We start from the raw sequence: 115,343 nt of genomic DNA, 5'->3' as shown, positions 1-115,343 counted from the left end.
TTTGTAGAGGTTGCAGAAAAAATGCAAAAGCCATTAATTTTAGCCTTTGCACAAGCGCATATCGAAGAATGTCCTCTTGAAGAGGCAGCGTTAATTGCAACATATTTAGCCAAAAAAGCAAGTGTTCCAGTAGCACTTCATTTGGATCATGGACAAGATGAGGAAATCATCAAGCAAGCAATCGAGCTTGGGTTCACTTCTGTGATGATAGATGCTTCGCAGGATGAGATTGAAACAAATATTCGTCGTTCAAAAGCAGTTGCGGAATATGCTCATGAAAGAGGCGTTGTGGTAGAGGCTGAGATTGGACACGTGGGAACGGGAAATAGTTATGAATTTAAGGAAACCACGGACACCATTTATACCGAAGTGGAAGAAGCAGCACGTTTTGCGAAAGAAACCGGCGTCGATTCATTGGCAGTTTCGATAGGTACGGCTCATGGGCAATACAAAGGAACACCGAAAATCAGCTTTGAGCGGTTGGAAGAAATTAAAAATGAAGTTTCAATTCCATTAGTGTTGCATGGGGGCTCATCATCTGGTGATGAAAATCTACACAAATGTGCTGTTTCAGGGATCAATAAAATTAATATCTTTACTGATTTTATCACAGCAGCAATGGATGTAATTAACGAAGAAAAACCTGAGGATTATTTTACACTTAAACGATTAGCGAACCAAGCGATTGCGGATACGTTATCGCATTATTACGAAGTATTTGCAACAAAATAGAGGAGGGTTCTCATGAGAACAGTAAGAAAACCATTTTTTGTGGTTAATCCTAAATCTTATTTGTATGGTGAACAGGCATTAGAACTAGCAAAAATAGCGGATCAATTAGCTGCTGCATACGACATTGATATCATTTTTACTTGTCAACATGTTGATGTTCGGCTAATTAAGGAAGAGACAACGCAGTTGATTGTGAGTGTTCAACATATCGATGGGATAGTCCCTGGTAGAGGGATGGGACACGTTTTACCCGAAGGCGTTGCAGCGGCTGGAGCAGAAGCGACCTTCCTTAATCATGCAGAACGTCCTTTATCGATTAGTGAGCTGTGTGATGCCGTCAAGCGAGTAAAGGAACTTGGTCTATTGACTATTGTCTGTGCGAATTCCTTAGAAGAGGCGAAGCTCGTAGCTTCCTTGAAACCTGATGTGATGGTTTGTGAGCCTACGGAATTAATAGGTACAGGTCAAGCAAGTGACGTTTCTTATATGATTCAAACCAATGAAGCTGTACGTAAGATGGATCCTGAAATTTTTGTTCTGCAGGCAGCAGGGATTTCAACGGTAGCAGATGTTCGCAAAGCACTTGATTCGGGGGCTGATGCAACGGGTGGAACCAGCGGGATTGTTTGTGCCAAAGATCCTGTGGACACATTGAAAGCGATGATTGAAGAAGTAAGTAAATGGAAAAAGGAGCAATCGACAAAATGATAACTTATACTGAGCAACTTGTTTTGACTTCAAATGGACAGCGAGTGACGTATCATAATATTACCGAACAAGTAAAAGAAATTGTGGCAAAAAGTGGGATAAAAAATGGCATTTGTCTTGTTCAGTCGCCACATACTACTTGTTCAGTTATTTTTGAGGAATTCATGCACGATTTGGATTTTAATGGGGATGAATTTTTGCAGGTTGATTTAAATCGGATTCTTGATCGGATCATTCCTCGAGAATTAACGGAAAATACCGATTATCGTTATCCTGGTCCGAAGCATCTTGATTTCTTGCTGTCCTTAGATGATCCAGACTATGCTGGTGATGCTGGAACGATTTTAAATGGAGATGCACATATCCGAGCATCATTCTTCGGAGCAAGTGAAAATTTCATTGTCAAAGAGGAAACATTAATGACAGGAGCTGTCGGCTCGATTTATTTCATTGATTTTGATCAAAACCGTGTTAGAAATCGAAAATGCCATATTTTAGTAATGGGTGAATAGAAAAGTAATAAGAAACAAACATTTGGGAAACTAATTGAATGATCACACCTATAAAAATTAATACGAAAGATAATAGTTAGTTCATTCCGTTTTTTTGGTTAAACTACTAAAATTCATCATAGAGAATACTATAGGGAAACAAAAACTAATTAGTTTAGAAAAAGTATAGACAGTTATCTGATCGGTAAATAAGATCATTGGGAAGACCTTGCTTAAGGCGTTCTTCTCAGTGATCTTAATTTATTGTTATTTAAATCCATCCTTGTTTTATTGCAAAATTTATCGCTTCAATTCGTGAACGTGATGCTGTTTTGCTTAGAATAGCAGAGATGTAATTACGTACAGTTCCCTCACTCAAAAATAGAGTTTGGGCAATTTGTTGGGTGCTGATGCCGGTTTTTAACAACGTTAAAATTTCAAGCTCTCTTGGGGTTAAAGGGTTTTTTTGAGTAATGAATGATTGAATAACCAATTCAGGTGAAAAAATCGTATCACCCGCCATGATTGAACGGACCGAACGAATAAGTTCTTCACTGGGACTATCTTTTAGCATATAACCGTTGACATTGTTCTGTAAAGCTTGCTGAAAATAGTGTTCTTGCGCAAAGGTAGTCAGAACCATAATTTTCACATCCTGTTTTAATAAACGAAGCTGCTTAGCAATTTCCAAGCCAGTCAACTTAGGCATTTCAATGTCTAATAAAACGATATTTGGTTTCAATTTGATGATGTCAGATAATGCCGTATCACCATCTGTTGCAGAACCAATAACTTCAAAATCTGTTTCAAGATTCAAAATCATCGTTAATGCAGTGTTCAATAATTGTTGATCCTCTGCCAAATACAATTTAATCATGCTCATTCTCCTTAGGCAACGAAATGACAATCTTTACTCCTTGTGTTCCAGTGATCGTCAACTGTCCTTTTTCAGTTTGAATCCGTTCTTTCATTCCGCTGATTCCATAGCCAGTTGATTTCAGTTGAGTGAATCCTTTTCCATCATCTTGAATGGTAATCAGATAGGTATCTATATTCTCGGTAAAATCAATCATCGCAATACTAGCTTTGCTGTGACGAATCATATTTGTGATGGCTTCTTTAATAACTGCGGATACTGTATGTTGAATGTTCGTCGGCCATTTTTCGGCTAGTTCCTCTCCTACAGAATGAAGCTGAATATTAGTAAGAACTAAATTTTTTTCTTCTTCTAGCATCGTTTGGGCAATTGTTCGCTCTTGTAAATTTGAAACGATCCCACGAACTAATGATAAGTTTTTTCGGGAAGTCTCAGCAATATCATGTAATTCATTGGTTGCTTGGCGTGAATCAATTGCTATTAATTTCTCCGCTAATTCAGCCTTTAATGAAATGATGGAAAACGCTTGGCCTAAATGATCATGGAGATCACGAGCAATACGATCTCGTTCATTTTGGCGCACAACTGCTTCTAAACGTTTATTTTGTTGGTTGAGGCGATAGATCCGCCGATAAGATTCCCCTACCGACTTAGCTGCTAGTGGTGTAATAATAGCAGCTATGATAGTGATACCTACATTAATGTAACTGGATGAATGAGTGAAATGAGTGGTCCACAACATAGCGCCAAGACTAATCATGACGCTTACATAATAACCAGTCAAATAATGATAGAATAAACGTTTGGTTACTGGCAGGGAGCCAATCTCCCAGGCAACGAAAATAAAGAGATATCCATTTTTTTGAAAGATACCAAATAAGCAGGCAATCAATAATTGAAGGAAAACGTCCCATGTTAAAAATTTATGAACTTCATAGCCATCTCGGTAAGCTTTTAAAAAAATAACTAAAAGTAATATAAATAACCAGTCAAACCAAGAAGTAAGGGGGAACAATGAATAGATCGTCGGTATTAAAAATACTAACCAGAAATAAGGTGCAATGCCGAATCGTTTTGGGAAAAATATGTGCTTTTCGAAAAAACTCATATGGTAGAAACCTCACTTTTACTTTGAAAAAAGACGACTACTTTGAACAGTACGAATAAAATGATCGTCCAAACTAAGAGTACCCCAAAACTAACAAAATTAAAACGTTGATAATTGATAAATCTTCTTAAAATTACAGCTGTTTGATAAGTTGGTAGCCAGTGTCCAACCTTTTGTACCCATGGGGGCATTATGCTAAGTGGCCACCATAGTCCGCTTAAAATTGCCATGGGAAAAACGATGAGATTACTAAGCAAATTTACTACGTTATCTGAACCTAATAGAGAGATGATCATTCCAATCAATATAAGTGGGAATGATAACAATGGAACGAGGAATAAAAGACCTATTAAATGAAACCAATTAATTGTTAGCTGATTTACTAAAATTCCAGTCATTATTAGTGCCAAAACCGAAAGTATATTTAACGATAGAAAGACGATTAACATCGATAGATAATATTGTGATTTTGAACCTGGACGTAGTGCTACAAATAAATCGAACTTTCTAGTATGATCTTCTAACAGAGTATGTGCGACTGTCATAACAGAACTAATCAATGAGCTATACACAATCATACTAATCATATAAGCGATATTCCATTTTTTCGAAGCTGCTGGTTGTGTTATTACCTGAGTAAATATAAGGTAAAAGCCTGTTGGCATGGCGATACTGAATAAGAGGAAGCGCAAGTTACGGAATACGATGCGTTTATAGTTGATTTGAACTTGAAACAAGAATTTTTTCATTTACCGCTACCTCCAATTACTTTTTGAAATAAAGAAGCCAAAGAATTTTGCTGAATGGCTAATTCGTCTAATTGATTAAGATAAGGAATTAAAGCTTCCATCACTACGTTTGGCTCATCAGTTATTAATTGAATATGCTGATTAGTTTTGGAACATTCTTTAACAGCTGAAATGGATGTGAATGTTTCTTTTGGTAATGGAGTGGTAAATTGGATGGTTATATGACCACTTTTTTTCCGCAATGATTTCAAGGTACCATCGTATACTAACCTAGTATCTTTTAAAATAAGGATTCGATCTGCAATCTGATCCAGTTCCTCCAGATAATGGTTAGTGATAAAAAAAGTCTTTCCATTTTGCTTCAAGCGGTCAATACTTTCCCAGAATGATTGTCGACTATTACTATCCATTCCAGCAGTCGGCTCATCTAAAAAAATTAGTTGAGGGTTTCCTGCCATAGTTGTTGCAAAAGTCAACCGACGTTTTTGTCCGCCAGACAATTGATCTAAGTAACACTTCTCTTTTTCTTTTAAGTTGGCTAAGCGAATCAAGGCTTCATAAGATAATGGGTTGTGATAGTAACTACGAGCAAGATTTAAACATTCTTTGACGGTGACTCGTTCGAGTGACAAGTTTTGTTGCAACATTACACCGACTTTATCACGGACTTTCCTGATATCTTGGGTTCCCATCACATAAGTAGTTCCTGAATTTGGTTGAATCAATTGGTTAAGTAGATTGATCAGAGTGGATTTTCCTGCACCATTTTCTCCTAATAGTGCGACAGTCTCTCCGGGTGCAATCTGAAATGAGATATTATCTAAAACGGTTGTCCGGTTATACACCTTCGATAAGTTTTGTACATCGATTATTGGATTCATATTCTTTCCTCCTGCTGATGTTATCTTAGCTATTTTTTGAGTTGTAAAACAGTCATGGATGTCATCAGTTGGACATGACAATTGTCATGTCTAAAGAACACAGAAATGTAGACTGCTGACTGAATAGTCAAAAAGTTGTTATTATTAATTAAAGAAGTGGAGAAAAGCTAAACTACCTTGTTGATTGTTCATTATGGAAACTCTTTTCACTTATATCTACTATTAAATTTCGCTAATTTTGATGTGGGGGAGGACTTTTGTTACTTGGCAACCAACTGATTTTTTTTGGAAGTTTGTGATTCATGGGGCACGTAAATTACTTTTATCAGACGTTCTACGGTATAATAAATGACGAACATGTTTCATTCATTTTCCTCTTACAACCAATTGAAAGCGTTTGTATTTTTGATTCAAGAAAGATACTTAGATGCTTGGAGTATACTTTCGTTGATATCATTGATTGGAAAACGATACCTGATGCGCTTGTCACTAAAGTTTTTCCTGACAAGTGTGCATTTGGTGGTGTTCTAACTTCGTTTACTAAAGCAATTGAAATAAATTTGAGATGAAAAAGGAGCGGATAGGATGGCTTTTCCAGAGAATTTTTTATGGGGCGGTGCATTAGCAGCCCATCAATTTGAAGGTGGTGTAATTGGAACGTCAAAAGGGCTTTCGGTGGCTGACGTGATGACAGCTGGCTCACATGGTGTACCTCGAGTGATCACGGATGGAGTTGTGGAAGGTAATTATTATCCCAATCATGTAGGGATTGATTTTTATCATCGCTATAAAGAAGATATTGCACTGTTTGCTGATCTTGGGTTCAAATGTTTTCGTACATCGATTGCTTGGTCACGTATTTTTCCAAATGGAGATGAGCTGGAACCTAATGAAGAAGGTCTTCAATTTTATGACGATGTCTTTGACGAGCTGTTGAAATATGGGATTGAACCGGTTATTACATTGTCCCATTTTGAAATGCCCTATCATATTGCCAAAGAATATGGTGGATTTATGAATCGTCAAACGATCGATTTCTTTCTTAAGTTTGCAGAAGTGGTATTTAAGCGCTATCAAAATAAGGTGAAATACTGGATGACATTCAACGAGATCAACAACCAAATGAACTATTCAAATGATATTTTTGGTTGGACCAACTCAGGGGTTCATTTTGGCGATTATGAAAATCCAGAAGAAGCGATGTACATTTGTGGCCATCATACGTTAGTTGCTTCTGCTAAGGCGGTTAAACTAGGAAAATCAATTAATCCAGATTTTGAGATTGGGAATATGATTGCGATGGTGCCTATTTATCCATTTTCTTCTCGACCAGCGGATCAAATCTTAGCGCAACAGATGATGCATGATCGTTGGTTTTTCTGTGATGTACAAGTTCGTGGACACTATCCAAATTATGCCCTTAAAATGTTTGAGCGTAAAGGGTACCAGATCGATATAACAGAAGCAGATCGACAAGCACTCGCTGAAGGTACAGTGGATTATATCGGTTTTTCATACTACATGAGTAATACGGTCGATTCGCAAGTCCATCAAGATGTTTCAACGAATGTTAGTGGTGGAAGTACGTACTCCGTAACGAATCCATTTATTAAGGAATCTGACTGGGGGTGGGCGATCGATCCAGAAGGTCTTCGTTATTCATTGAATGCTTTTTATGAGCGTTATGAACTCCCATTATTTATTGTTGAAAATGGGTTTGGTGCCATTGATGTTCTGGAGGCGGATCACACGATTCATGATCCTTACCGTATCGAATATTTACGTAGTCATATCCAAGAGATGGAAAAGGCGATCAATGAAGATGGTGTCGTGCTTTTGGGTTACACGCCGTGGGGTTGTATTGATTGCGTGTCATTTACAACAGGGGAGATGAAAAAGCGTTACGGTTTTATCTATGTTGATCGGAACAATGATGGTTCTGGTACGCTAGAAAGGTATAAAAAAGACTCCTATGATTGGTATAAGCGGGTAACAACCTCTAATGGAACAGAGCTTTAGACGAGCAAACATGTAAATAGACCACAAAAAATCAGCTGGTTGTTTTCAAATCAGCTGATTTACTATTTATTGTATTAAATTGAAAGAGAGTAAAAAGTTTATGCAAGTTGACCAACCTTATTTATAGAACCGTTTTTATTTTTTCCCATAAGTGATCCAGATCCATTGTTCCGTACTCTGCTTTAGAAATAGCTATCACTGGTATCTGAGGGAATTTCTTTTCAATTTCTTCTTTGGCATAGGCAAACGTTGGGGTTAGTAAAATAATATCTGCTTCCGAGGCGTGTTCGTCTATCTGACTTGCTTCATATATTTTAAGAGCCCAAGATTGATTTTTTTCTCTTAAAAACTTCGCTAATTTCATTTCTAAGAACTGGGTTTGCAAACTACCATTGGTAGAAATAAAATTAAAAGACAGATCAAAAATGACAATAGTTTTCATTTTTTGTTCCGCATGTTTTTGAGGATTGTTCATCGAAGTAGTAGCCATTTGTTTTCTTCCTTTCGTTTTACCTATTCGTTATCTCTAGTATACGACAATTATTTTGTAAGCGCTATTTTAAGTTGGTGGAAATAAGTGTGCTTTTTCTTTTAATTTCATTTCATATAGCTACATAGTGAATAAATTGAATAAATATAAATAAACAGCTATTTTATGTTGAACTTTCATTATTCAGCTCATAAAAGGGGTCAAACAATGCTATACTTTATCCAATGGAAAACAGAATAGGAGAAAAATGTATGGATCAAAAAACATTTATTGTGCTATTGATTTGTGGCGTGATCGTTTTGCTCATTGCTCTAGATTTCAATGCGCGTCGAAAATTAAAAGAAAGTGTCCATCAGAAGTGGGGAAGAGTGCCTTATCAACCTCGATTTGATAAAGAAAAAAGTTTAAAGGAAGCGTGGCTCACAGAAAAAGAATTTCGTTCATGGTCAAGTGAAGTGGATGACTTGACGTGGTACGATTTGGATATGTTTGAAGTTTTTGAAGGCATCAACCTGACATACTCTAGTATTGGTTCGGAAGCTTTATATCAACGGCTGAGGAGCTTTAACTTTGGGGAAGATCAACGATTAGAAAAGTTAATTGCTTTTTACCAAGAAAACCCTCAAACAAGAGAAAAAATCCAATATCAATTTGCACGACTAGGGAAAAAAGATGGTAATTTTACGAAGCAATATTTAGCGGATGGCCAAAGTAAACAGATCGGACATGTCGGCTTTTATACTTTTTTAGGTCTCTTACCGATCATTGGTTTAATTTTATTATTATTTGGACAAGTCCTAGGTATCTATCTAGCGATTGGTAGTTTGATTTTTAACACACTTTATTATCAAGTCAAGAAACAGACATTAGAAACTGAGATTAATAGTATGGGTTACCTAGTCTCAACGATCTCAACAGCGAATCAAGTAGCAAAGATTGCTACACCGGTTCAAGATGAATTACGGCAAAATGTTAAACCGTTAAAAGATATTCCTAAATTTGGTTTTTCTTTTCGAGTTAAGAGTGGGTCGGAAGCAGAAATTTTATTTGATTATGTCAATATGATGTTCATGTTGCCGTTTATTTCTTATCACTTTGTTATTAGTAGGTTAGAGAAAAAAACGAAAGAAGCAATGAAGGTTTGGGAATTATTGGGAGAAATGGAAGTAGCGGCTGCGGTTCTCAACTATCGTACTTACATGCCCATTACCTGTCAGCCAGAATTTACGGACAATGGCGTAGAGGCAGAAGATCTCTATCATCCTCTCTTGAAGGAAGCGGTAGTGAACCCAGTAGATTGGCACCAGAACATTTTAGTGACGGGCTCGAATGCTTCAGGTAAATCTACTTATGTGAAAAGTATTGCGATCAATTGTATCTTAGCACAGACGATCCAAACAGCCCTCGCAGAAAAGTTTACCTTGCAGCACGGTCACGTACTGACTTCTATGGCGATCGAAGATGACTTGTTTGCAGGAGATAGTTATTTTGTTTCAGAAATCAAATCGATTAAACGTCTACTAGATCAAGTGGAAAAAGGGGAAAGATGTTATTGTTTTGTGGATGAGATTTTAAAGGGAACCAATACGATCGAACGGATTGCTTCTTCTGCAGCAGTAGTAAGATGGTTGGCAGATTATCCTTCACTAGCTTTTGTGGCGACTCACGATATTGAATTGACTGAGATATTGAAAAATGAATGTGAGAATGTCCATTTTGAGGAACAGGTCACTGCAGAAAAAGGAATCAGTTTTGATTTTAAATTAAAGCAAGGTCCAGCAAAAACCAGAAATGCGATTGCATTATTGAAAGTCTTAAATTATCCGGAAAAACTAGTTGCGGATGCAAAAGAAGCAGCAACATTTTTTGATCAACATCGAAAATGGGAGGTAGTTGAATAATATAAATCTATTTTGGTTATCTTTATAAGTTCCGAAAGAAAAGACACTTTTTCCTAGTTAAAAGGTGTCTTTTTTGATATTTATTTAATAACTAAAAAACTTTAATTTTATTAGTAAATATATCTGTTTTTTGGTCAATAAATTATGTATATAATTAAGCTGATTTATTCAGAAGGAGAGGAAGAAATGAGTGAGGTAATTGGGAAAATTTTTGTGACAAAGGACTATGCAAAGTTCAAAAAATTGAAAGGAAATCGTCAAATAAAGAAAAATCAAAACTTAGAAGAATCGATAAAAAACAGTGGTATCATGATACCAATAGAAGTAAACGAACATTTTGAAATTTTAGATGGACAAAATCGTTTTGAATTAGCAAAAAAATGGAATCAATTGATTCCTTATCGGATACTGGATGGTTCTGGAATCCAAGAAGTGATTGAACTTAATTCAACTACTAAATCTTGGACATTAATAGATTATATCAATAAATATTGTTTGGACGGCAAGGAAGATTATCTTTTACTGAAAGAACTAAAAAACAAATACATAAAAATACCTATCTCATCTTTAGCTTCGGCGGGTGAAGGATATTTAAACCTTAATCAACATGTAACAAATAGCATCAGAGAAGGAAATTTTTCCTTTTATAATTATGATATTTTTTGTACATTTCTCGAACAGTATTCGCTCTTTCTAACGGAAACAGGAATTAAAAGTGGGCAATATACATTGTTTGCTTTCTTTAACTTATATACCACAAAGGGGTTTGACCTTGAACGTTTAATTACGGGAGTCGCCAACGAAGTAGAGTCTGTTAATGATAATAATAATCTTTATGTAATCATGGAAATATTCCTCAAAGCTTATGAGTATAGTCGTCTAAAGGATAAAAAATCAGCTATTACCTACGAAATTAATGATAAGGAACAACCGGACATATTAACCACTAGAAATACAACATTATGGAATGGAAAAAGGTGAAGTAATGGATGAAGTAATGGATGCCGTGTATGGAGAAATTTATTCTACAAAGGATTATAGCCAATTCAAACTTATTCGTGGTAACAGAAAAATTTCAACAAATTTGAAATTAGAAAAATTAATTCAGAAAAGTGGTGTTTTAAGGCCTATAGTAGTAAATAAAGAGATGGAGATTTTAGATGGACAGCATCGTTACGCCATAGCAAAAAAGTACAAGCTAGAGTTGCCGTATTATATCAGTCCTTCTAAAAGTGTAGAAGATATCATTATTTTAAATACTTCATCAAAACGTTGGCAAGCAGAAGATTATATTCAAAAATATAAAGAAGATGGACTGAGAGATTATATTTTATTAGATAGAATACTTACAGAGTATATTAAAATCCCACTAACGGATATTTGTTATTGTGCGCAAGGATACTTCAAGAAAAAAGGAAAGCTAATGGAAAAAGTAAAAGATGGACAATTTAAATTCATTGATAGCGATGGTTTTATAGAATGTTTAATAGATTTTCAAAAGTTTATATATGTAACAGGAATACATCCTATCAAAGGAGTATTTTCAGCTTTTTTTGGATTATATATCGTTGAAAAATTTAATTTAGAACATTTTATTAGCAAAGTTAATTCACAAGACTTAAAAACAAAAATAGTTGGTATTAACAATGAGAAACTACTGTTAAAGAGGTTTGTAAAAGACGCTTATAATTTTAATGTAAAGAAGACATCTGACAAATATATAAATTTTAAATTTAACAATGATAATGAAAAGAGTATTTATATTTTAGAAAAATTAAAAAAACATCTAATCCATCCTAAGTTTAACGATCGAATTTATTAAGAAAAAAATGTAAAAAGCTATCTCTAGTTAATAGAAGGTGGCTTTTTATGTTTCGTAGAAAAATGAGTAATTTAAATGTGAGGATACATTTATTTCTTTTAAAACATTTTTTATTATCCAAGTGTTGTATCCATGTTACAATAGAGAATCAGATGGAAAAAAGGAGATCGTTAAAAAAATGACACAGGCTCTTGAAATAAAGAATTTAAAAAAAGTATACGCAACGGGAGTTGAAGCGTTGCGAGGGATTGATTTAACGGTGGAAGAGGGCGATTTTTATGCCTTGCTTGGTCCTAATGGTGCGGGGAAATCTACGACAATTGGGATCATCACTTCACTCGTGAATAAAACTTCTGGTGAAGTAAAAGTGTTTGGTTATGACTTGGATACTGATTTGGTTCGTGCCAAACAACAAATCGGATTAGTACCGCAAGAATTCAATTTTAATCCTTTTGAAACAGTTCAACAGATCGTAGTGAATCAAGCAGGATATTATGGTGTTTCACGACAAGAAGCAATCAAACGTAGTGAAAAATACCTTAAGCAATCCAATCTATGGGAAAAAAGAAATGTTCGTGCACGCATGCTTTCTGGTGGGATGAAACGGCGACTGATGATTGCTAGAGCATTGATGCATGAACCGAAACTATTGATTTTAGATGAACCTACTGCAGGTGTAGATATTGAACTAAGACGTGAAATGTGGGAGTTCTTGCGAGAATTAAATGAACAAGGTACCACGATTATTCTAACGACTCATTATTTGGAAGAAGCCGAAATGTTGTGTCGGAATATCGGGATTATCCAATCAGGTGAATTGATTGAAAATACAAGTATGAAATCATTACTTTCTAAATTACAATTTGAAACGTTTATTTTTGACTTAGCACCGTATGAACAAGCGCCAGTTCTACAAGGGTACACTAGTACGTTTGAAGATGAGCGGACCCTTGCTATTGAAGTAGAACGGGATCAAGGGGTCAACGGAATCTTTGATCAATTAAGTGAACAAGGGATAAAAGTGCTTTCGATGAGAAATAAATCGAATCGCTTAGAAGAATTATTCTTGAAAATCACGGAAGAAAATGGTCATGTGGAGGAAAAAAATGTTTAGTCTTTATTTTACAGCTTTAAAAAGTTTAGCCATCAAGGAAACCAATCGCTACTTGCGGATTTGGGTCCAAACACTGGTACCACCAGTGATTACCACTTCACTTTATTTTGTGATCTTTGGGAAAATGATTGGCGGACGTATTGGTGATATGGGTGGATTTTCCTACATGGAATTTATTGTTCCAGGGTTGATCATGATGTCCGTTATTACTAGTTCTTATTCCAATGTTTCGTCCTCATTTTTTTCTCAAAAATTCCAGAAAAATATTGAAGAAATTTTAGTTGCGCCCGTTCCCACACATGTGATTATTTGGGGATTTGTGATTGGTGGACTGGGACGTAGTATCTTGGTCGGGGCGTTGGTAACGATGATTTCGCTATTCTTCGTTCCGCTAAATGTCTTCTCTTGGGGCATCGTGATTGTTACTTTGCTGATGACATCGATTTTATTTTCACTAGCGGGTTTGATCAATGGGATTTTCGCACAGTCGTATGATGATGTGTCGATCGTGCCGACCTTTGTCCTTCAGCCATTGACATACCTCGGTGGTGTCTTTTATTCGATCTCTATGTTGCCACCAATCTGGCAGGCAATTTCTAAAGTTAATCCGATCGTTTACATGATTTCAGGATTTCGTTATGGGTTCCTTGGAACGACAGATGTACCCATCATGGTTTCGATCACGATTCTTGTGTTATTTAGTTTAGTGCTTTATTCACTATGCTGGTATTTAATCAATAAAGGTAGAGGGTTAAGAAGCTAGAGTTTGTGGAATGATCAAAAAAACTTATTCGGTTTTCTACAGAAACGGATTGATTTGATCAAATTTTTGGTAATAGACAAGAAATAGTTGAGTCTAGGATAGATGCTTATCCTAGACTTTTTTTGTTCGATTAAAGGACTTCCTCATACAAATTTAGACGATCTCTACTTAAACTAGCTAAATATAATGTGTTAAAATGATAACTAAACTTTAGTTTTTAGTGTTTTATCTAGTATAGAAAAATAAAAAGGGGATATGGAATGACAATTGAATTTCGAGAAACGACGTTAACTGATGTGCCAGCCGTCATGAAAATCATTAATGAAGCAAAACGGTTATTAGCTTCCGCTGATAGTCCGCAATGGCAAAATGGCTATCCAAATGAAGAAACGATCAGGCAAGATATCGAAAAAACATGGTCTTATGTTTTGGTAGTCGATGGAATCATTGCTGGAACATTAGCCTTACAAAAAACACCTGATAAAAATTATCAAGAAATCTTTGAAGGAAGTTGGGAAAAAGCTGATGCGCCCTATACAACAATCCATCGCATTGCACTAGCTGATGCATTTCGCGGACAAAAGCTGGCTTACCGACTCGTTGAGTATGCAGAAGCAGAAACAAAGGCCTTAGGAATGGCACAAGTAAGAGTTGATACGCACAAAAAGAATACTAGTATGCAACGTATCATGGCTCATTGTGGGTTTGAGTTACGTGGTATCGTCTATGTCGACGATGAGATAGACAATGAACGATTGGCGTATCAAAAATTGCTTTAGTAAAGGAAGCAGTGGTTTTGCTTCTTTTGTTGATTCCTAGTATAATGACTCTGTTTTTTAGAATAGTGAACGAAGAGTATTACATGGCGAAACTACAATGAAATGGAGAGTTATCAGTGAAAGAAAATTTTTGGGCAGAATTACCGAAGCCCTTTTTTATATTAGCACCAATGGAAGATGTCACAGATGTGGTGTTTCGACATGTTGTGCAGGCGGCAGGAGCGCCCGATGTGTTTTTTACAGAATTTACAAATTCCGATAGTTTCTGCCATCCTGATGGTAAAGAAAGTGTCAGAGGTCGCTTGACATTTACCGAAGATGAACAGCCGATGGTTGCTCATATCTGGGGGGATAAACCAGAATTTTTTAGACAAATGAGTATCGAACTAGCAGAAATGGGTTTTAAAGGGATCGATTTGAATATGGGATGTCCGGTTCCTAACGTTGCTGAACGTGGGAAAGGGAGTGGCTTGATTCTTCGTCCGGAAGTTGCAGCGGAACTGATCGAAGCAGCGAAAGCAGGAGGATTACCTGTAAGCGTCAAGACAAGAATCGGCTATACAGAACAAGAAGAGTTGGAAGGTTGGTTGAGTCATTTATTGAAACAAGATATCGCCAATCTTTCTGTTCATTTACGTACGAGAAAAGAAATGAGTAAAGTAGATGCTCATTGGGAGTTGATCCCTCAAATCGTAGCATTAAGAGATCAACTTGCGCCACAAACGTTGCTTACGATCAATGGCGACATTCCTGATCGGCAAACGGGCTTGGAATTAGTTGAAAAATATGGTGTAGACGGGATTATGATCGGTCGGGGGATCTTTAAAAATCCTTTTGCTTTTGAAAAAGAACCAAGGGAACATTCAGCAACTGAATTGATTGATCTTTTACGTCTGCAATTAGATCTCCAAGACCAATATGCCAAAGAAATCCCCCGTTCAATGACTGGGCTACATCGTTTCTTTAAAATCTATGTCAAAGGATTTCCGGGTGCAAGTGACTTACGTGTTCAATTAATGAATACTAAATCGACCGACGAAGTCAGAGCGCTTTTAAATGCTTTTTCTAATCAAGAGTAACCGATGAAAATTTCAAGAATACTGTATTCTGTTTGTATTTTTGAATCTTATAAAAGAAATCAGAGGTAGATAAAACGCCGAATGATCCGAATGAATTTTCGTGATCATTGGGCTTTTTTTTGTAAAAGTAGTTATTTAATGAGAAATTTGAATGGCAAATGAGACAAAACTTGTCACAGTCTCTTCTAGTATCTCTAAAAACGGATAAACGGTGTTCAAAGAGCTGACCTTCGGCGATAAGTCAAAAAATCTCAAAACATGGGAAGCTGTTTCGAGATTTCCATCCTTAATGCTCCTGCGATTACTCGTCGCAGTTTTTACTTGGTGAGCGCTCAGGTCAAAACACTCTTTTCACGACCTCTTGTTCACGGTGAGAAAAAAGTAGCATCTTCGGAAAATTTGCTGAAATTTACCAAAAATTTGAGAAGCACCAAGTAGGTAACAATCAACATCAAAAACTAGTTTTTGTGTTTCTTGTCAATTTTCGGAAATTCCTTCTTATTTCTTGATGCTAAACACTTTTGTCTCAACCTCTTTGAGCATATTAGTTTATCACTTGATAAATTTTGCGTTATCATTAAATTTATCAAGTGATAAAAAAGGTAAGTAGGTGATCCCATGAAAAAAATTATTGTCATTGGGGCGGGAGTAGCTGGATTAAGTGCCGCAGTTCGGTTGCAAAAGCTAGGATATGAAGTCACACTGTACGAAAAAGATCGTCAAGTTGGCGGGAAAATGAATCAAATCAAAACGGCAGGATTTACCTTTGATTTAGGACCAACGATTGTGATGATGCCAGAAATTTATCGGGAAGTATTTGAATTTTGTGGGAAAGACCCCGATGACTACATTCCAATGAAAAAAGTTGATCCAATGTTAAAACTGTATTTCAACAAAGAGGAACCAATCGAGTTTTCCAATGATTTAATTGAATTGACAAAGACGTTGGAAAACATTTCGCCAGAAGATACACAAGGTTATTTCTCATTTTTAGCAGATATCTATCAGCGATATACGATTGCAAAAGAAGCCTTTATCACGAAATCATTTCGTGGTTTTTGGGATTTTTATAATCCTAAATCATTATGGGCAGGGATCCGCTTGCGGACATTCAGCGATGCGTATACGTCTATTTCTAAATTTGTGAAGGATGACCGTTTGCGTAAATCATTGGCTTTTCAAACACTTTATATTGGGGTATCGCCTTATCAAGGACCCTCTTTATATACGATTATTCCAATGATTGAATTATTTTATGGTGTTTATTTTATTGAAGGTGGAATGTATACGTTAGCGACTTCATTGGCTCGATTGTTTGAAGAATTAGGTGGAAAGATCGTTTACGAAACATCAGTAGATGAAATCCTAATTGACAATAAGATTGCTAAAGGGATCCGAATCGGGAAAGAACAAGTGATGGCTGATGCTATTGTATGTGGCGCTGATTTTCCTTATGCGATGAAGGAATTAATTCCTGATGAAAGAAAACGGGGAAAGTATACAAATAAAAAAATCGCTAAATTTGAATATTCATGTTCTTGTTTTTTGATGTATCTTGGCTTAGACAAGAAATACCCAGAGGAACACTTGCATAGTATTTATTTTGCAGAAGACTTTAAACAAAATGTTGATGATCTATTTGAACGAGGAAAGTTACCAGATGATCCATCTTTTTATTTGTACCGACCGTCATTGATGGATGATTCGCTTGCACCTGAGGGTCAGGAAGGCTTATATGTCTTAGTACCAGTGCCAGAATTGTCAAAATATGAGAAGTGGACGGAACAAACGATGCAAGCCTATCGCCAAAAAATCATCCGATTGCTCAAAGAAAAGACGATTTTTAAGGATATCGATGAGCATATCGTATCCGAAACATTGATCACGCCCAAAGATTTTTCTGAACGTTTCAATGCTTATAATGGAGCGACTTTTGGCTTAAAACCGACACTGAAACAAAGTAATTATTACCGCCCGCATAACAAATTTTCTGCAGCAGAAAATTTATATTTTTGTGGGAGTAGTACCCATCCTGGCGCAGGGGTACCCATTGTTATGCAAAGCGCAAAATTAGCGGTAGAGGAGCTGTTGAGAGATGATAACCATTAACAATGATCCTTTTCAAGAATACCAAAAAGATTTTGCCTATTGTGAATCAATCATCAAGAAAAATTCAAAATCGTTTTACCTGGCTTTCTCACAGTTGCCTAAACGAAAAGCTCAAAGTGTCTATGCCGTGTATGCGTTTTGCCGACGTGCAGATGATTTGATTGATCGGGACAACAATCAAGCGGGATTGAGACAGTTAGAACGGCAATTGCTAGATTTTAATGAGGGAAAGGTTCCCAACGATCCAGTCTGGCGTGCGCTATCAGTGGTCTTTGACAATTTTCCCATGGTAACCGCTCCTTTTTTTGATATGCTGACTGGTCAACGAAAAGATGCTGATTTTAAGCAACCAGAAACAAGAAAAGATCTTGAAGAATATTGTTATTACGTTGCAGGTAGTGTAGGTTTGATGTTGCTTCCGCTTTTAACTGAGCGCCCAGCTGACATCGTTGTACCAGCTAAAAAATTAGGAGAAGCGATGCAGTTAACGAATATTTTACGAGATGTTGGAGAAGATTATCAAATGGGGCGAATCTACCTGACAAAAGAAGACATGACTAGATTTGGGGTGGCAACTACCATGTTAAAAGAAAAGCAAGCCCAAACACAATTAGTCGCTTTATGGGAATCACTGGCTCAGCAGGCTGAAAACTTATATGAAGAATCATTTGAAATGTTTCCTCTTATTACAGAAGATTGTCGTCAAGCACTTGCCAGTGCTGCGTTTATTTATCGTGAGCAATTAAATATCGTGAGAAAACAGCATTATTCTTTATTTGATAATAAGAATAAAGTTAGTCATTATCGAAAAGTACAGCTTTTAAAAGAGGTCAAAAGTTATCTCAAAAGCTATTGAACCGTCTGATTATTAAAGAACCGAATATAAATTCAATATTGTTGTTTTCAAACGATCATTAGTTGAAAAAATTGAAAGCAATGAGCCCGAGACCAAAAAGGTTGTCGGGCTTTTTATCACTGTTTTGTTACATAGGTCTTTCTATGCGAGAAAAATTTTCAGATAAAAATAAAGATTTAGCGGAATATTTTAGAACTTGTCGTATATTATTCATGACCAAGGTAATAGTTTTACCAACTAAATGCTAGGAGGATGGAAGAATGGGACCAATTGCAGTTACGCCTGATCAATTAAAATCACAAGCGAAGATCTATCAGCAATCAGCGCTCCAAATACAAGAGGCTATCCGAAAAGTAAATACGATGAACCAGCAAATTGCACATAATTGGAAAGGACAAGCTTTTCAAGCATATCTTGATCAGTATCACCAGTTAGAAGGTAGCGTTAAACAAATGACACAATTATTTGAAAGTATTTATGAGCAACTCAACAACTATGCGAATACCGTCTCAGAACGGGATCGTCAAGATGCTCGGAATTTTGGGTTGCTATAGCGTTTATCAGTAAAAACCAATCTTCGTTTGACTTGTACTCATTAAAGCAGCAAATGTCAGTTGTTTTTTAGCTATTTTCATTTGGTTTTTGTTTTGATTCCTTGACTTTGAATGTAAAAAATAAGCCATACATGAAAAAAGGGGTAACTCAATGAAACAGGGAATAGTCATTGATATTTGTTTACAAATCGAACAGCAAACGATCGACTTGCAAATACCTAGGGAAATAACCATTAGGCGCTTAAAGGAATTATTTGTGAACGCACTTCAGGTTTCTTCGATCGTGCTACCGGCTGCGTTCGATTTAGAAGTGACAAATAAATCAATACGATTGAATGAAGAATTTCTTTTATCAGATTATCCAATTAGTCATGGTGACCAACTGTTAATCAAGCCACGTATCCTTAATGGTGGTGACAACAAGTAATTGAAGAGCGAAAAGGATGTATTTAAAAAAGAAGGTATTAAAATAACCGATGAACAAGTGGAAATTCAGCTACAAGCGAATCAATATGCGCTGGATCAGATCGAACAATATACATTTTTTTTAAAACCTAAAAGAAATTTACTGGCAGGTGACGTTAGCCATTTATCTACAGAAAAATTAATCATTCAATACAAAAAAACAAATCAAATGAAGTGTTTCTCACAGGTTTTGATTAAATTAGATTTTTACCAACGATTATTGCTTGCCCAAAAAGTCAATCAATTGTGTGATTTTATGAATGGACCGATCCAACCATTGTTTCATCCCGATAATTTGTTTCTGTTTGGAGAAGAGATTTTTCTTGCACATCGAGGGTTTATGCAAGTTATCGCTCCATATACGGTCACTGAAAATGATTTTCTGAAGCAATATCGGGCACTGGTGTTGGCTATCTTATATCCTAATTTGAGTTATGAGAGTTTAAATGGAGGAAGTGAAGGATTAACAGATGACTTGTCGAAATTGCTCCATGGAGCAAAAAATGTAACAGAAATCAATCAGATTATTAGCGACCAAATCGAAACACAAAAGGAGATTCGAACGACAGAATTACGTGTGGTCAGTAGGAAAAATTACTTTATTTTTAAATGGGGTAGCCTTTTATTCAGCTTGTCAACCATCCTTTTTGCTTTATTAACAGGAAATTATGCGTTTTATCAATTACCACAAATAGAACGGAGCGTGGATGCACAAGCAAAATATATAGCCAAGGATTATGCAGGTGTTTTAACGGCTTTAGCAGATGTATCCCCCAGTTTGTTTTCTCAAAGTATCAAATATATAGTGGCTGTTAGTGTCATTCAATTAGATCATTTAACTTCATTAGAAAAAACAGCTATTTTAAATCAATTATCTCAAGAGTCAAGTGAGAATCGTTTGCTTTATTGGATTTACATTGACAGAAATAATCTCCAACAGGCATTGGATATCGCTCAAAACATTGGAGATGAGCAGTATCTTTTGCATGTCTATACTAAGTTATATCTGACAGTAAAAATGAACGATCAAATGAGTGGTGAAAAAAAGCAAAAATTACTAAAAAACTATCAAGAAAAAATTAGTCAATATAGCAAAAAGCCAGGAGAGAATAAATCTGAAAATCCCACAAAATAAGACACTATGTACCGAGAATCAGATGAATATCAGTCTTTCCATCCTTTTTGATCTCTTTTATTTTGGGGAGATGTTTATTCATGAAGTATTTACTCAAAATGATAAAGAGCTGGTGATCGCCGGCAAAAAAATTTGTTATATCAAACAGCATATAAATTTTTCAGACTCTTCGATCAAAGATGATCCGAGGTTTCTGATATTAAAGCATGAAACATTGCAGAGAAAGTGGATCGATCCACCGAAGCAATTGATTGATATTTCATGTGCAACAACCTCTGCCTTGATGATTGAATCAGATGCAATGATTGCGATAGATTATCAGGATAATAACTATCAATTGAGTATATATCCTAGTAAAGCACCCGTTTATTATAACCAGCTACTTGTAACAAAAGGTGTATTTACTTTCCAAGTAGGTGATCAGATCGTAGTGGATCAGTGGATTATCGAAAGGCGGGAAAAGCAGTGGCAGATCATCGGTTTAGGTCAAGCGATCCAATTAAATCCATGGGTACTTTCTGAAGTCCCTTATATACCTGAATATCCTAAGCACTTCCCCTTTTTTAGAAGAAGCCCTAGAATCTATCTGGAAGAGCCAAAAGTACAAGTGGAGGTTCGATTACCGAGACACGAAGCAGCTCAGGAGAAACAATCCTTTTTTAAATTGGTTCTCCCCTCTTTAGGCATATTTATCTTAAGCGGAATGTTTCTGTTTTTTAGCAATCGAAACCTTCTTCTGATACTAGGTATGTATGGACTTAATTTATTGACGTCCAGTATCTCTACTATCAATTATTTATTAAATAAAAAGAAAATAAAACGAAAAAAAAGTGAACAAAAAATAACTATCCAACAATATAGAATCAAAAAAGCTTTTGAATTAAACAGGTTACAGCAAAGACAAAAAGAAGTTTTACAGTACATGTATCCTTCTAATAATCAATTAGCACGAATGACAAAGGAATGTCATCCAAGAATCTATGAACGTCGACCAAAGGATAAAGATTTTTTAACCGTTCGCTTAGGAATAGGCGAACGTCCATCCAGTTTTAAAATTGTTAGTTCTCATTTGGATGAGGATCAATGGAACGATGAAGTTCTATCCGATTTTATTCGTCCTTATCAGAAATTAAAGAACGCACCTATTGCGATTTCGTTTGCAACTCAGTCAGTGGGGCTTGTCGGTCCATCGAATGTTTTGCAGGAAGCTCTTCAATCTTTACTATTTCAAATTTCTGTCTTGCACTCTTACCAAGAGGTTGAGTTTATCACTCTTCTTCAAGAAAAAGAATATGAAAAAACATGGAAAAATTGGCGTTGGTTACCACATCATACGTTGCGATCCTTTCCACTTAAACAAAGAGGGCTCCTATTCAATTTAAAAAATCGAGAGTTGGTTTTGAGTGCATTTTATAAGATCCTTTCTAAAAGGAAGCAAAAACTACAACATGCTGATTATCAGAAGATAGCTTTTAAACCAACTTATGTTTTTTCAATTATCACAGAAGAAGGCTTGTGGGAGCATGAAATCAGTGAGTTTTTAACGGAAGAATTAAATCGGTATGGTGTCGTAGTTATTTGGGCGAAGGAATCTATCGATCAGTTGCCTGAAACTGTAACGACGTTAATAGCGTATCAAAGTCAAGATATTGCTATGTTGATCAATCATAAAGAACAACACATTAATCAACCATTTACACCTAATCGTTTACCAACCAGTTATCCACTTGAACAAGCAATTTTTCGTTTAGCTAACTTATTTCATGAAGAAATTGAAAATCAAAATCTGCCAGAAAAAATCAATTTATTAGAGCAATATCAAGTTCAGACTGTTGAGGAGTTAATGATTTCTAAGCGCTGGTTGAACGCAGAGCCAAGTAAGACATTGCGTTCATTGATCGGCTGGCAGAGAAAAAATCAGGGGATCTACTGGGATCTCCATGAACAGGCACATGGACCTCATGCTTTAATTGGTGGCACGACTGGTTCAGGGAAGTCAGAATTTCTGATTACTTATTTAGTGGGATTAGCCATCAATTTTTCTCCTGAAGATGTAGGGATTCTAGTGATTGATTGGAAAGGTGGTGGCCTCGCACAAACAGTAAGTAAGTTGCCACATTTTATGGGTGCGATCACTAATTTAGACCGAGTTGGTACGTCCCGTGCATTGATCAGTATCAAAGCGGAGCTGGAAAAGCGACAAAGGTTACTTGCGACCTATGAAGTAAACAACATCAATGAGTATATGCAGTTATACAAACAACGAAAACAAAGGAACGTTTCTGCGTACCCTGATCAGCCGCTGCCTCATCTTTTTCTAGTATCCGATGAGTTTGCCGAATTAAAAGTCAATGTGCCAGAATTTTTGGAGGAGCTGACTTCAGTAGCGCGGATTGGTCGTTCACTTGGCGTCCATTTAATTTTAGCTACCCAAAAACCAGCCGGAGTAGTCAACGACCAAATCGAGGCGAATAGTAAAAGTAAAGTGGCATTGAAAATGGCAAGTGTTCAAGACTCAAAGGAACTTTTACAAACAACAGATGCAGCTTATGTGTCAAGACCAGGGAGGGGTTATCTTAAGGTAGGAGAAAATGACGTCTATGAATTGTTCCAAAGTGGTTATACAAAAGCACCCTACGCACCAAACCAATCTCTTGAAGATGAACGGATCGTTGTTGTGAATGAATTTGGTCAAAAGGAAGTCCTCTTTGCTCCTACAGAAAAAGATCCGAGGAAAGAAGCGAGCAGTATAGTTACGCAATATGAGGCAGTCAGAAGGTTGATTGTACAAACATTTCAACAATCAACATTCAGCCAACCATCACAACCTTGGTTACCAGAATTACCAACATGGTTAGTAATGCCTGTCTTTAAAGGAAATGAACGGAATACATTAAAGGTTCCCATAGGCTTGTTAGATGTACCTCATGAGCAAAAGCAAAATCATTATTACTATGATTGCGAGAAAAGTAGTCATACCGTTGTATTCGCTAGTTCTGGATATGGAAAATCTACGTTATTACAAACAATTGTTTTAAGTCTTGCAAGACAAAATACTCCAAATCAAGTATGGTTTCATCTAGTTGATTTTGGTACTAATGGCCTTTTACCGTTGAAGAAGTTGCCACATGTCGTTGACATCGTCACTTTAGAAGAAGAAGAAAAAAGACAAAAAATGTTTGTGAGAATCAATCGATCATTGGCGGAGAGAAAACAACTGTTTAAAGAAAAGGGTGCCACAAATCTCTACCAATACCAAGAAAAAACGAGCATCCAATTACCGATCATTTTTATTATATTAGATAGCTACGAGAGTTTGGGGATAGAGGATAAACGAAAAGATTCTATCGATGAAACAATCGTGCATTTACTAAGAGATGGTGCAAGTTTAGGGATTTATCTTATTCTATCTGCAAATCGTGTCGGGAGTATTCGCCTAAATATGATGAGTCAATTTGCAACAAAGCTGTTTATGTATTTACATGATGAAAGTGAAATCAAACAAGTGCTGGGAAGAGAAGCGATTGTTGCGTTGCCTATTAAAGGAAGAGGGCAAGTGATGCTTGACCGACCGACGATATTACAATTTTATTTACCCACTAATGGTCAAAATGAATCAGAAATATTCGAAAAAATGGCAGAAGAAATAACAAATATAGATCAAGACTGGGTAGGAAAACGTCCTGAAAAAATCCTGATGGTGCCCGAACGGTTAACGACAAAAATTTTCAGTCAGTTTGTGCGCAATAAAGAAAAAGACTTGGTGTATCTAGGTTTGAATAAGCAAACAGTTGAGGTGGAATCATTTGCATTTTTTCTTGGAAAGCAGCTAGGTTTATTTTTTACTTCCAATGTACAATTGCAGAGGATGTTTTCATGGTGGCTGTCACAAATGATGGATGTGGAAGAAAATGTTATTTTAATCGATGTTTCTGGAACATTGGAGCAAATAAAAAACGAAGTGACTTCGTATTTTAGCTTGCATGATGTCGCAAAACGAAGTGAGAAATTTACTCATTTCTGGGATGAACTGTGGTTCACGCCAAAAACGAGAAAAATCGTGGTTCTTAATGGACTGGCTGATTTCGTGGAAGAAATGGGGTTACTCTCGGGAGAAGTGGGCAAGTTATTAAATAGAGGAAATTCGTGTTTTCAATTCATTTTTATTGATCTGTTAGCGAAAACTGGCAACTTTTATGGTGGAATGACTCAAATAGTAAAAGAAAATGTTTCTCAGATCTTTTTTGATGGGAGTCTCCAAACTCAAGGATTTGTTGATGATTTTACATTTACAAGAGAAAATAACCCAAATAATAAAAATAGTTTTTACAGTTTAAAGGATGGAAAGTTGGAAATCATAGTAGTTCCTGTCGAAGAAGAGTGAGGGTAAAAATGATACCGCACTAAAAATAATGTATCCGAACAAGAGGGCACGGGTGCAAGGGTTAGCTTCAACAACAGAAGGAAGAATTTTTTGTAATAGCTTCTCAAGTGTTCGAAAATTCATGCGATTTCGAGGAATTAATTCTGGAATGTCTATTTGGTAAGAAGGTATGCTCACCATTTATTCATTTTTACACCTAAAAGAGTCTGGGAAGTCCTTTTTTGTCCCAGACTCTTAACGGTAATTTTTTTGAAAACTTCTTCTTATTATTGAAGTTTAAAGCATTTTTTTCTGTCTTTGGCAAAAAACTCAGGATCACTCGTAAATAACGTTGGCATAATAAATAGTTACATTTTTTTTTCGAGTAATTTTAATTCTTGGATCATTGCTTTTTTTCGCGGGTATTTTTCTTTTAATTCTTTGATCAACAATTGAACCGAGATCATGCTGTTTGGTAAAGTAGCCATTTCTTCAATATATCTCACCAGTTTATGATAATGATTCCGAGTAGTCATAGTGTGGGCTATTTTCCGCAATTCATATTCATATTTCTGTAATAGTGCTTCGGGAGTCTGTTTTTTTAAAATATTGAAATAACGATTAGCTTCTTTGATTCCAGAGGTCTCTAACACACGATTCAATAATAGATCATAGCATTTTTCCTGTGAATAAAGTAAGCCAATGTCTTGATGATTATGTAATTCTTGGAACAAACGGTTTCGCAACGATATCCATTCGTCTTTTGAACAAGTTTTTTTCAATTGGTGAACTAGATTCATATCTAATGCATCATTCTCAATCAATAACTTAAAAACTTGATTTATGTATGCTTCTTTTTTTCCTAATTTATAATAGAGTTTTTTTAGAGAATAACGATGAAGTTGAACGAGATCAGGAGATTGACGATCCAAAAGCAGACTCTCCTGTAATACTTTTTCTGCTTCTTTGTATATTCTGTTTTTAAGTAAGTAATTAACATATTGTGTCCTGATAGTAGGGGAGTGCCAGTTTTCTTGGATAGTATGTTGAATTTTTTGCTTGGAATAGTTTAAGTACTCCATTTGTTTAACAGATAAAATTTGTTTCTTTTTTTTCAATCCTCTTTTTTTGTCTGCGGGTTCTTTCTTCAACGAGGAAGCAGATTGTTTCTCATAGTATGCTTGATATTTATTGATATCAAAAGAATCATCTGAATAAATATATTGTTGAAAACGTTTTGCTAAGTGGTCATTTTCCTTTAAAATCATCTTTAAAAAAGGACGGATTTGTGAATCTTCCGCGTAGGAAACCAAATATGCGCTGTTATTTGCATCTTTCTTTTGTAAGTATTTATTGTATTCGAATAAAACGGCTACTAAATGGGGACAATGATCATTCGATAAGCAGGGGCAGCTACAAACCATTTTTTCTAAATAAAAGTGGTCAACGAGGTCAATGATTGCATGATAGTTTTCATTACTAGTAATGTTGGCAGTAATCTGTTTTTGCTTAACCTTAAAGTTTTTTACCTGTTCCCCAATAAAATAGGAGTATCCTAAATCTATTGTAGTTTCTAAAAAATATTCTTTCCAGTTGTTCACCTAATCTCCTCCTTTATATTAATTCTTACTTAATAAGTTTAACGGATAAATGAATGAAAAACAGTATTTTTTTGTTGATACGTAAGTTATTTAATTTTAATATAAATGGCTATTTTTAGGTATATTTTTTATAGTAAAATAATTACCAATTGTTGTTTAAAGAAATTTTTTTATTCTTTCGTGATTGTGAGGGCGTTTTTCAATTTCTAATACAGCAATTTTGTGTAGCAAAGAGTCTAACGTGATATGTGACATTTCTTCCTCTACTTTTGCTTGGAGTTGGGTATAGCTTGCCGTCAATGTTTCTTGAATATTCGCACCAACGATACAATTTGGGTTTGTTTTCGGATCCACTTGAATGAGATTAGTATTTCCTTCAATACTTTTATAAATATCTAAAAGTGAAATTTTTTCAGGAGAACGAGCTAAAGAAGGTGCAGCTTTTCCGACTTGCGTAATAATCAAATTCGCTTTTTTTAGTCGGCTCATGATTTTACGGACATTAGCTGCACTGGTTTCAATACTTTTCGCAATCATCTCACTAGATAACATATCGCTATCTTGAAAAATTGCTATGTAGGCTAAGATGTGGATCGCATCGCTCAATTGTAAAGAATATTTCATACTATCCCATTCCTTTCGACGTTTATTCTTGACTTATTTTAACATACTCTTTAAGATAATGGTGTAACTTAAAAATGTACAGGTTTTATTTAAAAAATTTATCAATGTGAAAAAAGGAGTGGTTAGAATGAATTATCTCATTACTGGAGCAACTGGTGGTTTTGGTAACTATGCTATGGAGTACTTAAAACAGCTCGTTCCTCAGGAAAATATCTATGTGTTGGCGCGGAATGAAGAAAAGGGGAAAACACTTGAAGAAAAGGGTTGGAATGTCCGTTTCGGAGATTATGCTGATTATTCTTCTATGAAAAATGCCTTACAGGGAATTGATCGCTTGTTGTTTGTGTCTGGTGCACCTGGTAATCGGCAAGCTGAGCATGAAAATGTTGTGAAGGCCGCAAAAGCAACTGGTGTTTCTTACATTGCTTATACTAGTTTTGCTGATGCCGATCACTCGACCAGTATTCTAGCGCCAGATCATCAGTTTACAGAGAAAGTAATTGCTGATTCTGGAATCGCACATACTTTTTTACGTAATAATTGGTACTTAGAAAATGAATGGCCACTCATTGAACTTGCCTTAAAGAATGGGCGCTTTATTTATTCAGCAGGTGAAGGTAAAACTGGCTGGGCATTAAAACGAGAATATGCCGAAGTTGCAGCAAAAGCACTAGCGAACTTGAACTTTCCAGAAGTTCTTGAATTATCGGGTAAACCGATTACGTATGAAGAACTAGCTAAAGAATTAAAAAAAGTGACAGGCAAACCTATTGATATTGTAGCTACCAATGACCATGAGTTCATCAAAAATTTAGAGGAGGCTGGTTATCCTGAATCTGCTGCACAAATGTTTGCAGCTATTCAAAAAGATATCAAGAATAATCAACTCGATGTTTCCTCAAAAGATTTTGAACAAGCTTTGGGACATCCACTTGTCTCTTTAAAAGATGGACTAGAAGAATTGTTGAATCAATAGTTGTAAAAAGCGGTTGAGACAACGTTATTAATTTTATGAAACAAGGGTAAATTCTCGCAAGTGACAAGAAGTATAAAAATAAGGTTTTTACGGTTGACACTTACCTGCTTACTGTTTCTTATTGAGTTTATTGCTGAAAGTTTAGTCAGTGAAAACCGTGAACAAAAGGTCGTGAAGTATCGTTTAGCTCTGATAACCTTAAGAAAGATTTTTTGGAACCAGTTTTTTGGTTTTGAAAAATTCGGACTTATTTCAAAGAGTAGCTGGTTGAACACTGTTTATTCGTTTTCACACCTATTTAAAGAGTCTGGGATCAGGCTCTTTTTTTTGCATTTAAGTGATAAGTAGAAGATTGACTTTTTTGAATGTAATAAAAAAAACACTTACGAGAAAATGAGAAATATGCTACGATACTTTTCGTGACAAATTTAAAGGAGTGGTATAGTTGCCTACAAACAAAAAAGAAGGAATTATTTTTACATCACTAATGTGTTTTCTCATGGTCTTAGGAATGAGTGTGTATAATCTCTGGCTTCATGGGGATTTATATTTTTCAAATCTATTGATTGGTTTAGTTCCAGGATTCATCGTGGCGTTTATTCTAGATGTCTTTATTGTTGGTGTGATTGCGAAAAAAATAGCTTTCAAGTTGCCAGTAAATTCAGAAAGTAAATTTCAAATGATCGTAACGATTTCTTGTCTGATGGTCCTAGGAATGGTTACCTGTATGTCGTTGTTTGGTGTTGTGATTGAGCAGGGAATACCTGACCAATTATTTTCAGCGTACCTTACCGCATGGAAAATGAATGTGATTGTTGCATTGCCTTTGCAATTACTAATCGTAGGTCCTATCTCTCGATTGGTATTAAGCACGATCCAAAACTAAAAAGATCTTTTAGATTATAAAAAAAGAGGATGCGACTTGTATAGCATCAAGAGATAAAAGAACTTGCCTAAAATTGCGTATACGCTTATTAGGAAGTTTCGTTTATTTTTTGAATGAGCTACTTCAGTCACATGCTCTTTTTTTTAAGAACGATTAATCAAAAAATGTTTGCATCATTTCACGAACCTGTGTACACCATTGTAGTTCTTGCTGGCAAAGTAAAATTCTTCGTTGAATAACGACATAACGTCCAAATTCCTCTTTTTTATTTACTGAAAGATCTGCTAGTTTTGCTTGGTTTTTTTGCATGATTTTGTTTAATTGTTGTTCTCTTGTAAATAAAAGACCCGTCGCTGTTGTTTTATCTAAGGTAGAAAAAGCGTACAGTTTGGCTAAAAATTCATCTTTTTGAGTAGGAGCAGGGGTCTCTTCTTTGATCCATTCTTCTACGATCGCTTTTCCTTCATTGGTAAGGGTATAAATTTTTTTCTGCGAATGTTCTTCGATTTCCATGACAGAAATATAACCTTTCTGGTCTAATTTAGCCAGTGTCGTGTAAATCTGACTGTGGTGAGCTTCCCAGAAAATGGTGATTAATTGTTTTAGTTCATAACCGGAACGAGGTTTAGACAAAAGAACGCATAATAAGATATAGGCTAAAGTATTCATACGATACCTCCTGACTGATTTTCTCTTATTATAGCATATTTTTTATTTTTGTTTTTACATGTGCATATTGACATGTAAAATAAATCATGTATGATGCTAGATAGAGAAAGGAATGGGGAAATTGGAGAATCAAATAGAAATCAAAGAAGAACTAACAGAGAAAGGACAGGAACAAAGTAAAGGAAAGAATTCAGCGTTAGTAGTCGCTGCGACTTGTATGTTTGCATTTATGGGAGTCGGCTTAGTAGATCCCATTTTAAAAACGATTGCTGCTCAATTAGATGCAACACCTGCCCAAACGACATTATTATTTACGAGCTACATGTTGGTAACGGGAGTAGTGATGTTGTTTACAGGTTTTTTATCGAGTCGAATTGGTTTGAAAAAAACATTGATGGCAGGTTTGGTCATTATTGTTGTATTTGCTGGCTTAGGTGGATTATCCAATGATATTGGTACATTGATCGGATTGCGTGCTGGTTGGGGTGTAGGGAATGCTTTATTTGTTTCAACAGCACTTGCGACTATTGTAAGTATTTTAGTGGGGAACACTGAAAAAGCTATTATGATGTATGAAGCAGCACTAGGCTGTGGGATGGCTGTTGGACCATTAGTTGGCGGCATACTAGGGAGTGGCTCGTGGCGTTATCCTTTTTATGGGGTAGCTACGTTGATGTTTATTGGCTTTTTAGCATTGGCGATTCTTCTTCCAGAGGCAGGAAAACCACAAAGGAAGGTTGGTTTTTGGGAAGGGGTCAAGGCGTTAAGTAATCACAAATTGCGTTCCGTTGGTCTGATTGCCTTATTATATAATTTTGGTTTCTTTACGTTACTTGCCTATGCACCATTCTTATTAGTGGGGTATAGTGAGTTAGAGGTCGGTTTTGTTTTCTTTGGTTGGGGCGTTTTATTAGCAATTGCTTCGATTTTTGTCGCACCAGTACTAGAACAAAAATTCACTACTTACCGAACGATTTTAGCAGCGTTTGTTTTCTTTATTATTTGTTTGGCGTTACTAGGTGCCGGTTCAACTATCCAAATTTTAGTGCCAATCAGCATTGTACTTTCAGGTTTTTTCCAAGGGATCATCAATACATTATTGACAACGATTGCTATGGAGATACCAGGTTTACCAAGAAATGTGGCTTCTTCAAGTTATAGCTTTGTTCGTTTCTTTGGTGGGGCATTAGCGCCATTTATTGCAGGGATCATTGGCGAAAAACTAGGTGAAAGTTATGCTTTTTATTTTGCTGCGATCATTGTCGTAATTAGTGTCTTTTGTATTATTCATCATCAAAATTATTTTGTAACAGATGAAGATCAATAAAAATGAGGTTTTGAAAGAAAGAATAAAAACCGAAAAAATAGTTAATGATGAATCAATAAAACCTTGAATTTCACATACTGTGTTTCAAGGTTTTTTTCTGTTATTTGTGACGCTTGATCTACAGTTCTGGTAACTAGTATCGTGAGAGGGTTTATTTTTAACATGTGTTTCAACGAAAAAGGTCAATGAATACACTGTTTTTGTCATAAATCATGTTATGATGAGAATAAGACACAGCCAGTAAAAAGTGAGGAAAAGCGATGATTGAAGAATATTTCAAAGAAGTAGGTATCACGTTGGTTGAACTTCCCATCGAGTTGGTGGATGATCGACCCGTTTATGGTGGTTATCTAAAAGAGCTGCCTGTAATCAATGCGACAGGAGAATCTCGAAAAATCATGCACCAGAAACTAGCGAGTATGTATCAAGCCTATCGTGAACAACTACTTACAGATATGGAAATAGAAAAAGAAAAAACAATGAATCTGTCGACAGAAGAATTGTTAAGATATTATGATGGTGAGACATTCGATGGGTTTGCTATTTTTTCTAACGATAATGAAGATCATCTTGGCTAAAATAAGCTATTATCGACTTAAAGTTACGCTAAATGCGTTTCTTTTAGTCGATAATAGCTTATTTCAATCATTGTAGTTATGAGGCATTCTAGTTAAAGCGCTTGGGTAAGTTATTTTTGTTTAATTGATATTTGAAAGACAAATGGAAAATCCCGGCAATCAATAAAGTGATCGTATAAGCAATCGAATGGTGGAACGCTAGATTGTAATTGATCACAGCTAAAATGCCTAAAGCGAGCATATAACTAACATGTAGCCTTTGAACAATGCCTTTAGGACCAATTTTTTGAAGATAAACTTGCCATTTTTCCTGAGTGGGATTAAAATTTCTTTTTTTTATTTGGAAAAAAGTGGCTAAAATCATCACTCCTATAAAGGCAGCGATGTTTAAAGAAATCAAGTATACTAAAAATATCGTGAAAATTTCGAACATAAAAGTAACCTTTCTAACTAAAAAACTTTTCAAGAATCAAAAAATAAAGAAAAATTTTGTCATATTTTTATTGTGAAGACTAAAATGTTTCGTGTGAAACATTTTAGCGGATTTGACCTTCGCCGTAAATGATATATTTCGTAGAGGTCAGTTCATTCAATCCCATCGGACCTCGAGCATGTAATTTCTGAGTAGAAATACCGATTTCAGCACCAAAACCAAAAACAGCTCCGTCAGTAAAACGAGTTGAGGCATTCACATAAACCGCAGCGGCGTCCACTTCGTTCAAGAAACGTTGGCTTGCTTGGTAACTATCCGTAACGATGGCTTCAGAATGTTTTGTATTATGGCGATTGATATGGTCGATCGCTTCATCTAAAGAATCAACGACTTTCACAGCCAGAATATAGTCTAGATATTCCGTATCCCAATCAGCTTTTTCTGCAAGGGTTGCAGTTTCTAAATATTCCATGGCACGCGTATCTGCACGTAGAGAAACCCCATGTTCTACTAATACTTTTTCAATAACAGGTAAAAAGAAAGGGGCGATCTCTGAATGGATCAACAATGTTTCTGCAGCATTACAAACAGATGGACGAGAAGCTTTTGCATTGACGATGATATTCGTTGCCATGGTCAACTGAGCATCTTTATCGATATAAATATGATTGTTACCAGTGCCAGTCTCAATGATTGGGACTGTGGCTTGTTCCTTCACTCTTCTGATCAAATTTGCGCCGCCTCGAGGAATCAACACATCTAAGTACTCTGTTAATTTCATTAATTCAGCAGCCGTTTCATGAGATGTATCGTCCACAAATTGAACAGCGTAAGGAGACAAGCCAGCATCAGTTAACGTTTGTTGCAGAAGCTTCACTAATAATTGATTGGAAAAGAAAGCTTCCTTTCCGCCTCGAAGAATAACAGCATTCCCTGATTTAAAAGCCAAGCTAGCTGCATCAGTCGTCACATTCGGTCTAGATTCATAAATGATTCCGATGACACCAAGTGGGACACGTTTTTTTCCAATCAGTAACCCATCAGCATTCTTCCACATTTGTTCTACTTTTCCAATTGGATCCTCTAATGAAGCGATTTTACTGATTTCTTCAGCCATATCATGGATACGCTCAGGCGTTAAGCGTAAGCGGTCAAGCATCGTTTCGCTCATCTGATTTTCGGTTGCTTGCTCTAAATCTTTCTGATTGGCTTCAAGTATCGCTCCTTGATTTTTTTTGAGCATCAATGCCATCTGTTTGAGAAGGTCATTTTTCTGTTCTGTGCTCATCAAGGCAAGAGTTTGGGCGCTTTGTTTTGCATTTTTTCCAAGTTGATTTAAATCAGTCATACGTGTTCCTCCTTAAATAAGGTTCCAAGTTCTTTACCGGCTAAAAGATCGAAGATAATGGTAGGATTTTTTCCGTTTGCCAGGATCATTGTACTGTTGGCTTCAAAAATACGTAATGCTGCTTGTAACTTACTAGACATTCCTCCTGTTCCAAAGGTGCTGCCAGCACCACCCGCTTGTGCCATTAAACACTCGTCAATGACCGAAACGGTTTGATACATCTTTGCATCTGGATTTTTTGAAGGATCGGCGGAATAAAATCCGTCAATATCAGATAAAACAATTAATAAATCTGCTGTGATCAATTTTGTAACGATCGCAGATAGTTGATCATTATCACCAAATTTCGTTGTATGTTCAAGTTCATCGACTGCTACAGTATCATTTTCATTAACGATCGGGATGGTTCCCATTGCTAATAACTGTTCAAGTGTGTTGATCACATTGACTCGACTTTGAGGAAAATCGATCACATCCCGAGTAACGAGGATTTGAGCTGTTTGCTGATTGTAAACACTGAAACGTTGATTATAAATGTTCATCAATTCTGCCTGTCCGATCGCAGCGATTGCTTGTTGTTCCGGGATCGTTGTGGGGCGTGTAGCTTGATTCATTTTGTGCATCCCGACACCAACAGCGCCGGATGAAACTAATACGACTTCTTTCCCTTGATTCCGAAGATCAGACAAGACAAAGGCAAGCTGATCAATCGCAGCGAGGTTGATGTTTCCATTGGGATAGATTAAAGTACTCGTTCCCACTTTAATAACAATTCGTTTGGCTTTTGTAACTTCTTTTCGCATGTGACACCTCTAACTAAATACACGTTTTGATTTCGTTCTATTCTACTTGTTTTACACCATAAAGTCATGTATAAAATTTATTTTTTTATGACAGCAGTATTTTATTCATCTTAACATAAATTAATGAAGAATTTTTTAAGTCGTCCTTTTGGTATCATGAATATGGTAAAATAAATATAGTCTATTTTGGGAGGAAATTCGGTGAGAAAAAGAGGATTTGAAGTTATTTCAACATATGCACAACAAAAGATACAATTACCTCAACGAGCAACTCATCATGCTGCTGGATATGATTTTGAAGCGGCAGAAGATATTGTTATTCCAAGTATTTGGAAAGCTGGATTAAAACAAGGGATAACAGCTCTTTCAGAGGTATTGAAAAATGAAGAAACAACAGTCGACGAGAAAAAATTAAAACCAGTTCTTGTTCCTACTGGGATCAAAGCCTATATGGGAGAAGATGAATTTTTACAGTTAGCCAATCGTTCAAGTAATCCGTTGAAGCGTTTTTTAGTTTTAAGTAACGGAGTAGGTGTCATTGATAGTGATTACTATAATAATGATGCAAATGAAGGGCATATCATGTTCCAATTTACTAATTTTGGTTTGAAGGATGTTGTCATCAAAAAAGGTGAGCGAATTGGACAAGGAATTTTCTTGCCATTCTTAAAAGCAGATCAAGACCAAACAGAACAGGCCCGTAAAGGTGGCTTTGGTTCATCAGATGTATAACCATTCAAGGTTTATTTAATTCAAAAATAATTATTTAAAGGAGGCGGGACAATGGCAAAAAAAGCGAAAGTCCAGTTTGTTTGCCAAAATTGTGGTTATGTTTCGCCTAAATTCTTAGGGCGTTGCCCAAATTGCGGGAAATGGAACACGATGGTCGAGGAAATCGAGCAAGATACGACTGACCGTAGAACACGAACAAGTTTGACTGGAGAAAAAGCCAAACCAACGAAAATTGCAGAAGTGATTCCTAAAAAGGAACCACGAGTCAAAACAAAATTAGATGAATTGAATCGAGTTTTGGGCGGGGGCGTAGTTCCGGGGTCAATGATTTTGATTGGTGGCGATCCAGGCATCGGTAAATCCACATTACTTTTACAAGTATCCCAACAATTAGCTGATATCGGCGGGAAAGTATTATATGTTTCTGGAGAAGAAAGTGCAGAACAAATTAAATTACGTGCCGAGCGTTTGGGCTCAATCAATACAGAATTTTACTTATATGCTGAAACTGATATGAATGAAATTAGCCGTGCCATCGAACAGATTTCACCAGATTATGTGATCATTGATTCGATTCAAACGATGACACAACCTGATATTACGAGTGTAGCAGGGAGTGTCAGTCAAGTGAGAGAAACGACTGCTGAGTTGTTGAAAATAGCGAAAACAAATGGGATTGCGATTTTTATCGTAGGACATGTAACGAAAGAAGGATCGATTGCGGGTCCACGTATGCTTGAACATATGGTTGATACTGTTTTGTATTTTGAAGGAGAACAGCATCATAGTTTTCGTATTTTGAGAGCAGTAAAGAATCGATTTGGTTCAACAAATGAAATTGGTATATTTGAAATGCATGAACATGGATTAGAAGAAGTTGCGAATCCTTCCCAAATCTTTTTGGAAGAACGATTAGAAGGAGCAACAGGCTCAGCGATTGTTGTGGCGATGGAAGGTACCCGCCCAATTTTAGTGGAAATCCAAGCACTGGTAACACCAACAATGTATGGAAATGCTAAACGAACCACTACTGGCTTAGATTTTAACCGAGTATCATTGATCATGGCAGTTCTCGAAAAACGAGCAGGCTTACTGTTGCAGAATCAAGATGCTTACTTAAAAGCAGCAGGTGGGGTAAAATTAAATGAACCAGCCATTGATTTAGCGATTGCTGTGAGTATTGCTTCCAGTTACAAAGAAAAAGGGACACAACCGACAGAATGTTTTATTGGCGAAATTGGGTTGACGGGCGAAATTCGCCGTGTCAGTCATATTGAACAGCGTGTCAAAGAAGTACAAAAGCTGGGTTTCACAAAAGTTTATTTGCCAAAGAACAATCTAGGAGGGTGGAATCCTCCGACTGGCATTGAAGTCGTAGGTGTCGCTACCTTGGCGGAAACGTTAAAACGTGTCTTTCGTTAAAAATAGTAAAATTAAAGAAATGGAGGAAAGAGTATGCAAAAACGTGTCATCACCTTGCTGATGATTATTGTCGGTGCCAGCTTAGGTATTTCTTTTTTACCAATGGCTTGGCAGACAATTGGTCAGCAAACAAATGGATGGCTGAATAATACATTTACCAATAGCCTGTTAGGTGCACTTATTTTCTTTTTATTGTCTTTGCTATTGGCAAAACATATCTCAGCTGTTATCAAGCAAATTGAGGAAAAATTAAGTGAGGTTAGTTTAACTTACCTATTGTTTGGTGCAATTGGTGGGATTATCGGGCTAACTTTAGGTGTAATTATTTCAACGCCACTATATAATTTGAAAATTCCGTTTGTAAATAGTGTTCTTCCCATCTTATTAATGGTTATTTTAGGCTATTTAGGATTCAGGATGGGAACCACTCGAATCGATGAATGGAAAAAAATCTTTGGTTCAAGAAACAAGAAAGTGGAACAAGAAACACCTAGTCAAGTGGAGAGCCAAATACTGGAACGGAAATTAGGCGAGAACTTTCATAAATACAAGATCTTAGATACTAGCGTGATCATTGATGGACGAATCTATGACATCACCAAAACTGGTTTTTTAGAAGGCACACTGATGATTCCGAATTTTGTGCTTTATGAATTACAGTATATTGCTGATTCTGGCGATAGCCTAAAACGTGTTCGCGGACGCCGCGGGCTGGATATCCTCAATGCTTTGCAAAAAGAAGAAGGAATCTCTGTTGAAATGTATGATGGTGATTTTGAAGATATCACTGAAGTGGACAGCAAATTGATCAAATTAGCGAAACTTTTAGATGGTGTCATCGTGACAAATGATTATAACTTAAATAAAGTCTCAGAGTTTCAAAATGTACCAGTGTTGAATATCAATGCTTTAGCGAATGCAGTAAAACCGGTAGTTATTCCAGGTGAAAACATGAATGTTTTAGTCGTAAAAGCAGGAACAGAACGTCAACAAGGGGTTGCTTATCTCGATGATGGCACCATGGTGGTCGTGGAAGATGGACAGCATTATATGAACGAACATATCGAAGTGGTTGTTACAAGTGCCTTACAAACAGCTGCCGGGCGGATGATTTTTGCAAAACCAGCCCATGCAGGTCGTGGGATCGATAATAAAGACAATAAAAAAGAAACTGAAAAAAGTAAACATGCTTAACGAAAGAAAAATCGGAATATGAGTATAAAAAGTAGCCAACTGGTAAGGAAATTCAACCAGTTGGCTTTACTATTTCCCATATTAAAGGTAAAATTTGTGCTGAGTGGCTTTCATTTTAATGAAAAAGCCTTTAAGAAATATGAAGATGTAAAACAGAACATGTTTTTCGTGTTTTGTCTCATATTTTAAAGTCTAGTTTGAAAGAAGAGGAAGAAAATGACGAAAGTACGCGTACGCTATGCACCAAGTCCAACTGGGCACTTACATATTGGGAATGCTCGAACAGCATTGTTCAATTATCTATTTGCTCGCCACAATGATGGAGACTTTATTATTCGTATTGAGGACACAGACCAAAAACGAAACATTGAAGATGGTGAAAAGAGCCAATTGGAAAATTTGGCTTGGTTAGGTATCGATTGGGATGAATCTCCTGAAAATCCTGGAGAATATGGTCCTTATCGTCAATCTGAAAGAAAAGAAATTTATCAGCCTTTGATTGATCAACTTCTTGCAAGTAATCGGGCATACAAATGTTACTGTACAGAAGAAGAGTTAGAAGCAACTCGTGAAGAACAACGTGCACGTGGAGAAATGCCTCATTATGCGGGTACTTGTGCAAATCTAACACCAGAAGAACAAGCAGAAAAAGAAGCGCAAGGGATTGAACCAGTGATCCGATTCCGTGTACCACGTAATACGGAATATGCGTTCAAAGATATGGTCAAAGGGGATATCACCTTTGAATCAGATAATATCGGTGGCGACTATGTCATTCAAAAACGTGATGGTATGCCAACATATAACTTTGCTGTAGCTGTAGATGATCATATGATGAAGATTACTCATGTCTTACGTGGGGATGACCATATTGCAAATACACCTAAACAATTGATGATCTATGAAGCTTTTGGTTGGACACCACCAACATTCGGTCACATGACATTGATCATCAATACAGAAACTGGGAAAAAACTAAGTAAACGTGATGAATCGATTTTACAATTTATCGAACAGTATCGTGAATTAGGTTACTTACCAGAAGCAATGTTCAACTTTATTGCATTATTAGGTTGGTCACCAGTAGGCGAAGACGAAATTTTCAACCAAGAAGAATTGATCAACATGTTTGATCCAAATCGTTTGAGTAAATCACCTGCAGCCTTCGATGCGAAGAAATTACAATGGGTGAATAACCATTACATGAAAGAAATGGATTTAGATAAGTTAACAGACATGTGCTTGCCTTACTTGATCGCTGACGGTCGAGTACAAGAAAATCCTGATGAAAAAACGATCGAATGGGTCAAAAGAATCGTTAGTCTGTATCAACCACAAATGAGTTACGCAGCTGAAATCGTAGAAGCTTCTTCCTTATTCTTCAATGAACATCCTGTATTGAACGATGCGGCTAAAGAAGTATTAGCAGGCGAAACTGTCCCACTTGTTCTTAATGCGTTTAAAGCACAACTAGAACAAATGGAAGTCGTGGATGCCCCAACCGTAAAAGCAGCAATCAAAGCTGTCCAAAAAGAAACTGGCGTTAAAGGTAAAAATCTTTTCATGCCGATCCGAGTAGCTGTTTCAGGACAAATGCATGGACCAGAATTACCAGATACGATCGAATTGCTTGGTCGTGAAAAATCATTAGCACATTTAAATCAAGTCATCAACTAAACACGATGAACAGAAAGAAGTAAGTAATCATTGATCTCAAGAGAGGTGACGGGCGGTGGAAGTCACTGATCGATGTTTACTGAAATGCCTCTGGGAGTGGTTTCGGCGAGTGAAATAGACACATCTCTTTGTGACGAATTTCAGGTAGTCGAGAACGTATAAGCTTACGTTAACAGCTAGAGGTAATCATATCTGATTATAAATAAAAGTGGAACCACGCCAATTAGCGTCTTTTAATAAGGAAACTTGTTAAAGGCGCTTCTTTATTTGTCAGAGAACTACATAAATTATTGAGAGGAAGGAGCGATGACGATGGGGTGGTTTGCCCGAGCGGTAGAGGCAGCTAAAAAAAATGACCCGGCTGCTCGTTCAACATTAGAAATCGTTTTGACATATCCAGGGTTTCATGCCTTATTTTGGCATCGGGTGTCACATTACTTATATCAGCATAAACTTTACTTGCTGGCAAAAATCAATGCACAGTTTTGGCGATTTATAACAGGAATCGAGATACATCCTGGAGCCCAGATCGGACAAGGTGTTTTTATCGATCATGGGATGGGGATCGTGATTGGAGAAACCGCAGAGGTCGCTGATGATGTAGTTCTTTTTCATGGAGTTACGTTAGGTGGTACAGGTAAAGAAACGGGCAAAAGGCATCCCACAGTGAAACAAGGGGCAATGCTTTCTGCCAATGCTCAAATATTAGGACCGGTCACGATTGGGAAACATACGAAGATTGGTGCCGGTGCAGTCGTTTTAAAAGACATTCCAGATTATGCTACAGCCGTGGGGGTTCCTGCAAAAGTAGTACGGATTAATGGAGAAAAAGTGAGGAGATCAGAATGATAAAAATTTACAATACATTGACTAGACAAAAAGAGGAATTTGTACCGATTCAAGCAGGAAAAGTCGGTATGTACGTGTGTGGTCCGACTGTTTATAACTATATTCATATTGGAAATGCCCGCAGCACGATTGCTTTTGACACGATTCGACGCTACTTTGAATATCGGGGATATCAAGTCGATTATGTTTCCAATTTCACTGATGTAGATGATAAAATCATTCGTGCTGCTAATGAATTAGGAATCACGGCGCCAGAAGTAGCCAACCGTTTTATCCAAGCATTTGAAGAAGATACCAAGGCGTTGAATGTGGAGCCAGCTACTGCGCATCCTCGTGTGATGGAACATATGTCAGATATTATTTCTTTCATCCAAGTATTGATCGAAAAAGGTTATGGATATGAATCAAATGGCGATGTCTACTACCGTACAAGAAAATTTCCAACCTATGGACAACTTAGTGATCAATCGATTGATGAGTTAGAAGTGGGCGCGAGTCAACGGACGGGAGCAGAACAAAGTCAGAAAGAAGATCCGCTTGATTTTGCACTATGGAAAAAAGCAAAACCTAATGAGATCTCTTGGGATTCTCCATGGGGACCCGGACGTCCAGGATGGCACATCGAATGTTCCGTTATGGCAACGAAACATTTAGGGGAAACAATTGATATCCATGGTGGTGGGCAAGATTTAGAGTTTCCACATCATGAAAATGAGATTGCCCAAAGCGAAGCAAAAACGGGAAAGAAATTTGCCAATTATTGGATGCACAATGGTTACGTCACGATTGGCGATGATGATCAGAAAATGAGTAAATCATTAGGTAACTTTATTACTGTCCATGAAATGATCCAAACAGTAGATCCACAAGTGTTACGCTTCTTCATGGCAACAACTCAATATCGCCGACCGATTCGTTATAGTGAGGCAACGATGAAGGAAGCAGCGACAAACTTGCAACGCTTAAGAAATACATTTGATAATCTTAAATTCCGCCTAGCAACAGCAGAAAAATCTCTGGCGGATGACACAAAGTATTTAGCTGAGCTTGAACAAATCGAACAACGCTTTATTGAAGAAATGGACGACGATTTTAATGCTGCGAATGGAATTACCGTCGTTTATGAATTGGCAAAATGGTTAAACACGTATTTGGAGAAAACAACTGTTTCAGCGGATGTTCTAGCAAAAGGGGAAGCATTATTTACCCAATGGTTGGCTATTTTTGGTATTTTATTTACATCTGAGGAATTACTTGATGAAGAGATCGAGCAGTTGATCGAAGAACGTACGCAAGCAAGAAAAAATCGTGATTTTGCCCGTAGTGACGAAATCCGTGACCAATTAAAAGAAAAAGGGATCTTGCTTGATGACACACCGCAAGGAACTCGTTGGAGAAGAGAAGCATGAAAGACTATACACAATTAAACGGACTAGCTTTAGCTTATGTAGGGGATGCCATCTATGAGATCTATATTCGTGACTATTTGATCGAACAAGGGGCGACTAAACCGAATAAACTTCATAAAGCAGCCACGAATTATGTTTCAGCAAAAGCACAAGCCTATCTGATCAAAGAGATGCTAGAAGAAAAATTGATGACACCAGAAGAAGAAACTTTTTATCGTCGTGGTAGAAATGCCAAAAGTCATACAAGTGCAAAAAATGCAGATGTCACAACTTATCGAATTGCCACAGGTTTTGAAGCTTTGATGGGGTATCTGCATTTGACGAAACAAACAGAACGGTTAGAAGAATTAATTGAATGGTGTATCCAGAAAGTCGGTGAAAAAAATGGGTAGAGAACAAAAAGAACGTCATTATAACAAACGTAAAAAAGCAACGAAACAGCCAATGAACGCTTCATCACAGAAAAAATCGCAAAAAAAGCGAAACCATTATGACACTTCCTATGAACCTGTAGTTGGGGAGAAAAAAGAGGAAGCAATCGAAGATAATTTTGTCTTTGGTCATCATGCAACAGTAGAAGCCTTACAACAAGGCAGAGGGAATAAATTATTTTTACAAGAGGACTCACGGGGAGAAAAAACCGAAGAGTTAAAGAACATTGCTAGAGATCAAGCTGTACCAGTTAAATGGGTTCCAAAACAAAAATTAGATACCTTAAGTGATCATGGTGTACATCAAGGAGTAGTTTTAGCGATTACCCCGTATGAATATTTATCTTTAGACCAGCTTCTTCAGCAAACCAAAGAAAAAACAGAAACACCTTTCTTTGTCATTTTAGATAGTATTGAAGATCCTCACAATTTTGGTTCGATCCTACGAACAGCGGATGCAAGTGGGGTAGATGGCGTAATCATTCCTAAGCATCGGGCGGTAGGCATTACGCCAATCGTTACAAAAACCTCTACTGGAGCAGTCGAACATGTACCTGTAGCACGAGTGACCAATCTTGTTCAAGCAGTCCAACAACTAAAAGAAGCCGGTTTTTGGGTTTTTGGGACAGATATGGATGGTACAAATTTCCAAAAATGGAATGCAAAAGGCGCTATTGCTTTAGTGATTGGAAACGAAGGACGAGGAATGAGTCCTGGATTGAAAAAAGAAATGGACGAACTTTTGACCATTCCAATGGTCGGTCACGTTCAAAGTTTGAATGCGAGTGTTGCTGCTGGATTGTTGATGTATCAAGCTTTTTCTCAACGTCAAGGAGAGTGATCAGATGAAAAAGCAGCTCCTAATTGTTGATGGTTATAACATGATCGGTTCTTGGCCAGAACTCGTTTTGTTGAAAAAACAAGAAAAGATGGCGGATGCTAGAGAAGCTTTGTTGCATCGTTTGTCAAATTATGCCAAATACGAAGGAATTGAAGTGATAGTTGTTTTTGATGCACAATTGGTTCCAGGCATTCAGCAAAACTATAAGAAATACCAATTAGAAGTCGTCTTTACAAAAGAAGATGAAACGGCAGATAGCTATATTGAACGTATTGCTGGTCAATTAAATGATCGTTTAACGCAAGTAACTGTTGCCACGAGTGACTTAGCCGAGCAATGGATGATCTTTTCACAAGGGGCTTTGCGGACTTCTGCCTATGAATTATATAAAACGATCCAGAAAACAGAGAAAAACATTGCACAAGATAATATAAATATGCAATTTGATAATTTTCGTCGTAATTCGCCTTGGAGTAAAGAACAATTAGAAAAATTGTCCCAAAAGTTAGACGATTTAATGCGAAAAGATAGATAACACAGTTATATGATTAGTCAATCGGATGATTGATGGTAAGATTCCTCCATAATCGAAAGAGATGGAGGAATTATTTTATGTCTGAGGAGTTATTGCGCGCCGCACGTGACGGTGATGAAGAAGCATTCGCTATCCTATATCAAAAATATTTTCCACTTTTATTACGTTTAAAAAATATGTACTACCTAAGAAATTATGTGTATGAAGATTGGGAACAAGAAGCAAGGATCGCCTTATACCAGGCTTTAAAGACTTATGAAAATAACAAAGGCGTTAGCTTTGGCAGCTATTATAAAAGCATTATCAGTAATCAAATTTATTCATTATTAAGAAAACAAAATGCCTTGAAACGCAGAGACCAAAAAGATGAATTATCGATTGATCAGAAGGTTGAAACAGAAGGTCCGGACTTTTTAGCAGAAATCACTACTCAAGAACCACTTGCGATGCAACGATTACTGTTAAATGAAGCCATTGAAGATTGTGAAATCAAATTTTCAAAAAAGGAAGCAAAAATATTTTATTATTATATGCAAGGAACCGATTTCAAGAGGATGGCAGAGGAACTTTCAATGGATGTCAAACAAGTCAAGAGTGCGTATAGCCGTGTGAAATTTAAAATAAAACAACATCTCAAAAATTATCATGAGGAATAATTTATAAAATTATTAATGTTTTTCTTATTTGTTTTTATTGCATTTCTTTTTTTTATATGGTAAACTTGAAAATTTTTAGAAAGTGTGGTATATTGGGTAATGAGGTGAACTGTATGCCAACAACTTTAGCTACAATCAAAAAAGATTTAGAAGGTCGTATCGGCAGCCCAATCATGCTGGTTGCTCAGACAGGAAGAAAGCGTCAAACAGAACGCCGAGGCGTTTTAACAGAAACCTATCCTTCAGTATTCGTTGTTGATTTGGATCCTGAAGAAAATTCTTTTGAACGAGTATCGTATAGCTATTCAGATGTACTTACTCGAACAGTCGAGATTGAATTTTTAACTGAAGCAGTTTAAAAAGCAAGCGAGCCTAGTTTTTTATAAGGTTCGTTTGCTTTTTTGTTTGGAAATAGGTATGCTGAAAAAAAGAGGATTGGAGGCACTTTCAAATGGAACATTATGTAAAAAAATTTGCAGATTTGACCACTCAAGAATTTTATGAGATTGTCAAAGAACGCATTGCTGTTTTTGTCGTAGAACAAAATTGTCCCTACCAAGAAGTGGATGAAATTGATAGCCAAGCTTGGCATACGTATTTCAAAGATGAAGCAGGGAAAATTTCTGCTTATACACGTATTTTTGAAGAAGATGGAACCATTCATTTTGGTCGAGTGTTGGTCAATAGTGAGCATCGTAAAGAAGGGTTGGGACGTAAGATCGTGCAACGTACGATGGAAGTGATTGAAGCCAATTACCCGCAACGACCGATCGTCATTGGGGCGCAAGTCTATCTTCAATCTTTTTATGAGTCATTTGGATTCGAGGCCATTTCAGATGTTTATTTAGAAGATGACATTCCCCATATCGATATGAAAAAATCGAGCTAAAGTGATCATGACGATAGGTAGCGCAATACAAAAAAGAACAGTTACAGTGAAAACTGATAGCTGTTCTTTTTTGTATCATTTAGTTTTCTTTATTTTTCAGTTGTCTGATCAACGGTTGCTTGTGTAGTTGGTCGTCCGTTGTTTTCTGCTGTTTGTTGTGCAAGTAGATCACGAATGTCGCTCAAATAATCTTCAGCAGTTGGTTTGGCAGGTGCTTCTTCTGTTTCTTTTTCAGGACGTAATCTTTTAGCGTGGTTGGCTGCTTTCACCACTAAGAATAAGACAAACCCTGTAATAATAAATGTTATGATTGCACTAATAACATTGCCGAAAGCAAACGTAACTCCTTTAGTAGGTGACCAGTCCAAGATAGAAAGGGCGCCTTCCAAATCAGACGTGCCAGTAATCATCGCTACAACCCAGCCTACAAGAGGGGTGATCAAACCTTGAACGATCTGATTGACAATGCTAGTAAATGCACTCCCGATAACAACCCCAACGGCTAAATCTAATACGTCGCCACGCATAATAAACTCTTTAAATTCTTTAATCATTTTTCTCCTCCTCTCACTTATCCTTAGTATAACGAAGAATAAAAAAATATAAAAACGACATGCATTTATGGCTAAGGTCTGTCGTTCAAGTACTTATATGCTATACTAGAAGGTGACTCTTAAGTGATGCAAGAGAGAATTAAAGCAGTAAAAAATAGTAGCCACATATTCTTTTATCCTCCAAGATAAAATCAACCATGTCGGAGAACGAACTGCTAATAAAGGAGCATGTACTATGACATATCAACTGGCAGAGGGTGTAAACCTCCACGTCTTGCAAACAAAACAATATAAAACGGTTCGTATCTTTGTTCGCTTTACTACGCGTTTAAAAAAAGAAGTCATCACGAAACGTTCCCTTTTAAGTAGCTTGTTAGAAACGAACAGTTTAAATTATCCTGACCAGACTCAGTTAAGTGCAAAATTGGCGGATCTTTATGGTGCTAGTTTTGGAACGTCCGTGAGAAAAAAAGGCAATCTTCACTGGTTGGATGCTAGCATCAACTTTGTCAATGGCAAGTATATCAACGATACCAGCATTTTAAACCAAGCTGTTGCTTTTTTGAAAGAAGTTCTCTTTTATCCAAATATTACGGGGAAAAAATTTGATCCAGCCACTTTTGCTTTAGAAAAAAACAATTTGAAACTTTATTTAGAGAGCTTAAATGAAGACAAGCAAACGATGGCTTCACTGGCGCTTCAAGAGTTGTATTTTGATCAGTCGGAGGCGCAGAAAATACCAAGTTTTGGAACAATCGAAGATCTAGATGAACTCACAGCTGAAGTGTTAGCTGACTATTATCATCAGATGATCACAGAAGATCAGATCGATATCTTCGTAGTGGGAGATGTCTCTCATGCAGAAGTCCAAGCAGCTTTTAGTGAATGGGCATTTCCAGAGCGAGAAAGATTACACCCGGAAATTTTTTATAGCCAACCGCAAGAAAATATCATCAAAGAACGACAGATCGAAGAACCAGTGACTCAGGCGAAATTAAATTTGGCTTATCAAACCAATGTCTATTATGACCAACCGGATCGTTTTTCATTGATGGTCTTCAATGGATTATTTGGCGGTTTCCCACACTCTAAATTATTTATGAATGTTCGTGAAAAAGAGAGCCTAGCTTACTATGCTTCCAGCAGCATTGATACTTTTCGTGGGTTCCTAAGTGTACAAACAGGAATTGATGGACGTAAACGTAACCAAGTATTGCATCTGATCCATGAACAATTAGAAAGTCTACGAAATGGGGAAGTCACAGAACTTGAATTGACACAAACTAAGGCCATGTTACGAAACCAATATCTATTATCATTAGATGCCCCGCAAGTAGCTGTCGAGACTGCCTATTTAGAGAATTGGTTGCCAGAAACGAAATTAACAGCTGACGAATGGTTAAAACGGATGGAAAAAGTAACGGTCGAAGACATCCAAAAAATAGCTCGACAAATCGAGTTGCAGGCAATTTTCTTTTTAGACGGAGGTACAACAAATGAATAAAACAGAATATGATCAAATCAACGAAACACTGTACCATGAAGTATTACCAAATGGTTTGACTGTTTATTTATTACCTAAAAATGATTACCATAAGACATATGGTTTATTTAGTACAAATTACGGTTCGATCGATAATGAATTTATTCCATATGGTTCAGATAAAAAGATAAAAGTTCCAGATGGTATTGCCCATTTCTTGGAACATAAATTGTTTGAAAAAGAGGATGGCGATGTCTTTCAATTATTTGGACAACAAGGGGCCTCAGCTAACGCGTTTACCAGTTTTACCAAAACAAGTTATTTATTTTCAACGACAGATCAAGTTGAAAAAAATTTGACGACTTTACTTGATTTTGTCCAAGCACCTTATTTTACGGAAGAAACTGTTAATAAAGAAAAAGGGATCATTGGACAAGAAATACAAATGTATGAAGATGATCCAAATTGGCGGATGTTTTTTGGCATTTTGAATAATTTATACCCTGAACATCCTTTGCATATCGATATAGCTGGCACAGTTGAAAGTATTGAAGCAATCACTGCTGATGATTTATACACCTGCTATCGGACATTTTATCAGCCAAGTAATATGGTCTTGTTCGTAGTAGGAAAATTAGAGCCAGAAAAGTTGATGGAATTGATTCGAACCAATCAAAATGCTAAGGATTTTCCACCAGCTCAAAAAATCAAACGTTATTTCCCTGACAATAATGGTGATATTATTGCGAAAAGCTCAATGCGCTCAGCAATCACTAGAGATAAGTTTGTCTTGGGGATCAAAGGGCTAGATGTTTTACCAGCGGAAGGGAAGGAATTATTGAGATACAAGACCGCTCTCAATCTTTTATTCCAATTGTTATTAGGGAATACTTCTCAAAATTATTTGAAAATGTACAATGATGGTTTAATTGATGACAGCTTCGGTTTTGAATTTAGTTTAGATCGAGAATTTCATTTTGCTGACTTTAGCGGAGACACGGATCAGCCAGAAAAAGCAGCTGAAAAAGTGAAAGAAATTCTTCTGCATTTTGAAGAGGATCAAGAACTGTCTGAAGAAAATCTAACATTGTTGAAGAAAAAGATGTTAGGACAATATTTCCAAACATTAAATTCACTGGAATACATTGCAAACCAATTCACGCAAAGCCTATTTGGGGATCAAACATTATTTGATTTACCAGAAATTATTGAATCCATTCAATTAGCAGATGTATTAAAAGTAGGTCGTTCTTTTATCAAAGAAGAAGCGTTCAGTGAGTTTTATATGCAGCCAAATGTCTGATATAGAAGTAGAGATGACGAATGGGAAAGTAGTTAAACTCTTAAATTTCGTTATAGAGTGCATTCAATGTTACCCTAAGATAACTTCGTTTATGGTATTCTTAAGAAGATAAAGAATAAAAAATGGGCGTTGGTGTATGGCGTGTTACATTCTTAACGAAAAGGAACAATTAGACGACTAGCGTTTATACAATTGCTGGTTAGAATAAAAAGACTGGAGAAGATGAACGAGTGGCTTTTGAAACCATCGGAGAAACATTAAGGCAAGCTCGCCTAAATAAGAAAATATCTTTAGATGAATTACAGCAGATTACGAAAATTCAAAAACGTTATCTAGAAGCAATCGATAATGATGATTTTGATCAACTACCTGGAAAATTTTATGTTCGGGCATTTATTCGTCAATATGCAGAAGCTGTCGGTGAAGATGGCGATCATTTAGTTGATGTATTTGATGGGAAAAGCAAATTATCAGCTGGAGAAGTTGTCGCACGTCCTGAACCAGAAACAGTGAGTGGTTCGAGAAAAGCGATGCATCAGGAAGAAGCCAATCCAAGTAAGTTTTGGACAAGTCTACCGGTTATTTTACTTGGTTTAGTCGCTTTAGCAATTATTACTGTTGTGGGTTATATGACTTGGCAGGATCGAAAATCTGACCCGATTATTGATACAACGGCAACTTCAGTTTCGGTTGACGGTGCAATTACACAAACGACATCTAGCACTAAGAAAGAGCGTGAATCCTCTTCTTCAACAAGTACGACAACCACTTCAACAACACAAGAAGAGAAAAAGATGGCGATTACGGCTGGTGAAGACACAGGTAGTACGATCGCAGTGAATGTTACGGATGCGAAAAAACCTGTTACACTTGAATTTGCAGCGACTAACCGAATTTGGATCGGTGTATTAGTGGATAATGCCTATGTTTATCAAGGGACATTAGCAGCAAATGAAACACAAAGCACGCAATTACCGGAAACGGCAACCAATGCAACGATTCGATTAGGAGCTGCAAGTAATGCAACGGTTAAGATAAACGGGGAAGAAATCCCTGTTAATCCAGGAGCGAATAATCAAAATCCTAAAAATGTCACATTGACACTACAGTATGCAGAGTAAATCGCTTATAAATAGAATGATGTGAAAAAAGAAAACAAGATAAGTACCTGGGAAGGCAGATTCATCTTAGGTGCTTATCTTTTTTCACGACTGCTGATAAAAACTGATCATTATCGGTGGAAAGTTTAGAACGAGTCACGTAGAATAGGGAAGAAAGGAGTCGATAGTGTGAATTTACCAAATAAATTAACTGTACTTAGAATTTGTATGATCCCGATTTTTATTTTAGTTGTCGGATTACCCTTAGATTGGGGACAAGTAACCGTAGGAACAACATCACTTGCTGTGACGCAATTAGTAGGAGCGATTATTTTTGCTTTAGCAAGTATTACCGATTGGCTCGATGGCAAAATTGCTCGTGCTAGAGGATTAGTCACCAATTTTGGGAAGTTTGCTGATCCGTTAGCAGATAAAATGTTAGTGATGACCGCTTTTATCATGTTGGTAGGGCAAGGTAAGGCACCAGGATGGGTAGTTGCGATCATCGTTTGTCGAGAACTAGCTGTTACCGGTCTGCGACTATTGTTAGTCGAAGATGGGGAAGTCATGGCAGCCGCTTGGCCAGGAAAAGTAAAAACGGCTACGCAAATGGTTGCGATTATTTTGTTATTCATCAATAATATTCCATTTAATTTGATCAATTTACCAATGGATCAAATTATGTTGTACGCTTGTTTGATCTTCACGATTTATTCAGGTGTTGATTATTTTATGAAAAATAGTGGTGTGTTCAAAGGTTCGATGTAAGATTCTTTACAAAGATGTGCCATTTCGATAATTCGTCTTACCCCAAAATAACATTTTATATTTTTGGGTAAGACGAATTTATTTATGCTGATTCACGTTTCAATCATTTATTTGATCGCCATTTTTCTAAACTAGCTAGATGCCTAGCTATCTTATGATGAAGATGAAAATGATGAAACTCTTTATCAGAAAATGAGCAAATGATAAATGAAACGTTTAGCAAATGGCGTATACTATTAGTAGATAAAAAGAGATTGAGAAGAGACCAAAACAGGCCAACGAGAATTCGTCTGTTGTAATGAAGGAAGCGAAAAAATGAAATCAGAAATCATAGCAGTAGGGACAGAACTTTTACTAGGACAAGTAGTCAACACGAATGCCACGTTTTTATCCGAACAGTTAGCAGACCTCGGGATTGATGTGTATTATCAAACGGTGGTTGGTGATAATCCCGACCGCTTAGAATCATTACTCCAATTAGCAGAAACCAGAAGTGACTTGATCATTTTATGTGGAGGGTTGGGACCGACAGAAGACGACCTGACGAAAGAAGTTACTGCGAAACATCTAGGGGAAGAATTGATCCAAAACACCGAAGGCTATAAAAAATTGTTAGCATTTTTTGAAACGACCAAGCGTAAAATGACTGAAAACAATTTACAACAATCACAAATCATCGATGGGGGGATTGCTTTACCTAATCGCACAGGCTTAGCATTAGGTACGTTCTATCAAACAGCGGACCATGTCTATCTCTTGTTACCTGGACCACCGAGTGAATTAAAGCCAATGTTCATTGAACAAGCTCGCCCATTATTGGAGCAAAACTTTCCATCTGAAGAAATGCTGATCTCAAAAGTTTTACGTTTTTACGGTATCGGGGAATCCCAACTAGTCACAGAATTAAAAGACTTGATTGAAACACAGATCAACCCAACGATTGCCCCTTACGCAAAACCTAACGAAGTCACTTTACGATTAACTGTGAAGACCAAAGACAAACATGCAGGAAACCAAGCCTTACTTGCTTTGGAAGAAAAAGTATTGGCGAGAGTAGGTGAGTACTTCTATGGATATGGTGATGATAATTCATTGCCTAAAGTGGTCGTAGAATTATTAAAGGAAAGAAACCAAACAATAACTGCAGCAGAAAGTTTGACTGCTGGAGCCTTTCAATCAGCTTTGGGAGAGATCTCTGGTGTTTCTCAAGTCTTCCCAGGAGGCTTCATTACCTATTCTTTAGAAACTAAAGCAGAATTTTTACACATCGATGATGCACTATTGAAGCAGCATGGAACCGTCAGCCAAGAATGTGCAGAACAAATGGCTATCCAAGCACGTAATTTAGCAAAAACAGATTATGCGATTTCGTTTACTGGAGTGGCTGGACCAGATACCTTAGAAGGACAGCCAGCTGGAACAGTTTGGATCGCGGTTGCAACAAGTGAAGGGGAGGTCATTTCGCAGAAATACCAATTTACCAGAGACCGTTCTCATATAAGGAATAGCGCAGTAATGCAAGGATTTGATCTCATTAGAAGACAACTATTAAGAAAAAAATAAATGCGAATATTTGTTCGGTTTTTTCTTGCTTTTTGTCATTAAAAACGATATGATTAGTACAATGAAATGTCGCACTGATTTGTGAATATAAGGAGGATTATCGTATTGGCAGATGATCGTAAAGCAGCCTTAGATGCTGCGTTGAAAAAAATTGAAAAGAACTATGGGAAAGGCTCGATCATGAAACTTGGCGAAAAAATCGACCAACAAGTTTCGACTATCCCAAGTGGTTCTCTTGCATTAGATGTTGCTTTAGGTGTTGGTGGTTACCCACGAGGACGTATCATTGAAGTATATGGTCCTGAAAGTTCAGGTAAGACAACCGTTGCCTTGCATGCAATCGCTGAAGTACAAAAAAATGGCGGAACAGCCGCTTTTATCGATGCTGAGCATGCCTTAGACCCACAATATGCTCAAAAATTAGGGGTAAACATTGACGAATTACTTCTTTCACAACCAGATACTGGGGAACAAGGACTAGAAATCGCTGATGCGCTTGTATCAAGTGGTGCAGTAGATATCGTAGTAGTCGATTCGGTTGCAGCTTTAGTTCCACGTGCTGAAATCGATGGAGAAATGGGTGACTCTCACGTAGGGTTACAAGCTCGATTAATGTCACAAGCATTGCGTAAACTATCTGGGTCGATCAATAAAACAAAAACGATCGCTATTTTCATTAACCAAATTCGTGAAAAAGTTGGAGTGATGTTCGGTAATCCTGAAATCACACCTGGTGGACGTGCATTAAAATTCTATGCAACGATTCGTTTAGAAGTGCGCCGTGCGGAACAATTGAAACAAGGAACAGACATTGTTGGTAACCGTACGAAGATCAAAGTAGTTAAAAATAAAGTAGCGCCACCATTCAAAATTGCTGAAGTCGATGTGATGTATGGGCAAGGAATTTCTCAAGAAGGAGAATTGCTTGATATGGCGGTTGAAAAAGATATCGTTGATAAAAGTGGTGCTTGGTATTCTTACAAAGAAGATCGTATTGGACAAGGTCGTGAGAATGCAAAAAATTACATGTCCACTCATCCTGAAATGATGGCAGAAGTTTCTGCTTTAGTCCGGGCGGCTTATGGGATCGGTGAAGATGTAGAAATACCCGAAGAAACGCAAGCAGAACTTCCTTTAGAGGAATAAGACGAAGTAAGAGATAGAAATAATCGAATAACTATTCAAAGGATGTTTGAGCATCGAGAGAACTCGCGTCGTTCAGAGAAAATGTTTTCCTTTGATATGTTGTCGATTGAATCTAATAAGCCGAAATTTTTTAAAATTTCGGCTTATTTTTTGTCTTTTAAGTAGTCATTTGACTATACTTTCTCCTAAAACATAATGGAAAATGGGGGATGTTTAAGCAGTGATTGACTACATCGACAGAAAGGGACTATTCTACTTAAATGAAAGGATAACATGTTACTTAAAAGTCATTTTTTGTTCTTAATTTTCATTAATGCAAAATTATTTGTTCTTAATATGTTTTGGTTATTATTTAATATTATCTTTTATTCATAAAATGACCTTTAAATGAAAATCGAGAAAGCCGTTTCTTATGTATTTAAAGTTGACACTACGGGGTACAAACATTAGAATAAACTTGTGCATGTTTTTGTACACCTATGCATAAAGCATATTAACAAGTTTAGAGTACTTTATCATAAAAGTTATATAGATGATAAAAATGAAAAAGATAGTATGGAGGTGGATTTTATGGTATTCAATATTCTCCTCGCTATCATCGGTTTAATTGTCGGTCTTGGTTTAGGGTTTATGGTTGCAAAGTCACGTCATGAAAAAGAAATTGCAGGTGCTCAATCATCAGCAGCTGGAATTATTGATAGTGCAAAGAAAGAAGCAGAAACTCTAAAAAAAGAAGCATTGTTAGAAGCTAAGGAGGAAAACCAGAAATATCGTTCTGAAGTGGAGAGTGAGTTGAGAGAAAGCAAGTTAGAATTAAAATCTCAAGAAAATCGTTTAATTCAGCGTGAACAAACGTTGAATCGTAAGGATGACTCATTGGAAAAACGTGAGACCTCACTTGAAAGCAAAGAAGAAGCACTTAGTTCAAAACAGCAATTGATTGAAGAGCGAGAAAAAGACGTTGAAAAGTTGATTGAAGAACAACAAAGAGAATTAGAAAAAATTGCTGGTTTATCTAAAGAAGATGCAAAAGATGTCATCATGAAATCAACTGAAGAAGAATTGAATCATGAATTGACGTTAATGGTCAAAGAATCGGAACAACGTGCAAAAGAAGAAGCAGATCGTAAAGCCAAAAATCTTTTATCGTTAGCGATTCAGCGCTGTGCGGCAGACCAAGTATCTGAAACAACCGTATCCGTAGTAACTTTACCAAATGATGAAATGAAAGGACGCATCATTGGTCGAGAAGGACGAAATATCCGTACACTAGAAACATTGACTGGAATTGACTTGATCATTGATGATACACCAGAAGCAGTGGTCCTTTCAGGTTTTGATCCAATTCGTAGAGAAATCGCTCGGATGACTTTAGAAAAACTGATCCAAGATGGACGGATCCATCCTGCACGAATCGAAGAAATGGTCGAAAAATCGCGTAAAGAAATGGATGAACGAATCCGTGAGTACGGGGAAGAAGCGGCGTTTGAAGTTGGTGCGCATACCCTTCATCCAGATTTGATCAAAATCATGGGTCGTCTTCATTTTAGAACTAGCTATGGACAAAATGTTTTGAAACATTCAGTAGAGGTTGCTAAATTGTCAGGTATACTAGCCGCTGAGTTAGGCGAAGATATCCAATTAGCTAAACGAGCTGGTTTGCTTCATGATATCGGGAAAGCATTAGATCATGAAATCGAAGGTTCTCACGTAGAGATCGGCGCAGAGTTAGCTGCTAAATACAAAGAAAATCCTGTAGTGATCAATGCGATTGCATCTCATCATGGAGATGTTGAAGCAACGTCAGTTATTTCTGTCTTGGTAGCTGCTGCAGATGCCTTATCCGCTGCACGACCAGGAGCTAGAAGTGAATCCTTGGAAAATTATATCCGTCGCCTAAGAAGCTTAGAAAACATTTCAAATAGCTTTGCCGGAGTAGAATCTAGTTTTGCTGTTCAAGCTGGACGAGAAGTTCGGGTTATGGTAAAACCAGAAGAGATCTCTGATTTAGATGCAGTTCGTTTAGTACGAGATATTCGTAAACGAATTGAAGAAGAATTAGATTATCCAGGGCATATCAAAGTCATCGTTATTCGTGAAACGCGTGCGACAGACTACGCTAAGTAAAAAATAAAAGAACGTTACGATTAGTTAGGATAATCGTAGCGTCTTTTTTGTTTTAAACCACTATTTAATCAAGCTTGATCGTTTTAACATTATTTTGATAAGAGGTTGAGCAGCTATAAACATGGTGTGTTAACTTTGAGTTCTAAATTAGCTTCTTAATAAGAAGTATGCATAATCTAACTAGAGACGATTATTCTATCATTAAAGTAGATCAAAATTATTCTTAATGACTACTAGAAAATCAAACTAGGATGAAGAATAGTTAGGAAATAAAATTTGTTGCATTATTGTACATTTTGTTAACGAGAGATAAAAGTTGTATAAACTAGTAATATATTGATCTATGAGTTTGAAATCAATTTTATGTACAATTTTTTACTAGGATTTATTGGGTAGAAAGATATAGTTTTTGTTCTTGAAAACACAAGTAATTGATTCTATATGATCTAAATATAGATGAGGTGGGGTAAGCAGATGGATAATTATGAGTTGTTGGAATACAATTTAGCAGAATTTATGACTTCAGATATGCAAGAGGAATTTTTACAATTTTTTCATTTTCAGAATATTAATGAATTTAAGGAACAGTATGTTCATTCAAAAAAACTGCTAAAAGATCAGAACGAAGAGATGTTGAATGAACTAAAAGAATGGAGACAAGTTGATTCAATTGAAAAATTCTCGCAACAAGTAACAATAAAGCTAACTGAGCAATATTTTATGAAGTACCCAAATCTAATAAAATACAAAAATGTTAGCAATAACATTAATGAAAACCTTTGCAAAGATATTCATGAGATTCTTTTGCGAACGATTGTTTATGACTTTAATCTATTAAAATCACAGTTACAAAAACTCTCTGTGAAAAGTTATATTAGAAATTATTTATCTAATGAGAAATACGTCACAGGTTTGTTTCAAAGATTTCCTGTTTTATTCAATTTAATAGATAAAAAAATCAAAGAAACAATCTGTTACATTTCTGAAGTTATCCAACATGTAGAGTATGATTCAAAGGAAATTAACGAATTGTTTAGTATTCAACTTGATCAAGAAATAGGAGTTGAATTTTCTTTGGGTGATCCGCATCTGTCAGGAAAATTTCCACTCGTGATAACAGGTAAAAAGAATAAAATTATTTATAAACCACGAAGTAATTACAATGATTTATTATTTGGAGAATGCGTTGCTTTATTTAATAAAAATAATTTTAACAAACAACTAGCACAAATAAAATTATTGAATCGTAAAACGTATTCTTGGTCAGAATTTATTGTAAGTGATCCTTGTCAATCAGAAGAAGAAGTTCAAGATTTCTATTATAAAATGGGGGCAATTATTGCAATTCTTTTCTATTTAAATGCTTCGGATATTCATCTTGAAAATCTAATTGCAAGTGGTGGTTCACCCATGCTCATTGATTTAGAATGCTTGTTTAACAATTTAGATCGTATGGAAGCATTATCTGTAAATGATAAGATACATGAAATTTTGACTAATTCTGTTCTTAATTCTGGAATTGTACCTATGTACAACGAATTTTTTAAAGATGATATTTCGGCTTTAGGAAGCCATGAAAACTTATTCCAACGTTTTTCAGTACCACAATTGATTGTTTCAGAAGATGATTTAGAAATTAAATTCACTGAAAATTCTGATGAATTTAAATATTCATATTCTAATGTTCCGATGTATCATGGACAAAATTATCGTTTTTTAGACTATAAGCAACAGATCTATCAAGGATTTACAGAAACATTTCACCTATTTTTGGATAAAAAATCAGAGCTGATTGATATTGTTGAGCGCTATAAAAATGATATTACTATCCGACATTTAATAAAACCAACAGCAACTTACAGTAAAATAGCGACTTTAAGTTATCATCCTAGGTTCTTGACAGCACCGTTTGATCGCTTGTTATTTGTCTATTCTCAAATGGCAAGATTTGGTTCTACACCATTTCTTACCTATGAAATTGAGGACATACTAGAGGGGGATATCCCTTATGTTTTTTCAAAACTTAACTCAAATACACTTAACATTTCAAAAAAAATGACATTTACGAATAACAGTCGTATAGATTTCTTAACACTATGGAAAAAAAAGATCCATTCTCTTAGTGAGAAAGATTTAAACTACCAATTAAATATTTTGCAAAAAAGCTTTGGAGATAAAAATATTACGTTAGAAGATCTTTTTATAATTGGAGAAAAAAATGATGAGATCAAGACTTTAGAATCTTACATCCATAGTAAAAGGATAGTACACAATAAGCAGGTGACGTGGCTTCATACCGGTTATGAAGATTTAACAAAAGACAAAGATTTTAAAATTCGTTTAAAACTGCAGCCAATGAATAACAGTTTGTATAATGGGAAAATTGGTGTAGCAATCACTTACTATTATTTATGGAAAACAAAAAATGATTTTGATTACAAAAACAGATTTCTATTAATATTGAATGATTTACTTGATCATTTTGATTTATCTAATCAAAAAAATTATGATATAGGGGTTTTTTCTGGATTAGGTGGTTATATCTATTTATTTAATTTGATTGCTCCATCCTTGCGAACATCAAAACTGATCGCAATTGAGCAAGATATCCTTCAATATCTGGGACAAAAAATAAAAAAAGACAAAATTCTGGATATTATGAGTGGTACGGCGGGGTTATTACTACTTTTTTGTAATATTTATAAAAAGAGTCCTAATAAAGAATTAAAAAAATTAATTGGACTTTGTGTGGAGAATTTATTAAATAATTTAATAGAATCAGAGGGAAAAGGAAGTTATTGGGAATCCTCTGTAGAAAAGAAACTTATTTTAGGTTTTTCTCACGGAACATCAGGTATTCTTTATGCTTTAGCGATTTATGAAGAGTTATTTTCGGTAACCAAAATAAAAGAAACGATTGGCGCAGTTACCTTATTTGAAAACCAACATCGTAAAAACGGTGTGTGGTTTGATACAAGAGGAGAAAAATGGATTGAGCAAAATACTTTTTATTGTAATGGTCTTGTAGGAATGCTTACTCATCGATATCTTATGGAAGGAGAAAGCCCAGAGGAGCTATTATATTTTGCTCGATTAAAAGAAGAATTAAACAAAGAACGTGTAGATAGTTGCTTATGTCATGGCTTTTTAGGAAATATGTGGCTTTATCGTCATTTCTTCATTCATCATAATATAAAGTCATATGCGTTCTTACTCGATGATTGGAATGCATACTTAGACAAACGAACAATTAATGAAAGTTGTTTAGAAGACGAGTTTCTAGATGTTGGTTTGATGACCGGTCTTTCCGGGGTGATTTTGGGATTGTTAGCGTTGGAGAACCCTAACATACCAAACATACTTTTATTCGATTTATAGATAAATCCTTCAATCGAAAATACGAATGAAGAGATAGGATCTGATTGAATAATAGATTGATAAGTGTAACAAACAGTTGATGACAATAAAAAATGATTGATCAACTTGAAAGGAGGTGAAGAAAATGGCAGTAGGACTATTAATGAAAGCAGGCAATGTTTCTGAAGAATTAGCAGTATTAAACAACGAACATAGTTTGAATGCTTCGCTAGATACCATCTGCGGAACAATGGGTAGCCTTGGTTGTGGTAGTTTTGGTTGTGGCTCTTTATCTAGCTGTTGCTAAAATATATACGGATGAAAGGTTTCAGAGGTTTTATTGTGAATATTGAAAAATAATAATTCAGAATGAAGAGTCTGAATCTGGGACATTAATCAGAAAAAATCTGATTAATGTCCTACTTTTTTTAGTAAAAAGATTCCTTCAGACTCATTCGTTTTATTTCTTATCCAGCATTTCTCGATCTTTTTCGATCGTTGTATTGATCCCTTTGATAATAGCAGGAATGAAGCCAGCTTCTTCTAAAGCCACAACACCTGCAACGGTTGTTCCGCCAGGGGAAGAAACCTGGTCAACTAGCTCCCAAGGGTTTTCATCACTTGCTAGGAATTTTTGACAAGATCCCATAATAGCTTTGGCAGCGATCTCGGTTGCCATTTTTTTAGGTAAGCCATTAAAGACACCCGCACGACCCATGGCATCGATCAACATATAAATAAATGCTGGTGAACTACCGGCTAACCCAATAAACGTACTGAAATCACCTTCTGCCAGTGGATAGACACTGCCGATCGCTTCAAAGATTTGCGTTGCTTCTTTGAATTCCTCATATGTGACATGATGATTTTTACAGATAGCAGAGACACCTGCACCCACACTAACGTTTACGTTTGGCATGACACGAATGATTTTCGCTTCGGGGTCATTTAGGGCTTTTTCCAGATCATGTAATGATTTTCCTGAAGCAATTGAAATAAAGAGACATTTCTGACTATATTTTCTTAAATCCTTCAGTACTTGGTCAATGATTTTAGGTTTGACTGCCAGTAAAATGACATCTACTTGTTTTGCGACTTCTTGATTTGTTTGACAGGCGGTTACACCAGTTGCTTCTGCAAAACGTTGTGCATTTTCGAAATGACCACTTGAGACAAAAATATCTTCTTTAGCCACTGTTTCGTGTTCAATCAAGCCGTTAATGATTGCTTGCGCCATATTACCTGTTCCAATGAATCCAATTTTCATGTTATCCTCTCCTTTTGTTTTAGCATAGCTTTCTTTTCAATGAAGGGCAAGCAAAGAATAAAGCGTGTGGATAGATACATAAACAGGTGAAACTAGTGCATAAGTGGTAAAAATAAGGTAAATAAGCTAACATTGATTTATAAATTGAAAGTTTTCAAGTAAGGATGGTAAAGTGTGAAAAATAAAAGTCATACGGCATTTCAGTGGTTGAAAAATCATAGCTTGATTTTAAAAATGATTTTTTTTGGATCTATTATAGTTTTCGTTGCCAATCAAGTCGTAAATATTGCAAATGGAATGAGTTGGCAAGATATTTGGCAAACTATGCGACAACAAAGTTATGTTACGCTGTTTTTGATGGTTTTAGTGGGGTTGATCGGTGTTTTGCCAATGTTGTTGTATGACTGGGTGACGATTCGCGTGTTGGAAAAACAAGGGAAGCCTAAAATGAAGCGTCACGATTTTTTCTTAGCTGCTTTTATTACGAATACAATTAATAACTTAGCGGGCTTTGGAGGAATTGTTGGAGCTAGTCTTAGAGCAAATTTTTATGGAAAAGAAACAAATCGGAAAATGGTACTTGCTACCGTTTCTAAAGTTGCATTATTTATGTTGACTGGTTTATCATTATGGTCATTTCTAACGTTCATTGATGTTTTTTTTCTACAAACTACTAGTATTTTTAGAAGTTATTGGATTTGGTTACTTGGCGGTAGTGTGATAGCACCGGCTATTTTTTTCTTTGCTTATTTAAAAAGAAGAACATTATTTGTGGAATTCTATCCTAAGGGTCTAGTCGGGTTACTGTTAGCTTCTGTGGGGCAATGGACTGGAGCATTGGTCGTTTTTTTAGCGATTGGTTATTTGATGGATGTAGATATTTCCTTATTTTCGATTTATCCAATGTTTATTATCGCTACGTTAATCGGTATGTTGACAATGGTTCCTGGGGGTGTCGGGACATTTGATGTGTTGATGATCTTAGGTATGAGTCAGTTAGCTGTTCGACAAGATATTGCAGTGGTTTGGTTACTTTATTACCGTTTGTTTTATTATGTGGTTCCTTTTGCGGTTGGCTTATTTTTATTTCTGTCACATACTGGAGTAAAAGTGAATCGTTTTTTAGACAATATACCACGACTGCTCTTTCAAAAAATCGCGCATTTTATTTTGGTCACAGCCGTTTATTTTGCAGGGATCATGATGGTGTTACTATCTACGATTACGAATCTTTCTGCGATCAGTCGATTGTTTCAGATTTTATTACCTTTCTCGTTTAATTTTTTAGACCAAACGTTGAATCTATTGATTGGATTCTTATTGCTTGGGTTGGGAAGAGCGTTAGCAATGAAAGTGAAGAAGGCTTTTTTACCAACTATTGCTTTATTAGCTTTTGGAATCATTAACACAGTTACTCGAACATTATCTTGGCAATTGATTTTAGTGTATATCTTGATTCTCCTGGCTGTCTGGCTAGCTCGGAAAGAATTTTACCGTAAGAAATTTGTTTATTCATGGGGTGCCATTCTTTTTGATCTATGTTTGTTTGGGTTTCTATTTATCGTCTATGCAATTGCAGGGTATCATAGTGGACGTTTTTGGGTAAATCGATTGACAGCTGATCGCTTTCTCCTGTTCCCATCCGATGAAGTTTGGTTTTCAGGCTTGATTGGTCTAGGGATCTCGCTGTTGGCATTAGTAGCATTGTATCAGTACCTTGCTTCTGAAACGAATGAGTTAGGGTCAGATTTACAAATCGAAAGATTCAAACAGATGTTATCCGTCTATCAGGGGACATCTGCTAGTCATTATCTTCGTTTACCAGGATATAAATATTATTACTATCAACAAAATGGAGAGGATCAAGTCGTCTTTGGTTACCAGATCAAAGGAAATAAATGCTTTGTTTTGGGAGACCCGATTGGCAATCCTAAAATGATTCGTCCTGCTATTACAGAATTTATGCAAAAAGCTGATTGCTTAGGGTATCAAATTGCTTTTTACAAGATCTCAGAAAAATATGTGGTAATGTTGCATGAATTAGGTTTTCATTTTACAAAAGTCGGCGAGGTAGGAATGGCAGATTTGACTACAGAAGAAATGCCTTGGGTCAATCAACAGCTAGAGTACCAGCGTCTAACTAATGAAGGCTATCATTTCACTTGGTACGAACAATTACCTGAGGAATTATTAGCTGCGGTGAGTGAGGTTTCGGATCAGTGGTTACATGGTGCGAGAGAAAAGCATTTTTCTGTTGGGCGTTTTGACGAATCTTATCTGTTAGCCAGCGGTGTTGGAGTGGTACGCAAAGAACAAAAAGTGGTCGGATTTATTACAGAGCAACCAATATCTGAAAGCCAAGCAGGCTATGATCTATTACGTGTATTGCCAGATGAACCTGCTGAACTATCCGATTATTTATTAGTCAATCTATTTGTTGTCTACCAAGAAAAGGGCTATCTTGAGACAAATCTTGGTTTAGCTCCGTTAGCAAATGTAGGGGAAACAGACTTTGCATTCTTTCAAGAGCGCATCATGCATATTGTTTATAATTATGGTAGTTTCTTTTACTCATTTCAATCGACCTATGAAGAAAAACTGCGCTATGTCACTCGTTGGGAAGGTCGCTATTTTGCTTACATGAAGGGAAGCAGTTTTACATTTGCCACATTACAGTTGTTTATACTAATTGGAAAGGGAAAAGAAAAAAGTATCAGTTTTGCAGAAGAAGTATTAACGGAATTGTAAATTGCGTAAATAGAGGAATAACTGGTGACGTGTTTTAGCTACCCATAGTTTAAAACGTGAAAAAGCGATTGACGGTAGCTAGAGAAAATGAATGTGGTCGAAGGATGGTTTGTTTTATCTGTAGACAGAAAAGGTCTGAGAAAACCGCTAAGATCGTAAACACGTCACTCGTATGAGCTATACTTTTATTTTTCTCTGTGATAGAATACTTGCGACTTAGACTTTTTGAATGGGTGAGAGGATGGAACTGATAGAAAAAGCACCAGCTAAGATCAATTTGGGATTAGATGTCTTGTACAAGCGTCCCGATGAGTATCACGAGCTGGAAATGGTAATGTCGAGTGTAGATTTAGCAGATCACTTATTCTTTGAAGAGATACCTGAGGATCGAATCATCGTAGAAACGAATAAGGCATTTTTGCCAGTAGATCAACGAAATAACGTTTATCAAGCAGCAACATTGCTTAAGAATAAGTATCATATCAAAAAAGGCGTAAAAATATTTGTGAAAAAAAATATTCCAGTTGCAGCTGGACTGGGTGGGGGCAGCACAGATTGTGCAGCTGCACTGAGAGGGATCAATCAACTATGGAATCTCGGTTGTTCTCTGGAAGAATTAGCTGAGATTGGTTTGGAAGTTGGTACGGATGTGCCTTATTGTGTTTATGGTAATACTGCGTTTGTTGGCGGCAAAGGAGAAGTGGTCCAAGTTCTCCCTTCAATGCCTCAGTGTTGGGTAATCTTGGTGAAACCTAAAATGAGTGTTTCGACTAGGACCGTCTTCAAAGAAGTAGATGCGCAAAAAATCCAGCATCAGAACATTCCTAGACTAGTGGAGGCAATCCAGCAACAAGATTACCATACGATGATTCAATACATGGGAAATAGTTTAGAAGATGTTACCGGCAAACGTCATCCAATTATCCATCAAATCAAAGAACGCATGTTAAAGTATGGGGCAGATGCCGCTTTGATGAGCGGAAGCGGACCGACAGTCTTTGCCTTATGTCAACATTATTCAAGAGCACAAAGAGTCTATAACGGGCTGAAAGGTTTCTGTGATGAAGTATATTTAGTACGCACGTTGTAAAATAGGCCAGAACTAGTTGTTGCTAAGAGATGAAGAATAAAAAATCTCAAAACAGAAGAAGCTGTTTTGAGATTTTTTTGAGTTGGTTGCAGCTTAGCTACTCTAAACGTTATTTATTCTATTTAGAAATTGGAAAAAATGGACTAGAAAGCTTGTTTTGCTCTCAGTAACATGAACAAACTATCATTCATTTTACGGTTTACATTGAATTTATTCGTATAAATCAGAAATTGAAGGATTTCTATTGACTCTATTTTTTTATTCTGATACATTAAGTTCCGTTGATAAATCGTAATTTTACGATTTGTTCGAAAGGAGAGTCTTATGAAAAAATATATGATTGGTTTAACACTAGCTGTAGGGATGTTTTTATTAGCGGCTTGTGGTGGTACGAACCAAAAGGATTCAAAGAAAAATGAGTTAACGATTGTTACGACCTTTTATCCGATGTATGAATTTACGAAAGAAGTAGTTGGAAATGAAGGAAACGTCAAGTTGTTGATCCCGTCTGGGACTGAACCACATGATTTTGAACCTAGTGCAAAACAACAAGCAGAAATCGCTGATGCGGATGTGTTTGTTTATAATAGTCCAGATATGGAATTTTTTGTTGACTCATTGAAAGATTCTGTCGATACGAATAAAACATTGATGATTGAAGCAGCTAAAGGAATTGATCGTCTGAAATCAGCAGAAGAAGACCATGACCATGATCATGAACATGAAGAAGCTTCTTCTGAAAGTCATTCGCATGAGTATGATCCACATATTTGGTTAGATCCTGTGTTAGCAATCAAAGAGGTCAAAACAATTGCTTCAGAGCTTGGGAAAAAGTATCCTGATAAAAAGGCAACTTTTGATAAAAATGCGGATGCTTATATCAAAAAATTAGAAAACCTGAACCAAAAATATACGGATGCACTCAAAGATGCCAAAAACCGCACGTTTGTGACGCAACATGCCGCATTTGCGTATTTAGCGAATCAGTATGATTTACACCAACAAGCGATTGCAGGGGTAACGCCTGATCAAGAACCCACACCAAGCCGCTTAGCTGAACTAAAAGATTTTGTGAACAAAAATAAGATCAAAGTGATTTACTTTGAAGAAAATGCATCATCCAAAGTGGCGGAAACATTGTCGAAAGAAACGGGTGTTAAATTAGAAGTATTGAATCCATTAGAGAGTTTGACAAGTGAACAAATCAAAGCCGGCGAAAATTATATTTCGGTAATGGAAGAGAACTTAAAAGCATTAAAAGAAAGTATTAATTAAGAACGGAGGCATTTCGCGTGCATTATATCGAAATATCCGATTTGACTTTTTATTATGATGAAGAACCTGTATTAGAAGATGTGTCTTATCACGTTGATGCAGGAGAGTTCGTTATTCTAACAGGAGAAAACGGTGCAGCAAAATCAACATTGATCAAAGCTTCCTTAGGCTTGTTAAAACCTTCTAAGGGAACAGTGAAAATCGCCCCAAAAAATCAAGAAGGACAAAAATTAAGTATTGGTTACATTCCCCAACAAGTGGCATCTTTTAATGCTGGCTTTCCAAGTACAGTCTTAGAATTGGTTCGTTCCGGTCGCTATCCGAGAGGACGTTGGTTCAAACGGCTTTCTGAAAAAGATCATCAGCATGTTAAACGAGCTTTAGAATCTGTTGGAATGTGGGAGATGCGTCATCGACGGATCGGAGAATTATCCGGTGGACAGAAACAACGGATTAGCTTAGCCCGTATTTTTGCGACTGACCCAGATTTATTTATATTGGATGAACCGACAACGGGGATGGATGAAGAATCTCGTAATGAATTTTATCGACTATTGCGTCATAGTGCCCATGAACATGGCAAGGCAATTTTGATGATTACTCATGATCATGAGGATATCAAGCAATACGCAGATCGACAAATTCGTTTGGTAAGAAAGGAGGATTCTCCATGGCGTTGCTTTCATATGAATTCATGAGACGAGCTTTTTTAGCAGCCATTTTTATTGCGGGGATTGCTCCAATGTTAGGTGTCTTTTTAGTGATCCGAAGACAATCATTGATGGCAGATACACTGTCACACGTTTCACTGGCAGGGGTGGCATTGGGTTTCTTTTTGAATATCAATCCAACGTTGACTACGATGTTCGTAGTAATATTAGCTGCGGTGATTTTAGAATATTTACGTACGATTTATCGTACTTACTCAGAAATTTCAATTGCGATCTTAATGGCTGGCGGACTGGCGCTGGCATTAGTTTTGATGAATCTTAGTGGTGGAAACTCAGCCACAAGTATCCAATCGTACCTCTTTGGCTCGATTGTGACGATTACTTGGGATCAAGTTATCTTTTTGGGTGTATTATTTGTTATTATTGGTTTCTTATTCTTTTTGTTCAAGCGACCAATGTACGTGCTGACTTTTGATGAAGATACCGCCCATGTGGATGGTCTGCCTGTTCACCGTATGTCAATGCTGTTCAACGTGATCACGGGTGTTGCGATTGCTGTCATGATCCCAATTGCCGGGGCATTATTGATTTCAGCAATTATGGTCCTGCCTGCAGCGATCGGTATGCGCTTAGGCAAAAGTTTCAATGTGGTGATTGCCATTAGTATCGGTGTTGGCTTTATCGGCATGTTATCGGGACTAACAAGTTCCTTTTATCTAGATACGCCACCGGGTGCGACGATCACACTAGTCTTTATCGTGTTGTTTCTTGTGGTCAATTTGTTCAAGCGGGTGCTTGTTTCCATTAAGCGAAAAAATAAATAAAAAATCAAAAAGAAAAGCGATGAAAACGAAAAATTTTCATTGCTTTTTCTTATATTTAGATAAATACCGAACTATTTAACTTATTTTCTTACAAAATGCTCGAATTTTTAAATGAAAACTTATATAATGTAAAACGATATAATTTCTTAAAAGGAGCTGAAATATGTGAAAGTACGTCGCAGTGAACGTCTTGTTGATATGACTCAGTATTTATTAGATCATCCTCACGAATTAATTTCATTGACAAGTTTTGCCGAACGTTATGAATCTGCTAAATCTTCGATCAGTGAAGACTTGGCAATTATCAAAAAAACATTTAAGGAACGAGGGTATGGTACCCTAGAAACAATTCCAGGTGCCGCTGGTGGGGTTTTATTTATACCAGAGATTTCTTACGAAGAAGCCAAAAAATACATTGAGTCGTTAGCTGAACGATTGTCTGAACAAGATCGTTTGTTGCCTGGAGGTTATGTTTATCTATCCGATTTACTAGGTGAGCCCGAATTATTGCGCCAAGTTGGAAAAATCATTGCTTCTAAGTATTTAGGTGAAAAAATCGATGCAGTGATGACAGTTGCTACGAAAGGCGTGCCGATCGCGCAAGCTGTGTCCTATTATTTAAATGCACCGTTTGTTATCGTACGCCGTGATTCAAAGATCACAGAAGGATCGACAGTTAGTGTGAATTATGTTTCTGGTTCTTCTGAACGAATCGAAAAGATGGAATTGTCAAAAAGAAGTCTTAAACGGGGTTCTCGTGTCCTAGTCGTTGATGATTTTATGAAAGGCGGCGGCACAGTCAATGGAATGAAGAGCTTGATCGAAGAGTTTGAATCTGAACTTGTAGGAATCACCGTTTTTGCAGAATCCAAATTTAATGGTCATCGTGCAATTGACGATTATACTTCATTGCTATACGTAAAAGATGTCGACACGAAGACCAAAAATATTACAGTTGTACCAGGAAATTATTTCAAAGATTAGAGATTGAAAATTTACCTGTTTGCCGATCAATAATAGCTGGAAGAGATTGTGACAGAAGTGTCCAGCTCTGAGAAATAAGCCGGAGAATCCGAAAATAGTTTCACCTATTTTGGGAATTCTTTGGCTTATTTTCGATAGAAACACTACAGCAACCAGCAACAACAAATCAGATATCCAGCTGTTATCTGTCAGATGAGAGAAATTCGTTCTCCTTTTTCATATAACCCTATTTTTCTCTCACTATTGTTGATTGACTAATTGATTTTTTAACCCCAAAGATAAAAATGGTCTAGTTACAAATATAGTCTGCTTGGTTGAAAAATTGAGTAGAGTGGGCTAAACTTAAAACCATCAAATACAATTAGGAGTGACGCAGTTGGACGCACGTTATGCAATCATTTTGGCAGCGGGAAAAGGAACTCGCATGAAGTCAAAATTATATAAAGTTTTACATCCAGTTTCAGGACAGCCGATGGTGGAACATATTATCAATCGAGTAAGTGAAACCAACCCAGATCAAATCATCACGATCGTCGGGCATGGCGCTGAGCAAGTAAAGGCACAGTTGGGTGAACGTAGTGAATACGCTCTGCAAGCAGAACAACTTGGTACAGGTCATGCAGTATTACAAGCCGCATCTTTTTTACAAGGGAAAGAAGGCACGACACTGGTGATCAGTGGCGACACACCACTTTTAACCACTGAAACATTGAATAATTTATTTGAGTATCACCAAGGAAAAAATGCGAGTGCCACGATTCTAACCGCACAAGCCGAAGATCCAACTGGATATGGCCGTATCATTCGTGACCATATTGGGATCGTTGAAAAAATCGTTGAGCAAAAAGATACTACACCAGAAGAAGCATTGGTCCAAGAAATCAATACAGGAACTTATTGTTTTGACAATCAAGCTCTGTTTGAAGCATTGAACAAAGTAGGAACAGACAATGCGCAAGGGGAGTACTACTTGACCGATATCATTGAAATCCTCAAAGATGCTGGAAAAACAGTAGCAGCTTATCAGACAGAAGACTTTGACGAATCAATGGGAGTCAATGATCGTATTGCATTAGCTAAAGCTAATGAATTGATGCGCCAAAGAATCAACAAAATGCATATGGTCAATGGTGTAAGTTTTGTTGATCCAGCAACGACTTATATTGATGCCGGGGTAGAGATTGGTTCTGATACAGTGATCGAAGCAGGCGTCCAACTTCAAGGTAAAACCGTCATTGGATCAGATTGCGTGATCGGTGCCCATTCTCGAATCGTAGATAGTGTGATTGAAGATCATGTGGTAGTTGAACATTCTGTGATCGAAAAAAGTCTTGTGAAAAGTCATGCGGACGTGGGACCATTTGCTCATTTACGACCAAAAGCAGAAATTGGTGAAGGTGTCCATATTGGTAATTTTGTGGAAGTCAAAAATGCTGAAATTGGTAAAAATACCAAAGTTGGTCATTTGACTTATGTCGGTGATGCCACATTAGGTGAAGAAATCAATGTTGGTTGTGGCGTGGTCTTTGTGAATTACGATGGGAAAAACAAGCACCGCACAACAATTGGGGATCATAGTTTTATCGGTTCTAATGCAAATATCATTGCCCCAGTGGAAATTGCTAAAAATACATCAGTAGCTGCAGGGTCAACAATCACAGAAGATATCCCTGAATATGCTATGGCAATTGCCCGTGCAAGACAGGTCAATAAAGAAGAGTATGCTAAAAAACTCCCTTATTTAAACTAAGACTTTTGTAAAACCCCTTGATTTATTCAGAAAATATGACTAGTATTTAATAGGTAGAATTCTAGAGTTGTGAAAAAGAAAGTGGAGGTCCCCATGTCAAAACATTACTTTGACCCAAGATTAAAAATTTTTGCGTTAAATTCAAATCGCCCGTTAGCAGAAAAAATTGCTGCAGCTGTCGGTGTCGAATTGGGTAAATCATCGGTTACTCAATTTAGTGATGGAGAAATCCAAGTGAATATTGAAGAAAGTATTCGCGGATCACATGTTTATGTTATTCAGTCAACGAGTAGTCCTGTAAATGATAATTTAATGGAATTGCTGATCATGATTGATGCCTTGAAACGTGCCAGTGCAAAAACGATTAACGTAGTAATGCCTTACTATGGATATGCACGTCAAGATCGTAAAGCTCGTGCCAGAGAACCAATCACTGCAAAACTTGTGGCGAACATGATTCAAAAAGCTGGAGCAACTAGAATGTTGACGCTTGATTTACATGCTGTCCAAATCCAAGGATTCTTTGATATTCCTGTTGATCACTTGATGGGTGCACCATTGATTGCAAATTATTTCTTAGAAAAAGGGATTAAAGGGGACGATGTAGTAGTTGTATCACCTGACCATGGTGGTGTAACTCGTGCGCGTAAATTGGCTGAATTTTTAAAAGCACCAATTGCGATCATTGATAAACGCCGTCCAAAAGCAAACGTAGCAGAAGTAATGAATATTATTGGGCAAGTAGAAGGAAAAACTTGTGTATTGATTGATGATATGATCGATACAGCAGGGACGATTACCTTAGCGGCTAATGCACTAAAAGAAGCAGGCGCAGTAAGTGTCTACGCATCATGTACACATCCAGTATTATCTGGACCAGCTTTACAGCGTATTGAAGATTCTGCGATTGAACGCTTAGTTGTAACAGATTCGATCTATCTGCCAGATGACCGTAAGATCGAAAAAATCGATGAAGTAAGTGTCGGTGGTTTGATGGGTGATGCAATTAAACGTATCCACGAAAACAAACCTGTTAGTCCATTGTTTGAAACAAAAAAATAAGAATTAAAAAATTGAATAGTATCACAAAGGGGAGCCTTATGAGGCTGAGATTGAAGTTTTTCTAAACCCTTCGTACCTGTATCGGTTATGCGAGCGTAGGAATTGTGACGATCAATTGACGTTAGTCATGTAACGTTAGTTGTAGAAGTATGTTGTATTTACTTCCTCCTTTGTGATTTCAAATGAACGGAGGAAGTTTTTTTATGGAGAAAAAATATAAAGTATGGATTGAGGGGACACTTGTAGCTGCACTAGCGATGGTGTTATCCTTTATTCCTCTTCAAATAGGTAGTAGCTTTGAGATTTCATTAGGACAGATTCCACTGACATTGTTTGCGTTAAGAAGAGGCTGGAAGGCAGGGATTTTATCAGGATTTATTTGGGGGATTTTACATTTTCCAACAGGACAAGTGTATTATCTCAGTGTCATTCAAGTATTGATCGAGTATCCGATTGCTTTTACCTTTGCAGGATTTGCAGGAGTGTTCGCTAAAATGCTGCAAAACAGTCTAACGATGGGCAATAAAAAAGGGATGACAACCACTATTATATTAGGAACTTTAGTTGGTGTTGGTGCTAGATATTTCTGGCATTTTGTCGCAGGCGTCGTTTTTTGGGGAAGTTATGCTTTGTGGGGAATGAATCCATGGCTCTTTTCTTTAGTCATGAATGGTGCAAGTGCCTTGGCTACAGGAATTGTTACAATGGTTGTTTTGCTTGGGATCGGGCGGACAGTTCCAGCTTTGTTCATTGGGAAAAAATAAACGAAAAGAGCCTCAGTCACTATAAAAGTGTCTAGGCTCTTTTTGTATAAGTATAAAATGATGGAACATCCAAGCATCAGCTTAAAGGAGTATAGTTGAGTTCCGCAGCTTCTCCTACAAGCTCCCAGCGTTTTTCTTCTGCATGATAAACTAAGGTGCCAATTGCTTCTTCATCAAGGTATCTTGTTCCTTTTAGCTTCCAAATATAATCTTCAATGACGTAGATCGGGATATGATAATCGTTATCGATCAATCCACCTTGTTCAAAAGAAAAAATGATTCCTTCTTGCATCAAATTACGCATATTCTTCAGTAATTCCACACTAATTTTTTCGACCGGAATATCTCGTTTGAAAAACGATTTTTTCTCATTGATTTTTTTTGACAAGATGATACTTAGTTTATTGGCAAAAATCCGATAAAATTCATCTAAATAGCGGTAATAGATTCGTTCTAATTGATCGTTAAGATCGAAGTAGACGAAATTATTTTGTAATTTATAAAAAAATGGTGAGTGAAGATGGGTCTTCATGTGTCCAAAATATAACAATTCTGAAATTTCTAATGGCGTTAATTCTTTCAGCATCGTTAAGTCGTTAAAATCGATCCATTTTAAATCACTCGAATGATTACGATTACGTGCAGAAGAGAAAAAGCGTTGGATATTTTCTGTTCCACGAATCACTTTCAACCCAGTATGGGATTCGTATTCACCAGCATTTTCTGAAGGATCTAATAACAATAAATTTTGTGGGAAATGCACGATGTTGTTTGAAAAATCACTAATAGTCAGCCCCTTAGTCACAACCGCATTGCTAGTAGTATCAATATGTACATAAACTGACTCAGACATCATGCTCCTCCTCTCACTCATTATCACTTTCATTTTACAACATTTATTAAAAAAAAGCTTGTTTCTTTTATTTTAAAATTCCATTACAAAATCACTTTTTTTGTGATAAACATGGACATTTTCATTGTTTTTGTATAAATGGATGGAATGGATTTTGTTATAGCTTTTACAAGAACAATGTATTCATTTTAGTATTTCTCAAAAAAATAGTATACTTTAAAAGAATATATTTGTCTTGTTATAATAAAAAAGGAGAAGATTATGCTGATTCAACAAGTGTACGGTTCAGAAAAAACAGTCCTCTACTCTACACTTCAACGAGCCAAACAATTGCTACCCTTTTATGCTACCCATCAGGAAAGCCGTGATGCCTTTTGGTTGGCAACAAAGAAAAGGCAAGCTTGGCGGATGATCGGTAACAAACATACCCTTTATTTTATTGCCGAACGAACCAGTGAACAATGGCTGATTAAAAATGTGCTAGTGGTTGGTGACATGCCTGGTTGGACGCTTTTTTTTAAAGAGATAGAGTGGTGTTCCCGTTTTTATTTCAAAAAATATTGTTCTTTTCAATGGATTGAACCACTGTCGACATATTGGCAGACACTCCTATCTCATCATGGTTATACGCAAGACAATCAGTTGGCTCAGACAATTTGGCAAAAAAAACTGACCTATCATATTGGTTTAGTATTAGGTGGCGGTGGCGCTCATGGTGCCTATCAAATCGGTGTTTGGCAAACGTTAAAAGAACATCAGATTCATTTTGAAGTAATTACGGGAACTTCAGTTGGTGCGTTAAACGGTGTATTGATCTTGCAAGATGATTTATCGCAAGCTCTTTCTTTATGGCAATCCCTCGCAACGAATCAAGTATTACAGCTACCAGAAACTGCATTATCAGAAGATCTACGGAAAAGGTTTATCCAAGAAACACGGCAAATGACGAGAGCAGCAATTATCAAGGGGGGAGCCTCAATCACCCCTTTGGAAAAGTTACTCAAAAGTAAATTAGATGCTGAGAAGATTTTAAAAATGAAAAGTCCTCGTTTATTTACCGTTTCGACTCGACTTCCTGATTTTAAAGAAGTGGTGACACCGATCCAGCAATTGGCAAGCAATGAAATTGCTGATTGGATCCTAGCTTCGGCCTCGTTTTATCCCGCTATGAGTTATCGAAACATTGCTGGACAAAAATATATTGATGGTGGTTATCGAAATAATTTGCCTGTGGATGTAGCAATTAAAGAAGGGGCAACGGAGTGCTTAATAGTAGATGTGGACGGTCCCGGAGTGACTAAGAAGATTACGATACCAGAAGAGACTGTTCCATGGCTCTGCCGCTCTAATTGGTCATTGGGAACCTTCTTGATTTTTGATCGGCAGAGAAACCAATTCAACCTCCAATTAGGCTATCTGGAAATGAAAAAAAAGTTAGGTGATTTTGAGGGGAATTGGTATACGTTCTATTCAACGAAACTTGCAGAACAATATTGGCGTAAATTTTTAAGCTATCTAGTGAATGATCTTCAGCTAGAAACAACTTTTGTTCAACAACCAAAATTTTGGCAAACTCTGCGTAATATATATAAAGACAGGGTAGTAATTGAAACATGCGGGGTGGCGATGCTTGAACTATTAGCCAAAAAAAAGCTCGTTTTACCGAATAAAGTTTATGATGTAGATGAATTGATCGAACAAATCATTCAAAAAGAATCAAGTTCATTTTTCGATCAAATGATTCGAGAGGTCGGACAATTAAATAGTAATGAGTGGCGCAGAGTCCAAAAATACCAAAAAAAGCAAAAGAGTGAACAGGAACAAATCAATGAAATTGCTCATTTAGTTAAACAAAAAAAGAACGAGCAACTTCAATCTAAGCTTCATACGCAGTTATTTGACACCCTATTGAATTTATATTTACTTTATCTAAAGGAGGAACAACCATGGCACAAGAATTTTCCTACGAAATCATAGAAGAGATCGCTGTTTTATCCGAAAACAATAAAGGATGGCGAAAAGAGCTGAACCTAGTCAGCTGGAATGGCCGCCCACCTAAATTCGATCTTCGTGACTGGGCGCCCGAACATGAGAAAATGGGTAAAGGGCTTACTCTAACCAATGAAGAATTTGAGGCATTACAAAAAGCTATCGAAAATATGTAACAGAAAGGACCCTGTTGAATGAAAAGTATGACTGGTTTTGGTAAAGCCACCCGTGAAACTGCAGAGTATCAAATAGAAGTTGAGATCAAAAGTGTCAATCAACGCTTTTTAGATATGCAAATACGTAGTCCTAAATTGTTAAATTATCTCGAAAATGATATTCGCCAATTGATGAAACAACATTTAAGTCGAGGTCGAGTCGAAGTTTTTATCAATCTGACGTATTTTGGACAAAATCAAAAACAAGTTTTTGTTGATTGGAATTTGATTGACGAGCTGATGACGAACTTAACTGAAGGAATAACCCAACGTTATGGAGAGAAACAGCAATTACAGATTGGACGTCTATTAGAAACTTTGACAACGAATGAATCTTTTGTCGTGATTGAAGAAAAAAATGAAAACAATATGGATGAACTGACAGCTTTGGTTTTAGAAACGGTCCATGAAGCACTAGCTGAAATTGAAAAAAGTCGCCAAAAAGAAGGGACAGCCTTAGAGGCGATCATTCAGAAAAACAGTGATGAACTGAAACAAGTATTAAATGACTTACAACAATTTGTTGAGTTATACGAACAAGAGTATCAGGAAAAATATCAAAAGAAACTAGAAGATTACTTGGGAGCAACGGTCGATCAACAAAGATTGCTGACTGAACTCGCTATTTTATTAGAGCGAGGAGATATTCATGAAGAATTGGATCGCTTAGTGATCCATATCGGCAAATTGGATGAATTACTTCAAGTAAAACAGCCAGTTGGCAGAGAACTTGACTTTTTGATCCAAGAAATGAATCGAGAAATCAATACGATTGGTTCAAAATCAAGTGCGATTGAAATCAAAAACCAAGTGATCCAGTTAAAAACGATTTTAGAAAAAATCCGAGAACAGATCCAAAATATTGAATAGCAAGGAGACGAAAAAAATGAACTATTATGATATCACGTTTCATGAATTAAGTGGGAAAACGGTCATCAAAAGAAATGTTCCTTCTGAAAAAGCAGGATTTGAAGCTTGGCAGGATGCCTGTGCGCAAGTGACGGAAAAAGAAATCCAATTGTTAGTTAACGATGGGACTTACGTGACGATGAATCGTCAATTTATTGTGAGAATCGATGCAGAAGAAGTGAAAGACCCAACTGAAAAAGCACTCTCTCGAAAAGATGAGATCATGGGTGTTGTCAATACCTTGTCAAACATGGGTTTTTAAAAACGACGGTAATCGGCATGTTAGTGAGAAGAGCTGCAACCATATGTTGCGCTTCTCACTATTTTTTTGAAAAAGAATGCTGCTCAGTTAGAACCTGTAAGGTGAGAGGGACCTTTTTTTGAACTTTTGAATAAAGGATGAACTTGATAGTTAATCACTATCATCAAAAGCCCGAGTGAAAAGCAAAGGTTTTGTCAGTCAAAGGCGCTTTTTTTTGCTATAATCAAAGATGCCCTTGAAAGTTGTCGAAAAAAAGTGCAAAATAAACGTTAGTATAAAAAGACTAGTTGAAAGGACGTCGTCATGTCAGAGCGTGGATTATTAATCGTGTTGTCTGGACCATCAGGTGTAGGAAAAGGCACAGTGCGAAAAGCAATTTTTGAGAGTGAGGATAATGATTTCCAATATTCGATTTCAATGACTACTCGTAAGATGCGTGAAGGAGAAGTCGAAGGAGTCGATTACTACTTTAGAAGCAAAGAAGAATTCGAAGCAATGATCGAAGCCGGAGAAATGCTGGAATATGCTGAATATGTAGGGAATTATTATGGAACACCTTTGTCTTATGTCAATAAAACATTGGACGAAGGAAAAGATGTATTTTTAGAAATCGAAGTCCAAGGTGCTCAACAAGTCAAAGAAAAAGTACCAGATGGCGTATTTATCTTCCTAACTCCTCCCGATTTAGCCGAATTAAAATCAAGAATCGTTGGCCGTGGGACAGATGCAGATGAAGTAATCGAAGAACGAATGAAAGTTGCCAAAGAAGAAATTGAAATGATGGCACTATATGATTATGCCGTAGTCAATGACCAGGTACCCCTGGCGGTAGAACGAATCAAAAATATCATTGCCAGTGAACACTTTCGTGTCGACCGTGTGATCGGCAAATATATCAAAATGTTAAAGGAGATGTAGTCTTATGATGTTAAAACCTTCAATCGACTCATTGTTAGATCGCGTAAATTCAAAATATTCTCTAGTTATCTTAGCAAGCAAACGTGCACACGAGCTAGATGCAAAAGCACAACCTACGATGGATTCATTTGAATCAGTAAAAAGTGTTGGACAGGCATTAGAAGAAATCGAAGCAGGAAATGTGATCAATGATCCTCATCCTGAATTAAAACGGGAACGCTTGAGAATGGAAGATGAAGAGCGTAAAGCCAAAAAAGATCGTGAACAACAAGAGTTAGAGTCACGTATCCGTGAAGAGCAAAACCAATAAAAAGTGCTAGATTCTTTGGATAAGCCGAAATTTCCGAAATTTGTATTCTCAAATTTTTGTGGAATTTCGGCTTCTTTTTAGGATCACGTTTAGCATATAAGAATGACTTTTCTGCGGAATGCTGCTGCGCCGTTAATTTTTTGTAAGGATTCATCAGAAAATAAGACAAACCAAGCAATCTCTAGTAAAATAGGCAAGAACGATTTTGTCTATTTGATAGAGTAACTAAAGGAGGAAGGAAACCATGCCAATCACAGCTGATGTTATCGTCGATGTACCCACTATGCAAACCGATCAGCCTTTCACCTATCTGGTTCCTTCTGAAGTAGAAACGGCGATTCAAGTCGGGATGCGAGTAGAAGTTCCTTTTGGTAACGGCAACCGTCATGTTCAAGGGTTCGTTGTAGGTTTGCGAGTACAAGATAGCATCGAACAAAAAAATTTAAAAGCGATTGTCCAAGTATTAGATTTAGCACCTGTGGTTAATCAAGAACTACTTCAATTGGCTGATTATATGAAGGCGATCACTTATGCGTTTAAGATCACTTGCTTACAAACGATGCTTCCTGCTGTCATGAAAGCATCCTATGACAAACAAATCTATCCTGTAAGTGAAGCGGCGGACGTCCAAGCATTCTTTAAAGGACGAACAGAAATCTCCTGGAAAGAAGCGCAAGAAGAGGGCATTTTATCCCAATTGATCCGTTGGCGTCAGGACAAGTTAGTAGATATCAGATATGAAGTACACACTAAGAACAAAGTCAAAACGATTCGTTTGATCCGCTCAAATTTGAATAGTGTCCAGCTTGAGGAAGAGTGGGGAAAGTTAAGAGCGAATGCGAAGAAACAAAAAGAACTTCTGCTTTGCTTATCTGAGCAAAAAAAGGCTGAACCAATTAGCTATTACAAAGAAAAAGGTATCAGCACGGCAACTTTGAATCAAGGAAAAGACAAAGGCTGGTTAACTTTTGAAGAAGTAGAAAGTTATCGTGATCCTTATAAAAATCGCACGTTTGAACAAACACAAGCATTCCAGCTAAATAAAGAACAACAACATGCAGTAGAACGTATCGTTGAAGCAGGGCAACAAGAGAAGAGTCACACTTTTTTATTAGAAGGAATTACTGGAAGTGGAAAAACAGAAGTTTATCTACAGGCCATTGCTGAGGTATTAGCTCAAAATAAAACAGCGATTATGCTTGTTCCGGAAATTGCTTTGACACCACAAATGGTAGAGCGTTTTAAAGGGCGTTTTGGAGAGGCGGTAGCTGTCTTACATAGCGGGCTATCTCAGGGAGAAAAATACGATGAGTGGCGTAAAATCGAAAGAAATGAAGCCCAGGTTGTTGTTGGCGCCCGCTCGGCAATTTTTGCCCCTTTAGAAAATATCGGATTGATCATCATTGATGAAGAACATGAATCAAGCTATAAACAAGATGAAACGCCACGTTATCATGCTAGAGATCTAGCGATTTGGCGTGGAAATTATCATCATTGTCCAGTAGTACTAGGAAGTGCGACACCATCACTTGAATCACGTGCTCGAGCACAAAAAGGGCTGTATGAATTACTCCATTTGAGTCAAAGAGCCAACTTGTCTGCTCAACTTCCAACAATTGAAGTTGTTGACATGCGACAAGAATTGCAACAACATAATACGTCCACATTTTCCAAACAGTTACAAGCAAAAATCCAAGACCGTTTGGCGAAAAAAGAACAGATTGTGCTGTTACTAAATCGGCGAGGATATTCTTCCTTTGTGATGTGTCGGGATTGTGGTTTTGTTTTACCTTGTCCTAATTGTGATATTTCTCTGACCCTTCATATGGACACCCACTCCATGCGTTGTCATTACTGTGGACATGAAGAACCAATCCCACACCGTTGTCCTAACTGTGGAGGGAATAAAATTCGTTACTATGGAACAGGGACCCAAAAAGTCGAAGAAGAATTAAAGACCCTTTTCCCAGAAGCTGGTGTTTTACGTATGGATGTTGATACGACCAGAAAGAAAGGTGCGCATGAACGTATCTTGCAACAATTCGGTCAAAAAAAGGCGAATATCTTACTGGGGACGCAAATGATTGCCAAAGGGTTGGATTTTCCTGATGTGACGTTGGTCGGCGTTTTGAATGCTGATACTTCCCTTAACTTGCCTGATTTTCGTTCAAGCGAGCATACGTTCCAATTGCTTACGCAAGTTTCGGGAAGGGCAGGCCGAGCCGAAAAAGCAGGCGAAGTGATTATCCAAACCTTTAATCCGCAACATTATGCAATTGAATTAGCAAAAGAACAAAATTATGAGCGATTCTATCAACAAGAAATGGCCGTCCGACATCGTAGTGGATACCCACCTTATTATTTTACTGTCAAAATCACGACCAGCCATGAGGAAGAACAAGTTGCTGCTAAGAAGATTTTTGAGGTTGCGAATCAGTTACGTCAAGTGTTAGGAAATCAAAGCTTGTTATTAGGACCGACCCCTAGTACAGTGAATCGGGTAAAAAATCGGTACTATTACCAGTTGATCATTAAATATAAACATGAGCCTAATTTAGCGAATATCTTAAAAAATATTTTAGACCAGAGCCAAAAAGAACAACGACAAGGATTATTTGTCGCGATTGATAATGAACCATTACACTTTATTTAAGAAGGGAATTTACATGCGCTATCCTATATTGATCCACCCCAATGATAAATTGAAACGTGTCGCACAACCAATCGATGTGATCACAGATGAAACAATTACTTTACTAGATAACCTATATGAAACGATGGTTGCTAACGACGGTATTGGCATTGCCGCTCCACAAGTTGGTCAAAACAAGCGAGTTGCAATCGTAGAAGTAGATGAAGGTGAAAAGTTTGAATTAATCAATCCAGAAATTATTGATGCAAAGGGAGAAAGCATTGATGTAGAAGGTTGCTTAAGCATCCCTCATGTTTATGGGACCGTCAAACGGTTTGACGAAGTAACGGTTCGCTATTATGATCGTGAAGGCGAAGAAATCGAAGTAGTAGCCTTTGGTTACTTAGCTCGTGCCTTTCAGCATGAGATCGACCATTTAGACGGTATATTATTCGTTGAAAAAATGATTGAGCAAATTCCAGAAGCCGAATTAGAAGAGTATATGGAGGAACATCTTGATGACTAAATTAGTATTTATGGGAACGCCAGCTTTTTCAGTACCGATCCTTGAAGGCTTATTAGAAGAAGGGTATGAAGTAGTCGCAGTCGTGACACAACCTGATCGCCCTGTGGGACGTAAAAAAATCATCACTCCTACCCCAGTAAAAGAAGCAGCCGTGAAACACGGTTTATTGGTTTTACAACCTGAAAAAATCTCTGGTTCAGAAGAAATGGAAAAAATCATTGCCCTACAACCAGATGTGATTATCACAGCTGCATTTGGTCAATTTTTACCAGAAAAATTATTACAGGCACCTGTTCACGGAGCTATAAATGTACATGCATCTTTATTGCCAAAATATCGAGGAGGGGCGCCAGTTCATTACTCGATTATCAACGGGGAAAAAGAAACCGGTGTAACGATCATGGAAATGATCAAAAAGATGGATGCAGGGGGCATTTATGCTCAAGAAAGTTTACCAATCACTAAACAAGACGATGTGGGAACCATGTTTGAAAAGTTAAGTGCATTAGGGAAACAACTATTACTTAAAACATTACCTGATATTTTGAATGGAAATTTGAGTCCACGTCCACAAGATGAATCAAAGGTAACTTTTTCGCCAAATATCACACGGGAGCAAGAAGCAATTGATTGGAACAAGACAGCAGAAGAGATCGACAACCAAGTCCGTGGGATGCGACCATGGCCGATTGCATTTACGACATACGAACAAACTCGTTGGAAACTTTTAAATGTAGAAGCGTTAGCTGAGAAAACTACGGCGGAGCCAGGGACCATCATCAAAAAAGATAAGAAAAATCTGTGGATTGCTTGTGGTAAACAAACGGTGTTGGCAATCAAAGAATTACAGCCAGCAGGTAAAGGAAAACAAGCGATCAATGAGTTTTTGAATGGTAGTGGACAACAGGTAATGATTGGGCAGCAGGTGAAATAATGGCAAAAATACCAAAAAAAATGAAAAAATCTGTTCGTTATATGGCACTGATCACCCTTGAAAGAGTAAACAAGGGCGGTGCTTATTCTAATTTATTATTGAACGAAATGATCAATCAAGGGGATTTAAATCAAAAAGATGTTGGCTTGTTTACTGAATTGGTCTATGGAACGATCAGTCGTCAACTTTTACTGGAATTTTATGTCGCTCCATTGATAGCAAAAGCAAAAAAAGTGGATGATTGGGTTAAAACATTACTTTATTTGTCAGTTTATCAGTTGGAATTTCTAGATAAAGTTCCAGCTCATGCGATTTTAAATGAAGCGGTCGAAATTGCTAAGATCAAGGGAAATCCTGGTACTGGGAAATTTGTAAATGGTGTTTTAAGAAATTATCAACGACAAGGTAAACCGGATGTTGAACAAATCAGTGACCCGATTGAACGCTTATCCGTAAAAATCAGTTTACCGATCTGGTTAACCAAGCGATTGACTGATCAAATCGGTTATGAAGAAACGGAAAAATTAGGACTTTCCCTCTACCAGCCAAGTCACGTCAGTGGTCGAGTAGATATCAGAAAATATCCTAGAGAACAAGCAATCGAGACACTCCAAGCAGAAGAAATTTCAGCGACAGCAAGTAAACTTAGTCCTTATGGGGTAATTGCTGAAAAAGGACATTTAGCATCTAGTTCCTTATTCCATGACGGGGTCATGACGATCCAAGATGAAAGTTCGATGCTGGTCGCACCCGCTATGCAAATCGAGCCAGAACATCATGTTTTAGATGCTTGTGCGGCACCAGGAGGAAAAACAACGCATATTGCCACGTTTTTAGATCCAACATGTGGTGGTGAAGTTACAGCACTGGATGTTCATGAACATAAAGTAAAACTCATCGAAGAAAATGCGGAACGCTTAGGTGTTTTTACAACTGTTTATGCACAAAAAATGGATGCACGTGAAGTGAAAGAGGAATTTTCAGCTGAAACATTTGATCGTATCTTAGTTGATGCCCCATGCTCTGGATTAGGACTATTGAGAAGAAAACCGGATATTCGTTATAAAAAAAATGCCAGCGAGTTAGCTAATTTACCAGCGATCCAATTGGCGATTTTGGAAAGTTGTGCATCTGTGTTAAAATCTTCTGGAATATTAACTTATAGTACTTGTACGATTCTTAAAGAGGAAAACCAAGAAGTCATTGAAACATTTTTACAGCGACATACTGATTTTGAAAGGATTGATGTTTTAGTTGATCCTGTGCTACAATCATCAATCGAAGATAAAATGTTGACTTTATACCCACATCAGTTCTATACAGATGGGTTTTTCATTTGTTGTTTGCGTAAAAAGTAATGAGGTGAAAGAATGCAGATTGAATATCAATCAGATGTAGGAAGACGACGTAATACAAATCAAGACTATGCGAGTGTTTTTACGAATCAAGCTGGAATTAAACTAGCAGTATTGGCAGATGGAATGGGCGGTCATCGTGCAGGTGATATCGCGAGCCAGATGGCAGTGACAAACTTAGGAACTGCTTGGGAAAATCTAAGTTTAAGTGATGACGAAAAAGTAGCGCAATGGTTCATCCAAACGATCCAAGAAGAAAATACTCGTATTTATCAACGTGGCCAAGAGCAACCAGAATACAATGGGATGGGAACGACGATCGTAGCAGCAGCTTTATCAGAAGATCAGTTTACTATTGCTCATGTGGGGGATAGCCGTGCCTACTTGATCCGTGAAGATAAAATCATTCAACTGACAGAAGATCATTCTTTAGTGAATGAACTAGTAAAATCTGGAGAAATCAGTGAAGAAATGGCAGCGAACCACCCACGAAAAAATATTTTAACTCGTTCTGTAGGAATGCCAGGATCTGTAGAAGTCGATGTATCGACTTATATTTGGCAATTAAAAGATCGTTTGTTGTTGTGTTCGGATGGGTTAACGAACATGTTATCTGAAGAAACGATTGGAACGATTATCAATCAAGAAGGGGCTTTGTTCGACAAGGTAACAGAATTAATCGAACGTGCAAATGAAGCAGGCGGAGCAGATAATATTACCGTTCTTCTGATCGAATACAAGGAGGACGTAGCATGATTGAGTTAGGCAAAAAGTTGAATGGGCGTTATCAAATCACTGGAAATATTGGTAGTGGGGGCATGGCAAATGTTTTTCTAGCCCATGACCTTATTTTAGATCGTGATGTCGCAGTCAAAGTGTTACGATTCGATTTCCAAAATGATCAAACGGCAATTAGACGATTCCAACGAGAAGCACTAGCTGCGACTGAACTAGTTCATCCTAATATTGTTAGTGTGTATGATGTTGGAGAAGAAGACAACATGCAGTATCTCGTGATGGAATATGTAAAAGGAATGGACCTGAAACGCTATATTCAAACCCATTATCCTGTTCCTTATGATACAGCAGTCAATATTATGCAACAAATTTTATCAGCTATTTCTTTAGCACATACGCACCAAATCATTCATCGTGATTTGAAACCACAAAATGTCTTGATCGATAATGAGGGCGTGGTCAAAATCACTGATTTTGGTATAGCAATCGCATTATCTGAAACATCGATCACACAAACGAATACGATGTTAGGCTCTGTCCATTACTTATCTCCTGAACAAGCTAGAGGAAGTATGGCTACGAAACAATCAGATATCTATGCCTTAGGGATCATTCTTTACGAATTATTAACTGGCAGTGTTCCTTTTGATGGTGAGTCTGCAGTGACGATTGCCTTGAAGCATTTCCAAGATGAGTTACCTTCAATCAAGGATCTAGACCCAACAACGCCGCAAGCTTTAGAAAATGTGGTATTGAAAGCTACTGCAAAAGAACCGGCAGATCGATATAAAACAGCAGAAGAAATGTCAGAAGACTTAGCAACAGCGCTGTCTCCTGCTCGGGCAAATGAAGCCAAATGGGTGCCACAAGCAATGACCAAAGAAACTCAAGTGATCACACCATTAGAAGAAGATACACCAATGCCAGAGTCATTTAAATCCATGCCATTACCTAAAGAAAAATCAGAAGAAACTCCTGTGATGGCAGAAGAGACAGTTCCTGATCCAAAGAGTAAAAAGCATAAAAAATGGTGGATTATTTTATTGGTGATCTTAGCCTTATTAGGAATCGGAACAGCCGTCTTTTTTGCTTCTGGAGGTCGTGGAGAAGTCGAAATTCCTGACGTTTCGGGATTATCAGAAGCGTCTGCCAGAGATACTTTAGCAAAAGCTAAATTAGAAGCAGCAACAAAAACCGAAGAGATCCCTGATGAACAAATCGAAGAAGGAGACGTTGTCAAAACGGACCCAGCAGCGGGAACTACAGTGAAACAAAACCGTGAAGTTACCCTTTACGTCAGCACAGGTAAGAAAAAAATCAAGTTAGATGATTATACTGGGATGAATTTTGACGAAGTAAGTAGCCGATTGAAGAAGCTTGGTTTTCCAGCTGATAGTATCGAGAAAAAAGACGAGTTCAGTGATGAAGTAGAAAATGGACGAATCATTTCCCAGTCGGATGAAGAAGGAACGGAAGTCGATCCAACGACAGATAAGATCACATTTGTTGTGAGCCAAGGCGCGCAACCAACGATGGGGGATTATACTGGTCAAAATTATGACACCGTTCGTGGGATATTGAGCTCAAATGGTTATAAAAGGATCAGTGAGACTTATGATTACAGCGATACGGTTCCAGCTGGTTCAATCATTAGCCAATTACCTAGTTACGGTGAACCATTGACTGAAAATAGCTATATCAGTTTTGTCGTTAGTCAAGGACCAAATGCGAAAACATTAAATGATATTTCAGGCTATACGAAAAGCGATGCACAAAGTTATTTATCAAGTATTGGCGCAGAATACATCGGACATGAGTCTTATGAATATTCTGATACCGTAGAAAAAGATAAAGTGATCCGAACAGCTCCTGGCGTGGGGGCATCGATCACTCCAGGAACGATCGTCAATGTCATTTATTCAAAAGGACCAGAACCAACCAAAGAATCAAAAGAATCATCAAGTTCAACCAAAGAATCGTCAAGCAGCAAAGAAAGTTCAAGTACTACTACGTCTAAAGAAGAAAGCACGTCGTCTTCATCCAAATAGTAATAACAATAAAAAATAGCAGAGCGTTTCTAAACGTGCTCTGCTATTTTTTATTGAGTTTCGCTAAGTTTCTTGTCAGGAACGCCACATGATTTTTCTTTCCTGTGGTAAAATAAGGAAAACTGGAGGTGGCATACATCAAAGGACAAATCAGAAAAGCAATTAGTGGGTTTTATTATGTACACGCAGACGGTGAGACCTATCAAACGAGAGGACGAGGAAACTTTCGTAATCGAAAAATCACTCCGTTAGTGGGTGATCAAGTACTATTTGAAAGCGAAAACAAGACGGACGGTTATTTGTTAGAAGTGATGCCTCGTAAAAATCAACTGGTGCGTCCACCGGTAGCAAATGTCGATTTAGGTGTCGTAGTTACAAGCTTGGTAGAACCAAATTTTTCTTATAATTTATTGGATCGCTTTCTAGTGACTTTAGAATATGAATCCATTGAACCTGTCATATTTTTGACAAAAACAGATCTCGCTTCGAACGAACAGCAAATCGATGAGATCAAGCAAACGTATGAAACGATCGGTTATCCAGTGATTGTTCCGAAATATCCTGGAGATACTGCAGAATTAATTCGTTACTTCCCAGAACGATTGACCGTTTTTATGGGCCAATCTGGTGCTGGAAAATCTACACTCTTAAACCAAATTTCGCCAGATCTAAACTTAGAAACGGGGGAAATCTCTGATTCTTTAGGACGTGGGAGACATACAACGAGACATGTGGAATTACTCCCATTGTATGATGGCTTAGTAGCAGATACACCAGGATTCAGCTCGATCGATTTTTTGACGATCGAAACGACTGAATTACCAAAACAATTTCCTGAATTTGTCAGTGCATCGAACCATTGCCGTTTTAGAGAATGCATGCATGCTAAAGAGCCTGGGTGCGAGGTGAAACGCCAGGTCGAAACAGGTGAGATTGCCCAAACACGTTATGAGAACTATTTGCAATTTTTACAGGAAGTCGAAAATCGAAAACCAATCTATTCTAAAAAAGAAGGTAAACGAAAATAGGAGGAAGCATTGATGAAAATAGCACCATCTATCTTAAGCGCAGATTTTTCTAATTTACAAAGAGACATCGAACTAGTAGAAAAAGGAGGGGCAGATTACATCCATGTAGATGTAATGGATGGACAATTTGTTCCAAATATTACATTTGGTCCCAATATCGTACAAGCTATTCGACCAATTACTAAGTTACCACTAGACGTGCATTTGATGATTGTTGACCCGGAAAAATATATTCCGGCGTTTGCGAAGGCTGGAGCAGATATCATCACGGTGCATGTGGAAGCCACTCCACACATTCATCGGGCATTGCAAATGATGAAAGATCTAGGCGTGAAATCAGGAGTCGTGATTAATCCAGGCACACCTATAACGATGATCAAACATGTTTTACCAATAGCAGATCAGGTCTTAGTGATGACTGTTAACCCAGGATTTGGCGGACAAAGTTTCATTGAAGAAACGGTAGAGAAAATTGCTGAATTATCAGAATTACGCGAGCAAAATAATTGGCATTATTCCATTGAAGTAGATGGCGGTATCGTTCCTGAAACCGCACAAATTTGTCAAAAAGCTGGAGCAGATGTTTTCGTTGCCGGTTCTTATATCTATAACTCAGAAGATCCAGTGGGTCAAATCAACCAGTTAAAAGAGGCATTGAAATAAATGCAGGTTTTATTAGTGGCAGGAGGTTCTCCTGAAAATTGGCCAGAACTACAAAACAGTTATGACTGTTATGTAGGCATTGATCGTGGTGCATGGTATCTTCTTCAAAACAATTTCCCCTTGGATTTAGCAATCGGTGACTTTGATTCGTTATCGGTAGATGAAAAAAAACAAGTTGAACAAGCAACGAATGAACTGATCCAAGCACCAGCAGAAAAAGATGATACAGATACGCAGTTGGGGTTGTGTCAAGCCATTGAACGATATCCAGAAGCAACAATCACGATCATTGGCGCAACTGGTGGTCGATTGGATCACCTGCTTGCTAACCTTTGGCTACCGTTAGAACCAAGATTTAAACCACATGCTCAAAAGATCATTATTTGGGATCGTCAAAATCATGTCACCTACTATTTACCTGGCAAACATGTGATTACCAAGATGGATAAAATGCGTTATTTGGCCTATTGTTGTTTGACGCCTGTAACAGAGCTGTCCATCCAAAAGAGCAAGTATGAACTGGAAACAACTGATGTGAGCCAAGCAACTTCTTATGCAAGCAATGAATTTGTTTCAGATACGGCTGATTTTTCCTTTTCAACTGGGATGGTCGCAGTGATTCAAAGTAAAGATTAAGTTTGCTCTAACCGAGTAAATACAACAGAAATAGTTAAAAATGACAAGTCAATTATTTACTAAAAAAAAGCTTAAGAGAGGTGTCATACCTTTTGTTTCGCCTCAATTAGTGATAAAATTGACCATAAGAGTCTAATTAATTCGAGGTGTCTTTGTGAAGAAGTTCAATCCTAATAAAAATATTATTATTACCTTAATCATTGTTATCATTGTGGTGACAATCTTAAGTGTGACTGCCGCGCAACGAGCGAATGAAGGAAAACCTAATTTCTTCCAGTCTTTTGTCAATGACAGTGTTTCATTTGTTGACCGTGCAATCTCTGCGCCCGTAAGATGGGTCGAAAATGGAGTGGATTCAGTCCATAATCTTTTCACGACTTATTCTGAAAATGAGCGATTAAAAGAGAAAATCGATAGTTATGATGAATTAGCATTAAAAAATAAAAATGACCAAAAAGAAATCGAAGCATTAAAGAAAGAACTTAACTTAAATCAAACATTGACTAACTATGAAAAAGTAACGGCGAATGTGATTACACGCTCACCAGATACTTGGCAAGATATGTTGATCGTTGATAAAGGATCAAAAGATGGCATTGAAGTGAACATGGCGGTAATGGCACAAAAAGGATTAATTGGTCGAGTAGTTGAAGTCAATCGTACTTCTTCTAAGATCGAGCTGCTGACTTCGTCAAATGAAAGTTCGAATCATTTCCCAGTTCGGGTATCTTCTTCTAGTGGAGAAGCATTTGGATTATTGAAAAACTATGACGAAAAACTGCAAGCGTTAGTCGTGACACAATTAACTGGAGATACGAATATCAAAGAAGGCGACGTCGTTCAAACTTCTGGCTTAGGTGGGAACTCACCAGCAGATCTGCCGATCGGAACAGTCATCAAGACCAAACCAGATAGCTATGGCTTGGATCGTGAAGTATATGTTAAGCCTTACGCTGGAATGTATGATCTGCCAGTTGTGACGATCGTGCAACGACTGGTGGAGGATTAACCTATGCTGAAAAAAGATACAATGAAATATTACTTGCCAGTTGTATTGTTCTTATTGATGTTGATCGATGGGCATTTGACTAGAATGTTTGTCGAGTGGTCAAATGGGCAATACATGGCTAGTGCCCATTTTCTCATTTTGGCTTTGCTGTTTTGCAGTATGAAATTTCCTAAAAGGTATTTATTGATTACAACGGTCGTCCTTGGAGCAATCTTTGATACCTACTATATCGGTGTAATCGGGATCTATGCGGTGGCATTACCACTGATGGTCTTTATTATGTATTCGATGAGTTCTTATATCCACTTTAATATCTTTACAGAATTTTTTAGTATGATTATTTTTGTTACGGGGTATGAGTTGTTCACTTTAGCTGTACAATTGATTTTCAAATTAGTATCTGTAAATAACACTTACTTTATTACTAGATATCTTGGGCCAACTTTATTATTAACGATGATTCTATTCGCAGTTTTTGTTTTTCCATTCAAGAAATTATTCAGTGATGAATAATTTCTTTTTTTTGTACTGATTTCTGAAATAAATGTCATATTTTGTGAATAATCATTGAAACTTACATGTTTGTCATTTTAAGATTTTATTTTGAAATGTTTTTGTAACATAACTATTATATCGTTGACATACTGCTATGGTACAATTTTTATATCGTTAAGAAAGACTTAAATATATTTAGATATTTATTAAATTAAGCCAGTCGGAGGAATGAAGAGTGAAAAAGAGTTTATTATCAGCGGTAATGCTAAGTTCAATCGCTTTAACTGCCGTAGGATCACCGATCGCTGCCGCGGCGGACGATTTTGATTCTCAGATACAACAACAAGACAAAAAAATTGCAGACTTACAAAACCAACAAGCAAGTGCACAATCACAAATTGAAGCATTAGAAGGTCAAGTTTCTGCTATTAACACAAAAGCGCAAGATTTATTAACTAAACAAGATACATTGCGTAAAGAATCTGCTCAATTAAAACAAGAAATCAAAGATTTACAAGAACGTATTGAAAAACGTGAAGCAACAATCCAAAAACAAGCACGTGAAACACAAGTAAAAAATACTAGTTCAAACTATATTGACGCTGTGTTAAATGCAGATTCATTAGCAGATGCTGTTGGTCGTATCCAAGCAATGTCTACAATCGTTAAAGCAAACCAAGACTTAGTACAACAACAAAAAGAAGACAAACAAGCAGTAGAAGCGAAAAAAGCTGAAAATGAAGCAAAACAAAAAGAACTTGCTGACAACCAAGCTGCTTTAGAGTCACAAAAAGGCGATTTATTAGCAAAACAAGCTGACTTAAATGTCTTGAAAACTTCATTGGCTGCTGAACAAGCAACAGCAGAAGATAAGAAAGCTGACTTGAACCGTAAGAAAGCTGAAGCTGAAGCAGAGCAAGCACGTATCCGTGAACAAGCTCGCTTAGCAGAACAAGCTCGTCAACAAGCAGCTCAAGAAAAAGCTGAAAAAGAAGCACGTGAACAAGCTGCTGCACAAGCTGCACAAACACAAGCTTCATCATCAGCATCAACTACAACAGAAAGCTCATCAGCTGCACAATCTTCAAGTGAAGAATCAAAAGCTCCTGAGTCTTCAACAACAGAAGAATCAACATCTACTGAATCTTCTACAACAACAGAAAATTCATCAACTGGCTCTTCTTCTACTGAATCATCTTCAACAGAAGAATCAACAGTTCCTGAATCTTCTACACAAGAGTCAACACCTGCGAATACAGAAAGCAGTTCAAGCAGCTCTAATACAAATGTAAATAATAATACAAACAATAGTACTAATAACAGCACTAATAATAGCACTAATAACAGTACAACAAATAACAACAATAACAATAATACTGTAACACCAGCTCCAACACCTACACCAACGCCTGCTCCAACACCAGCACCAAATCCTTCTGGTAGTGTGAACGGCGCTGCGATTGTAGCAGAAGCTTATAAATATATTGGTACTCCATATGTATGGGGTGGTAAAGATCCAAGTGGCTTTGACTGTTCTGGATTTACACGCTATGTATATTTACAAGTAACTGGCCGTGACATCGGTGGTTGGACAGTACCTCAAGAATCAGCTGGAACAAAAATTTCAGTTTCTCAAGCAAAAGCTGGAGACTTATTATTCTGGGGTTCTGCTGGCGGAACTTATCACGTAGCTATTTCATTAGGTGGCGGACAATATATCCATGCACCACAACCAGGTGAAAATGTTAAAGTTGGTTCAGTTCAATGGTACACACCTGATTTTGCAGTAAGTATGTAATAATAAATAGAATGAACAGGAAGGGAAATCTTCCTGTTCATTTTTTTTGTGGCTCTATTCTTTTTGATGTTGGTGAAATTCACCAACATCTTTTTATGGTTTAAAAAGTATAAAAATGATACCCTATGATTCTAAGATTTCTTTTTACCAATATCCTTTGACAACGTGTCTTTTTTTAGTCTGTAATGCAATCTGTGAGTAAAAAATGAAGTTTATATGTAGCTATAAAATAGTAGGGGACATTGGTGATTTTCACAAAAAATGATCATGGATGTTTGGAATGAGAGACGAAGCGACCAAAATAAATGAGCTAGAGTGAAGAAGGTTGGTGTAAACCAATCACTCTTCTCTCTAGCTCATTTGGACTTATTAGTCAAAATAGGATTTCCGATGAATGAAAAAAATGCTATTTTTACTGTTTATGAATCGATCGTTTTACCTAGTAATGATTTAGCTTGATCAATTAACGAACATATTCTTCAGAAAGTGTCATGAAACTATTGATATCCTCTAAAACCATATCGATGCCAGCTTGCCAGAAATCTGGTTTCGTTAAGTCAACACCTAAATGTTTTTGAGCAAGTTCTTCGGTTGTCATTGAAGCTGTATCTCTTAATAACTCAATGTATTCTTGCTCAAAACTTGTCCCTTTTTTGTTTGCATAAGCATAAATACCTAAACTAAACAAATAGCCAAACGTGTAAGGGAAGTTATAAAAAGGAACATCATCAATAAAGAAATGCAATTTAGCTGCCCAGAAGTGTGGGTGGTAAGTAGCTAAGGCATCATGATAACCTTCTTTTTGAGCTTCAACCATCATTTGAGTGATTTCTTCTTCTGAAACAAGTCCTTCTTGTCGCGCAGAATAGAAACGATTTTCGAAAATGAAACGAGAATGGATATTCATAAACATGGCCAAAGCATTTTGTAATTTAGTATCTAATAAATTGATTTTTTCTTCTTTCGTTTTGGCTGCTTTTAAGGTAGCATCAGCGACAATCAATTCAGCAAACGTGCTAGCAGTTTCTGCAACATTCATTGCGTAATCACGGTTCAATGCTGGCAGATCCCACATGACACTACTATGAAAAGCATGACCTAATTCGTGGGCTAGCGTAGCTACTTCATTGACTGAGTTACTATAGGTCATAAAAATTCTGGATTCTTGGGTTTCTGGCAGCTCAGTACAATACCCGCCAGGTCGTTTTCCCGGACGATCCTCTGCTTCAATCCAACTTTTTTCAAATGCAGATTGTGCAAAGGTTGCCATTTTGGGACTGAATTTTTGGAAATTCTCAATGATAAAAGAGGCAGCTTCGTCAAAGGTAAACGTCTTTTCCTTTAGATCTCCTAAAATAATTGGTGCATCTTGATCTTGCCACTCCATTTTTTCTTTACCGAAAAGATTGGCTTTTCTTGTTAAGTAATCAACTAACGGTTGTTTATTTTTTTGGATAGTTGCCCACATCACATCAAGTGTTTCTTTTTTCAAACGATTGTATTCTAATGGTTTTTGTAAATAGTCGTTCATACCATGTAGTTTATAGGTTGATAAACGGAAACCATCTAAGTGATTTAATGTGTCCGATAGTAAAGACGTTTTTTCTTGCCAAGCTTTTTCCCAGGCAATAAATAACTTTTCACGTACGAGTGGATCTGGATCACCCATCATTTTATTGAAGGCTTGACCTGCTGACAAGTCAGTTACCTTGCCATTTTCTTCAAATGGAATCACGATTGTTCCCACAATTGTGTCGTAATGACTGCTCCACGCATTCAGCCCGTCTAATGAGAGTGTATTGATGATGTTTTCTTCTGCTTCGGACAATAAACGATGACCGTCTCTGCGAATCTCATTCATACGAAAAGCAATCAAAGAAAATTCATCTGTTTGGAGCAATGTTTGCCAATTATTGTCAGATATTTCTGCAAATTTTTTCGATAAAATCGTATCGGCTGATTGCCAACGTGGTAATAGTGCATATAATTTTCCTGATAAAAGCTTTGCTTGGGTATCTTTGACATTCGCAGATAACAAAGCTGTAATATAACTATTACATTGAGAAAAACCTTCTGTAATTGTTTCTTGTTGTTTGATCAGTGTCGTAAGTTCATCATTTGTACTAACTGAATGATCCCATTGATTAACGGATTGATAATAGGTATTGATTTGTTTTTCTAATTGTTCTAAACGTTCATTTAAGGCTGGGGAATCACTTCCACCTGAAAAAATTGAATCAAGATCCCAATTTAGTGAATATGTCATGAAAAAGCTCCCTTCAATTTATAATACAATTAGTATAGCATTATTTTCTTATTTAAGTCTCTAAGAAAAGTTTGTTGTTTCGCAAAAAAAGAGCTATTATAAATGGCAGAGGTGACTTATGAATTCAATAAAAAAACAAATGAAAAATGGCAACTTTTATTTAGTTATTGCAGTACTCATCATGGCTCTCTTATTTTACAGTTCATCGCAAACTTACGGACAACAATCCCAAGTCTCCAGGATCGAAGAGTGGTTTCCCAATCATCCGTTTAAACAAGTATTTGATAATATTCGTTTTACTTATGGCGATGGTGTAGTGAGTGTAGATCATTTAGGTTATGGTAAATTCGTTGAATTTTTCTTACGAAAAGGTGCTCATTTTGGGTCTTATTTTATTTTAGGTGGTAGTTTGTTTTTAGGGATCTTTCCTAAAATGAAAATCTGGTGGTTAACAAGTGTCTTAGCTTGGTTATCGGCGACCGGTTATGCTGGGTTAGATGAATTTCATCAGATGCTTACAGGGGATCGAACACCGTCTTTCCAAGATGTCATGCTCGATTCAATGGGGGCATTGACAGCGATTGTCTTATGCTTGATCGTTGGTTTTGTGAGAAAAAAATTTTAGGTAGAAGTATCAATTAGTGTACATGAAAAAATGAATTATAGAAGTAATTAAAATTGAGTATGAAGCCGAAAAATCCTAAAATAGTTTTCTATTTTAGGATTTTTTGGCTTCATTTCGTAGTATACTTGTGATTCATTTTTATAAAATAGAACTTGTGGATCAAAGCCTTGTTTATTTATTGATAGATTGGATTGGAATTTATTTTAGGAGTGGTTGATTTTATCCTTGAATCATTATCTGTACCTCCCTTTGGGCACTAGTTTTTTATACGGTGACGCCTTTTGTGTATCGCTGTATAATCCTTTCATTATTTCTTCAAACAGAAGTTCATATGTATGTAATAATTTCTGGTGATTAGTCAACTCATTTGATGATGAGCGAAAAAACCTATTCCATAGCGAATTATTTTGATCTTGATTCGCGATCGTAGTATGAATATTATCCAGTTGCTGAAGGATTGAACGGAGGAGGCCCTCACCATTTAAAAATGATTGCATTTTTCTCTTGTCACTAGCTAGTTTTTTGACTAAAATCTTTTGTTCAAATTCATTATTCTCTGGTTTGACGAGTAGTTTTTGCTGGTCTGCGATACTGGCGGATAATTCTAAGATCTGTTGCTCAGTGTAATCAAGAAACTGTTGATAATAAGTTTTTTTAGCTTGTAACTTATCGTCCATTTTATTCCCCCTTTGATAGTGATAGACGTAAAAAAACTGGTCTCTCTAAAGTTTAAGATAAACTTTAGAGAGAAACCAGTTTTTTTACGAATTCATTTTTTATTGAAGCTATCAGAAAATGATTACTGGTGTACCTTTTTCTACCATGCCAAACAATTCTTTCATGACACTTGGCGGCGTATTGACACATCCATGAGATCCACGAGTTTTCCAAAGATCGCCACCATATTCAGGTTGCCAGTCGGAATCATGGATACCAACACCGGTCCAGTCAACTGGCATCCAGTAGTTTACAGGACTTGCATAAGGGGTTCCATCATCATTCGTTCCTTTTAATGTAGCATTTTCCTCTTTGTTCCAAACATAGAAAACACCAGCTGGAGTAGGGGTCTTAGGTTTTCCAGACACGATGTCAGTTTCTAGCGCAACTTTACCATCTTTGTAATACCACATATGCTGGTTTTTTAAATCAACTTCGATATAGGTATCTTCTATTAAAGGATGATCAGCTGTTGTGGCACCTTGAACAATTGGTGATCGGGTAAAGTCTTTACCTGCTAAAATGGCTGACTTCAAAGCTTCTGTTTCTGCATCAGTTTTGATTGACCAACTATAGGTACCCACAGGAACCGTTACTTCACCACGTTTTGTACTTTTAAATTTTGTGTCATTCGTACTTGTGTTATATTTTTCTCCTAAACCTGTTACATAGTTTTTAACTTGTGTTGTATCTAAATCAACTTTACCATCTGTGTAAGTTAGCCAGTTAGCAATTTCAGAACGAGGTATCTGGAAAGTATTGCCGTTGATACTATAGGTTCCTTTGATATTAGCAATGGCATTCATTTCATCGACTTGTTTTGTTAAATTTTTATCGGTCGCTGTCACTTTTGGTTTTGTTTGAAATTTAGTTAAATCAATTTTGTTTTTGCCATCCTTCACACTGGTTTTCAGCGCGTTGATAGCTGCTGTCACATCAATCGTATCGCCAGTTACTTCTGGTTTTATTTTGAAAGAGTCACCAGATTTTTCAATCGTCGCATCTTGTGTCTGTGTCCGATCTTTATTTAATTCGGTTAGCTTATTCGTCGTGGAAGCCAGCGTTTCATCTAGTTTTTGATGATCAGTATCTTGCGGATCAATTTCTTGTTTTTCACTAGCGGAAACATAGTTCATGCCCCATGACCAAGCATTTTGTTGGTTTAACAATCGAGATAAATCTGCTGAAAAGTCATCTTTATAACCAAGCTCAGATTTTGCGATCTCTTCCCAAACTTTCCCATTTTCTTCAATCGTCAGCTTTTTATTGGAAAAGGTGTCTTTTAATTTGTCATTTGCCTGTTGCACGGTCAGGTTACTTACATTGATGGAATTAATTTCCGTGTTAGGTAAAAAATGATTGGTGTAATATGTACTGCGGTAAGCGTAAAAGCCGATTAATGCAAGGAATACGCCTAGCGTAGTTAATAGACCAATGTGTAGCGATTTCGATTTTTTATGATGAGAAGATCTTGTCATGCGGGCAGCTCCTTATTTGATAGTTTAGCGTATAACGAACTAATCATAGCATATTTTGAGAAAAAAGACGAAGGGGACAAATGATTTAGCAAAAATTTAACGATCGTTAAGTAAAAAAATCAAGCAGAATGCTGACATTCTGCTTGATTAAGTGGTTAAATTTATTCTAATTATTCAGCGTCTAATTTAGAAAAAGCTTCATCTAAGATTTCTTTTAATTGTTTAGCTGAAGCAGCCATACGATCTTGTTCGCTGTCACTTAGAGGGATTTCGATAACTTTTTGGATACCTTGACGGTTGATTACTGCAGGGGCACCAATGTAGATATCGTTCAAGCCGTATTCACCATTCATAAATACAGATAGTGGAAGTACAGCATTTTCATCATCTAAGATGGCACGAGTGATACGTGCTAAGGCTACAGCGATACCATAGAAAGTAGCGCCTTTCTTTTCAATGATTGTGTAAGCAGCATCACGTACACCAAAGAATAAGTTAACCATTGCTTCTTCATCAACGTCTGGATTGTTTTTAACCCATTCATAAATTTGTAAACCAGCAACGTTAGCATGTGACCAAACAGGAAATTCTGAGTCACCATGTTCACCTAAGATATAAGCATGGACGTTACGTGCATCAACATCAACTAATTCTGCAAGTGCTTGACGGAAGCGAGCTGAGTCAAGTGAAGTACCTGAACCGATTACGCGTTCTTTAGGGAAGCCTGAGAATTTCCAAGTTGAGTAAGTTAAAATATCTACTGGGTTAGCAGCAACTAAGAAAATACCATTGAATCCTGATTCAACAATTTGTGTTACTACATCGCGGTTGATTTTTAAGTTTTTATTTACTAAGTCTAAACGAGTTTCACCTGGTTTTTGTGGTGCACCAGCAGTGATAACTACTAAGTCAGCATCATGTGCATCTGCATAAGTAGCAGAGTAGATTTTTTTAGGTGAAGTAAATGCTAGAGCATGTGATAAATCAATAGCATCTCCTTCAGTTTTTGCTGTGTTGATATCTACGATACCTACTTCTTGTGCAATGTTTTGAGTAACTAGAGCAAAGGCATAGCTAGAACCTACGGCGCCATCTCCAACAAGAATTACTTTTTGATGATCTTTTTTTTCTGCAGCTGCAGTCATTATATATCAATCCTTCCATTGATTTTGTTTTTTCCCATGCCTATGCTAACATTTATCAAGCCCGCTGTCACGCTATTTGGCTATAAAATATAACAGATAACAAGGTTGTATTATATGTAAAAGCTTACATGTGCGTGATTTCACTATTTTTAAAAGGTTATTAATTTATTAGACTTTGAAGAAAATTTTAATTTCTTTATCATTTGTTAAACATTCTCTTTTTGTTGAAACAGGTACTTGTGTGTTATACTTAATAGTAGAAAGTAAAAAAATGAAAAAATGAGTCAAAGACTGGATTGCTTTAGGGCGCTCCAGCCTTTTGTGCTGCTTTTTTCAATTAGGTGGTAGAACAAATGAAAATGATCGTAGGGCTTGGAAACCCAGGAACCAAATATGCACAAACCAAACATAATATCGGCTTTATGGTCGTTGATCGCATGGCTGAAAAGCAACAAGCTGTGTTTAAAAAAAATACATTTGAAGCGGAAGTTGCAGAGTTTTTCTATCAAGGAGAAAAAATCTTATTAGTGAAGCCGCAAACTTTTATGAACGAATCTGGTCGTGCTGTAGGACCATTAATGACTTATTTCGGTATTTATCCGGAAGAATTAGTTGTTGTTTATGATGATTTAGATCTTGTAACTGGCAAGATCCGCTTGCGCCAAAAAGGGAGTGCTGGAGGGCATAATGGAATAAAAAGTATCATTTCTCACTTGAATACGAATGTATTTGACCGTATCAAAGTAGGCATTGGTCGACCAGAAGGAAACAAAACTGTTGTTCAACACGTGCTAAGCCCATTTAGTAAAGAAGTTCAACCATTGATTGAAGCAAGTATCGATCAGTCAGTGGCAGCACTCGAGTTTATGCTGGATGGTCATTCGTTTATCGATACGATGAACAAATTCAATTAGCGAAGGAGGAAAAAAATGGATATCGTTCAATTAATTGGTAAAGATCCACAGGTAAAGGAATGGCTCAACCAGATAGAAGAAAAATCACCAAGACAATTGATCACTGGTTTAGCTGGTTCAGCCAAAACTCTTCTCTTTGCTCGAGCGTTCAAAAAAACAAAGAAAAACTTAGTCGTATTAATGCCTAATCTGTATTATGCGAATCAACTAGCAGAAGATTTGCAACATGTTTTGCCAGCAGAACAAATACATTCTTTTCCAGTAGATGAAGTTCTTTCTGCGGAAATGGCTTTTTCTTCCCCAGAAGCAAGAAGAGAACGAGTTGCTACACTAAATGCCCTGCAACAAAAACAACCAGGGGTCTATTTATTACCAGTAGCAGCATTGCATAAACGATTACCCAGTCCAAAAGTTTGGAAACAAGCCCAATTGACTTGGCGAACGGGAGAGGAAATAGCCGTTGACGATCTGCCTCGTCTATTGACTTTATTAGGCTACGAACGAGTTGAGATGGTGGCAAAAACAGGAGAGTATAGTATTCGTGGCAGCATCATTGATATCTATCCGATCAATCTCGAACATCCCGTACGTATCGAATTATTTGATGTAGAGATTGACTCCATGCGATATTTTGAAGTAGAAACTCAGCGCTCGATCGAAAAAGTAACAGAAATTTGGATCGCACCGACAAGTGAACAGGTCTACGACCAAGCTGATTTACTTCATGGGATTGACCGACTGGAAAAGTTGTTAGAAAAGAAACTAGCGACGATTTCAGAAGAAACAGACCGCCAATTCGTGCAGGATTATTTTGGACAAGTGATCGCGCAATGGCAAGCAGGAAATCCGACAGAAGACGCGAAACTTTATGCTGATCTTCTTTATCAAGAAGAAACGACGATCCTTGATTATTTTCCAACAAGTAGTTTATTCATTGTGGATGATTATCAACGAATCATGGAAACAAATCGGGAGATCGAAAGAGAAGCAGCTGAATGGCAAACACAAAAAATTAGTGAATTACGTGTCTTCTCAGAGCAAGTCTTTTTCAATGATGTGCATAAATTAGTTCAAAAAGAAAAATTTGTGACGACTTTTTTTGCGCTTTTTCAAAAGGGTATGGGGAATTTACGTTTTCAAGCGATTCACAATTTTCAATATCGTACGATGCAACAATTTTTTGGTCAAATGCCATTATTGAAAACAGAAATGGACCGATGGCGTAAGCAAGAACAAACAGTAGTCATCTTTATTCCTACGAAAGAACGGATTAGAAAAGCGGAGCAGATGTTACGTGATGAAGAGATCCTAGTCGTGGAAACCGAAAAAGAAAAACTGATCAGAGGACAAGTGCAACTAGTGGAAGGGGCGCTGCAAACAGGGTTCGAACTTCCTCAAGAGAAAATAGTCGCAATTACGGAAAAAGAAATTTTCCAAAAAACGACGAAGAAACAAACACGGCGACAAACCGTAACTAATGCGGAACGTTTAAAAAGCTATAATGAACTAAAAGCAGGCGACTATGTCGTTCACGCAAATCACGGGATCGGTAAATATATTGGGATGGAAACGTTAGAAGTGGATGGTGTCCATCAAGACTACATGACGATCCTTTATCAAAATGACGATAAATTATTTATTCCGGTTACCCAGCTGAATTTGATCCAAAAGTATGTTGCTTCTGAATCAAAAGCACCTCGTATCAATAAATTAGGCAGTAGTGAATGGACGAAAACCAAAAGAAAGGTTTCGTCTAAAATTGAAGATATCGCAGATGATCTGATCAAACTATATGCTGCCAGAGAATCAGAAAAAGGGTATGCGTTTGGACCGGATGATGGGTATCAAAAAGAATTTGAAAATGCCTTCCCATACTCTGAAACGGATGACCAATTACGGAGTGCCGCAGAGATCAAACGAGATATGGAAAAAGAAAAACCGATGGATCGTTTGCTCGTTGGTGATGTTGGCTACGGTAAAACGGAAGTGGCTTTACGAGCTGCTTTTAAAGCCGTCAAGGAAAGTAAACAAGTTGCCTTTTTAGTTCCTACGACCATTCTCGCCCAACAACATTATGAAACGATGTTGGAACGTTTTGAAGGATTTCCAGTAAATGTAGGTCTATTGAGTCGTTTCCGAACGAAAAAACAACAAAAAGAAACGATTGAACAATTACGTACTGGACAAATCGATATCGTAGTCGGAACGCATCGTATCTTATCTAAAGACATTGAATTTAGTGACTTAGGGTTATTGATCGTTGACGAAGAACAGCGTTTTGGTGTAAAACATAAAGAACGTTTGAAACAACTACGTGCCCAAGTGGATGTCTTGACGTTAACAGCGACACCGATCCCACGGACACTCCACATGTCAATGCTCGGGGTTCGTGATTTATCAGTGATCGAAACACCGCCTGCCAATCGTTATCCGATTCAAACTTACGTGATGGAAAAAAATCCTGGAGCGATTCGTGAAGCTATCCATCGAGAAATGGGGCGTGGCGGTCAAGTGTTCTATCTCTATAATCGAGTAGAGACGATCGAACAAAAAGTGGAAGAAATCCAAGAACTTGTACCAGAAGCACGAATCGGTTATGCGCATGGTCAAATGACTGAAGCACAATTAGAAAATACATTGTTTGATTTTATTGAAGGACAATATGATGTGTTAGTCACAACGACGATCATTGAAACGGGTGTCGATATTCCAAATGCGAATACGCTCTTCGTTGAAAATGCTGATTACATGGGGCTATCGACTCTTTATCAATTACGAGGTCGTGTGGGACGAAGCAACCGAGTGGCGTACGCCTACTTCATGTATGAACAACAAAAAATCTTGAATGAAGTCAGCGAAAAACGTCTTCAAGCCATTAAAGATTTCACCGAACTAGGCTCTGGTTTTAAAATCGCTATGCGGGATTTATCGATCCGAGGAGCAGGAAATCTGCTAGGTGCGCAGCAGCACGGCTTTATTGATGCTGTCGGATTCGACATGTATTCGCAAATGTTAAGTGATGCTGTTTTACGTAAACAAGGAAAGAACAACCAAGTGGAAAAAACAGCAGTTGAAATCGATCTTGGGGTCGATGCTTACTTGCCAGAAGAATATGTTTCGGACCAAAGACAGAAAATTGAAATTTATAAACGGATCAGGGAACTTGATTCACAAGAAATGCTTGATGAATTAGAAGATGATCTTTTAGACCGTTTTGGGGAATACCCTGAAGAGGTGGCACATCTCTTAACGATTGGCCAAATCAAAATGGATGGCGATCGCGCCTTGATTGAAACAATTCGCAAGCAACAGCAGACTATCGTCTTTAATCTAAGTAAAGCAGGAACAAAACGCTATACTGTAGAACAGTTATTTGAAGCTTTGACTGCAACAAAACTAAAAGCAAGTTTAGGTGTAGAAAAAGAAAAAATGGTGATTCGACTAACGGTTCCTAACAAGACCGATGAAGCAGTTTGGCTGCAAGAAATCCAACGTTTTGTCAAAGCTTTACGTGAACAAAAATATCTGTCTGCTTAGGAAGGAGCGAATACTTTGGACCATAAAGAGATGCGTCGCGTGATGCATGGCGCATTTATATTGACGATTGCTTCTTTCATAGCAAAAGTCCTAAGTGCGCTGTACCGCATTCCGCTCCAAAACTTAGTTGGTGATGAAGGATTTTATGTATACCAACAAGTATACCCAATCTATGGGATTGCCATGACTTTAGCGTTGTCTGGTTTACCGCAATTCATTTCAAAATATGTCGCTGAAAGAAAAGATCCAATTCAGCGAAAAGAAGCACTGCAACGGCTTTATCCATTAGTTTTTTGGACAGGGATTGTTCTGTGGCTGTTTACTTTTCTCTTTAGCCGTTGGATTGCTTGGATGATGGGGGATCAGCAATTACGACCACTGATCCAAATCGTTTCATTTACTTTCTTACTGATGCCAGGACTATCTTTTTATCGAGGAAATTTCCAAGGCAGATTTTTGATGGAACCGACAGCTGTTTCACAAGTCGTTGAACAATTTGTGAGAGTGGCGATCATCGTTTTCAGTGCCTTTGCTTTTCGACTATTTGGCTGGTCAGTTTACCAAACAGGAACTGCTGCTATGAGTGGTGCAGTCATCGGGGGACTTTGTGCCTATGGTGTGTTGCGCTATTATGAACAAAAGATCCATGGTGGAGCGTTAAGTTTTCGACATTTTTCGGTCACGAAACGACCTGACAAACGATTGATCCGGCGTTTTTTAGTTGAAGGGGGCTTAGTGTCAATCTATAGTGGTCTGCTGATTTTCTTTCAGCTGATCGACTCATTTTTTGTAAAAAATGCGCTTCAAGTTTATGGACTATCTGAACAAAGTGCAAAAATTGCAAAAGGGGTCTATGATCGTGGGCAACCGTTAGTTCAATTAGGACTAGTGATTGCAACTGCATTAAGTGCGACTTTCTTACCTGCATTGACGAAGTACTTGATGACGGCTGTGCATAGTCAATTTCTAAAGACTGCCAAAATCTATTTACGGTTAACAACGACTTTAGCATTAGCTGCTTCTGTAGGACTAGCCATGCTTTTACCGTATATCAACTATGCGCTATTTAAAGATTACGCTGGGAATGCAGCGTTGGTGCTATTCGTCTTTGCAATTGCTTTAACAGCAATCATTCAAACCTATCAAAGTATTGCCCAAAGTAAAAATTCTTTTCGTCCCTCTTTGAAAGGTGCAGGCTGGGGGCTGTTAGCCAAAGCTTTGGCAACCCCGTTTCTAACTGGTTATCTAGGGACAGTAGGAGCTAGTTTGTCGACCTTGCTAGGATTGGCTGTCACTCTATGGTATTTTGTCCACACGGAGACTAGTGAAATCAATCAGTTCTGGAAAGAACGTCGCTTTGGAAGTAAATTGCTTCAATGTTTGGGATGGATGATCTTAGCCTTACTGATTTATTATGGCGGACTGACGATGATTTTTGGCCCGGTTGCTCATCGGTCTTCTGCATTCTTTGCCAGTTTAGCAGGTGTAGGAATCGGAGCGTTCGTCTTTGTGAATGCTGTGATCTGGACAAAATTATTTACGGTTAGAGAATGGTTGATGTTACCGTTTGGAAAAAAGATTTTACGATTTAATAAACTTATAAAAAATAAAAGTGAGGAATCCTAATGCGATTAGATAAATTTCTTAAAATTTCTCGAATTATCAAACGCCGCTCTGTAGCAAAAGAAGTGGCAGATAAAGGAAGAATTCAAATCAACGGAAAATTGGCTAAATCTTCTAGTGATGTCAAGGTAGGCGATCAATTGAAGATCCAATTTGGAAACAAAACAATGGAAGTAAAAGTCAATGAATTACATGAGTCAACGAAAAAAGAAGATGCTCAAAAAATGTATGAGATCATTTCGGAGATTCGCAAGCAAAACACTGACGAAATAGATTAGACAACCCTCAATGATATTGGTATAATGAAAACGACAATCAAAAAAGATTGGAGCGAAGAGAAGTGACAAAAAAAAGCAACAAAATTGCTGCTTTAGATACAGAGTATGCAAAGAAAAAATATGTCGAATTTCAAGAACAACAACGCCAGTTGATTTTTCGTAGACGTCGATTAGCAGTTATTTTTATAGGTGCTTTGGTCATTTTCGCAATTTTAGGTTTTCAAATTTTTCGTGATATGCAAAGAATGAATCAATTAAACGAATTGAAAGTTGAAGCAAATACGGAATTAAGCCAAGTCAATGCTGATGTGGATCAGCTAACACAGGATGTCTCATTATTGAAAGATGATGACTATGTGGCGAAACTTGCGAGAAGCAAATACTTTTATTCAAAAGAAGGCGAGCAGGTTTATCCAGTATTAGAATCAAATACGGATGACACAGACCAAACAACTAGTTCAACAACTGCAAAATAAGCAGTATTATAAATAGGTTAATAATTAGGAGGAACATTTTTTTTATGTCAATCGAGGTAGGAGCAAAACTGCAAGGAAAAGTATCAGGAATTACAAATTTTGGCGCGTTTATTGATTTAGGAGCTGGAAAAACTGGTCTAGTTCATATCAGTGAAGTCTCAAATGGCTATATCAAAGATATTCATGATGTTTTAAGTGTCAGTGATGAAGTAACTGTTAAAGTTATCTCAGTTAATGATGATGGTAAAATTGGATTATCAATCCGTCAAACACAACCAAAACCAGCGGAATCAACAGAATCAGATGATGATAAGCGTCCAAAAAAATACCAACAAAGAGATCCTCGCGATAATCGAGGTCGTTCAACACAGAAAAAACCTTTTTCTCGCAGTCAATCTTCTAATAACCATAAAGAAGACTTCGATTCATTAATGAGTTCATTTTTAAAGGATAGTGATGATCGATTGACTTCCTTGAAGCGCAATACAGAAGGTAAACGTGGCGGACGCGGCGGACGTCGCAGCTAACCAAAAACTTAAGAGCAGGCAATTGTCGCAGACTTTTGTCCGCTCTTTTTTTCATTGGAATCTTTGATGGTAGGTTGATCGAAGCCGAGAAGGAACAAGGAAGTGATTCGATGGAAGAAGAACAAGACGCAAGGAAGATCAGACAACGTTTTTTGACAAATTGTGAAATCAATGGTTATTTGAATGAAAAAACAAGAGCGCTACTGGCGGTTTCTGGGGGAGTAGATTCTATGGTTCTTCTGGATTTAATGATGGAAGCGCAAAAAAAATGGGGTTTCTTTTTGGCAGTGACCCATATCAATCATCAATTAAGAGAAGAATCTGTTCATGAAGTTGCGTATTTAAAGAAGTATTGTCAACAACATCAACTCCCATTACAAGTGGAAGTTTGGGAAAAGCCAACAAAAAAGGGCATTGAAACAGCGGCTCGAGAGTTTCGTTATCAAGTGTTTGCGAAGCAGATGCAAAGCGGCAGCTATGACTGCCTAATGACGGCACATCATGGGGATGACCAAATGGAAACGGTTTTAATGAAGTTGTTGCGTGGGGGGCAACTTAGTACCTATGCTGGGATCAAAGAAGCCCAACCCTTCTCCAATGGTCGATTGATTCGTCCGTTACTAGGATTTAGTAAGGCGCAATTATATCAATATGCTTCAGAGCGAGAGCTGGTTTATTTTGAAGACCATACGAATCAAGAGTTGGATGTTCAACGTAATCGCCTTCGTCATTTGGTTCTGCCTCAACTAAAACAAGAAAATCCACAAGCAATGGTTCATTTTCAACGTTTTTCGCAGCAGATCCAATGGGCAGATCGATTGATTCAAACACACATGAAGAAAGTCTTGATGGAAAATGTCGTAGAAGAAAACGAATGGGTGCATTTTCCTTGGAAACTATTAGCGGAGATGCCAGAAGAAGAAAGCTATTATTTCTTATACGCATTCTTTGATCATTTTTTTGAAAAAACAGCGATCGTGATCAAAGAAAAACAAATCCAACTGATTTTACAACAGTGTCAACAGAAAAAAGGCCAATGGAAAATTACTCTTGAACGAGGGTGGGTTCTGCAACGTAGCTATGAAAAAATCTATCTTATCCAAGAGAAAGCTGATCCCTCAAAAACAATACAAGAACGAACAGAGGCGTATAAGTTGGAGTTGAATCAACGCATCAGGTTAGATGAAAGCTGCTGGATCGGCTTGTTTACACCTGAAGCAGCCGAAGAAGCTAGAAAAGCAGATGATTGGGACGAGTTTTCTCATGATCTTTGGCTATCTTCACATCAAGAACTGTTTGTAGGAAAGAGACAAGCAGGAGAGCGTATCCAGCTAAATAGCAAACTAAAAAAGAAAATATCCAGATATTTGATTGATAACAAAGTACCTGATTCACAAAGAAAAGAGGCATGGGTCGTGAGGGATCAAAATGAAAATATTTATAGTTTGGTCCCATTTACCTATTCCTATTTGAGTATTGGTGTAGAAACTGATAAAATACACTACATACTTCTTTACAAATATCACAAAGAAGCAATTGGAAGGAGAACCTGATGTTAGAAAAGGATATTGAAAAAGTTTTGATTACAAGAGAAGAAATACAAGTTCGTTGTGAAGAACTAGGCAAAGAATTGGCAGAAACTTATAAGCATAATAATCCACTCGTTGTTGGTGTTCTAAAAGGCGCTGTTCCATTCATGGCAGATATCATACGTTCGATTGATGCTCACTTGGAAATAGACTTTATGGATGTTTCAAGTTATGGAAATGCAACGGTTTCATCAGGAGAAGTCAAAATCGTCAAAGATTTAGATACCAATGTTGAAGGCCGTGACTTACTGATCGTTGAAGATATCATCGATAGTGGAAGAACACTCGCTTATTTGGTTGATCTATTTAAATACCGTAAAGCAAAATCAGTGAAAATTGTCACATTGCTTGATAAACCAGAAGGTAGAGTAGTTGATATTGAAGCAGACTATGTTGGATTCAATGTTCCTAATGAATTTGTAGTGGGTTACGGATTAGATTATGCAGAAGCTTACCGTAATTTACCATACATCGGTGTATTGAAGCCTAGCGTTTATCAATCAAATTAGTGCTGTATCTACTATAAATTGTGTTACAATAGAATGGTCAGGATTGATAAAAAAAATGCTAAATTAAAATAACGCATAGGGAGGGCAACTATGAACAAAAAAAACAATGGCATGATGAAAAATGCCTTGTATTATGTCCTCGTAATCTTAGCGATGGTTATGGTCGTATATTTTATCTTTGGTAATAACGGCCAACGATCGTCAGATATCGAGTACACAAAATTTACAGAACAATTACAAGCAGGGAAAATCAAAGAATTTGAAGTGCAACCTGCAAATGGTGTATATAAAATTTCTGGAGAGTATAAAGAACAGCAAACCGTCTCTAACAGTGGTGGACTTGCTATCTTAGGATCGACAGATACAAAAACGACACACTTTACAACGATTATTTTGCCAAACGATACCACACTTAGCCAAGTGACTGATTTAGCGAAAGAACATAACGTAGCTACAACAGTCAAAGAAGAATCAAGCAGTGGCGTATGGGTATCCTTATTGCTAAGCTTCTTACCAATTATCATCCTTGTGTTCTTCTTCTATATGATGATGGGGCAACAAGGTGGTGGCGGAGGCGGCGGTGGCCGTGTCATGAACTTTGGTAAATCAAAAGCCAAAGAAGCAGACAAAAAAGCGAACCGTGTACGCTTCTCGGATGTCGCTGGTGCAGAAGAAGAGAAACAAGAGTTGGTTGAAGTTGTTGAATTCTTAAGAGATCCGCGACGTTTTGTTGAGTTAGGCGCACGTATCCCAGCTGGTGTTCTTTTAGAAGGACCTCCAGGAACTGGTAAAACATTGTTAGCAAAAGCTGTAGCTGGAGAAGCGGGTGTACCGTTTTACTCTATTTCAGGTTCTGACTTTGTAGAAATGTTTGTGGGTGTTGGGGCAAGTCGTGTTCGTGACTTATTTGAAACAGCGAAGAAAAATGCTCCAGCAATCATCTTCATCGATGAAATTGATGCTGTTGGTCGTCAACGTGGCGCAGGCATGGGCGGTGGACATGATGAACGTGAACAAACACTGAACCAATTGCTAGTTGAAATGGACGGATTTGATGGGAATGAAGGTGTTATCGTCATTGCTGCAACAAACCGTTCAGATGTACTTGACCCTGCACTTTTACGTCCAGGACGTTTTGACCGTCAAATTTTAGTTGGTCGTCCAGATGTGAAAGGCCGTGAAGCAATCTTACGTGTTCACGCACGAAACAAACCGATGGCAGATGACGTTGATTTGAAAGTCGTGGCACAACAAACACCAGGTTTTGCTGGTGCAGATTTAGAAAATGTCTTAAACGAAGCAGCTTTAGTTGCGGCTCGTCGTAACAAGAAGAAAATCGATGCTTCAGATATTGATGAAGCAGAAGATCGCGTGATTGCAGGTCCAGCTAAGAAAGATCGCGTAATCAGCAAAAAAGAACGAGAAATGGTGGCTTATCACGAAGCAGGTCATACGATCGTTGGTTTAGTCTTGAGTCGGGCACGTGTGGTTCATAAAGTTACCATTATTCCACGTGGACGTGCAGGTGGTTATATGATCGCCTTACCAAAAGAAGATCAATTCTTGATGACAAAAGAAGATATGTTTGAACAAATCGTTGGTTTGCTTGGTGGTCGAACAGCAGAAGAAATCATCTTCAACGTTCAATCAACTGGGGCTTCTAATGACTTTGAACAAGCAACAGCTTTAGCACGAAGCATGGTAACTGAATATGGAATGAGTGATCGTTTAGGTCCAGTTCAATATGAAGGAAATCATCAAGTATTCGTTGGTCGTGACTATGGTCAAACGAAAGCTTACTCTGAACAAGTGGCCTTTGAAATTGACCAAGAAGTGCGTAAGATTTTGATGGAAGCTCATCAAAAAGCGCATGAGATCATCGAAGCACATCGAGCGCAACATAAATTGATCGCTGAAAAACTGTTAGAATTTGAAACACTCGATGCGAAAGCAATCAAATCTTTATTTGAAAAAGGTGTTATGCCTGAAGGTTCAGAATCTGCTAACTATCCTAGTGAAAAAGAAGCGCAAACTTTTGAAGAAGCAAAACGTGCTTTGGAAGAAAAAGACGCAGAAAAACAAGCGGAAGAAAAGCAAGATTTTGAGCACGATAAGAAAGAATTTGAAGAAGAGAAAAAAGAATTAAATGAAGAAGAACATCAAACTTCTTCAACAGATGATTCGGATGATCAACCGAAATAATCGCTAAAAAATGAGAGCTACGACAAAAGTCGTGGCTCTTTTTTAGTAGTTGTTTTATTTTTTATTATAGAATAGGCAAATAAAAGAAAAGATAACATTCATAAGTTGAAAATTATCAGCGTAACTAGTATGATTCACTATGAATTTAAAAATCGGAAAAGAGGTACATAAATAAATGGAAGATTATTTGATCAAGGCACTGGCCTATGATGGCTATGTACGTGCTTATGCAGTTCAAGCAACAAATACTGTTGCAGAAGCCCAAAAGCGACACGACACTTGGCATACATCATCGGCTGCATTAGGTCGTACGCTTGTTGGCGGACTTTTACTAGGTTCGACGCTAAAAGGCGAAGACAAGTTAACTGTGCGGATTCAAGGGAATGGTCCGGCTAATGGGATTGTGGTAGATGCGAATGGTAAAGGAGAAGTCAAAGGCTATATCCAAAACCCTCATTTGAGCCTACCTTTGAATGAAGCAGGAAAAATTGATGTGCGTGGTGCTGTGGGAACGCAAGGGATGTTCAGTGTTACTAAAGACCTCGGTTTGAAAGAACCATTTTCGGGACAAACACCTATTGTTTCTGGAGAAATTGCGGAAGACTTTACCTATTATCTTGCAATCTCAGAACAGATTCCTTCAGCAGTTGGATTGAGCGTATTAGTTAACACGGATGACAGTATCAAAACAGCTGGTGGATTTATGATCCAAATCATGCCTGGTGCAGATGAAGAAACTATCAGTAAAATCGAAGAACAATTAAAAACGACACCACGTATTTCTACTTTATTAGACGAAGGATTAACACCTGAAAAAATTCTTGAAGGTTTACTAGGAACTAGTGAGTTGAATATTTTAGAGAAAATGCCGGTACAATTCAAATGTGATTGCTCAAAAGAAAAATTTGGGGAAGCAATTATTGCTTTAGGGGCAGAAGAAATCCAAGCGATGATTGATGAAGATCACGGAGCAGAAGCCGTTTGTTCATTCTGCAACAACAAGTATGAATACAGTGAAGCAGAATTATCCGAGCTAAAAGCAGAAGCGCTGGGAGGAAAATAAGTGGAACATACATGGAAAATCGGACATGTTGAAATTCCCAATCGAGTAGTTGTCGCACCGATGGCTGGAATCACTAATTCAGCGTTTCGTGTGACCGTCAAAGAGTTCGGTGCTGGATTAGTCGTCTGTGAGATGATCAGTGACCAAGGAATCCATTTTAGAAACAAGAAAACATTAGAGATGCTGCATATCGAAGAAACAGAACATCCACTAAGCTTGCAAATTTTTGGTGGAAACAAAGATACTTTGGTCGAGGCTGCCCAATTCGTTCAAGAAAATACAGCGGCTGACATCATTGATATCAATATGGGTTGCCCAGTGAACAAAATCATCAAAGCAGAAGCAGGCGCTAAATGGTTATTGGATCCAGATAAAGTTTATGAGATGGTGCAAGCTGTCTCTTCTGCCGTTGATGTACCAGTTACTGTGAAAATGAGAATCGGTTGGGATGAACAACATGTCTTTGCTGTGCAAAATGCTTTAGCGGCTGAAGCAGCTGGCGCCAGTGCAATCGCCATGCACGGACGTACGAGAGTACAAATGTATGAAGGTAAAGCAAACTGGGAAGTATTGAAAGAAGTTAAAAGTCAGCTCAAGATCCCATTTATGGGCAATGGAGATGTCAAAACTCCGGAAGATGCTAAAAGAATGTTAGAATACGTAGGAGCGGATGGTGTAATGATCGGGCGTGCAGCGTTAGGCAATCCTTGGATGATCCATCGCACCCAGCATTACTTAGAAACCGGGGAGTTAATCCCTGAACCAACACCAAGAGAAAAAATCGAGACCGCTAAATTACATTTGAAACGTTTAGTCGATTTAAAAGGAGAGGTTGTTGCGTGCCGAGAATTTCGGACACATGCTTCCTATTATTTAAAAGGAATCTCTCGAGCAGCAAAAGTAAAAGTTGCAATCAATCAAGCAGAAAAACAAGTAGAAATCAATGAACTGCTTGACCGCTTTTTAGAGAAAACAGAAAAAGTATCTGTGAAATAATCCAGTGATTTTCTAAGTTTTTCGTGAATTTTCAAGTCGAACTTTAAGTTCGGCTTGCTTTTTTTGTGTTTCATTGGCATTATAGGAAAGAGAATAACATGAGAATGGAGGAACTTTTGTGACACAGGAACAACAACATCAAGTAGAAGATTTAAACGATCAAATGCTTGTTCGCCGTCAAAAAATGGAGCAATTAAGAGAAAATGGGATTGATCCTTTTGGTAAACGATTTGAACGTACGCACAATTCAGAAGAATTACATGAATTGTTTGATCCAAGAACAAAAGAAGAATTAGCGGAGATGGGGCTAACTGCAAGTGTAGCCGGTCGAATGATCACTCGTCGTGGTAAAGGAAAAGCTGGATTTGCTCACTTACAAGATCGTGAAGGCCAAATCCAAATTTATGTACGTAAAGATCAAGTAGGTGATGAAGCCTATGATGTATTCAAACATGCTGATTTAGGCGACTTCTTTGGCGTAACAGGTGAAATCATGAAGACTGATACTGGCGAAGTTTCAATCAAGGCATCAGAAATCACTATTTTATCAAAAGCTTTACGTCCGCTACCAGATAAATACCATGGATTGACTAATATCGAACAACGTTATCGTCAACGTTATCTTGATTTGATCAGTAACCGTGAAAGTTTTGATCGCTTCATGAAACGTAGCCAAATTATTAGCGAAATCCGTCGTTACTTAGATGGTAATGGCTATATTGAAGTAGAAACACCAGTCTTACACAATGAAGCCGGTGGTGCTGCAGCTCGTCCATTTATTACACACCATAACGCACTAGATATTGATTTATACTTACGTATTGCGTTAGAACTCCATTTAAAACGCCTAATTGTGGGTGGAATGGAAAAAGTTTACGAAATCGGTCGCGTTTTCCGTAATGAAGGAATCGATACAACTCATAATCCAGAATTTACGATGTTAGAAGCTTACACCGCTTATACAGATTTCCAGGATGTCATGAACTTGACTGAAGGAATCATTCGTAATGCAGCCCAAAAAGTTCTTGGTACAGCAGAAATCACTTATGATGGCCAAGCAGTTGATTTGGAAAGTGACTTTAAACGTATCCATATGGTAGATGCGATCAAAGAGCAAACAGGTGTCGATTTCTGGAAAGAAATGACATTAGAAGAAGCATTAGCACTTGCTGAAGAGCATCACGTAGAAGTGACCGAAGCAATGGGCGTAGGACATGTCATCAATGAGTTCTTTGAAACTTTTGTGGAAGAAACATTGACACAACCAACTTTTGTTTACGGACATCCAGTAGAAGTATCTCCATTGGCGAAAAAGAATCCAGAAGATCCACGCTTTACCGATCGTTTTGAATTGTTTATCGTTGGTCGGGAATTTGCGAATGCCTTTACCGAATTAAATGATCCAATTGATCAAAGAGAACGTTTTGAGGCCCAAGAAAAAGAACGTGAGCTAGGAAACGATGAAGCACACGGTGTCGATGAAGACTTCTTGGAAGCTTTAGAATATGGTATGCCACCAACTGGCGGTCTAGGTATCGGAATTGACCGTTTAGTTATGTTATTGACGGATGCACAGTCGATCCGTGATGTGTTACTATTCCCAACGATGCGTTAGGTAGGGTAAATATGATGAATAAAAAAGAAGCCAAGAACTGTTGGCTTCTTTTTTATAATCTAGTAAAAGAGAGAAGTTAAAGGATCACTCTATTTTTAGTAGATAGCGTAAAACTTACACCACTTTTTGTCAGTTTCTTTTTTGAAATAATGAGGTACGGTAAAAAAATGCAAGGCAAGGATAATCGAGAAATTTATTATGTGGAGGCATAGATAAAGGAATTGCTTGCTTGTATTTGAGTGGATTGATTAAACGATCTTCTTATTTATAACGAATATTAAAGAATAAGGGATGAGTAATATCGCAGGAAAACTATTAAAATACGAATGATTATTTTTGAAATTACAGAAATGATCGTCCAATGAAAAAAACTTGAAAAAATACAAAAAATTCGTTGACCGTTAAAGGTTTAGTTGGTATATTATTATTTGTTCAAAAGTTATCACTAAATAACTTCTGACAAAAATAAAAAATAACTTCAAAAAGTTCTTGACGTGTGAGAGATCACATGATAAGATAACTGAGTCGTTAAAAAACAATAGCTTACGAAGCTTGATTCTATCGAAAAAAACTTCAAAAAAGTTGTTGACAAATAACAAACGATGAGTTATGATAAATGAGTTGCTGAAACACTTCTGAAAAACGAAGTCAAAAAAACTTTTAAAAAAAGAGTTGACAAACAAACGTCGCTCTGATATGATATAAAAGTTGCTACGGCAATCTCAACTGATTAGCTTTTAATCAAGTAGACCTTTGAAAACTGAACAAAGCAAAGACAAACCAAATGTGTAGGGCGTCTTGATTGATTCAAGACAACAAACATTTTTAACAAGCAAGCAATATGCTAGCAAACAATTGAGCTTAACAATCGTAAGATTGTTCGAACTTTTTATGAGAGTTTGATCCTGGCTCAGGACGAACGCTGGCGGCGTGCCTAATACATGCAAGTCGAACGCTTCTTTTTCCACCGGAGCTTGCTCCACCGGAAAAAGAGGAGTGGCGAACGGGTGAGTAACACGTGGGTAACCTGCCCATCAGAAGGGGATAACACTTGGAAACAGGTGCTAATACCGTATAACAATCGAAACCGCATGGTTTTGATTTGAAAGGCGCTTTCGGGTGTCGCTGATGGATGGACCCGCGGTGCATTAGCTAGTTGGTGAGGTAACGGCTCACCAAGGCGACGATGCATAGCCGACCTGAGAGGGTGATCGGCCACATTGGGACTGAGACACGGCCCAAACTCCTACGGGAGGCAGCAGTAGGGAATCTTCGGCAATGGACGAAAGTCTGACCGAGCAACGCCGCGTGAGTGAAGAAGGTTTTCGGATCGTAAAACTCTGTTGTTAGAGAAGAACAAGGATGAGAGTAACTGTTCATCCCTTGACGGTATCTAACCAGAAAGCCACGGCTAACTACGTGCCAGCAGCCGCGGTAATACGTAGGTGGCAAGCGTTGTCCGGATTTATTGGGCGTAAAGCGAGCGCAGGCGGTTTCTTAAGTCTGATGTGAAAGCCCCCGGCTCAACCGGGGAGGGTCATTGGAAACTGGGAGACTTGAGTGCAGAAGAGGAGAGTGGAATTCCATGTGTAGCGGTGAAATGCGTAGATATATGGAGGAACACCAGTGGCGAAGGCGGCTCTCTGGTCTGTAACTGACGCTGAGGCTCGAAAGCGTGGGGAGCAAACAGGATTAGATACCCTGGTAGTCCACGCCGTAAACGATGAGTGCTAAGTGTTGGAGGGTTTCCGCCCTTCAGTGCTGCAGCTAACGCATTAAGCACTCCGCCTGGGGAGTACGACCGCAAGGTTGAAACTCAAAGGAATTGACGGGGGCCCGCACAAGCGGTGGAGCATGTGGTTTAATTCGAAGCAACGCGAAGAACCTTACCAGGTCTTGACATCCTTTGACCACTCTAGAGATAGAGCTTCCCCTTCGGGGGCAAAGTGACAGGTGGTGCATGGTTGTCGTCAGCTCGTGTCGTGAGATGTTGGGTTAAGTCCCGCAACGAGCGCAACCCTTATTGTTAGTTGCCATCATTTAGTTGGGCACTCTAGCAAGACTGCCGGTGACAAACCGGAGGAAGGTGGGGATGACGTCAAATCATCATGCCCCTTATGACCTGGGCTACACACGTGCTACAATGGGAAGTACAACGAGTCGCAAAGTCGCGAGGCTAAGCTAATCTCTTAAAGCTTCTCTCAGTTCGGATTGTAGGCTGCAACTCGCCTACATGAAGCCGGAATCGCTAGTAATCGCGGATCAGCACGCCGCGGTGAATACGTTCCCGGGCCTTGTACACACCGCCCGTCACACCACGAGAGTTTGTAACACCCGAAGTCGGTGAGGTAACCTTTTGGAGCCAGCCGCCTAAGGTGGGATAGATGATTGGGGTGAAGTCGTAACAAGGTAGCCGTATCGGAAGGTGCGGCTGGATCACCTCCTTTCTAAGGAATATTACGGAGACTACACTGTTTGTTTTATACTTTGTTCAGTTTTGAGAGGTCTACTCTCAAAAATAAATCGGGGCCTTAGCTCAGCTGGGAGAGCGCCTGCTTTGCACGCAGGAGGTCAGCGGTTCGATCCCGCTAGGCTCCATTAACAACATTAGTTGTTAAAACATTTTGTTCATTGAAAACTGGATATTTGAAGTAAATTAGTAATACAAACCGAGAACACCGCGTTGAATGAGTTTTTTAATAAGTTCAATTGCTTATTTTCTTGATCGGACTTCTATCGCTAGAAGAAAGATCAAAACCCAACCGCAAGGTTGATAAGGTTAAGTGAATAAGGGCGCACGGTGGATGCCTTGGCACTAGGAGCCGATGAAGGACGGGACTAACACCGATATGCTTTGGGGAGCTGTACGTAAGCTATGATCCAGAGATTTCCGAATGGGGGAACCCAGCATCTTTTATAGGATGTTACGTTTGCGTGAATACATAGCGCATTCGAGGTAGACGCAGAGAACTGAAACATCTAAGTACCTGCAGGAAGAGAAAGAAAATTCGATTCCCTGAGTAGCGGCGAGCGAAACGGGAAAAGCCCAAACCAATGAGCTTGCTCATTGGGGTTGTAGGACTCCAATATGGTAGTTCTTTCAGATAGTCGAATGACTTGGAAAAGTCAGTCAAAGAGGGTAAAAACCCCGTAGATGAAATTTGGAAGGCGCCTAGGAGGATCCTGAGTACGGCGGAACACGAGGAATTCCGTCGGAATCCGGGAGGACCATCTCCCAAGGCTAAATACTCCCTAGTGACCGATAGTGAACCAGTACCGTGAGGGAAAGGTGAAAAGCACCCCGGAAGGGGAGTGAAATAGAACCTGAAACCGTGTGCCTACAACAAGTCAAAGCCCGTTAATGGGTGATGGCGTGCCTTTTGTAGAATGAACCGGCGAGTTACGATTGCATGCGAGGTTAAGTTGAAGAGACGGAGCCGCAGCGAAAGCGAGTCTGAATAGGGCGTTTGAGTATGTAGTCGTAGACCCGAAACCATGTGATCTACCCATGTCCAGGTTGAAGGTGCGGTAAAACGCACTGGAGGACCGAACCCACGTACGTTGAAAAGTGCGGGGATGAGGTGTGGGTAGCGGAGAAATTCCAAACGAACTTGGAGATAGCTGGTTCTCTCCGAAATAGCTTTAGGGCTAGCCTCGGAATTGAGAATGATGGAGGTAGAGCACTGTTTGGACTAGGGGCCCATCTCGGGTTACCGAATTCAGATAAACTCCGAATGCCATTCATTCATATCCG

At 37.5% G+C, this 115,343-nt stretch carries 100 protein-coding genes, 1 tRNA gene, 2 rRNA genes, 1 riboswitch and 1 other annotated feature (2 of these 105 cut by a window edge); of the genes, 85 read left to right on the top strand and 18 right to left on the bottom strand.

Translation table 11 applies throughout. The features are described 5' to 3' along the window. The 3 genes in view from IGJ23_RS12900 to IGJ23_RS12890 are tightly spaced (at most 12 nt apart) and all read left to right on the top strand, a layout consistent with a single transcriptional unit that may run on beyond the window. A protein-coding gene (locus IGJ23_RS12900; RefSeq protein WP_081128970.1) for a class II fructose-bisphosphate aldolase crosses the window boundary here: on the top strand, nucleotides 1-732 show its 3' portion. 96 nt of this gene lie to the left of the window's left edge; only the last 732 of its 828 coding nucleotides appear in the window; its start codon lies off the left edge, out of view; it ends in the stop codon at nucleotides 730-732. Between the two features lie 12 nt (nucleotides 733-744). Next, a complete protein-coding gene (locus IGJ23_RS12895; protein ID WP_438775057.1) occupies nucleotides 745-1,440 on the top strand; it encodes a triose-phosphate isomerase in 696 nt (231 codons plus the stop codon). Next, nucleotides 1,437-1,952, top strand: coding sequence for a YjbQ family protein (locus IGJ23_RS12890; protein ID WP_034700170.1), 516 nt, complete (start codon nucleotides 1,437-1,439; stop codon nucleotides 1,950-1,952). Before IGJ23_RS12895 ends, IGJ23_RS12890 begins: the two co-directional genes overlap by 4 nt. 250 nt (nucleotides 1,953-2,202) lie before the next feature. Here IGJ23_RS12890 and IGJ23_RS12885 read toward each other — a convergent pair whose 3' ends face one another. From IGJ23_RS12885 to IGJ23_RS12870, 4 genes are read right to left on the bottom strand one after another with little or no spacing between them, the layout of a single operon-like run. Then, complete coding sequence (locus IGJ23_RS12885) at nucleotides 2,203-2,808, bottom strand: response regulator transcription factor (RefSeq protein WP_010720669.1); 606 nt, start codon at nucleotides 2,806-2,808, stop codon at nucleotides 2,203-2,205. After that, nucleotides 2,801-3,916: a sensor histidine kinase gene (locus IGJ23_RS12880; RefSeq protein ID WP_438775056.1), complete on the bottom strand. Its 1,116-nt coding sequence runs from the start codon at nucleotides 3,914-3,916 to the stop codon at nucleotides 2,801-2,803. Before IGJ23_RS12880 ends, IGJ23_RS12885 begins: the two co-directional genes overlap by 8 nt. Continuing rightward, nucleotides 3,913-4,665 (bottom strand): ABC transporter permease, encoded by a 753-nt coding sequence (locus IGJ23_RS12875; protein WP_413138806.1) that lies wholly within the window; start codon nucleotides 4,663-4,665, stop codon nucleotides 3,913-3,915. Before IGJ23_RS12875 ends, IGJ23_RS12880 begins: the two co-directional genes overlap by 4 nt. Then, nucleotides 4,662-5,546, bottom strand: coding sequence for an ABC transporter ATP-binding protein (locus IGJ23_RS12870; protein ID WP_367010717.1), 885 nt, complete (start codon nucleotides 5,544-5,546; stop codon nucleotides 4,662-4,664). Before IGJ23_RS12870 ends, IGJ23_RS12875 begins: the two co-directional genes overlap by 4 nt. A gap of 585 nt (nucleotides 5,547-6,131) precedes the next feature. Here IGJ23_RS12870 and IGJ23_RS12865 point away from each other — a divergent pair. Further along, nucleotides 6,132-7,565, top strand: a complete 1,434-nt coding sequence (locus IGJ23_RS12865) for a 6-phospho-beta-glucosidase (protein WP_094940716.1) — start codon at nucleotides 6,132-6,134, stop codon at nucleotides 7,563-7,565. 121 nt (nucleotides 7,566-7,686) lie between these two features. On the opposite strand, the gene IGJ23_RS12860 is transcribed toward IGJ23_RS12865, so the two are convergent. Continuing rightward, nucleotides 7,687-8,055, bottom strand: a complete 369-nt coding sequence (locus IGJ23_RS12860) for a hypothetical protein (RefSeq protein ID WP_010737245.1) — start codon at nucleotides 8,053-8,055, stop codon at nucleotides 7,687-7,689. 251 nt (nucleotides 8,056-8,306) lie between these two features. Here IGJ23_RS12860 and IGJ23_RS12855 point away from each other — a divergent pair, with 251 nt between their 5' ends. From IGJ23_RS12855 to essC, 13 genes are all read left to right on the top strand, one after another. Further along, nucleotides 8,307-9,956 carry a MutS-related protein gene (locus tag IGJ23_RS12855; protein ID WP_438775055.1) on the top strand — a complete coding sequence of 550 codons (1,650 nt, stop codon included), beginning with the start codon at nucleotides 8,307-8,309 and terminating at the stop codon, nucleotides 9,954-9,956. Nucleotides 9,957-10,142: 186 nt separating this feature from the next. Further along, nucleotides 10,143-10,937 (top strand): ParB N-terminal domain-containing protein, encoded by a 795-nt coding sequence (locus IGJ23_RS12850; RefSeq protein WP_438775054.1) that lies wholly within the window; start codon nucleotides 10,143-10,145, stop codon nucleotides 10,935-10,937. Nucleotides 10,938-10,941: 4 nt separating this feature from the next. Then, entirely contained in the window at nucleotides 10,942-11,778 is an 837-nt protein-coding gene (locus IGJ23_RS12845; protein WP_438775053.1) for a ParB N-terminal domain-containing protein, read from the top strand. A gap of 178 nt (nucleotides 11,779-11,956) precedes the next feature. Further along, nucleotides 11,957-12,892, top strand: coding sequence for an ABC transporter ATP-binding protein (locus IGJ23_RS12840; RefSeq protein WP_438775052.1), 936 nt, complete (start codon nucleotides 11,957-11,959; stop codon nucleotides 12,890-12,892). Then, entirely contained in the window at nucleotides 12,885-13,655 is a 771-nt protein-coding gene (locus IGJ23_RS12835; RefSeq protein ID WP_010720659.1) for an ABC transporter permease, read from the top strand. The genes IGJ23_RS12840 and IGJ23_RS12835 overlap by 8 nt, the downstream gene beginning before the upstream one ends. A 260-nt stretch (nucleotides 13,656-13,915) precedes the next feature. After that, the gene (locus tag IGJ23_RS12830) at nucleotides 13,916-14,434 is read left to right on the top strand and encodes a GNAT family N-acetyltransferase (RefSeq protein ID WP_053765962.1); all 519 of its coding nucleotides are present in this window, start codon (nucleotides 13,916-13,918) and stop codon (nucleotides 14,432-14,434) included. 116 nt (nucleotides 14,435-14,550) lie between these two features. Continuing rightward, on the top strand, nucleotides 14,551-15,513 hold the full coding sequence (locus tag IGJ23_RS12825; RefSeq protein WP_010720657.1) for a tRNA dihydrouridine synthase: 963 nt from the start codon (nucleotides 14,551-14,553) through the stop codon (nucleotides 15,511-15,513). 618 nt (nucleotides 15,514-16,131) lie between these two features. After that, a complete protein-coding gene (locus tag IGJ23_RS12820; RefSeq protein WP_367010715.1) occupies nucleotides 16,132-17,622 on the top strand; it encodes a phytoene desaturase family protein in 1,491 nt (496 codons plus the stop codon). Continuing rightward, nucleotides 17,609-18,478: a phytoene/squalene synthase family protein gene (locus tag IGJ23_RS12815; protein ID WP_053765960.1), complete on the top strand. Its 870-nt coding sequence runs from the start codon at nucleotides 17,609-17,611 to the stop codon at nucleotides 18,476-18,478. Before IGJ23_RS12820 ends, IGJ23_RS12815 begins: the two co-directional genes overlap by 14 nt. 260 nt (nucleotides 18,479-18,738) lie before the next feature. After that, complete coding sequence (locus IGJ23_RS12810; RefSeq protein ID WP_010720654.1) at nucleotides 18,739-19,032, top strand: WXG100 family type VII secretion target; 294 nt, start codon at nucleotides 18,739-18,741, stop codon at nucleotides 19,030-19,032. Between the two features lie 151 nt (nucleotides 19,033-19,183). Next, entirely contained in the window at nucleotides 19,184-19,459 is a 276-nt protein-coding gene (locus tag IGJ23_RS12805) for an EsaB/YukD family protein (protein WP_010720653.1), read from the top strand. Continuing rightward, nucleotides 19,460-20,632, top strand: coding sequence for a type VII secretion protein EssB (gene essB / locus IGJ23_RS12800; protein ID WP_063627653.1), 1,173 nt, complete (start codon nucleotides 19,460-19,462; stop codon nucleotides 20,630-20,632). Nucleotides 20,633-20,654: 22 nt separating this feature from the next. Continuing rightward, nucleotides 20,655-25,016 (top strand): type VII secretion protein EssC, encoded by a 4,362-nt coding sequence (gene essC, locus IGJ23_RS12795; RefSeq protein ID WP_438775051.1) that lies wholly within the window; start codon nucleotides 20,655-20,657, stop codon nucleotides 25,014-25,016. A 347-nt stretch (nucleotides 25,017-25,363) separates the two neighbouring features. Here essC and IGJ23_RS12790 read toward each other — a convergent pair whose 3' ends face one another. Further along, a complete protein-coding gene (locus IGJ23_RS12790) occupies nucleotides 25,364-26,596 on the bottom strand; it encodes an SWIM zinc finger family protein (RefSeq protein WP_010720649.1) in 1,233 nt (410 codons plus the stop codon). Between the two features lie 156 nt (nucleotides 26,597-26,752). Then, nucleotides 26,753-27,220 carry an Rrf2 family transcriptional regulator gene (locus IGJ23_RS12785; RefSeq protein ID WP_010737255.1) on the bottom strand — a complete coding sequence of 156 codons (468 nt, stop codon included), beginning with the start codon at nucleotides 27,218-27,220 and terminating at the stop codon, nucleotides 26,753-26,755. Nucleotides 27,221-27,347: 127 nt separating this feature from the next. Here IGJ23_RS12785 and IGJ23_RS12780 point away from each other — a divergent pair, with 127 nt between their 5' ends. Together IGJ23_RS12780 and IGJ23_RS12775 are read left to right on the top strand one after the other, a co-directional pair. Continuing rightward, a complete protein-coding gene (locus IGJ23_RS12780) occupies nucleotides 27,348-28,196 on the top strand; it encodes an SDR family oxidoreductase (protein ID WP_034700065.1) in 849 nt (282 codons plus the stop codon). A gap of 445 nt (nucleotides 28,197-28,641) precedes the next feature. Then, nucleotides 28,642-29,082, top strand: a complete 441-nt coding sequence (locus tag IGJ23_RS12775) for a DUF2798 domain-containing protein (protein ID WP_010737257.1) — start codon at nucleotides 28,642-28,644, stop codon at nucleotides 29,080-29,082. A 153-nt stretch (nucleotides 29,083-29,235) separates the two neighbouring features. On the opposite strand, the gene IGJ23_RS12770 is transcribed toward IGJ23_RS12775, so the two are convergent. Next, nucleotides 29,236-29,751 (bottom strand): PadR family transcriptional regulator, encoded by a 516-nt coding sequence (locus IGJ23_RS12770; protein WP_081128956.1) that lies wholly within the window; start codon nucleotides 29,749-29,751, stop codon nucleotides 29,236-29,238. 112 nt (nucleotides 29,752-29,863) lie between these two features. On the opposite strand from IGJ23_RS12770, the gene IGJ23_RS12765 reads away from it, so the two are divergent. After that, nucleotides 29,864-31,078, top strand: coding sequence for an MFS transporter (locus IGJ23_RS12765; RefSeq protein WP_438775050.1), 1,215 nt, complete (start codon nucleotides 29,864-29,866; stop codon nucleotides 31,076-31,078). 260 nt (nucleotides 31,079-31,338) lie between these two features. Continuing rightward, nucleotides 31,339-31,656, top strand: coding sequence for a hypothetical protein (locus IGJ23_RS12760; protein ID WP_010737260.1), 318 nt, complete (start codon nucleotides 31,339-31,341; stop codon nucleotides 31,654-31,656). Between the two features lie 88 nt (nucleotides 31,657-31,744). On the opposite strand, the gene IGJ23_RS12755 is transcribed toward IGJ23_RS12760, so the two are convergent. The 3 genes from IGJ23_RS12755 to proB form a co-directional block, all read right to left on the bottom strand. Further along, nucleotides 31,745-32,089, bottom strand: coding sequence for a hypothetical protein (locus IGJ23_RS12755; RefSeq protein ID WP_010720642.1), 345 nt, complete (start codon nucleotides 32,087-32,089; stop codon nucleotides 31,745-31,747). Nucleotides 32,090-32,192: 103 nt separating this feature from the next. Beyond that, the gene (locus IGJ23_RS12750; protein WP_438775049.1) at nucleotides 32,193-33,437 is read right to left on the bottom strand and encodes a glutamate-5-semialdehyde dehydrogenase; all 1,245 of its coding nucleotides are present in this window, start codon (nucleotides 33,435-33,437) and stop codon (nucleotides 32,193-32,195) included. Then, the gene (gene proB / locus IGJ23_RS12745; RefSeq protein WP_010720640.1) at nucleotides 33,434-34,240 is read right to left on the bottom strand and encodes a glutamate 5-kinase; all 807 of its coding nucleotides are present in this window, start codon (nucleotides 34,238-34,240) and stop codon (nucleotides 33,434-33,436) included. The genes IGJ23_RS12750 and proB overlap by 4 nt, the downstream gene beginning before the upstream one ends. A 201-nt stretch (nucleotides 34,241-34,441) precedes the next feature. Here proB and IGJ23_RS12740 point away from each other — a divergent pair, with 201 nt between their 5' ends. The 12 genes from IGJ23_RS12740 (at nucleotide 34,442) to IGJ23_RS12685 (ending at nucleotide 44,875) form a co-directional block, all read left to right on the top strand. Next, complete coding sequence (locus IGJ23_RS12740) at nucleotides 34,442-34,972, top strand: dUTP diphosphatase (RefSeq protein ID WP_010720639.1); 531 nt, start codon at nucleotides 34,442-34,444, stop codon at nucleotides 34,970-34,972. Nucleotides 34,973-35,023: 51 nt separating this feature from the next. Continuing rightward, nucleotides 35,024-36,394 (top strand): DNA repair protein RadA, encoded by a 1,371-nt coding sequence (gene radA / locus IGJ23_RS12735; protein WP_010720638.1) that lies wholly within the window; start codon nucleotides 35,024-35,026, stop codon nucleotides 36,392-36,394. A gap of 33 nt (nucleotides 36,395-36,427) precedes the next feature. After that, nucleotides 36,428-37,588 (top strand): PIN/TRAM domain-containing protein, encoded by a 1,161-nt coding sequence (locus IGJ23_RS12730; protein ID WP_010720637.1) that lies wholly within the window; start codon nucleotides 36,428-36,430, stop codon nucleotides 37,586-37,588. Nucleotides 37,589-37,804: 216 nt separating this feature from the next. Further along, a complete protein-coding gene (gene gltX, locus IGJ23_RS12725) occupies nucleotides 37,805-39,265 on the top strand; it encodes a glutamate--tRNA ligase (protein ID WP_010720636.1) in 1,461 nt (486 codons plus the stop codon). Continuing rightward, nucleotides 39,262-39,502: a binding site (T-box leader), on the top strand. Its footprint overlaps the gene before it by 4 nt. Nucleotides 39,503-39,577: 75 nt before the next feature. Continuing rightward, nucleotides 39,578-40,114, top strand: coding sequence for a serine O-acetyltransferase EpsC (gene epsC, locus IGJ23_RS12720; protein WP_010720635.1), 537 nt, complete (start codon nucleotides 39,578-39,580; stop codon nucleotides 40,112-40,114). Further along, complete coding sequence (cysS, locus tag IGJ23_RS12715) at nucleotides 40,111-41,523, top strand: cysteine--tRNA ligase (RefSeq protein ID WP_053765951.1); 1,413 nt, start codon at nucleotides 40,111-40,113, stop codon at nucleotides 41,521-41,523. Before epsC ends, cysS begins: the two co-directional genes overlap by 4 nt. Next, nucleotides 41,520-41,915 carry a Mini-ribonuclease 3 gene (locus IGJ23_RS12710; RefSeq protein WP_010720633.1) on the top strand — a complete coding sequence of 132 codons (396 nt, stop codon included), beginning with the start codon at nucleotides 41,520-41,522 and terminating at the stop codon, nucleotides 41,913-41,915. The genes cysS and IGJ23_RS12710 overlap by 4 nt, the downstream gene beginning before the upstream one ends. Beyond that, nucleotides 41,908-42,795, top strand: a complete 888-nt coding sequence (gene rlmB / locus IGJ23_RS12705; protein WP_178306310.1) for a 23S rRNA (guanosine(2251)-2'-O)-methyltransferase RlmB — start codon at nucleotides 41,908-41,910, stop codon at nucleotides 42,793-42,795. The genes IGJ23_RS12710 and rlmB overlap by 8 nt, the downstream gene beginning before the upstream one ends. A 4-nt stretch (nucleotides 42,796-42,799) precedes the next feature. Then, nucleotides 42,800-43,330 carry an NYN domain-containing protein gene (locus IGJ23_RS12700; protein WP_034700055.1) on the top strand — a complete coding sequence of 177 codons (531 nt, stop codon included), beginning with the start codon at nucleotides 42,800-42,802 and terminating at the stop codon, nucleotides 43,328-43,330. Nucleotides 43,331-43,407: 77 nt separating this feature from the next. Further along, the gene (locus IGJ23_RS12695; protein ID WP_034700053.1) at nucleotides 43,408-43,986 is read left to right on the top strand and encodes a sigma-70 family RNA polymerase sigma factor; all 579 of its coding nucleotides are present in this window, start codon (nucleotides 43,408-43,410) and stop codon (nucleotides 43,984-43,986) included. 113 nt (nucleotides 43,987-44,099) lie between these two features. Then, complete coding sequence (locus tag IGJ23_RS12690) at nucleotides 44,100-44,345, top strand: Veg family protein (protein ID WP_005875105.1); 246 nt, start codon at nucleotides 44,100-44,102, stop codon at nucleotides 44,343-44,345. Nucleotides 44,346-44,437: 92 nt separating this feature from the next. Continuing rightward, nucleotides 44,438-44,875, top strand: a complete 438-nt coding sequence (locus tag IGJ23_RS12685; RefSeq protein ID WP_010720628.1) for a GNAT family N-acetyltransferase — start codon at nucleotides 44,438-44,440, stop codon at nucleotides 44,873-44,875. 89 nt (nucleotides 44,876-44,964) lie between these two features. On the opposite strand, the gene mscL is transcribed toward IGJ23_RS12685, so the two are convergent. Continuing rightward, a complete protein-coding gene (gene mscL, locus IGJ23_RS12680) occupies nucleotides 44,965-45,429 on the bottom strand; it encodes a large conductance mechanosensitive channel protein MscL (protein WP_010720627.1) in 465 nt (154 codons plus the stop codon). Between the two features lie 235 nt (nucleotides 45,430-45,664). On the opposite strand from mscL, the gene yfmF reads away from it, so the two are divergent. From yfmF to IGJ23_RS12635, 9 genes are all read left to right on the top strand, one after another. Beyond that, complete coding sequence (yfmF, locus tag IGJ23_RS12675; RefSeq protein ID WP_438775048.1) at nucleotides 45,665-46,933, top strand: EF-P 5-aminopentanol modification-associated protein YfmF; 1,269 nt, start codon at nucleotides 45,665-45,667, stop codon at nucleotides 46,931-46,933. Further along, nucleotides 46,926-48,215 carry an EF-P 5-aminopentanol modification-associated protein YfmH gene (gene yfmH / locus IGJ23_RS12670; RefSeq protein ID WP_010720625.1) on the top strand — a complete coding sequence of 430 codons (1,290 nt, stop codon included), beginning with the start codon at nucleotides 46,926-46,928 and terminating at the stop codon, nucleotides 48,213-48,215. Before yfmF ends, yfmH begins: the two co-directional genes overlap by 8 nt. Before the next feature lie 230 nt (nucleotides 48,216-48,445). Further along, nucleotides 48,446-49,336 carry a RodZ domain-containing protein gene (locus tag IGJ23_RS12665; protein ID WP_010720624.1) on the top strand — a complete coding sequence of 297 codons (891 nt, stop codon included), beginning with the start codon at nucleotides 48,446-48,448 and terminating at the stop codon, nucleotides 49,334-49,336. Nucleotides 49,337-49,504: 168 nt separating this feature from the next. Further along, entirely contained in the window at nucleotides 49,505-50,083 is a 579-nt protein-coding gene (pgsA, locus tag IGJ23_RS12660) for a CDP-diacylglycerol--glycerol-3-phosphate 3-phosphatidyltransferase (protein ID WP_010720623.1), read from the top strand. A gap of 315 nt (nucleotides 50,084-50,398) precedes the next feature. Then, nucleotides 50,399-51,646, top strand: coding sequence for a competence/damage-inducible protein A (locus tag IGJ23_RS12655; RefSeq protein ID WP_081204242.1), 1,248 nt, complete (start codon nucleotides 50,399-50,401; stop codon nucleotides 51,644-51,646). A gap of 105 nt (nucleotides 51,647-51,751) precedes the next feature. Further along, nucleotides 51,752-52,792, top strand: a complete 1,041-nt coding sequence (gene recA / locus IGJ23_RS12650) for a recombinase RecA (RefSeq protein WP_010720621.1) — start codon at nucleotides 51,752-51,754, stop codon at nucleotides 52,790-52,792. A 570-nt stretch (nucleotides 52,793-53,362) separates the two neighbouring features. Beyond that, nucleotides 53,363-54,919 carry a ribonuclease Y gene (rny, locus tag IGJ23_RS12645; RefSeq protein WP_010720620.1) on the top strand — a complete coding sequence of 519 codons (1,557 nt, stop codon included), beginning with the start codon at nucleotides 53,363-53,365 and terminating at the stop codon, nucleotides 54,917-54,919. Between the two features lie 474 nt (nucleotides 54,920-55,393). Next, entirely contained in the window at nucleotides 55,394-58,297 is a 2,904-nt protein-coding gene (lanM, locus tag IGJ23_RS12640; protein ID WP_161298821.1) for a type 2 lanthipeptide synthetase LanM, read from the top strand. Nucleotides 58,298-58,421: 124 nt separating this feature from the next. Then, complete coding sequence (locus IGJ23_RS12635; RefSeq protein WP_010720618.1) at nucleotides 58,422-58,583, top strand: hypothetical protein; 162 nt, start codon at nucleotides 58,422-58,424, stop codon at nucleotides 58,581-58,583. Between the two features lie 153 nt (nucleotides 58,584-58,736). On the opposite strand, the gene proC is transcribed toward IGJ23_RS12635, so the two are convergent. Next, complete coding sequence (gene proC, locus IGJ23_RS12630) at nucleotides 58,737-59,543, bottom strand: pyrroline-5-carboxylate reductase (protein WP_010720617.1); 807 nt, start codon at nucleotides 59,541-59,543, stop codon at nucleotides 58,737-58,739. Nucleotides 59,544-59,777: 234 nt separating this feature from the next. Between proC and mprF the strand changes: the two genes are divergently transcribed. The 9 genes from mprF (at nucleotide 59,778) to thiT (ending at nucleotide 70,711) form a co-directional block, all read left to right on the top strand. After that, nucleotides 59,778-62,291 (top strand): bifunctional lysylphosphatidylglycerol flippase/synthetase MprF, encoded by a 2,514-nt coding sequence (gene mprF / locus IGJ23_RS12625; protein ID WP_438775079.1) that lies wholly within the window; start codon nucleotides 59,778-59,780, stop codon nucleotides 62,289-62,291. A gap of 241 nt (nucleotides 62,292-62,532) precedes the next feature. Continuing rightward, the gene (gene ispE, locus IGJ23_RS12620) at nucleotides 62,533-63,381 is read left to right on the top strand and encodes a 4-(cytidine 5'-diphospho)-2-C-methyl-D-erythritol kinase (RefSeq protein WP_014834412.1); all 849 of its coding nucleotides are present in this window, start codon (nucleotides 62,533-62,535) and stop codon (nucleotides 63,379-63,381) included. Between the two features lie 324 nt (nucleotides 63,382-63,705). Beyond that, nucleotides 63,706-64,656: a metal ABC transporter substrate-binding protein gene (locus IGJ23_RS12615; RefSeq protein WP_010720614.1), complete on the top strand. Its 951-nt coding sequence runs from the start codon at nucleotides 63,706-63,708 to the stop codon at nucleotides 64,654-64,656. 17 nt (nucleotides 64,657-64,673) lie between these two features. After that, complete coding sequence (locus IGJ23_RS12610; protein ID WP_010737272.1) at nucleotides 64,674-65,354, top strand: metal ABC transporter ATP-binding protein; 681 nt, start codon at nucleotides 64,674-64,676, stop codon at nucleotides 65,352-65,354. Further along, nucleotides 65,327-66,151: a metal ABC transporter permease gene (locus tag IGJ23_RS12605; RefSeq protein ID WP_010720612.1), complete on the top strand. Its 825-nt coding sequence runs from the start codon at nucleotides 65,327-65,329 to the stop codon at nucleotides 66,149-66,151. The genes IGJ23_RS12610 and IGJ23_RS12605 overlap by 28 nt, the downstream gene beginning before the upstream one ends. A gap of 165 nt (nucleotides 66,152-66,316) precedes the next feature. Continuing rightward, nucleotides 66,317-67,135 (top strand): pur operon repressor, encoded by an 819-nt coding sequence (gene purR, locus IGJ23_RS12600; RefSeq protein ID WP_010720611.1) that lies wholly within the window; start codon nucleotides 66,317-66,319, stop codon nucleotides 67,133-67,135. A 376-nt stretch (nucleotides 67,136-67,511) separates the two neighbouring features. Beyond that, complete coding sequence (gene glmU, locus IGJ23_RS12595; RefSeq protein WP_010737273.1) at nucleotides 67,512-68,885, top strand: bifunctional UDP-N-acetylglucosamine diphosphorylase/glucosamine-1-phosphate N-acetyltransferase GlmU; 1,374 nt, start codon at nucleotides 67,512-67,514, stop codon at nucleotides 68,883-68,885. A 93-nt stretch (nucleotides 68,886-68,978) separates the two neighbouring features. Further along, a complete protein-coding gene (locus IGJ23_RS12590) occupies nucleotides 68,979-69,947 on the top strand; it encodes a ribose-phosphate diphosphokinase (protein ID WP_010737274.1) in 969 nt (322 codons plus the stop codon). Nucleotides 69,948-69,964: 17 nt separating this feature from the next. Beyond that, a riboswitch (TPP riboswitch) is annotated at nucleotides 69,965-70,066 on the top strand. A gap of 84 nt (nucleotides 70,067-70,150) precedes the next feature. Next, a complete protein-coding gene (gene thiT / locus IGJ23_RS12585; RefSeq protein ID WP_438775047.1) occupies nucleotides 70,151-70,711 on the top strand; it encodes an energy-coupled thiamine transporter ThiT in 561 nt (186 codons plus the stop codon). A 76-nt stretch (nucleotides 70,712-70,787) separates the two neighbouring features. Here the strand turns inward: thiT and IGJ23_RS12580 are convergent, their stop codons facing one another. Next, nucleotides 70,788-71,564, bottom strand: coding sequence for a hypothetical protein (locus IGJ23_RS12580; protein WP_010720607.1), 777 nt, complete (start codon nucleotides 71,562-71,564; stop codon nucleotides 70,788-70,790). A 261-nt stretch (nucleotides 71,565-71,825) separates the two neighbouring features. Between IGJ23_RS12580 and IGJ23_RS12575 the strand changes: the two genes are divergently transcribed. From IGJ23_RS12575 to IGJ23_RS12490, 18 genes are all read left to right on the top strand, one after another. After that, nucleotides 71,826-73,541, top strand: coding sequence for a patatin-like phospholipase family protein (locus IGJ23_RS12575; RefSeq protein WP_034700036.1), 1,716 nt, complete (start codon nucleotides 71,826-71,828; stop codon nucleotides 73,539-73,541). Further along, nucleotides 73,511-73,729, top strand: coding sequence for a YdbC family protein (locus IGJ23_RS12570; protein ID WP_010720605.1), 219 nt, complete (start codon nucleotides 73,511-73,513; stop codon nucleotides 73,727-73,729). Before IGJ23_RS12575 ends, IGJ23_RS12570 begins: the two co-directional genes overlap by 31 nt. An 18-nt stretch (nucleotides 73,730-73,747) precedes the next feature. Further along, nucleotides 73,748-74,638, top strand: coding sequence for a YicC/YloC family endoribonuclease (locus tag IGJ23_RS12565; protein ID WP_438775046.1), 891 nt, complete (start codon nucleotides 73,748-73,750; stop codon nucleotides 74,636-74,638). Between the two features lie 16 nt (nucleotides 74,639-74,654). Then, complete coding sequence (locus tag IGJ23_RS12560; protein WP_010720603.1) at nucleotides 74,655-74,939, top strand: hypothetical protein; 285 nt, start codon at nucleotides 74,655-74,657, stop codon at nucleotides 74,937-74,939. A 303-nt stretch (nucleotides 74,940-75,242) separates the two neighbouring features. Continuing rightward, nucleotides 75,243-75,857 carry a guanylate kinase gene (gene gmk, locus IGJ23_RS12555; protein WP_010720602.1) on the top strand — a complete coding sequence of 205 codons (615 nt, stop codon included), beginning with the start codon at nucleotides 75,243-75,245 and terminating at the stop codon, nucleotides 75,855-75,857. 4 nt (nucleotides 75,858-75,861) lie between these two features. Beyond that, nucleotides 75,862-76,167 carry a DNA-directed RNA polymerase subunit omega gene (gene rpoZ / locus IGJ23_RS12550; RefSeq protein ID WP_010720601.1) on the top strand — a complete coding sequence of 102 codons (306 nt, stop codon included), beginning with the start codon at nucleotides 75,862-75,864 and terminating at the stop codon, nucleotides 76,165-76,167. A gap of 244 nt (nucleotides 76,168-76,411) precedes the next feature. After that, nucleotides 76,412-78,820 (top strand): primosomal protein N', encoded by a 2,409-nt coding sequence (priA, locus tag IGJ23_RS12545; RefSeq protein WP_438775045.1) that lies wholly within the window; start codon nucleotides 76,412-76,414, stop codon nucleotides 78,818-78,820. A 13-nt stretch (nucleotides 78,821-78,833) separates the two neighbouring features. Beyond that, nucleotides 78,834-79,325 (top strand): peptide deformylase, encoded by a 492-nt coding sequence (gene def, locus IGJ23_RS12540; RefSeq protein ID WP_010720599.1) that lies wholly within the window; start codon nucleotides 78,834-78,836, stop codon nucleotides 79,323-79,325. After that, the gene (fmt, locus tag IGJ23_RS12535) at nucleotides 79,318-80,259 is read left to right on the top strand and encodes a methionyl-tRNA formyltransferase (RefSeq protein WP_010737278.1); all 942 of its coding nucleotides are present in this window, start codon (nucleotides 79,318-79,320) and stop codon (nucleotides 80,257-80,259) included. Before def ends, fmt begins: the two co-directional genes overlap by 8 nt. Beyond that, nucleotides 80,259-81,617 (top strand): 16S rRNA (cytosine(967)-C(5))-methyltransferase RsmB, encoded by a 1,359-nt coding sequence (gene rsmB, locus IGJ23_RS12530; RefSeq protein WP_010720597.1) that lies wholly within the window; start codon nucleotides 80,259-80,261, stop codon nucleotides 81,615-81,617. Before fmt ends, rsmB begins: the two co-directional genes overlap by 1 nt. A 12-nt stretch (nucleotides 81,618-81,629) precedes the next feature. Continuing rightward, nucleotides 81,630-82,370, top strand: a complete 741-nt coding sequence (locus IGJ23_RS12525) for a Stp1/IreP family PP2C-type Ser/Thr phosphatase (protein ID WP_010720596.1) — start codon at nucleotides 81,630-81,632, stop codon at nucleotides 82,368-82,370. After that, complete coding sequence (pknB, locus tag IGJ23_RS12520) at nucleotides 82,367-84,400, top strand: Stk1 family PASTA domain-containing Ser/Thr kinase (protein ID WP_010737281.1); 2,034 nt, start codon at nucleotides 82,367-82,369, stop codon at nucleotides 84,398-84,400. Before IGJ23_RS12525 ends, pknB begins: the two co-directional genes overlap by 4 nt. A gap of 128 nt (nucleotides 84,401-84,528) precedes the next feature. Then, nucleotides 84,529-85,428 carry a ribosome small subunit-dependent GTPase A gene (gene rsgA / locus IGJ23_RS12515; protein WP_010737282.1) on the top strand — a complete coding sequence of 300 codons (900 nt, stop codon included), beginning with the start codon at nucleotides 84,529-84,531 and terminating at the stop codon, nucleotides 85,426-85,428. Nucleotides 85,429-85,440: 12 nt separating this feature from the next. Further along, a complete protein-coding gene (rpe, locus tag IGJ23_RS12510) occupies nucleotides 85,441-86,091 on the top strand; it encodes a ribulose-phosphate 3-epimerase (RefSeq protein ID WP_010720593.1) in 651 nt (216 codons plus the stop codon). Beyond that, entirely contained in the window at nucleotides 86,092-86,727 is a 636-nt protein-coding gene (locus IGJ23_RS12505; protein WP_010720592.1) for a thiamine diphosphokinase, read from the top strand. It begins immediately after the preceding gene. A 154-nt stretch (nucleotides 86,728-86,881) separates the two neighbouring features. Next, nucleotides 86,882-87,736, top strand: coding sequence for a rod shape-determining protein MreC (gene mreC / locus IGJ23_RS12500; protein ID WP_010720591.1), 855 nt, complete (start codon nucleotides 86,882-86,884; stop codon nucleotides 87,734-87,736). A gap of 3 nt (nucleotides 87,737-87,739) precedes the next feature. Beyond that, nucleotides 87,740-88,249: a rod shape-determining protein MreD gene (mreD, locus tag IGJ23_RS12495; protein WP_010737284.1), complete on the top strand. Its 510-nt coding sequence runs from the start codon at nucleotides 87,740-87,742 to the stop codon at nucleotides 88,247-88,249. Between the two features lie 217 nt (nucleotides 88,250-88,466). Further along, nucleotides 88,467-90,029 (top strand): C40 family peptidase, encoded by a 1,563-nt coding sequence (locus tag IGJ23_RS12490; RefSeq protein WP_063627634.1) that lies wholly within the window; start codon nucleotides 88,467-88,469, stop codon nucleotides 90,027-90,029. 463 nt (nucleotides 90,030-90,492) lie between these two features. Here IGJ23_RS12490 and IGJ23_RS12485 read toward each other — a convergent pair whose 3' ends face one another. Continuing rightward, entirely contained in the window at nucleotides 90,493-92,295 is a 1,803-nt protein-coding gene (locus tag IGJ23_RS12485) for a M3 family oligoendopeptidase (RefSeq protein WP_123875111.1), read from the bottom strand. Nucleotides 92,296-92,413: 118 nt separating this feature from the next. On the opposite strand from IGJ23_RS12485, the gene IGJ23_RS12480 reads away from it, so the two are divergent. Further along, nucleotides 92,414-92,920, top strand: a complete 507-nt coding sequence (locus tag IGJ23_RS12480; RefSeq protein WP_438775044.1) for a VanZ family protein — start codon at nucleotides 92,414-92,416, stop codon at nucleotides 92,918-92,920. 233 nt (nucleotides 92,921-93,153) lie between these two features. Here the strand turns inward: IGJ23_RS12480 and IGJ23_RS12475 are convergent, their stop codons facing one another. The 3 genes from IGJ23_RS12475 to IGJ23_RS12465 all read right to left on the bottom strand — a co-directional run bounded on the left by IGJ23_RS12475 (nucleotide 93,154) and on the right by IGJ23_RS12465 (nucleotide 96,260). Next, nucleotides 93,154-93,597 carry a hypothetical protein gene (locus tag IGJ23_RS12475; protein ID WP_438775043.1) on the bottom strand — a complete coding sequence of 148 codons (444 nt, stop codon included), beginning with the start codon at nucleotides 93,595-93,597 and terminating at the stop codon, nucleotides 93,154-93,156. Between the two features lie 111 nt (nucleotides 93,598-93,708). Further along, a complete protein-coding gene (locus IGJ23_RS12470; RefSeq protein WP_010720585.1) occupies nucleotides 93,709-95,115 on the bottom strand; it encodes a L,D-transpeptidase family protein in 1,407 nt (468 codons plus the stop codon). 170 nt (nucleotides 95,116-95,285) lie between these two features. Next, complete coding sequence (locus IGJ23_RS12465) at nucleotides 95,286-96,260, bottom strand: L-lactate dehydrogenase (RefSeq protein WP_005875171.1); 975 nt, start codon at nucleotides 96,258-96,260, stop codon at nucleotides 95,286-95,288. Nucleotides 96,261-96,613: 353 nt separating this feature from the next. Here IGJ23_RS12465 and pth point away from each other — a divergent pair, with 353 nt between their 5' ends. The 15 genes from pth to IGJ23_RS12390 all read left to right on the top strand — a co-directional run. After that, the gene (gene pth, locus IGJ23_RS12460; RefSeq protein WP_010720584.1) at nucleotides 96,614-97,174 is read left to right on the top strand and encodes an aminoacyl-tRNA hydrolase; all 561 of its coding nucleotides are present in this window, start codon (nucleotides 96,614-96,616) and stop codon (nucleotides 97,172-97,174) included. Nucleotides 97,175-97,189: 15 nt separating this feature from the next. Next, on the top strand, nucleotides 97,190-100,711 hold the full coding sequence (gene mfd / locus IGJ23_RS12455; protein WP_438775042.1) for a transcription-repair coupling factor: 3,522 nt from the start codon (nucleotides 97,190-97,192) through the stop codon (nucleotides 100,709-100,711). Nucleotides 100,712-100,726: 15 nt separating this feature from the next. Beyond that, nucleotides 100,727-102,337, top strand: coding sequence for a putative polysaccharide biosynthesis protein (locus IGJ23_RS12450; RefSeq protein WP_010720582.1), 1,611 nt, complete (start codon nucleotides 100,727-100,729; stop codon nucleotides 102,335-102,337). Beyond that, nucleotides 102,337-102,612, top strand: coding sequence for an RNA-binding S4 domain-containing protein (locus IGJ23_RS12445; protein ID WP_010720581.1), 276 nt, complete (start codon nucleotides 102,337-102,339; stop codon nucleotides 102,610-102,612). The genes IGJ23_RS12450 and IGJ23_RS12445 overlap by 1 nt, the downstream gene beginning before the upstream one ends. Nucleotides 102,613-102,674: 62 nt before the next feature. Continuing rightward, on the top strand, nucleotides 102,675-103,088 hold the full coding sequence (locus IGJ23_RS12440) for an FtsB family cell division protein (protein WP_010737290.1): 414 nt from the start codon (nucleotides 102,675-102,677) through the stop codon (nucleotides 103,086-103,088). A 44-nt stretch (nucleotides 103,089-103,132) separates the two neighbouring features. After that, entirely contained in the window at nucleotides 103,133-103,615 is a 483-nt protein-coding gene (locus IGJ23_RS12435; protein WP_010720579.1) for a S1 domain-containing RNA-binding protein, read from the top strand. A 110-nt stretch (nucleotides 103,616-103,725) separates the two neighbouring features. Continuing rightward, a complete protein-coding gene (gene tilS, locus IGJ23_RS12430) occupies nucleotides 103,726-105,168 on the top strand; it encodes a tRNA lysidine(34) synthetase TilS (RefSeq protein ID WP_063627631.1) in 1,443 nt (480 codons plus the stop codon). After that, complete coding sequence (gene hpt / locus IGJ23_RS12425; RefSeq protein WP_010737292.1) at nucleotides 105,168-105,713, top strand: hypoxanthine phosphoribosyltransferase; 546 nt, start codon at nucleotides 105,168-105,170, stop codon at nucleotides 105,711-105,713. The genes tilS and hpt overlap by 1 nt, the downstream gene beginning before the upstream one ends. Before the next feature lie 90 nt (nucleotides 105,714-105,803). Then, complete coding sequence (ftsH, locus tag IGJ23_RS12420) at nucleotides 105,804-107,915, top strand: ATP-dependent zinc metalloprotease FtsH (RefSeq protein WP_010720576.1); 2,112 nt, start codon at nucleotides 105,804-105,806, stop codon at nucleotides 107,913-107,915. 175 nt (nucleotides 107,916-108,090) lie between these two features. Next, a complete protein-coding gene (hslO, locus tag IGJ23_RS12415; RefSeq protein WP_010720575.1) occupies nucleotides 108,091-108,978 on the top strand; it encodes an Hsp33 family molecular chaperone HslO in 888 nt (295 codons plus the stop codon). After that, on the top strand, nucleotides 108,979-109,974 hold the full coding sequence (gene dusB / locus IGJ23_RS12410) for a tRNA dihydrouridine synthase DusB (RefSeq protein WP_034700012.1): 996 nt from the start codon (nucleotides 108,979-108,981) through the stop codon (nucleotides 109,972-109,974). A 118-nt stretch (nucleotides 109,975-110,092) separates the two neighbouring features. Beyond that, entirely contained in the window at nucleotides 110,093-111,589 is a 1,497-nt protein-coding gene (gene lysS, locus IGJ23_RS12405) for a lysine--tRNA ligase (RefSeq protein WP_010720573.1), read from the top strand. Between the two features lie 887 nt (nucleotides 111,590-112,476). Further along, nucleotides 112,477-114,036 (top strand): 16S ribosomal RNA (locus tag IGJ23_RS12400). Between the two features lie 78 nt (nucleotides 114,037-114,114). Beyond that, nucleotides 114,115-114,187, top strand: a tRNA-Ala gene (locus tag IGJ23_RS12395). 179 nt (nucleotides 114,188-114,366) lie between these two features. Next, nucleotides 114,367-115,343, top strand: a 23S ribosomal RNA gene (locus tag IGJ23_RS12390) (it continues 1,937 nt past the right edge of the window). The 16S and 23S rRNA genes sit together here with 1 tRNA gene alongside, the layout of an rRNA operon.

Source organism: Enterococcus sp. DIV1682a, assembly GCF_051711005.1.
Classification (GTDB): domain Bacteria; phylum Bacillota; class Bacilli; order Lactobacillales; family Enterococcaceae; genus Enterococcus_B; species Enterococcus_B hirae.
The sequence above is the reverse complement of the archived record's forward strand: the minus strand, read 5'-3'. Positions and strand labels throughout refer to the sequence as shown.

Bases quoted from the DNA above. Each gene is read 5' to 3' on its own strand.
- IGJ23_RS12895 (WP_438775057.1), top strand. From the start codon at position 745: ATGAGAACAGTAAGAAAACCATTTTTTGTGGTTAATCCTAAATCTTAT.
- IGJ23_RS12890 (WP_034700170.1), top strand. From the start codon at position 1,437: ATGATAACTTATACTGAGCAACTTGTTTTGACTTCAAATGGACAGCGA.
- IGJ23_RS12885 (WP_010720669.1), bottom strand. From the start codon at position 2,808: ATGATTAAATTGTATTTGGCAGAGGATCAACAATTATTGAACACTGCA.
- IGJ23_RS12880 (WP_438775056.1), bottom strand. From the start codon at position 3,916: ATGAGTTTTTTCGAAAAGCACATATTTTTCCCAAAACGATTCGGCATT.
- IGJ23_RS12875 (WP_413138806.1), bottom strand. From the start codon at position 4,665: ATGAAAAAATTCTTGTTTCAAGTTCAAATCAACTATAAACGCATCGTA.
- IGJ23_RS12870 (WP_367010717.1), bottom strand. From the start codon at position 5,546: ATGAATCCAATAATCGATGTACAAAACTTATCGAAGGTGTATAACCGG.
- IGJ23_RS12865 (WP_094940716.1), top strand. From the start codon at position 6,132: ATGGCTTTTCCAGAGAATTTTTTATGGGGCGGTGCATTAGCAGCCCAT.
- IGJ23_RS12860 (WP_010737245.1), bottom strand. From the start codon at position 8,055: ATGGCTACTACTTCGATGAACAATCCTCAAAAACATGCGGAACAAAAA.
- IGJ23_RS12855 (WP_438775055.1), top strand. From the start codon at position 8,307: ATGGATCAAAAAACATTTATTGTGCTATTGATTTGTGGCGTGATCGTT.
- IGJ23_RS12850 (WP_438775054.1), top strand. From the start codon at position 10,143: ATGAGTGAGGTAATTGGGAAAATTTTTGTGACAAAGGACTATGCAAAG.
- IGJ23_RS12845 (WP_438775053.1), top strand. From the start codon at position 10,942: ATGGATGAAGTAATGGATGCCGTGTATGGAGAAATTTATTCTACAAAG.
- IGJ23_RS12840 (WP_438775052.1), top strand. From the start codon at position 11,957: ATGACACAGGCTCTTGAAATAAAGAATTTAAAAAAAGTATACGCAACG.
- IGJ23_RS12835 (WP_010720659.1), top strand. From the start codon at position 12,885: ATGTTTAGTCTTTATTTTACAGCTTTAAAAAGTTTAGCCATCAAGGAA.
- IGJ23_RS12830 (WP_053765962.1), top strand. From the start codon at position 13,916: ATGACAATTGAATTTCGAGAAACGACGTTAACTGATGTGCCAGCCGTC.
- IGJ23_RS12820 (WP_367010715.1), top strand. From the start codon at position 16,132: ATGAAAAAAATTATTGTCATTGGGGCGGGAGTAGCTGGATTAAGTGCC.
- IGJ23_RS12815 (WP_053765960.1), top strand. From the start codon at position 17,609: ATGATAACCATTAACAATGATCCTTTTCAAGAATACCAAAAAGATTTT.
- IGJ23_RS12810 (WP_010720654.1), top strand. From the start codon at position 18,739: ATGGGACCAATTGCAGTTACGCCTGATCAATTAAAATCACAAGCGAAG.
- IGJ23_RS12805 (WP_010720653.1), top strand. From the start codon at position 19,184: ATGAAACAGGGAATAGTCATTGATATTTGTTTACAAATCGAACAGCAA.
- essC (WP_438775051.1), top strand. From the start codon at position 20,655: ATGAATATCAGTCTTTCCATCCTTTTTGATCTCTTTTATTTTGGGGAG.
- IGJ23_RS12785 (WP_010737255.1), bottom strand. From the start codon at position 27,220: ATGAAATATTCTTTACAATTGAGCGATGCGATCCACATCTTAGCCTAC.
- IGJ23_RS12780 (WP_034700065.1), top strand. From the start codon at position 27,348: ATGAATTATCTCATTACTGGAGCAACTGGTGGTTTTGGTAACTATGCT.
- IGJ23_RS12770 (WP_081128956.1), bottom strand. From the start codon at position 29,751: ATGAATACTTTAGCCTATATCTTATTATGCGTTCTTTTGTCTAAACCT.
- IGJ23_RS12765 (WP_438775050.1), top strand. From the start codon at position 29,864: ATGGGGAAATTGGAGAATCAAATAGAAATCAAAGAAGAACTAACAGAG.
- IGJ23_RS12760 (WP_010737260.1), top strand. From the start codon at position 31,339: ATGATTGAAGAATATTTCAAAGAAGTAGGTATCACGTTGGTTGAACTT.
- IGJ23_RS12755 (WP_010720642.1), bottom strand. From the start codon at position 32,089: ATGTTCGAAATTTTCACGATATTTTTAGTATACTTGATTTCTTTAAAC.
- IGJ23_RS12750 (WP_438775049.1), bottom strand. From the start codon at position 33,437: ATGACTGATTTAAATCAACTTGGAAAAAATGCAAAACAAAGCGCCCAA.
- proB (WP_010720640.1), bottom strand. From the start codon at position 34,240: ATGCGAAAAGAAGTTACAAAAGCCAAACGAATTGTTATTAAAGTGGGA.
- radA (WP_010720638.1), top strand. From the start codon at position 35,024: ATGGCAAAAAAAGCGAAAGTCCAGTTTGTTTGCCAAAATTGTGGTTAT.
- IGJ23_RS12730 (WP_010720637.1), top strand. From the start codon at position 36,428: ATGCAAAAACGTGTCATCACCTTGCTGATGATTATTGTCGGTGCCAGC.
- gltX (WP_010720636.1), top strand. From the start codon at position 37,805: ATGACGAAAGTACGCGTACGCTATGCACCAAGTCCAACTGGGCACTTA.
- epsC (WP_010720635.1), top strand. From the start codon at position 39,578: ATGGGGTGGTTTGCCCGAGCGGTAGAGGCAGCTAAAAAAAATGACCCG.
- cysS (WP_053765951.1), top strand. From the start codon at position 40,111: ATGATAAAAATTTACAATACATTGACTAGACAAAAAGAGGAATTTGTA.
- IGJ23_RS12710 (WP_010720633.1), top strand. From the start codon at position 41,520: ATGAAAGACTATACACAATTAAACGGACTAGCTTTAGCTTATGTAGGG.
- rlmB (WP_178306310.1), top strand. From the start codon at position 41,908: ATGGGTAGAGAACAAAAAGAACGTCATTATAACAAACGTAAAAAAGCA.
- IGJ23_RS12700 (WP_034700055.1), top strand. From the start codon at position 42,800: ATGAAAAAGCAGCTCCTAATTGTTGATGGTTATAACATGATCGGTTCT.
- IGJ23_RS12695 (WP_034700053.1), top strand. From the start codon at position 43,408: ATGTCTGAGGAGTTATTGCGCGCCGCACGTGACGGTGATGAAGAAGCA.
- IGJ23_RS12690 (WP_005875105.1), top strand. From the start codon at position 44,100: ATGCCAACAACTTTAGCTACAATCAAAAAAGATTTAGAAGGTCGTATC.
- IGJ23_RS12685 (WP_010720628.1), top strand. From the start codon at position 44,438: ATGGAACATTATGTAAAAAAATTTGCAGATTTGACCACTCAAGAATTT.
- mscL (WP_010720627.1), bottom strand. From the start codon at position 45,429: ATGATTAAAGAATTTAAAGAGTTTATTATGCGTGGCGACGTATTAGAT.
- yfmF (WP_438775048.1), top strand. From the start codon at position 45,665: ATGACATATCAACTGGCAGAGGGTGTAAACCTCCACGTCTTGCAAACA.
- yfmH (WP_010720625.1), top strand. From the start codon at position 46,926: ATGAATAAAACAGAATATGATCAAATCAACGAAACACTGTACCATGAA.
- IGJ23_RS12655 (WP_081204242.1), top strand. From the start codon at position 50,399: ATGAAATCAGAAATCATAGCAGTAGGGACAGAACTTTTACTAGGACAA.
- rny (WP_010720620.1), top strand. From the start codon at position 53,363: ATGGTATTCAATATTCTCCTCGCTATCATCGGTTTAATTGTCGGTCTT.
- lanM (WP_161298821.1), top strand. From the start codon at position 55,394: ATGGATAATTATGAGTTGTTGGAATACAATTTAGCAGAATTTATGACT.
- IGJ23_RS12635 (WP_010720618.1), top strand. From the start codon at position 58,422: ATGGCAGTAGGACTATTAATGAAAGCAGGCAATGTTTCTGAAGAATTA.
- proC (WP_010720617.1), bottom strand. From the start codon at position 59,543: ATGAAAATTGGATTCATTGGAACAGGTAATATGGCGCAAGCAATCATT.
- mprF (WP_438775079.1), top strand. From the start codon at position 59,778: ATGATTTTTTTTGGATCTATTATAGTTTTCGTTGCCAATCAAGTCGTA.
- ispE (WP_014834412.1), top strand. From the start codon at position 62,533: ATGGAACTGATAGAAAAAGCACCAGCTAAGATCAATTTGGGATTAGAT.
- IGJ23_RS12615 (WP_010720614.1), top strand. From the start codon at position 63,706: ATGAAAAAATATATGATTGGTTTAACACTAGCTGTAGGGATGTTTTTA.
- IGJ23_RS12605 (WP_010720612.1), top strand. From the start codon at position 65,327: ATGGCGTTGCTTTCATATGAATTCATGAGACGAGCTTTTTTAGCAGCC.
- IGJ23_RS12590 (WP_010737274.1), top strand. From the start codon at position 68,979: ATGTCAAAACATTACTTTGACCCAAGATTAAAAATTTTTGCGTTAAAT.
- thiT (WP_438775047.1), top strand. From the start codon at position 70,151: ATGGAGAAAAAATATAAAGTATGGATTGAGGGGACACTTGTAGCTGCA.
- IGJ23_RS12580 (WP_010720607.1), bottom strand. From the start codon at position 71,564: ATGTCTGAGTCAGTTTATGTACATATTGATACTACTAGCAATGCGGTT.
- IGJ23_RS12575 (WP_034700036.1), top strand. From the start codon at position 71,826: ATGCTGATTCAACAAGTGTACGGTTCAGAAAAAACAGTCCTCTACTCT.
- IGJ23_RS12570 (WP_010720605.1), top strand. From the start codon at position 73,511: ATGGCACAAGAATTTTCCTACGAAATCATAGAAGAGATCGCTGTTTTA.
- IGJ23_RS12565 (WP_438775046.1), top strand. From the start codon at position 73,748: ATGAAAAGTATGACTGGTTTTGGTAAAGCCACCCGTGAAACTGCAGAG.
- IGJ23_RS12560 (WP_010720603.1), top strand. From the start codon at position 74,655: ATGAACTATTATGATATCACGTTTCATGAATTAAGTGGGAAAACGGTC.
- gmk (WP_010720602.1), top strand. From the start codon at position 75,243: ATGTCAGAGCGTGGATTATTAATCGTGTTGTCTGGACCATCAGGTGTA.
- rpoZ (WP_010720601.1), top strand. From the start codon at position 75,862: ATGATGTTAAAACCTTCAATCGACTCATTGTTAGATCGCGTAAATTCA.
- priA (WP_438775045.1), top strand. From the start codon at position 76,412: ATGCCAATCACAGCTGATGTTATCGTCGATGTACCCACTATGCAAACC.
- def (WP_010720599.1), top strand. From the start codon at position 78,834: ATGCGCTATCCTATATTGATCCACCCCAATGATAAATTGAAACGTGTC.
- fmt (WP_010737278.1), top strand. From the start codon at position 79,318: ATGACTAAATTAGTATTTATGGGAACGCCAGCTTTTTCAGTACCGATC.
- rsmB (WP_010720597.1), top strand. From the start codon at position 80,259: ATGGCAAAAATACCAAAAAAAATGAAAAAATCTGTTCGTTATATGGCA.
- IGJ23_RS12525 (WP_010720596.1), top strand. From the start codon at position 81,630: ATGCAGATTGAATATCAATCAGATGTAGGAAGACGACGTAATACAAAT.
- pknB (WP_010737281.1), top strand. From the start codon at position 82,367: ATGATTGAGTTAGGCAAAAAGTTGAATGGGCGTTATCAAATCACTGGA.
- rpe (WP_010720593.1), top strand. From the start codon at position 85,441: ATGAAAATAGCACCATCTATCTTAAGCGCAGATTTTTCTAATTTACAA.
- IGJ23_RS12505 (WP_010720592.1), top strand. From the start codon at position 86,092: ATGCAGGTTTTATTAGTGGCAGGAGGTTCTCCTGAAAATTGGCCAGAA.
- mreD (WP_010737284.1), top strand. From the start codon at position 87,740: ATGCTGAAAAAAGATACAATGAAATATTACTTGCCAGTTGTATTGTTC.
- IGJ23_RS12485 (WP_123875111.1), bottom strand. From the start codon at position 92,295: ATGACATATTCACTAAATTGGGATCTTGATTCAATTTTTTCAGGTGGA.
- IGJ23_RS12480 (WP_438775044.1), top strand. From the start codon at position 92,414: ATGAATTCAATAAAAAAACAAATGAAAAATGGCAACTTTTATTTAGTT.
- IGJ23_RS12475 (WP_438775043.1), bottom strand. From the start codon at position 93,597: ATGGACGATAAGTTACAAGCTAAAAAAACTTATTATCAACAGTTTCTT.
- IGJ23_RS12470 (WP_010720585.1), bottom strand. From the start codon at position 95,115: ATGACAAGATCTTCTCATCATAAAAAATCGAAATCGCTACACATTGGT.
- IGJ23_RS12465 (WP_005875171.1), bottom strand. From the start codon at position 96,260: ATGACTGCAGCTGCAGAAAAAAAAGATCATCAAAAAGTAATTCTTGTT.
- pth (WP_010720584.1), top strand. From the start codon at position 96,614: ATGAAAATGATCGTAGGGCTTGGAAACCCAGGAACCAAATATGCACAA.
- mfd (WP_438775042.1), top strand. From the start codon at position 97,190: ATGGATATCGTTCAATTAATTGGTAAAGATCCACAGGTAAAGGAATGG.
- IGJ23_RS12445 (WP_010720581.1), top strand. From the start codon at position 102,337: ATGCGATTAGATAAATTTCTTAAAATTTCTCGAATTATCAAACGCCGC.
- IGJ23_RS12435 (WP_010720579.1), top strand. From the start codon at position 103,133: ATGTCAATCGAGGTAGGAGCAAAACTGCAAGGAAAAGTATCAGGAATT.
- tilS (WP_063627631.1), top strand. From the start codon at position 103,726: ATGGAAGAAGAACAAGACGCAAGGAAGATCAGACAACGTTTTTTGACA.
- hpt (WP_010737292.1), top strand. From the start codon at position 105,168: ATGTTAGAAAAGGATATTGAAAAAGTTTTGATTACAAGAGAAGAAATA.
- ftsH (WP_010720576.1), top strand. From the start codon at position 105,804: ATGAACAAAAAAAACAATGGCATGATGAAAAATGCCTTGTATTATGTC.
- hslO (WP_010720575.1), top strand. From the start codon at position 108,091: ATGGAAGATTATTTGATCAAGGCACTGGCCTATGATGGCTATGTACGT.